We start from the raw sequence: 113833 nt of genomic DNA, 5'->3' as shown, positions 1-113833 counted from the left end.
TGCAGACATTGTGAAACGTTTGAAACAATATCCAAATGGTATTCGTAAATCTGTTGTTGAATTACAAGCGGTTGATTGGAGACAAAACAGTAAGCCTATTCCGACACAGGAGTTAGCAGATACGATTAAGTCTTTGTATCAACAAGGTGTGATGCATGTGGGATATTATCCGGATGATCCAATTACAGGTAATCCTGATACTAAAATTATGCGTAAAGCATTTGATATAAAGCATAGTGACATGCCTTAAAACGATATTTTTTCTTTTTAAAAGATAGCTTTAATAGCTATCTTTTTTATTTGTCTATATAAAATATAAAGTGATATTTCTATACAAATTTGAGACATAAGTGAACGTATTTTTTTTAAAAAAGAGAAGAAAATACATTAAAAGTAAGTCGTAAAAAAATAATATTAAAGGAAATAGAAATGACAAAAAAAGTATCGGATCTAATTGTAGAAGTTTTAGAGGATGCAGGTGTAAAACGATGTTATGGCATTGTAGGTGATACACTAAATCATATAACGAATTCTATAGCAAAAAGTAAAATTGATTGGGTTCATGTACGCCATGAAGAGGTAGGTGGTTTTGCTGCGGGTGCAGATAGTTTAATGAGTGGAGAACTAACAGCATGCGCAGGTTCTTGTGGCCCGGGCAGTTTGCACTTTATTAATGGTCTCTATGAGTCTCATCGTAATAAGGCACCTGTCATACTTATTGCGAGCCAGCTTTCAACAGATATAGCGGGATTTGTTGATTTTCCTCAATATGTCGACTTTAAATCTGTTTATGAAAAATGTAGCGTATTTTGTGAGGAAATTACACAAGCATCTCAAGCACGTCGTATTTTTACGCTCGCTTGTCAGGCAGCTATAAATAAGAAAGGGGTTGCAGTTGTTATTGTTCCTGCAAACATTAGTGAAGCTCACATAGAAGATGATGATAGTTTTCGTACTTATGTTACTAATCCTCAAGTTTTACCCGCACAGAGTGAACTTTATGAAATTAAAGAATTAATCAATAGCTGTGAGAATATAACGATTTATGCAGGTGTTGGTGCAGCACAGGCACATAAGCAACTTATTCAGTTAGCAGAAAAAATTAAAGCACCAATTGCGCATACTTCACGTTCTAAAGATTTTATCGAATATGACAATCCTTATAATGTAGGAATGACGGGCGTATTTGGTGCTAAAGCTGGCTATCATGCTCTCATGGATTGTGACTTATTAATATTACTTGGAGCCGACTTTGCATGGTCTCAGTATTATCCACATCATACTAAAATTATACAGATAGATATTAACCCAGAACATTTAGGGCGACGTCATCCAATTGAAATTGGAGCAGTAGGGCAAATTCATACGACTTTGGATGCATTATTGCCTTTGCTCAATGAGAAAAGTGATAGCTCGTTTCTAACGCATATATTATCGCTTAAGCAGCAAAGTGATCAAACGCGTAAAGAAGAGGAGAGGGTCGGCAAAAATGGCTTAATACATCCACAATATGTCGTTTCTTTACTGAATAGATATGCTACAGATGATGCATTTTTTACTGCAGATGGTGGTTCTCCAATGGTCTGGATTTTGCGCCATATTGATGTGAATGGAAAGCGTAGAACATTGACCAGTTTATTGCATGGCACGATGGCAAATGCAATGCCTCAGGCTTTAGGTATACAAAAGGCATTTCCATCTAGACAAGTCATTGCTATTTGTGGTGATGGTGGCTTAGCCATGCTTTTAGGCGATTTATTAACAGCGGTTCAAGAAAAACTACCCATAAAAATTGTTGTTTTAAATAATAGTTCTTTAAATTTTGTGGAATTAGAGCAGAAAGTTGAGGGACTTTTAGATCATTATACAGATTTAATGAATCCCGATTTCGGGAAATTGGCAGAAGTAATTGGTTTTTATGGTCGTACTATTAAAACAGGAGAGGGACTAGAGCAAGCGGTACAGGAATTTTTAGAACATGATGGTCCAGCATTATTAGACGTTCATACCAACCCTGTAGAGTTAGTTATGCCTCCTGACCCTCATCTTAATCAGGTTACATCTACTTCTTTATATGCGGTCAAAGCACTTCTTTCTGGACGGGGAGAAGAAGTCAAAAACCTGTTGCTGAATAATTTCGTGAAGTAGCCCAATACACGACTTTGAATCAGTTATATTTTCAGTTAAAGTACGTGCAGAGATATGATTATTTAATTTGGAATAAATATGGCAATTAAATCTGATCGTTGGATTCGCGAGATGAGCCGTGAACATGGCATGATTGAACCTTATGCAGAAAATCAGGTTCGTTTTAATGATCAAGGTGAAAAGCTGATTTCATATGGTGTTTCAAGTTATGGATACGATGTACGTTGTGCACCTGAGTTTAAAGTATTTACAAATGTGCATTCGGCAATTGTAGATCCTAAAAATTTTGATGATAAGAGTTTCATTAATATTGAATCAGATGTATGTATTATTCCACCTAACTCATTTGCTTTAGCGCGCACAGTGGAGTATTTCCGTATCCCACGAAATGTATTAACTGTATGCCTAGGAAAATCGACATATGCACGCTGTGGTATTATTGTTAACGTCACACCACTTGAGCCAGAGTGGGAAGGTCATGTGACATTAGAATTTTCGAATACGACGAATCTTCCTGCAAGAATTTATGCGGGAGAGGGTGTTGCGCAAATGCTATTTTTTGAAAGTGATGAAGTATGTGAGACATCCTACAAAGACCGTGGTGGCAAATACCAAGGTCAAACAGGTGTAACATTACCTAAAGCATAAAAAAACCGCTCATTTTGAGCGGTTTTTTTGGATTAACTTTTCAGTTTTTCTAAAAGTTCATCTTTATTTAGGTTCGTAGCTGTCTCATCTCTACGGCCTTTGTATTCGAAAGTGCCTGCATCTAGACCCTTTTCTCCAATAACAATACGATGAGGAATACCAGTTAATTCAAGGTCGGAGAATTTAACTCCCGGACGTTCATTTCGGTCATCTAGCAATACATCGTAACCTAGCTTTAGTAACTCTTCATAAAGTTCTTCTGCAGCTTCAAGCGTGCGAGGAGATTTATGTCCATTCATTGGGACAATCGCAATATCAAAAGGTGCTAATGCTTTTGGCCAAATAATGCCTTTATCATCGTGATTTTGTTCTATTGCTGCTGCAATGACGCGGGTAACACCAATGCCATAGCAACCCATAGAAACAATAGTCGGCTTTCCATCTTCACCAAGTACAGTGCAATTTAATGCTTCTGAATACTTCTGTCCGAGTTGGAAAATATGACCAACTTCAATACCACGTTTAATTTGTAACGTGCCATGACCATCTGGAGATGGATCGCCATCTACTACATTACGCAAGTCATAGACTTCAGAATAGGTAGCATCTCTGTCCCAGTTAAGACCAGTAGCATGTTGGTCTACTGTATTAGCACCTGCTACAAAATCTGAAAGTATAGAAGCTGCTCGATCTACAATGACAGTAATGCCTTTCTCTTTTAGGCCTTGTGGTCCAATATATCCAGCAGTTAAACCATGCGATGCGAGCTGCTCTTCTGTAGCAAACGTGAGCGGAGCTGCAATATGTGGGTGTGATTCTGCCTTAATAGTGTTTAGTTCGTGATCACCACGTACAAATAATGCGATTACAGGAATTTGTGGATTTTCTTCTGAAGCCACACCTTGAACCAGTAACGCTTTTACTGTTTGTTGTGCAGGTACCTTCAGATAATCGGAAACTTTAGCAATCGTATTTTGATTTGGTGTATCTACGATTTGCATGTCCTGTTGAGCAGTTGGTCTATCACCTACTAAAATAGCTTCTGCTTTTTCAACATTTGCAGCAAAGTTTGACTCCGTTGAAAAAACGATAGCATCTTCACCACTTGATGCAAGTACATGAAACTCATGCGAAGCAGAACCACCAATAGAACCTGTATCTGCTTGTACTGGTCTAAAGTTTAAACCAAGACGTGTGAAAATACGACAATAGGTATCGTACATAACCTCATAGGTTTCTTGTAGAGATGCTTGATTAATATGAAAAGAATAAGCATCTTTCATAATAAACTCACGCGATCTCATAATACCAAAGCGAGGACGAATTTCGTCTCTAAATTTGGTTTGAACCTGATAAAAATTCAAAGGCAATTGCTTATAACTTTTCAGTTCATTGCGTACCAGATCTGTAATTACTTCTTCATGTGTTGGGCCGAGCACAAAATCGTTATTATGACGATCTTTGAAACGTGTTAACTCAGGACCGTACTGTTCAAAACGACCTGATTCTTGCCATAAGCTTGCAGGCTGAACAACAGGCATGAAGACTTCTAGTGCACCAGAGCGATCCATTTCTTCTTTAATGATTTTTTCAATCTTATTCAGGACACGTTTCCCCGTGGGTAGCCATGTATATAATCCTGACGCAAGTTTACGAATCATCCCTGCTCGAAGCATGAGCTGATGTGAAATAATTTCAGCATCGCTCGGGTTCTCTCTGAGTGTTGCAAACAAAAAGCGACTCGCGCGCATTTGAAGTTGTCCTAATACCAAAAATAAAATACAAACTTTACTTTACATCATTAAAAGTAAGGCGACCGTTAAACCATCAAAGTCTAATCGTGCAGTTTGGTAGAAAATGACGAAGAAGTAAATAACTTCTGGCTAGCGTTCTTCCAATTTTTTTAATCTATTAATGATCTTGTCGTATTGCTGTTCAGTTTGTTCATATTGAGTCTGTAAATCGTTCATTTTCTTTTGTGAGTCACGAATACGATTTGTAGTTTGCTCAATATTATTTTTCAATGATTTCGGTACAATTTTATTTCGATAGAGAAGTTCAAATTCATCATGACGAAGGTCTCTTAGATATCCTTGCAAAGAATCATATTGTTTGCTTTGTAACGCAATTTTGTCTTGAATTCCCCGTAATAAATTATTCTTACGTTTGGTTGCAATGTTGCTATGCGTATAAATTTGTCGAACTTTTTCATTTAAAACATCTTGTTCGGCTTCTTGCTCTCGTTTTTGTCTAGATATTTCAGTATTTTGTAATGCAGGTACTTTTTGTATAAGTTCCATATTCCCATTAAGTACATCATATCCATTACGTATATGTTCTGGAGAAACAGATGTACTAATTAATGGTACCCCTTGACGATCGTAATATCTGTACCAAGTTGTTGCAAAACTGGTTTGATTAAAAATAAAGAAAAAAAATGACACAAAGAAAGAAGACAAAATTGTTTTGCTTAAATGACGACGACTTTTTGGTGAAAAAACGTGTTTTAAGTACATTAGAGTCTCAAAAAAGTAATAAATAGAGTAATAAGTACGCTATTATCAACCGAATACTTTTTAATGCTCAAGTGTTATTTTGAAATTAGCTGAAATAGTTTGAGTTGTAAAAGAATATTAATTTAGAAATGATATGGTTAGCGAGTTTGTATTAATTTATTTATTGAAAATTCCACTAAATGAATGTTTAATAGTAAGTAATAAGCTCGAAAAGTTGTTGACTAAATAAATTAACTGATTAGATGAGCATTTAAAGCATCATTCTAATGCAAGGGGATAAAATGAGCAGTCTAAAGGTAATGGTCATTGACGATTCTAAAACTATTCGTCGTACAGCAGAAACGCTATTACAGCGCGAAGGTTTTGAAGTGATCACGGCTGTTGATGGTTTTGAAGCATTGTCAAAAATTACAGAGACCAGTCCAGATATCATATTTATTGATATCATGATGCCACGTCTAGATGGTTATCAAACATGTGCTTTGATTAAGAATTCACAGCAGTATAAAGATACACCAATCATCATGCTATCAAGTAAAGATGGCTTGTTCGATCGTGCCAAAGGGCAAATTGTTGGGTCAGATGAGTACCTAACTAAACCGTTTAGTAAAGATGAGTTAGTAAATGCTATTCGCACTTATGTGAAGTAGCTGATTTTTTTGTAATTTTGGGGGAAAAAAATGAAAGCAAAGCGTATTTTAATTATCGATGACTCACCGACTGAAGTATTTCGTTTTAGAGAAATATTGACAAAGCATGGCTTTGAGGTGATTGAAGCGAATAATGGTGCAGATGGTGTGACTGTCGCAGCAGCAGAGAAACCAGATCTTATCCTTATGGATGTAGTAATGCCTGGTGTAAACGGTTTCCAAGCAACGCGTCAAATTTCTCGCTCTGAACATACAAAAGATATCCCAGTCATTATTGTTAGTACGAAAGATCAAGAAACCGATCGCGTATGGGGTAAACGTCAAGGCGCCAAAGATTACCTAACTAAACCAGTAGATGAGCAAGCATTACTCGATGCAGTTCAGTTAAATCTTTTATAAAAGAATTTAGTTAGGTCCAATTATGGCGGCAAATGGCTTTCTTGAGTTACTACGCCTTGCAAGACAAGGCGATAAACATCAGCAAGCAATTGCTGATAGTGTAAATAGATGGTCTGGGATTGCTTTTGAATTACAAGAGCAATCTTTTGTTGTGCCTTTAGGTGAGGTGGCCGAGGTCATGTACTGTCCTAGTCTGACACCTGTCCCTAAAGGAGAGTCTTGGTTAAAAGGTTTATCAAATATACGTGGACAGCTATTAACTGTCGTTGATCTCACGGAATATTTATTGAATAAGCCAACAAAAAGAACGCGACAGCAAAAAATCTTATGTTTGCAACATCACGATCATTATATTGGTCTGATGGTCGATGAAGTAACGGGACTTCAGCATTTTAATAAACAAAGTTTTTTTTCGCGTAATTCTAAGCTAAATACAAGTGTAGAAAAATATTGTTCTGGGTATTTTGACTATGATCAAAAAACCTGGAATGTCTTTTTATTTAGCAAATTAATTAAAGACTTTAGACAAATTACGACTGCATTAAGCTAATTGTTTATAGATTATCTTGTTACATACTGTTGATTTTTAGGGGGAGAAGCCACATGGGCTTTAAAGATACGGGAAGTAGTAACGGCATTTTTAGGAAACTAGATGCCTATTTAAATGAAGTGGGTAGTGGTTTTGGTAAAAAGAAAGCTGTAAGACCGCTAATTCTACTTGCGTTTTTTGGTATTATTTTTACATTCTTTATTTTGTTTGCTATTTTCTATAGTACTTCAAAGCATAATGGGGTGACTCAAAGTTTATCTAACTTAAAACTTTTATCACAGGTTGCTTCTCGTCAAGTTGTCGATGCGACATCGACAACGGGCTCTGATGAATCGTTTACTAAACTGAAAGAAAGTAGAGATCTTTTTAAAGAAAACTTAAAGGTTGTTGAAGGTTCTTTTGAGGTTAAAGGTGATATTGGTAAGATTGACAAGGAATGGGCTGAAATCTCCGAAAAAATTGATGTTGTAACAAGCAACAAAACAATTTTGAGCGACTTAAGAGCAACAACGATTAAGATGGACCAAATTATTCCTGGGATACAATCTCAGTATAACTTGATCGTTGATGAGATGATTAAACGTCGTTTACCTACTGGGCAAATTGCAAATGCGAAAGATCAAGTGATTCTAGCAGAGCGTATGCTTAGATCGATGCATGATATTACAAGTGTAACGAAAGCTGAAAATACAGATGCAGCAAACGAGTTTAAAGATACCACAGAAACATTTGGTACTTATTTGAATGCACAGATTGAAGGTGACTTAGATCTTGGTGTTGAAAAAGTTGCAGATGCAGATCTTCGAAACAAACTCATTGATATGAAAAAGCAGTACGATGAAGTTGTAAAAACAGATGCTGCAATTGTATTTAATAACTCGAATAAAGTAACTGCTGTACAAAAAGCATCTGCATTCATTATTCAAGAATCAGATATACTGTTAAAAAATCTTGATGAAATTTCAGTTTCCTCGTTCTTTAGTGTTTACTTACCTCGTATTTTACTTTTAGTTGGATTCGTAACATTCATGTATGCGCTTTATAAGTTATTTGGTTTACGTGCCGAAGCCGATAAAGAGCGTATTCAAGAATTAAAAGAAGAGTATGATCGTAACCAAGAAGCAATTTTACGATTACTTGATGAAATTGCCGACTTGGCCGATGGTGACTTACGTAGTTACGCAACAGTATCTGAAGACTTTACGGGGGCAATTGCCGATTCGATTAACTTCGCAATTGACCAATTACGTGACTTGGTATCGCGTATTTATCAAACATCACAAGAAGTTTCTGTCTATACACAAAATACGCAACAAGTAACAAGCAGTTTGACACAAGCATCGCAACAACAATCAGATGAAATTTCTGGTGCATCTAAGGCAATTAACGCAATTGTATTGTCTATTGGTGAAGTATCAAACAACGCGAATGAGTCTACAGAAGTTGCGAAACGTTCGGTTGAAATTGCATCGAATGGTGCAGATGTCGTAAACCGTTCTATGCATGGTATGGATAATATTCGTGAACAGATCCAAGAAACATCTAAGCGTATTAAGCGTCTTGGTGAATCTTCGCAAGAAATTGGTAACATCGTATCGTTAATTAATGATATTGCAGACCAAACAAACATCTTGGCATTAAATGCAGCCATTCAGGCATCCATGGCGGGTGAAGCAGGTCGAGGCTTCGCGGTTGTAGCCGATGAAGTACAGCGTCTAGCTGAACGCTCTGCATCTGCAACAAAACAGATTGATGGATTAGTACGTACGATTCAGGCCGATACAAACGAAGCCGTAATTTCAATGGAACAAACAACATCTGAGGTTGTACGTGGTGCAAACTTAGCGAAGGATGCGGGTCTCGCACTTGATGAGATTCAAACGGTATCTACCTCGCTTGCGCAATTGATTGGTAACATTTCTAGCGCAGCACAGTTACAGTCATCTTCAGCAAGTCAAATTGCAGATACGATGAATGTTGTACAAGAAATTACCGCTCAAACAACTTCTGCGACCTTCGATACAGCACAATCTGTTTCTGAGCTTGCAAACATGGCGGAGTCATTAAGAGAGTCTGTATCTGACTTTAAGCTACCAGAATAAATGTAGCCCTCTTATATTCTCTAATTATCTTAGATATTTTAGCCATTACGTTGACCTATAAGCCTATAGGTCAACTGTAATTACTCAGGCTAAACAGATAAAGTTTGAGCAAGCGATGAATGAATTAGTGCAAAAGCTAATAGCAGACGTTCCTTTGCCGGAAGATAGCTATTTAGATCAAGATGCAGAAATTATCGATATTTTTATCGAAGAAGCTGCAGAAATCATTGTAGAGCTTAAAGACCTGTTTGTAGTTTGGCAGGAAAATCTACATGATATTGAGTGTGTAAAGACAATACGCCGCCATTTCCATACATTGAAAGGTTCTGGGCGAATGGTGGGTGCAAATCAAGCAGGTGAGCTTGCTTGGTGTGTTGAAGATCTATTAAATAGTATTCTTCATGATAACGATAAAATTACATCGGATATTCAACTGTATTGCTTAAAGGCATTCGAGTTCTATAGCTCGGAGGTCTATCCTTTTATTGAGCGTCATGAAGCATTAGATACAGATATTCGACCTTTCGTATATCTTGGTAAAGCATTGAAAGATCAGCAAGAAGTTGATCCATCACTAAAAGCAATGCTACTCCATGGCCAAGCTGTTGAGGAAGAAATTCCACAAGAAGAGCCAGAATCAACCCAAGTAGCTCCATCTATAAATGAAAAAGAGCTAGATCGTGTTGATGAAGCATTACCAGAAACCGAAGAAATTGATACATCAGCACCTGTAATTAATGGGGTAGTTATTTCTCAGGAAACGCTGGCAATTTACTTTGATGAGGCTTATGAGCACTTAGATACGATTCGTCAGTATTTAGATGAAGCTCAACCTACATCTAAACAAACAGCTTCACTTGTTCGTAGCATACATACGCTAAAAGGCAGTTCAGGTATGGCTCATATAGAGCCGATTTGTGTTGCAAGTGCAAATGTTGAATTGTCACTAAATAGTGAACTACAAGAAAGAAATGAGCTACATTTAAGTTTAGATCTTTTACCACAGTTTGCAGAATTTTTATCTCACTATTTACAGGGTCTCAAAGAGGGTAATGCGTCTTTGAGAGACGAAGCGACAGAAAAATTCCAAAGTGTATGGGACAATTATTCGCAATACATTAAAGTGGTGGATACAGATAAACCACTTATTAATGAAATTGTCGAGCTAGGTGTTGATGATTTACTAGATATTAGCGAAGAGTTTCCTACACTTGTTTGGGACGCTGCTGAAGATTATCTAACAACATTAATTGACCAAAGTGAAAACTTGGTAGATTGGGCAAAAGAAAAACATTTATTTGATTTAGAAGATTATATTTCTAAATTAAGAGAAGGTTATATTCTTTTACTTACAATTGCATTTACAGATTATGATCTTCTGAAGAAAGCAGCACCACTTCTGAATGAATCACATGATAATCTAATTGTTTATTTTGATTACATTGCTTCGGGGCAAATTAATCAGATATTACTAAGTCATAAAGATGATCTTAGTGAAGCTATTGGTCAAATCAGTCACTTATTCTCTGAATCTGAATATTTTGAAGAGAAGGAATTGAGTGACACAAATATTACCCAAAAAGCGAAACAGACATCAGAGAATTCGATTCAACAAATTATTCAAAAGTTGAGCTTGGATAAACAAACAGTTTCGAATTATACGTCTAATATCTTAGATGATGCCGAACTCATTGAAATTTTCCTCGATGAAGCTGAAGAGATTATGGGACAGATAGATATCGATTTATCTGCATTCCAAGATAACTTTAGCGACACTGATGCACTTAAGAATCTGATGAGATATTTACATACCCTTAAAGGGAGTGCAAATATGATTCAGGCTGAGAATTTTGGTTTAATTGCCCACCATTTAGAAACAATTTATGAGTCTTTGATTTATCAAAAAATAGATCCAAGTCAATCACTCATAGATATTGTTCGACTTATTCAAGATCAATTGGCAGACCGCATTGACACGATCCGTCATTCTGGTATCGACTATTCGAATGAACATACACTCAGTATATTGGATCATCTAAAAGGTGGTGTTTATCAGTATGATACGTCATTCGATCAGACGAATCTTACTAAAGTAGAGCCAGTCAATACACAGCCATCTGTTACAGAAAGTGAAGTTTCGAATTTTGCGGCAATTACACCTGAATTTAGAGATCATGCATCTGGCCAGTTAAGCAATTTGGTTAAAGCATTTACAGCATGGACGGATGATCGTCGAAATCGTAGCTTACTACTTTCTGTTCAGCGTACAGCACACGTACTCTTTGATGATGCAAAAGCGATTGAAAAAGGGATTGTCTTTGAGTTTGCAAACCTACTGGTTGATGCATTTGAAAAATTTGCAGTTTATCAAGTCAGTACAGATGTTCACGATAGTCTAATCTTTAGTATCTTTAATAAAATACGTCGTATTTTAGATGGTGAAGATGCGAGTAAAGTCGATTTAGCTGAAACTAATAAAGCATTACAGAAAATGCAACTTTCTGATGAAAGTATTGATGTAAATGCAATTGCTGGTGGCCCTCAGTATGTTACAGGAGATGGTGCTGAACCACCATCGATGATGGGTGAATGGGAAAATGATAGTGAGGCTTCTCAGACATCTGAGATGATTCGAATATCATCTAATCTCGTTGATAAAGTCTCTAACCTGACTGCAGAAAGTTCAATTAACCGATCTCGTGTAGAGATGGGAATGAACCAATTCAGCGCAACATTGTCTGAGATGGAGCTTGCAGTTAAGCGTCTATCTGACCAGTTGCGTCGAATGGAAGGTGAGCTTGAAACGCAAATCTTAGCAAAACATACCGTCGATGATGGGCAGTATGAAGACTTTGACCCATTAGAAATGGACCAATATTCGTCTTTAAACCAATTGTCTAAGTCACTTGCCGAGTCTGCATCGGATTTACTTGATTTTAAAGCGACACTTGCGGAGAAAATTCGCGACTCTGAATCTCTTTTATTAGAGCAAGCGCGTATTCAAACAGATATCTATGATCATTTGACTAGTGTAAGGCTTGTGAGCTTTTCATTAATTGAATCTCGATTACAACGACTCGTAAGGCAAACCTCGGGTACTGTAAATCGTGCAGTAGATTTTGAAGTGAATAATTCACGTCTAGAAGTCGATAGAAGTATCTTAGACAAGCTTGTCGCACCTTTAGAACATATGATTCGTAATGCCATCGACCATGGTATTGAGGATTCGCGTGAAAGACTTAAAGCAGATAAACCTAAAGCAGGTAAACTGAAAATTTCTCTAAATCGTCAAGGTACAGATATTATTATTGATATCGAAGATGATGGTCGAGGAATTAATGTTGCGAAGGTTCGTCGTAAAGCAGAGTCAAAAGGGTTAATTTCGAGTAATGATCATCTGTCTGATGAAGATATCTTACAGTATATTTTCCACTCAGGATTCTCAACAGCGAGTGAAGTGACGCAATTATCTGGTCGTGGTGTAGGGCTTGATGTTGTAAGAAGTCATATCCGTGCACTTGGTGGAATTATTTCAGTGAACTCTGTGCCAAATAAAGGGACAAAGTTTACAATTCAAATTCCAACAATTGTTGCAGTGACTGATGCCCTTATGATTAAGGCAGTGAATCAGCAGTTTGCATTACCGTTGTCTCAAATTGAGCGTATTGTACGCTTACAACCAACAGTTGTAGAAGAGTATTTTGCAAGCTCCTCAGAATATTGTGAAATTGAAGGTAAGCAATATCGCTTACGTTATATTTCAGAATTCTTGGGTTATGCAAAGCAACCTACTTTTAATACAAATGAATCTTTACCTGTTATTTTACTAAAAGGTTATAACAACCAAACAATTGCATTGCTTGTGGATCAGTTGGTTGGGTCGCGTGTAGAGATTGTGGTGAAACCACTTGATAATCAATTGAAAGATATTGAAGTACTCAGTGGAGCAACAATTCTTGGTGATGGTAAAGTGTGTCTCATCTTAGATGGACAAAACATTGCCCGAGTTGCGCAAAACAGTCAACGTAGTGTCGACTTGGCAAGTGAGCTTGATCATCAACGTCAAAAAGCAGATGTTAGACATCTAGTGATGATTGTCGATGACTCTGTGACAGTACGTAAAGTGACATCAAGACTCCTTGAGCGTAATGGTTATGAGATTGTGACTGCAAAAGATGGTGTCGATGCCATTGAAAAGTTAGAAACAATACGTCCAGATGTTATGTTATTGGATATTGAGATGCCTCGAATGGATGGTTTCGAAGTTGCGAACCAAGTACGTCACCATGAGATTCATCATCATCTTCCAATCATTATGATTACATCAAGAACAGGTGAAAAGCATCGCGAGCGTGCCTTAAGTCTTGGTGTAAATGATTATATGGGTAAACCATTCCAAGAAGATACTTTACTTGAGCAAATTGAAAATGCGTTAAAGGCATCTAAAGGTGAGCAAGATGGTGAATAAATCGATGGTGCAAACTGATTTAAATATTGCATCTGCACAAGGGTTAAGTGATCTGATTGCAGTTTCAACAGGTTTTGTTGATATTTTTAAGATTGAATGTCATCAACAACCACCAATGATACTGCCTCAGAACCTTATTTTATCTGTACAGAGTCACCGTACAGGTGTAAAAACGATTAATTGGCATGATCTAGAACTTCCAGTGTATGCAATACATCAACCTGATTTGGATGAAGGTACTGCATTAATTGTAGAAGGTGAGATGCCAAGTCGTCGATTTGTGATTTTATGCAATGAAATGCCTGAACCACTGCGGTTACGTATTTCGGAAGTTGTCGATATTGATGAGAATGTAGAAGCTAAGGCTGAAGTATTTCAGTATGTAAGCATTCGAAATGAGATGTGCCAAATTCCTAAATTAGACCCAATTTACGAAAGTATCATCAAATAAAAAAAGGGCTTAAAGCCCTTTTTTTATGCAAGTAAATTGACCAAGATTTCCTCATAAATTTGAGCAAGAGGCTCTAAATCAGCTACATTCACGTGTTCATTCACCTGATGAATTGTTGCATTCAATACGCCAAGTTCAATCACTTGAGCGCCTGTAGGGGCAATAAATCGGCCATCAGATGTACCACCACTGGTAGAAAGTTGTGTGCATGAGCTAGTCGTTTTTTCAATGGCTTGCTGTGTAGCTTTAACAAGATCGCCAACAGGCGTAATAAATGGAAGTCCAGAAAGGTTCCATGTAATATCATAATCTAAATCATTTTTATCTAAAATAGCAGTCACACGTGCTTTTAATTCTTCAGCAGTGACTTCCGTAGAGAATCTAAAATTACATGTAATTTCTAATGTATCGGGAATAACATTCGTTGCACCTGTGCCCGCATGTATATTAGAAATTTGAAATGAAGTTGCAGGAAAGTATTCATTACCTTCATCCCAAACTGTCTTACATAATTCATCAATGGCTGCTGTTGCAAGATGAATCGGATTTTTCGCGAGGTGTGGGTAAGCAACATGACCTTGTTTACCCTGAACAATAATTTTAGCGTTGAGCGAACCTCTACGACCATTTTTTACAATATCACCAAGTGTATTTGTACTTGACGGCTCACCAACAAGACACCATTTAATTTTTTCCTGACGATTTTCTAACGTTTCAATAACCTTCACTGTTCCATTTTTTGCAGGCCCCTCTTCATCAGATGTAATGAGGTACGCTATAGAACCTTTATGTTGAGGATGCTTTTCTATGAAACGCTCTGTCGCGACGACCATTGCAGCTAGGGCAGTCTTCATATCTGCACTACCTCGACCATAAAGTTTTCCATCACGAATTTCAGGTGCGAAAGGGGCAGAGTCCCATGCTTCTAGGCTACCTGTTGGAACGACATCGGTATGGCCGGCAAAACAGAAAACGGGTTCAGTAGTACCTTTACGTGCCCATAAGTTATCTACATCTTCAAACCGCATTGACTCAATATTGAAGCCAATCTTTGAAAGACGTGCTGCAATAATATCTTGGCATGTATGATCGTTTGGTGTAACAGAGGGTTGTTGTAAAAGTTCTAAGCTAAGATCGAGTGTTTCTGAAGACTGCATAAATAAATTTTAACATCATTGAAAGTTAACCCATTATCATAAAGCAGAATTTAAAATAATCAAAAATAAAAAAAGCCCCACTCAAAAGAGTAGGGCTTTATATGCTTACTGAATTATTTCATTTGAGACTGTGCTTTTGTTGCTGTACTTGATACTGCATGCCCAGCGCTAGATACATCTTGTCCAACCCCACGGAATGTATTACAGCCAGTTAAAGTAACAGCAGCAATTGCAATTGAAGCAAAAATAACTTTTTTCATGATTTTCTCCTAGGTATGTCATTTATTGTAGTTAATTTCTGACTTTAGAATAACCAAATTAAAATAAAAGAAGTATTAAATTTTATGGTTGGATTGTAATCAAATTGTTATTTTATTTTAATAAATATAAAGTGGTGATGCGGCGCGATACATATAAAATAATTCATCATTTACATGATGATATAGCCCATTAATCCACCATTGAGCTATAGGTGACGTGGGCTTTAAGTTTGGGGTTATCCATTCCTGACGGCTTAATCGATAAAAATTTGGTAAAATAGTGTTTCCCCAGTAGCCAAGCCGTCTCTCAGGATTAATCCAGTGGGGTAAATTATTTTGCTCCTTTAGAGAAATATAAAGTTGTCCTTTAAACACAGCAATTTTTTGATCGATTGAATAACCAAGAGCATGATCAAATTGAAATTGCCTACAGGTTGCATGAGAAAGTTTTTTTTCTAATTTATCATCTCTATTTAACCCAAACCAGTCATTAAATTGCATATTTTTCTCGGCCAAATAGTATTTTAGAGCCACTTCCCAGTGTTCAATGCGGTCGTTTTTTTTATTTAAGACTACAAAGTCTAATTCACCTAGTGTTTTAGATCCTAAGATTTGTTGTACGCTATGCCCCAAAACTTTAAAGTGATGATAGTCTTCATCTAATAGCCAAAACCATAAGAACATTTCAAATCTTAAACCAAGTCGCGTGCTTTTAAGCTGAGATAAAAAATCAAGTAAAGGGGTTGGGTTTTGGTCAAGTTCATTTAAGCGTGTTTTATATTGATCATAATATTCATACCAATCTTCATTCGTGTGAAATGAAAAGGCATGATGAATGGTGAGATCGTTAGGTATCGCTTGTATAATATTTGGGCTTGCAATACAAAAGGCAAGTTGTCGAACTATAGGATGAGAGTATGACAACCAAGGTTCGAAAAAATATTGATGTTTCATCTTATAATTCGGCATAAAATAATTTGGGGTAGCTGTAAGCATGATTTAAAAAACTAAATTATGGAAGATATAAGGAATGAATCGTGTGATGAAAACACTATTTTGGCGAATATTGGTAATATTATTTATTGTGCTTGGTGGAATTGGTGCAATCTTACCTGGGATGCCTACGACAGTATTTCTCATTTTAGCTGCGTGGGCTGCATCTAAAGGATGGCCTCAAGTCGATGAATGGTTACTAAATCATCCCAAATATGGTGAGTCACTCAGAAATTGGCGTAAAAATGGTAGTGTTACACGTAAGGTAAAGTGGATTGCTTGTTTGATGATGTTAGGTAGTGGCATCTTAATGATATTCACATCGGCACCAATATGGGTAAAAATTTTTACCGACACAACAATGTTAATTGTCGCGATTTGGCTATGTCTCAGACCTGAACCAAAAGATATAAAGGATAATATGATTAAGCAGGAAAAATTTGACATTAAAGATGTAGATGTCTTGGTTGATATTGCAAAACAAACATTAGTTCTGCCAAAGCTCAAACTAAAATTCAAAATTTCTACAGCTTTAAATGGAGCAGGGGAACAAGAAAATTCAGGAAAAACACCCAGAGGCTGGCACACGATTGAGCAAAAAATAGGAAAGAATACACCTCAAAATACGGTTTTTGTTGGTCGCCAACCGACAGGTGAAATTTATTCTTCAGTATATGCTGACCAATATCCTGAAAGAGACTGGATATTAACGCGAATTTTATGGCTTAAAGGGTTAGAGTTAGGCAAAAACTTAGGTGAAGGGGTAGATACATACCAACGTTATATTTATATACATGGTACACCAGACATAAATCCGATGGGAATTCCTTTATCTCATGGTTGTATCCGTATGCATAATGCAGATCTGATTCATTTATTTAATGCGATAGAAGAAGGTGCATTGGTTTATATTGCAGAAGATTGTGAAAAAATGAGCGAAATATGATGTTTTGACTTATTTTTTAATCATTTAATCGCAAAAAAATACAAAGAGTGATAAAAGCGTTTGACACACCGAATAGATTCTCTATAATGCACCTCACAAACGATAAACACGTTAGAGGGCGCTTAGCTCAGTTGGTAGAGCGTCTGCCTTACAAGCAGAATGTCGGCGGTTCGATCCCGTCAGCGCCCACCACTCTTACGTTGAAGTCTTAAGTGCAGCGGTAGTTCAGTTGGTTAGAATATCGGCCTGTCACGCCGAGGGTCGCGGGTTCGAGTCCCGTCCGCTGCGCCATTTAAGATTTAGTTTGTGCAAGTTATACCTGTAAGTGCAGCGGTAGTTCAGTTGGTTAGAATATCGGCCTGTCACGCCGAGGGTCGCGGGTTCGAGTCCCGTCCGCTGCGCCATTTACAGATAGAGCTTGGGCGCTTAGCTCAGTTGGTAGAGCGTCTGCCTTACAAGCAGAATGTCGGCGGTTCGATCCCGTCAGCGCCCACCATAACTTATAAAAGAATAAGTCCTTTTATAAAGATTATGCAGCGGTAGTTCAGTTGGTTAGAATATCGGCCTGTCACGCCGAGGGTCGCGGGTTCGAGTCCCGTCCGCTGCGCCATTTAAGACTTATCCCCTTGTCTTTTTAGACGAAAAGGGCGCTTAGCTCAGTTGGTAGAGCGTCTGCCTTACAAGCAGAATGTCGGCGGTTCGATCCCGTCAGCGCCCACCATAACTTATAAAAGAATAAGTCCTTTTATAAAGATTATGCAGCGGTAGTTCAGTTGGTTAGAATATCGGCCTGTCACGCCGAGGGTCGCGGGTTCGAGTCCCGTCCGTTGCGCCATTTAAGACTTATATCCTTTAGTCTATTCAGACGAAAAGGGCGCTTAGCTCAGTTGGTAGAGCGTCTGCCTTACAAGCAGAATGTCGGCGGTTCGATCCCGTCAGCGCCCACCATATCCAAACTTTAAAATTTCCAAAAATATACTAATCCTTGTATTAATCTTATTCTGCTTTTTATAATATAAAAAAGCCGAGTATGTACTCGGCTATATTCGTTTTAATAGACATCTCGTTTATAGCGATCTGTCTCTCTTAATTCATCTACGAGTTCTTCGCCTAAAATATGAATAAGCATTTCATCTACTTCACGTGCCATCGTATTAATACTTCCACACACATAAATAATGGCACCTTCTGAGACCCATTTTTTAAGCTCTAAAGCCTGATGTTTGAGTTTATGTTGTACATAATATCCATTATCTGCATCTCTAGAGAATGCGAGATCTAAATGTACTAAGTAATCCATACTCTGTAGATTTTCTAATTCAGCTTGATAGGTGAAGTCTTTGCCTTTTTGACGCTCACCAAAAATTAGCCAATTATTTTTATAGTTAAGCTGTTTTCTTTGCTGTAATAAACTCATAAGACCAGCAATTCCAGTGCCATTCCCAATAAGTATAATTGGTCTATTATCTGCGATTAAATGGAAATTCTCATTTGTTCGAATACGTAGCGCAACCTTAGAGCCAATATCTGTATATTTACATAACCAACCAGAGCCTAAACCATATTCGAAAGGCTCTTCGGTAGATGAATGTAACCTTACAACCAATTGCAAATAACCTTGCTCAGGAATACTCGCAATTGAATATTCTCTAGTAGGTAACGTTGGTAGGTCTTCTAGTTGTTTATCAGTGGAGAAGTGTTTAAGATCTTTGTCTGCTAGAAGAGAGTAAAATTTCTCATTGTTTATATCTAAATTATTTTCAGAAAGAAATGCTTGAATGTGCACTCTAGTATTCATTGGTTGTGTTTCAGCAATATCACCAGCTTTCCAAGTCATGTCTGTTGGTATATCAAAATTAAGTAGATAAATTGGAGCACCTTGGCTTTCAGGATTACTATGCTTCTTACCGAGTAATGTACAGTTTTCAAAATGAATGTCTTCTTCAACTATATTTAGATCAAGCTGTGTGCTTTGAGCTAAAGAGGTATACCATAACTCGATCGCATTAGGATCTAAATTATCAACTTCTATAGGTTGAAAGAATGGTAGGGCATTTTGTTGTTTCAACCACTCATTAACCATATGTCCGAATTGACAATAGCTATCAACATATTCTTTAGAACCCAATGCAAGTACTGCATAATTTAGATGTGATAAGTCTAATTTTTGGGTCATTATTTTTTTAACAAAACCACTAGCAAGATCAGGAGCATCTCCTGTACCGTACGTACTTATAATGAATAATATACGTGAGTGGTTGCTAAGATCTGTGGCATCTATCTTATGAATTGCTTTGACCGTTACGAACTGTTGTTTTTCTTGTAAACTGGCAGACGTATGCCAAGCAATTTGTTCTGCAGTACCTGTTTGTGAAGCATACACGATGAGCCAAGCATCTTTATTGGTACTAGAGTTAGGCAATACGGTATGGCTTTGTTTGGCCTGTGCTGTAAGTTTCTTTTGTTTACGCCTTTTTAGATATAGCAAAATGCCTGTCACAAAAAATAGGGGCATAGCAAGAGATGCAAGCATTGCAATAAATTGCCAAATTGGTCCAAAGAAACTTCCTCTATGTACAGGAAGCATGCTAGTCATTATTTTTTCATTGAGTTTTTTATCTTCGTATTTCTTCAATGCATCAATTTTATTTGTCGCATAGTCATAAGTTGCGGTATTACGTGCACGTTCATGCTGTGGTGAAGGGTCTACAAATGTTAGGTCGACCTGATTATTATTTTTTTTAGGAATAGTTAAGGTTAAACTAGAAAATCCGTTTGCATAGCTCTGACTAAATCCATTCCATGTTTTATATAGCGCTTGAGTGACTTCATCGTTAGAAATTTTATGTTGATGCTCTCCATCACGGCTACCTTTACCTTGCATCATTTGCATAGGCTGTGGGCGGTCTACACCCATAACTTTAAACATGCCATCGCGCCACCAATCATAAGACCAATATAATCCTGTGACAGCAAAAAGAAGGTAGAACACAATAACCCATGTACCTACAACAGCATGTAGATCCCAAATAAAATTTCTACCTTTAAGTTTAGGTTTTATAAAGACCCATTGTTTTAAAGTATGTTTTTTGGGCCAACGTAGATAGATACCGCTTAGGACAAAGTAAATGAGCATGAGTGCACATGCACCTGTAATTTGCGTACCTACAGGGCCTAAAGTAAGATTTCGGTGCAGTCTGAGAATGAACTGAAAGACTTCTTTTCCTTGAACTTGAGGAAGTGTATCACCGGTGTAAGGGTTAATCATAAGATCTAGACCTTTACGCTCTCCCTCTTTTTTTATATTTACAATAGAGGAAGCATCTGGTGCTTGCATCATCGTAATACTATTAATTTGTAGCTCAGGATCTTTAGTGAGTAGTTTTTGATAAATTTGATCTGGTGTAAGCTTAGGGGAATCTGCAACTTGAACAACATAACTATCTTGGTTAAACCATTTTAAAATTTGTTGATCGTAAGAGTAGAGCGCACCTGTAACACCAGTAATGGATAAGATGAGACCTGCTGTAATCCCGAAGAACCAATGGAGTTGGAAGAGGGTCTTTTTTAGCATAAGTAAATACTGACAATAAAGAAGAGATAGCGTATAAATATTTGGCGATTATAACGAATTATTGAATCTAAATGTTATTATTTTACATATGGCATTAATTATCATTTATTTTTTTAGATGAAAAAAACTCCTTTTAAAAAAGGAGTTTTTTTAAATTTAAATATTTTTAGGCTGTCCAACAGATTCTTTTAAATGCTTACGAATTGTTGAAAAGGCAAAGTTTTTGCTATCCATACGTTTTGGTAAAATGTATGCACCTTGTTGATCTTTTAGCTTAAAGTTAATGAGTAAAAAATCTGGTGTATCGTACCATTCGTACATATCTTTCCAGCCAACAGATCCGACACCTTCTTGTAGTCCTACTTTCTGGCGCATTACAATACCTGAGGGTTGTACACCTAGTCGTATGCCTTTAATGTCTTGAGTAGGGAACTCATTCATTTTTCTTTTTACATACCACTCTAATCCGTATTTTCGTATAAGTAGATAGATTGCCACACAGGCAAGAGCAACCCAGCAAAAAATAGTAGAATAATTTTTTATTAAAACAATACCTAAAATTGAAAGTAAAACGACAACGCCCATAATTGCCCAAGCTTTCATACCAATTTTATTTGTACTGCGCCAAATGGTGAGTTGGGCATTTCGTTGTTCTGCTTCAGACACTTCATAACTTACTGGTTGTAAAGTGTATGCATATAAATTTTTAGCTGTCATAGTGAATCTTTACAGATATTAAACTTTAAAAAGTGTACCATTTAATCAGGTTTAGGCGTGAGCATCTTTTAAAGAGATGCAAACGCACTAGAGTCGTCTTGTTCATAACTTAAACTTTGTTTAAGCGTTCTTAACTGTCCTAGAATACCAAACATTAACGACAATTGCTGTAAAATGACAATCGCAAGTTGATCATTCGCATCGTCTTGGGACAAGCGCTCTCGAATGTTTTGTAAAACATTACTTACTGTTAAGTCTGGCATTTCATCATGTAGTAGCACGCCTGTAATATCACTGAGTGCTTGATCAAGCAATTTTAAAATATCAGGATCTTCAATTTTTTCTCGGTGGGCACCGAGTGCTGCAATATAGCTTAATAAGGTATGGTTTAAGCAGAGTAAGTCAAAAGACTGTGTCTTTTTCGAAGCATTATAAAAAGGTTCAGTGGCTAATGTTGAAATAACAGATGCCAATTCTGCATCACTATTATGTGCTGCGCGACGTGTAAAACGATAGTCTAGACTATTACTTTTTCCATGATGGTATTGCTTTACAACCTCATTTAAATAGTCGCACTGTGCTTGGAATGCTTTTTTAATATTTCTAGGCAATCGTCTAAATTTCCAATCTGGAAAAATGAAAGTAACACCTAGCCAAGCAAAGAAACAACCAATCATTGTATCTAATAGCCTTGGTAAGGCTGCACTATAGCCAAAGCCACCATCTAAATTGAAATTGATTAATGCTAGAATTGTAATAAATGCAGTGGCTTGAGCATATTGTTTACTACGAAGCTCGAAGAATAAGATACCACTAATCACCAGTAATGTGAGCTGCCCTTCAGTTGAAGGAATAAAATATAAAATCCCAAAACCTACAATCACACCCATTAGCGTGCCAATAATTCGTAGTCTTAAACGTCGTTTCGTTGCATTAAAATTGGGTTGGCTAACAAATAATGCAGTGAGTAATATCCAAAAACCATAAGTAATATGCGTTGTTTGAATAAAAATATATGCAAAAAATAAGACGATACCAATGCGAATCGCATGTCTAAATAAAACAGACTCAGGTGTAAAATTCTGTTTAATGCGTAGTACGATATCTGAAAAACCTTTTAAATCATCATCTTTAAGAAGTAGACTCTCTTGCTGGCTTGTTCCGATATTTATCGCTTGTTCAGTTTCGAGATTAATTAACTGACTATCTATAGACTTTAGGTTTTTATAAAGGGAGTGTAAGGCATTAACCCACATTGGATCGTTGGGATAATCTTGTCTTAATTGCTTTAATGACAGGTTAAGGTTTTCGAAGGCCTGTTTAAATCGAATGTTATGTTCATACTTTGTGCGGTGTCGAATGCTGTCGCTGAGATCTTTGCAAGCTTTGCCCTGTAGAGATAAAATCCTCTGGAAGCGAAAAATAATATCGCTATGTTTAAAGTATTCCACTAAAACTTGATAGTCGATATGCGATGAATCTGCTCTTTCGTGAATATCTTGTGCAACAAAATAATATTGTAAGCTACGCCGTGTACTTTTTCTTCCTCGATCTCCTTTAAGGCGCGTGAGCAGTGAAATTTTCATTTCATTAAATAGCTGAATAAGCTTACTGTTTTCTAACGATAGATCGATCCAGCTTTGTTTATAACTTTCATCTGTCATGTCGACATCGAATAAGTTTGCTTTGGCAAATAGAAAATTGCCTAGAGAGGAGTAACTGAGTGCAAGTTTTTCTTGTACGGGTTGAATAGGAAAGATTAAGTAACTGATGGTCGATAAAATACCATACCAAATTGCGCCAATAATCAATAAAGAAGGTTGTATATACCAAGTGTCAAATAAGTGTACACCAAGCATACTATATACAGAGACAACAAGGCAGCCATAAGAAATCGTAGCGTAACGTCGACCTAGAGAGCCAAGTAAAACCCAGCATATGCAAGCAAATAGTAAACTGATAGCGAAGATGATTGGGTAGGGAAAGAGAAGTTGAATCGCACTCGCCGCAATGAAAAAGCCTAAATAGGTATAAGCAAGATTCATAATTCGAACGGTAAAACGATCGTCAATATCACTGAGACCTGCTGCAACAACCCCTAAAGTGAGCGGAATAGTCGCAATCTGAAAATTTAAGAAGTATGGAATAAATGCAGTGCCCAAAAAGGCGATTGCCATTCGGAGGTTATAAAGTAAAGAGGCACGATATTTAATCTGACGAACACGCTTAAGCCCAATATTCAATGACCTGATTCCTCATAAAAACTTCTCATGAAATTTAAGTTTCTAATCCCATCTTATTATAACTGAAAAGATGATAGAGAGATGGGCTAAAAAATATGAATATTCATACCAGAATATCCCTTATTTTGCCTTAAAAAACATGAGAAGCTGTAGAAAAATCTTGGTCTTCGATGACTATTCTAAGAAAGTTGTAAAGTTTTCGACTGGTTCACGTGGCGTATGAAAGGTATTTACGGGTGCATTTTTATCTGCATATCCTAGCGCGATGGTACATACCAGCTCTTCATCATCAGGCGCGTTTAAACTATCTAAAACAATTTGATGAAAATGGTTCCATGCAGCTTGAGGACAGGTGTCTAGACCTCTTGCTTTGGCACTGAGCATAATATTTTGTAGCATCATGGCAATATCCATTTTTGCGCCAATACCCATTGCTTTGTTCACAGTTACAAATATACCTACAGGCGCATCGAACAATTTATAGTTACGCAATTGTTGTGCAGCCATTTTCTCTTTTTCGCCACGTTGAATATTAAGTAATCCGTATAGTCCCCAGCCATTTTCACGTCGTCTGTCGATATAAGGAGAAATCCATTTTTCAGGATAATAGGAAAAAGTTTCCGTATATTGCTCCTTTAATGAAGGATCTGCATTTACTTGAAGTTGTGCGTTACAAACTTTTTCAACAATCTCATCTCTTTTTTTTCCACTAACGACGTAGACTTTCCAAGGTTGTGTATTTGTGCCAGATGGAGCGCGTGAGGAGACTGCAAGAATACTTTCAATGATTGATTTGGAAACAGGTTGATCTGGTAAGAATGCTCTCACAGAGTGACGTGATCCAATAACTTCATCAACAATATATTGTATATTATCCATCCGTGTACCTTAGGTTAGTTTCATTGTTTTGTGATATATATAACACTTATAGAACAATAGCGTATTAATAAATCGCGATATATGAATTTCTTTACTAAAAATTGTTTCAATATTTGTCATTTATAGGTTTTTAAGAAAAGCTGTTTGATATTTGTATATTGTTGTTCTAAATGTATGTTTTTAAGAATTAAATTTAAAAAATATCTTTTTGAAATCGACATTAAAATCCTGAGTAAATGTTCAAAAAAGACTAATCTAACCTATAAAAGTTCTCTTCAATTTAAGAAAAAAATTTGGTTTAAAGGCTGGTATGCGTATAATTGCGTGTTTTTTACGTTTAAGGTGTTCTTAGATTTCGTAATAATTGTTATATATTTATATATATCAATAAGGTTTTTTGACCATTGATATTATAGGCAGAGAAACGAAATCTAAGAACAGGCTTTTAAGTTCTGGCGAAATGTTTGAAGGGTACTTTCTAAATAGTAAGTAGACCGACATCTATTGCATCGAGTACAGTTCTACGTTTGTTTTTTGTTTATTGCATCCCAAATAGGTCATCGCATAAGACAAGAAATAGTACCAAATATCATCATTATAATTAATGTGCGAATAACTTGGTGCTTTTATAACGTTTGGATACTTTCGAGAGCCATATTTATATAAGGACGGATGTCTGAATGAATCAGGAATTAAATGATTTACTCATGGGTTGGATCAACCACCTTAATGATCCACTTTGGGACTTCTTAATTATTTTCCTACTGTCTGTGGGTGTTATTTATACAATCGCAACAGGTGGTGTACAAATCCGAATGTTCTTAGAAAGTATTCGGGTTATGAAAAGCAGTCGTAGTGAGAATGAAGATAATAAACGACATGGTTTAACTCCCTTTCAAGCTTTTGTAACAGGTTTAGCAAGCCGTGTAGGTGTAGGTAACATCGGTGGCGTAGCAATTGCAATTGCGATTGGGGGGCCGGGTGCAATTTTCTGGATGTGGGTTACTGCATTGGTAGGTATGAGTTCAGCATTCGTTGAGTCTACACTTGCACAATTATTTAAAATACGTGATCCAAAAAATCAACGTTTCCGTGGTGGACCAGCTTATTATATTACCAATGGTTTAAAAAGTAAGTCATTCGGTATTCTCTTTGCATTGGCTATGATTTTGGCCTACGGATTTGTATTTAATTCTGTACAAGCCAATGCCATGATTGATGCATCTTCTCATGCATGGGGATGGAATAAGTATAATATTTCTATTCCAATGGGTAGCTTTAACTTCCCTGTATCTTGGGTTGGAATTGTACTCGTATTCCTTATTGGTATTGCTATTTTTGGTGGTATTAATCGTATTGCACGCTTTTCAGAGTTGTTTGTACCGTTAAAGGCAGGTCTATATTTAGGCGTTGCTTTTTATATTGCAATTATTAACTATGAACAATTACCACATTTATTTGGTTTAATTTTCACAAAAGCATTTCAGTTTGATGCTGCTGCTGGCGGTTTCTTTGGAAGCATGGTCTCAATGGCATTAATGCAGGGTGTAAAGCGTGGCTTGTTCTCTAATGAAGCAGGTATGGGTTCTGCACCTAATGCTGCTGCTGCATCTGATGTTCCGCATCCAGTAAACCAAGGTCTTGTTCAAATGTTGGGTGTATTTGTAGATACTTTTATTGTATGTACAAGTACAGCGATGATTATTTTGATTTCTGGTGCTTATACAGAAAAAGGCTTTGTTGGTGTTCAATTAACACAACGTGCTTTAGAGAGTCAGTTGGGGCCTTGGGGCGGTGATTTACTCGCATTCTTATTATTCTTATTCTGTTATTCTGCAATCTTAGGTAACTATGCATATGCAGAAGGAAATATGCAGTTTATTAAAAATAACCGTAAGGTAATGTTTATCTTCCGTATATTAGTCTTATGCATGGTATATTTTGGTGCAATTACAAGTGTACCTCTTGTATGGGCAATGGCCGATTTATCTATGGGTATTATGGCAACATTGAACCTCGCAGCTATTTTACTTCTTATGCCTTTTGTTATGGTTCTTTTGAAAGATTACCGTAAACAACAAAAAGCAGGTATTAAGGACCCTATCTTTAAACTGGATGATCATCCTGAATTAAAGAAAAAAGTAAAAAGCGATATTTGGTAATAAAGAGCTCCCTGATGGGAGCTTTTTTTTGATGAATCATTAAGCAATCCTTTTATAAAATAGCGATAGTACTAGAAAACCAATTTGTTATTGATTGTTATTCTCAATTGTAAATATTTTACATAAAGTTACTCAAAGCATTCTATTCATCTCTCGGATAGTTTTTTTTAAGATCATTTTGTAAATGATTATCAATCAATAATAAAGTATTGCATGTGTGATTCGTCTGAAAACAAACTAAAACTTAAATACTTAAACTGTTGTGTTACAGCTGTAATGATAAGTATTTCTTTATCAACATATGCACAAAGTACAGAGCAATCTTTATCTCTTCCTGTTATTACAGTATATGCAGCACAACAACAAAAGGTTCCAGAATCAATTACAACCATTGATCATGATAACTTAATACGAATGGGTATCACTGATATGGCAAGTATAGTGAAGTATCGACCTTTAGTGAGTGCACCTAAAGCCGTGAATGGCTCTGGAAATGCATGGGATGGGGCGGGTACAAGTGGCTATAATATTCGTGGTGTAGAGGGTAATCGGGTTGGTTTAGATGTGGATGGCGTAGAGTTAGCAAGTGCAACGCCCGAGCCAGATAGTTTAAAAGGAAATAGTTTTAGTTCGGGTCGAGACTTTATTGATCCAGAGTTATTTAATCAGGTTGTTATTCGATCTGGAACCGTAGACTCAAAAAGTGAGGGGATTGGTGGACGAGTCGAATTTAAAACAAAAACTCCAGAAGATTATTTAAAGAAGGGGCAACATCTGGCAGGAGAGGTAAAAGGTGGATATAGCTCTGCTGATGATGCATGGTTCAGTTCCATTACTACAGCCGTAGGAAGTGATCGATTTAAAGGGCTAGTGGTATATTCTCATAGAGATGGCCATGCAACTCAAAGCGAAAGTAAGCTCCGTCCAAATCCTGTAGATTGGTCTTCTGATGCAATTTTAGCGAAGTTGTTATGGAATATAAATGAGAGACATTCATTAGGTACAATGTTCGATTTTTATAAAAAGGATACACATAGGTATATTAGTACAGACTTACTTAGTAGTTTATACCCAAGGGGTGCATCACAAGAGGTTGATGGCCAACGTATTCGTTATAGTTTAGATGATCTATATACGCCAGAAAATTTGAGTCTATTCGATCAATTAAAATCTACAATCTATTATCAAGCAACTAAAAATAATAATAAAACTTATATGTTCTATGCTGGGAAAACAGGGCAAGGCTATCGAACAATTTTAAATGATTATACAGAAGATAATTTAGGGTTAAATTTAAATGCTCAAAAAGCTTTAAACATTCATCGGTTAGAGTACGGACTCACCTTAAATCAGATAAACAGTAATCGCCCATGGCAACAATATAATCCCGATGGTAGTGTGACCACCCAAAACCGCATGGTAAAGTCTACAACCAATAAATACGCTTTTTATATTTCTGATGCGATGACATGGAGTGTATTTGGTAAACCTTTCGGGGTTACGCCAGGATTAAGGTATCAATTTGAAGCATTTAAACCAGAAAATACGAGTGAAGTTTTAACCTCTACAGCGAAACAAATGCAAGTTTCGTCCAAAGATAATCATTATTTGGCACCGAGTATAGCCATTAGCTATCAGCTTTCACCCAACTATTATAGTTATTTAAAATACAATAGAGGAAATCGCATTCCTACAGCTGCAGAAATGTCAGGAAGCTTTGATCCCGGTCGTGGTTATTCAATTATAGGGAATAGCCAGTTAAAAAAAGAAGAAAGTGATGCATTTGAACTAGGATTAAAAACGACACCTCTTGAAGGAATAAAACTAGATCTCACAGGGTTTTATACTCAGTATCATAATTTTATTGACTACAAACAGCTTAGTACTGCTATTTCTGGCGATACAATGATGACGTATCAACTTCAGAATATTGCTAGTGCAAATATTTGGGGTGGAGAAGTTTCTGCACATATCGATTTATCTAAATTTATTTCTTCTTCAGAAGGATTTAGTCTTTCACTTGTTGCAGGGACGACGAAAGGTTCAGCTAAAAATAGTAATGGTCAAAAAACGGGCATTAATTCTATTCAACCGAAGAAAGCTAGTCTGACGCTTGGATATGATGATCCAAAACAACAATATGGTTTAGGCTTTACAAGTACAGCAGTAGCTTCAAAAAGAGCTTCTCAGGATGCAAGTATCGTTAGCTCTGGTACGACTTATCCACGTGTTGCAGGTTATGTTGTACATGATCTATCAGCATATTGGAAACCTACATCTTTTATAACAGTAAATCTTTCTTTAAATAATATCTTCGATAAAAAGTATTGGGATTATGCAACGGTAGGTACTTTGACCAGTGCAAATTTAATTGATAGAGCAACACTACCAGGAAGAAATGTTGTTGCAAGTTTGGCATTTAAATTTTAATTAAATATATGAGCTCTATTATGAAGAAATATTTTTTTCTTACTCTATTGTGTGCAAGTTCAGTACAAGTATTTGCAGTACAGCCTTCCAATATAATTCCAGAAGTTTTTACAGCAGGTATTCAAGAGCCTTCAGAAGTAACAGCGAATCGCTGGGTAAGAATGTTTGCAGAAAATAATACAAATACTGTTTCTAAGAAACAATTTGTTCGTAAGTTTACAGACCAATATCTAAACTTATTCAAAGAAAACAAATCTATAAATAAGCAACAATTTATAGATTATGAATTGTTTAAGCTGGATGAAATGATGCAAAAATATCGTGAGATGTCTATAAAACAAGCTCATGTTCGCTTCCATGTTCTAGATCAGAATAAAGATGAAATACTAACGCTAAAAGAATTTCAGGAGATTGGTTTAAAAACGTTTGACGGATTTGATAAAAATCATGATGGTATAGTAAATCAGAAAGACATAGTATTGGACGAAAATAAAAATAGACTCCATGGAGGTGCTAATTTTAAAACTCCAGTGTCTATGCCTATGGCTACAGACGTATCAGGTTTTATCCAACAATATGGAGAGGGCAAAGGATACGTTACTTTGGCTATGTATTTATCTGAAAGAGAAGACCAGTATAGACATGTAAACCAAAAGAATGATTGGCAGATTTCTGAAGATGAATATGTAAATGAATTTATACAGCGATATGATGAACATGCTAACCACGCACGCGATCGTATGAAAAAATTCTACGAATTAAGATTTGAAGCTATTGCGAATGGTCACGCTAAGATACGTATTCAAGATATTGAGCATTTCTCTCAAACCCTATTTACCTATTGGGATAGTGAAAAAATGGGTGAAATACAAACAAAACCTTAAGCTTGTGCCATTTAATTTCTATCTTTGTTTGTTTGATGAACATTTGGTGCAATAGGGTGTTGACGTAAAACGAATAAATATAGATAATGCACACACAAAATATGGCTATGTAGCTCAGTTGGTTAGAGCACAGCACTCATAATGCTGGGGTCACAGGTTCAAGTCCAGTCATAGCCACCATATACTAAAAAATATATATCCATATTCCTCCAGAGGTATATATTTAAAAAATCCCCAATATTATATTGGGGATTTTTTTTATGTAATTTTTACTCGTATCTTAAAATAAGTGTAGTAACTTCATGGACATAGTATTCAATAGTATTAATTAAAATTTTATCGTTTTTTTTTGCATTTTCAAAAATAGAATACATTGCCGAGTCTAATATCGTTGAATCTTTAGAATTGATCCAAAGATTATGGATATACCTTTCTTGATTAATCATAATGACATCTTTTACTTGTTCTAAATATAAAGTATGAAAATCTATTTTAGACTTTAAAGTAAGTAGTAGTAACGTTGTCATTAGCATCCTGAACGAAAGAATGGTTAAGTGTATAGTAGCGTGTATAGCTAAGATATTCATTTTCTATATTATTAATTTTGTTAGTAAAAAAAAATATTTGTAAGCTATAGCGTACAAAGATAAAATGTTTGTGTGAAAATAAGACAGTATTAAAAAAATTAGAACAATTAATTATAATCAAGGCTGGACTTAGTAGATTAATAATAAAGCAAAAGGAGTAAATTATGAAGAAATTAGCACCATTATTTGTGATTTTAGGTGCAATATCTTATGCAATGGTTGGTATAGTATTAGAAATGGCAACATATCATGGCTATCCTATTCAAAGAATTATTGTTGGTATGTATTTGTTTTATTTTATTTTTTTATATAGCTTATATATATTTTCTAATAAAAATAAAGGATTACTTAGTAAAAAAGAAACTCTTATATTTTTAGGTTTAGGCGGTTTCACTATATCGATTACGTATTGTTTTTATTCATCTTTAAGGTGTGTAGGTGTGCCTATGGCAACCTTATTACTAATGCAATCTTCATGGATCACACCAGTATTTTCTGCTTTTATAGGAAAGAATAAGATAGTAAAGAAAGATATTCTATCTATGCTTCTTATTATATTGGGCGTATTTGTTTCTCTAGTTGGTCAGAATACAAATATTTCTCTTTTGGGTGTTGTTTGGGGGGTAGGTGCAGCTATGAGTTATAGCCTGATGATTTTATGCTCGTCTTATTTAGCATGTGAAAAAAATATTTTAGAAAAATCTGCAATAATGAGTTTAGGTGCTTTTATTTTTTCCCTATTCTTATTTAAAGATCAAAGTATTGTCAGTTTTTTTGACGAACGTACATATTGGTCAATCTTATACGCATTGTTTTCAACAATTTTACCTCTCACCTTACTTTCACTAGGACTAAAGCATATTTCAATGAATTTAGCTGGTGCGCTTATTACTTTAGAAATTCCATCCGCTTATTTCTTATCACATATATTTTTATCACAAAAAATAACGGTTTATCAAATATTAGGTTGTATTATGATTACGTTAACAATCTCGGTTCCTAAAATATATTTATTATATTTAAATAAAAAAGCCTAACTCTTAGTTAGGCTTTTATGTGTACTAGATACCAGCTTTCCAACCGTTGACGATTGGATAACGTCTTTCCCGGCCAAATGCTTTTGAGCTAATACGTGGCCCAATGACACCTTGACGGCGTTTGTACTCATTGTTGTCTACAAGCTTGATGACTTTTTCAACAATATTCTTATCAAAACCACGTGCAATAATATCGGTTTGGCTTTGATCTTCTTCGATATAGGCATATAAAATACTGTCTAATACATCGTAACTTGGTAATGAATCTTGATCTTTTTGATCTGCACGTAATTCTGCAGAAGGTGGACGAGTAATCACACGTTCAGGAATAACTGGTTTCTCTGATATACTGTTACGATATTTTGCAAGCTCAAAAACAATAGTTTTATAAACGTCTTTAAGTACTGCAAAACCACCAACCATGTCGCCATAGAGTGTGCAATAACCAACTGCAAGTTCAGATTTGTTACCTGTAGACAAAACAAGATTACCAAATTTGTTTGATAGTCCCATGAGTAACGTACCACGTGCACGTGCTTGTAAATTTTCTTCGGTTGCATCTGCTTTTGCATTGCCAAAAAATGGGAAAAGTGTTTGCTGGTAGCTATTCACGATTTGATTAATTTCTGCAATTCCAAAAGCAACGCCTAGATTCTGTGCTTGAGCGGCAGCGTCTTCCACGCTTATTTTTGCAGTGTACGTATAAGGCATCATTACAGCTTGTACTTTATCTGCGCCGATGGCATCTACAGCAATTGCCAATGTAAGTGCGGAATCAATACCACCTGAAAGGCCTAAGATAACCCCGGGAAATCCTGAGCGCTGTACATAATCACGTGTTGCTAAAACTAAACCTTGATAAATCTCTGCCATTGTTTCAAGAGGTGCATGTTGTTCTGAACTCTCGAAAATTGCACTTTGTGCATTATAAACAGTGTAATACAGCTTTTCTTGATAGGTTTCTGCTTGTAAGGCAACATCTCCATTTTTATTAATCACAAATCCTGAGCCATCAAAGATGAGATCATCTTGTCCGCCCACTTGATTGTTATAAATAATATTGATGTTTAATTGTTTCGCAACTTCTTGTAGTGTTTTTACACGATGTTGTGGCTTGCCTACTTCATAAGGTGAAGCATTTAATACAAAAACACTATCTACATTCAATTTTGATAGTTGCTGAACCGTATTTAAATTCCAAATATCTTCACAGATAAGTACACCAAAACGATGTTCACAGTATTCAAATACAAGGTGTTGATTTCCTGCATTAAAATAGCGCTGTTCGTCAAATACACCATAATTAGGTAAGTTTTGTTTATTATATACACCTAAAACTTGACCATCTTTCATCACAGCAGCAGAGTTAAATCTTTGACCATCTTCTGTTTGATGAGCAAAGCCAAAAACGACGATGATATCTTTGATTTGACTTAATTTTTCAAATGCTTGTTGGGTTCTTTTTTTTAGGCTAGGACGTAGTAATAAGTCTTCTGCTGAATAACCAATCAGACTAAGCTCTGGAAAAATAATGAGGTCAGCATGCTCTTGTTTTGCTTTGCTTATTTGCTCAATCATTTTTTGGGTATTACTTTCAAGATTGCCGACATGTGGAGAAAACTGAGCAAGCGCAATTTTAAAATTTTTCATTTAAACAAAATCCTATTCCTATAGGGGTAACAATGGACTGATTTTTTGGATTTAATTATTCAGCTCATTGTCAGTTACACATTGATATAAGGGAATAATTCGGTAGATGCTACTATATACGAAACTACACGAATATTAAGCTTTAAAAATTAAAAAAATCTGTATTTCTTCAAAAAAAGTTACAGATAACCAATAAGTTTGCACAATTTTTATCTATAGGTGCTTCACCATGTTTACGTCTATTTGGCAAAGGCTAAATCAAATTTTTATTGTACAGCAACGCTCATTAACTTATGGTGAAAAACAATTAATCCAATCTGTTTTTAAGCACCATATTGTTTTAGAGAATGTAGAGATTATTGCACATAAAGCCATTATGAAAAACTATGCAATGAGTCCAAATGGTAAAGTTTATTTTAATCCTGTAAATTGGGTTGACGATTTTTCAACATTAGATATTTACAGGCAGTCTTGGTTTATTCATGAAATGGTTCATGTTTGGCAGTTACAGCAAGGAATAAATGTTGTACTGGGAGCAATGTTTAACAGGCGTTATCATTATCAATTGAAGTGTGATAAGACATTTTGTGAATATGGTATAGAACAACAAGCACAAATGGTGCAAGACTATTTCTTAAAAAAGAAACTTGCCTTGCCATGTACCGACTTAGAAACATGTATCCCATTTTGTGCTTAATGGCGTGAATGTTGATGTGCTATTACATCTGCTAGAACTTGTTTAGCATGGGTTTCTGTATTTACGCTTTGGTAGTGGTAAACAATATTTCCTTGAGGATCAATTAAAAAGGTTTCTCGTTTTGCAACTTTTGTAATACCTAGGTTACGTACAATACCCAATGCAGATGTCAATTTATTCTGATGATCTGCGAGAATAGGAAAGGGTAATCCAAGTTTGTTTGAGAATTTTTCATGTGATGCTAATGAGTCCAAGCTGACACCAAGAACAATTGCATTATTTTTTAAAAATTCTGGATAAAGCTCTTTAAACTGATTTGCTTCCTCTGTACATCCTGGTGAATTATCTTTAGGGTAAAAATATAACACCAGCCATTTACCCGTATATTGCTCGAGTGTATGCCATTTTCCGTATTGGTCTTGTAGTTGGAATCTTGGAGCAGATTTTCCAACCCACTCTTTTGTATCTTCTTTTGAGAAAATTACGTTATTTGCATAACTTAGATTTATACTAAATACAATAATAATAAAAAGGTAAAAATACTTTAAAAAGGGTATAAGTTTGAAAAACATTGGCATAGCCTTTTTTTAATAAATATAGAGGCTATTATGAGGTGTTTTTATACAAATTTTAAATACAAGGTTGTAAATTTTATTACAACCTTGAGGCTGCTATTACAAGTAATCTAAACCAATATCTAAATATCGGGCACTATGTGTGAGGTAGCCTAACGCCATAAAATCGACCCCTGTTTCTGCAACATCTTTAGCAGTTTGGGGCGTAATACCACCAGATGCTTCTGTTGCGGCTTTCCCCTTACACATTAAAACTGCTTTTTTAAGTATGTCAGGTGCCATATTATCTAATAATACTAAAGACACACCTTCTTTTAATACTAATTCAAGTTGTTCTAGTGTATCTACTTCAACTTCTACAGGGGTGAGGTGTCCTGCATATGCTTTTGCTTTTTGAATTGTCGAAATAATATCCCCATCAGAAAGCGCAATATGATTATCTTTAATTAAAATTGCATCATCTAATCCCATACGATGATTGCGTCCCCCTCCTGTGCGTACAGCATATTTTTGGACGTCTCTTAAACCTGGAATTGTTTTACGTGTACAGGTGAGGCGAGTTGAAGTATGTGCAATAGAGCTTTGAATTTCGTGGGTAGTCGTTGCAATACCACTAAGGTGTGTAAGAAAGTTAAGCGCTGTACGTTCAGCACTTAATATTGCATGTGCATTACCTTCAATAGATGCAATTATTGTATTAGGGGTAAGGGGTGCTCCATCTTCGATGTGTGCAGTAAATCGAATATTAGAATCCATTGTTTTGAAAGTGAGTCTGGCTAAGTCTATGCCACATAAAACACCTGACTCGCGCGCTACAATGTGTAATTGAGCTTCTTTTTGAGCAGAAATTACTGCTGCAGAGGTTACATCGCCACGTCTTCCTAAATCTTCTGTTAAAGCTTTTTCTATCAGTGGTTGCAAAATAACGTCTGGCAATGCGTAATGCATAGTAAATCTCCAATATATGCTCATATAGAGTATATGTTGGAAATTTACAAGGATGCAATCTTTTTAATTATTTGCGATAGGAAGTTTATATCCAGAAAGTAAACTTTCTTGAAGTACATTCTTTTTAAATCGATAAAGCTGTGCAGGACGACCTCGTTCTACAATTGCTTCTTTACCTGTGGCTTCAATTAAGTTTTGATTGTGTATGAAGCGTCGAAAATTTTGTTTATGAAGTTCAACACCTGTGAAAGCTTCTAAACTTTTCTGTAACTGTAATAATGTAAATTCTGATGGCATTAAATCAAAAATAACAGGGCGATATTTCAGCTTTGCACGTAGCCTTGTCATGGCTGTAGCCAGTACACGACGATGATGATTCTGCATGGGTTGACCTGTAATTTCTTTACTTAACTGGTGGTTGAAATAAGGAGATTCAGCAATGAGTCCTGCTTCATACATCAGCTCATAGCGTAAAAGAACATGTTCTTCTTGCCACTCATGTTCATCTAATCCCCAGCATAAATTCAGTCGTTGTGTACGTTGTCTATGTATTTCAGTATTTGAAGATGAATCTATCCAATTTTGTATATGATTGATAATACAATCAATATTATTCGTATGATTTTTCCTCCTTGTATCTTCCCAAGGGAAATAATCATACCAGTCATGCCATTTTGCATCTAATGCGAGCTTTTCTTCATCGGCTTCTTTTACTAGCCCCAAGTAACTGACATATACGACTGGATAGCCAGTAATTTGTGAGCGTTTAACATCTACGAAAGTGTACAATTGTTCCATATAGCCAAGAGGTTGTCTTGTTTGCTGTTGCACCCATGTGCGAGCACCTGCTTGTAACGAGTGGTGAATAGGTGTGAGAGGTCCAAAGGGGAGTAAATCACCTTCATGAATCGTTAGAACACGTGCTGAAAAATTTGTTACCGCAATTAGTACAGCAACAAGCTCGGTGGTTGTTTCTTGAACCATATATATTTTATGTTCTCTTATATCGCATTATTGGATTTCATCGGGTTTATTGTATTGGAAACACATGACTTCTTAAATACTTCTTAAAAAATTAGAAGAATCTCCAATAATTAAATAAATATATTTATATATTAGTAGTTTAGCTTAATTATACTCGAATTGATTAAAAAAAGTTTGAATTTATATACTCATTATGAGCATAATTGGTGAAGAAGTAATTTGGATGAATGTAATGAAAAACGCTATTGAGCATTATCCCTATGAAAAGCCATCGTTGGATTTCATGCAAACGTATTTAACTGATGCAAAAGAACAACAAATACAAAATAGTTGTACATTGCAACATGCGTGGGCGAAAGTCCAACAACCCCTCGAACAAGAAAAACAAAGACTTTATATTGAAGAAATTAAACAACTTTTAAAAGAACGCAATGCGGTAATGGTTGCACATTATTACGTCGAACCTGAACTTCAAGATTTGGCCTTAGAAACAGGCGGAATGGTCGGAGATTCGTTAGAGATGGCAAAATTCTGTAAATCGCATCCTGCTGAAACATTACTTGTTGCAGGGGTTCGGTTTATGGGAGAAACCGCTAAAATTCTAAGTCCTCATAAAACCGTACTCATGCCCGACTTAGACGCGACATGTTCGCTTGATTTAGGCTGTCCTATCAATGAGTTTTCAAAATTCTGTGATGACCACCCTGAGCGTACGGTTGTTGTATATGCAAATACAAGTGCAGAAGTAAAGGCACGTGCAGATTGGATAGTAACCTCTTCTATTGCAATTGAAATCGTAGAATATTTACATGCACAAGGGCAAAAAATTATTTGGGGACCTGACCGTCATTTGGGAAGTTATATCCAAGCACAAACAGGCGCAGATATGTTGTTATGGCAAGGTTCTTGTATTGTTCATAATGAGTTTAAGAGTATTGAGCTTGAACATTTAAAGCAAAAGCATTCAGATGCACTGGTCTTAGTACATCCTGAATCACCTGCTGAAGTTGTAGCGCATGCAGATGTCATTGGTTCGACCAGTAAGTTACTAAAAGCGGTAACGCAATATGACAATCAAACATTTATTGTTGCTACAGATTTGGGCATTTTGCACGAAATGCAGAAACAAGCCCCTCATAAACAGTTTATTGCAGCACCTACGGCAGGTAATGGCGCTACATGTAAATCATGTGCATTTTGTCCATGGATGGCGATGAATGGTTTAGAAGGTTGTTTGAATGCTCTGAAATATCAGCATAACTGTATAGAGCTAGATTCAGATTTAATTATAGAGGCTGAAAAACCAATTTTAAAAATGTTGGATTTTTCTGAAAAATATCAAAAATTTAACCAAGAAAATAAGCACGCTTTAAATCTAGGATCGCAGTCTTTTAAAGTATGGTTAACGGAGCAACAGCATGGTGCAAAGTTTTGAGTATGATGTCGTTATTGTTGGTGCAGGGTTAGCAGGTTTAACAGTCGCGTTGTCTTTGCCGCAAAATATGCGTGTAGCATTATTTTTAAAAGATGATATTCATGTCTGTTCAAGCTATATGGCACAAGGTGGGATTGCTGCCGTTCTTGCTGAAACGGATACGATAGAAAATCATGTAAAAAATACGCTTACAGCAGGTGCAGGGTTATGTCATGTTGAAAATACACAACAGATTTTAGCTCAAGCACCCGAGGCAATTACTTGGTTACAACAGCAAGGCGTTATATTTGACACTGAGCCATCTCATCGCACTAAACAGTTACATTTAACTCAAGAAGGTGGACATGATCATCGTCGCATTGTACATGTAGCAGACCATACAGGAAAATCGATTATTCAAGCATTAATTGAACGATTGAATGCTCAACAACATATTGACTGCTTATTTGGATACGATGTTGAATCTCTGCTGACGCATGGAAAGCATTGTCATGGTCTACGATGTAAACGTGAAGGTGAGCAACGTAATTTCATTGCAAAATATACCGTACTTGCAACTGGAGGAGTGGGACAGCTCTTTGAAAGAACGACAAATCCGGTAACAGCAACAGGAGATGGTCTAGCATTGGCTTGGAATGCTGGATGTCGTGTTGCAAATTTAGAATTCATTCAGTTTCATCCAACTGGACTCGCCTTAGAAAAAGCAGGTGGCTTTCTCATTTCCGAAGCACTACGCGGAGAAGGGGGAATTTTGCGTAACATACATGGTCATCGCTTTATGCCAGATTATGATGATCGTGCAGAGCTAGCACCAAGAGATATTGTTGCCCGTTCAATTTTTAAAGAAATATTGAAGCAAAATCATCAGCCTGTATTTCTAGATATGACTCACTTAGATGCAAAGTTTGTTCAAACACATTTCCCTGCAATTTATGCAAAATGTAATTCTTTAGGATTAGATATTTGTCGTGAAATGATTCCAGTGGCACCAACGGTTCATTATAGTTGCGGGGGAGTGTTAACTGATGCTTTTGGACATACTGATATTGAGCACTTATATGCAGTTGGCGAGGTTGCATGTACTGGATTGCATGGAGCGAACCGTTTAGCCAGTAACTCTTTGTTGGAGTGTGTCGTGGTTGGTCGTAATATTGCACAAGATATGGTCGAAAAAATTCAATGGCAATATCCGAAAATAGCACAGTCAAAAATACTAAATCGCTCATATACTGAAGAAAAAACGACACCTGAAAATATTGTATTTTCAAAACAGACATTGCAAGCATGGATGAGTCAATATTTTGGTATTGTGCGTGATCATGCAGGGTTACTTAAGCTACGCATACAACTCAATACTTGGAAGGCGCAATACCCTAATGAGAAGTTGATTACCGTTGCTTTGCTGATGGTAGACGGTGCTTTAGAACGTTTAGAAAGCCGAGGTGCACATTTTAATGAGACCTATCCAGTAAGTTTGAATGAAGCCATGTATTCCGTGATTTAGTAAGAATATAAGTGTTTTATTTTCATCAAACTTTTGTCATTTTTTTGTCAAAAACATCACGTATTGTGTGTTCGACAAAATAGCGACTTTAAGAAAAGAACGTATGAAAACTAAAACACTTCTTTGTAGTATTATGGCATGTATGAGCTTCTCAACTTTTGCTCTTGCAGACACATCTTCCAGCTCTTTTTTACAACCAGATCAAGCACCAGATAGCTTAGCAATTATTCCACCGCCACCTTCATACAATAGTGTCGATTTTTTACGTGACAAAGCTGCTTATGACCAAGCACGAAGTATGATAGGCACTGAACGTTGGAAGCAAGCTGCAGATGATGCAGATTTATCCGATGCGAATATTGGTAAACCGTTTTCTGAAGCCTTTGGCGTAGAAATTTCACCAACCAATACGCCAATTACGTATGACATCTTAAAAAAATTACGTACCGACAGTGGTAGCTATGCAACAAAAGCAGCAAAAGAGCACTACATGCGTTTACGCCCGTTTGTATTCTTTGGTTCACATTCATGTACACCAAATGATGAAGCAGTATTAAGTAAAAATGGATCTTATCCATCGGGTCACACAACTATTGGTTGGTCTAGTGCGTTAATTTTGGCTGAAATTCGTCCTGAGCGTCAGAATGAAATTTTAAAACGTGGCTATGAGTTTGGGCAAAGTCGTGTAATCTGTGGTGTACATTGGCAAAGCGATGTAGATGCTGGACGTATTACAGGATCGGCAGAGGTTGCGCGTTTACATGCAGATAAAAACTTTATGAAAACATTAGAAGAAGCAAAACGTGAAATCCAAAAGAAAGTAAAGTAACTAGCGTTTTTTATAGAAGAGCCCTTAAAGAATCTATTCTTAGGGGCTTTTTTTTATTTCTGATCGGATTAAACTAGCGATGATCAGGTTTAAAGTGTAATCATTCTGAATGAAAACAGCATTAATCATTAGTGGTTGGGGAGTAACTAAGAATTTACTTAGTCCGTTGGCTAAGCAGTTGGAAACGATAGGATATCAGGCCAGTATAGTCGATATATTCGATCCATTCGACGTAAACACAATTCAAAGCATTTATGATTTAGCATGTAAATCAGAGGTTTTGATTGGATGGTCATTGGGAGGGCAACTGGCAACATGGCTTGCATTAGAAATATTGGAAAAAGAGAATATCTGTAAGCCTGTTATTTGTCTTGCTTCTAACCCAAGTTTTGTACGCCGTGAGAACTGGGAGCATGCAATGCCAATGAATGATTTTGACTCATTTAGAAATGGCTATAATGCAAATGAGAAAGCCACATTAAAACAATTTTATTTGAATATTTGCCGTGGTGAAGAACAATTAAAACAACATTGGCAGTTTATATTAAAACATGTAGATTCACTATCCACTGATCATTTAAAAATGGGCTTGCAACTACTTGCATCTTTAAATTTAGTCCATAATTTAAAAGATTCTCCGCTTGATATCCATTATATATTTGGTCAGGAAGATACGTTAGTTCCCTACCAAGTTATAGCAGATATTGAAAAAATATCTACTGAATCTATGGTAACGACAATACTACCGAACGTGAGTCATGCATTTCCTATCTTTCATGTAAAAGAAACTTTGCATGCTATTCAAAAATTCTTATCTTCTCTAGCATAATTGTGAAAATTTGAAGTATCTAGCAATAGTTTTTCAAATTAAAAGAAATTAGTATGCCATGATCTTGTAAAAAAAAGGTGCTCGGATGACAGACCAATTTGATAAAACACATTTATGGCATCCATATACATCTATGCTTAACCCTTTACCCACTTTTAAGGTGAAATGTGCTTATGGCTCTACAATAGAGTTAGAAGATGGTCGCACTATGATTGATGGGATGTCTTCTTGGTGGTGTACCATTCATGGTTATAATCATCCAGCATTAAATCAAGCAGTTAAAGACCAACTGGATAAAATGTCGCATGTGATGTTTGGTGGTTTAACACATGAACCTGCGATCGAACTTGGTAAGTTATTACTGCAAATTACACCCCCCACGCTTGATAAAATTTTCTATGCAGATTCTGGCTCTGTATCTGTTGAAGTCGCACTTAAAATGGCTGTTCAATATTGGACAGCGCAAGGGAAGCACCAAAAAACCAACTTTGTCACCACTCGCTCAGGCTATCATGGCGATACATGGAATGCGATGTCGGTATGTGACCCTGTGACAGGGATGCATCAAGTCTTTGGCAGTTGTTTGCCGATTCGATATTTCGTACCTGCACCACAAAGTCCATATGGTGGGGCTTGGATTAAAGAAGATACTCAGGCATTGGCAGATACTTTGGCAACACATCATGAAAATATTGCTGCCATGATTATTGAGCCGATTGTACAAGGTGCTGGAGGTATGCGTTTTTACCACCCTGAATATTTGCGTCAAGCCAAAGCATTATGCGAAAAATATAATGTACTTATGATTTTTGATGAAATTGCTACAGGTTTTGGACGAACAGGAAAAATGTTTGCTTGGGAGCATGCCAGTATCGAGCCTGATATTATGTGTATTGGTAAAGGGCTGACAGGTGGGTATATGACACTTGCTGCAACACTTACAAATACACATGTTGCAGAGGTTATCTCCTCAGGTGAGGCAGGTGTATTTATGCATGGGCCTACATTTATGGCAAACCCTTTGGCATGTGCGGTTGCATTAAAGAGTACTCAACTCCTTGTAAATCAAGATTGGCAAAACAATATTCAACGTATCGAATCTACTTTACTTCAGCATTTACAGCCGTTAAATGATCTAGATACTGTTGAAAATATACGTGTTTTGGGTGCAATTGGCGTTGTTGAAATGAAAAATGCAGTGAACATGGCTGTTTTACAAGATGAGTTTGTCCGCCGTGGTATCTGGGTTCGTCCATTTGGTCGCTTGGTGTATGTGATGCCACCTTACATTATTACGGATGATGAATTGGCATTTTTATTAACGCAACTTGGTGAAGTCATACAGAGTCGGATGAGTGTCTAATGTCTATTTTAAAACATTACGAAGAAAAATTAGATATATTAAAATTATCAGGAAATTTTAGACAGTTTACTGCTAATCAGCAAAATGACCATTGGATTACTATTCAAAATAAGACCATGCTGAATCTGTCTTCAAATGATTATTTAGGGCTTGCTTCAAAGAAGCATTTGGCTGAACAGTTTCTAGATGAAAAATCTTACTATTTTAGTTCCTCCTCCTCACGATTACTTACAGGTAATTTTGAAGAATATACATTATGTGAAAAAACACTTTCTGATGCATTTTTAGGAAGATCTGCGCTATTGTTTAATAGTGGCTACCACATGAATATTGGCATTTTACCTGCACTTGCAGACAATCGAACGCTGATTTTGGCAGATAAGTTGGTTCATGCAAGTATTATTGATGGTATACGTTTAAGTCAAAGTAAATACCTCAGGTATAGACATAATGATCTCGAGCATTTATCACAACTGATTGCAAAACATCATGATGATTTAGAGATTGATCGGATTATTGTCGTCACTGAAAGTATTTTTAGTATGGATGGCGATGAAGCAGATTTAATACAGCTTGTAAAACTGAAAAAACAATTTCCAAAAGTAATGTTATATGTAGATGAAGCACATGCCATTGGTGTGCGTGGTCATTCAGGTTTAGGCTGTGCACAGCAGTATCAAGTCATTCCAGAAATAGACTTTTTGGTTGGAACTTTTGGTAAGGCAGTAGCGTCTGTGGGTGGATACTTAATTTGTGAACCAGTTATTCGTGATTATTTAATTAATACAATGCGACCACTTATTTTTAGCACAGCATTACCCCCAATTAATATTGCTTGGACAACTTTCATGTTTAAGCAAATACAAACATTGCAAAAAGAACGCCGTACACTTGCCGAATTAAGCAGCTATTTACAATCAGAGATCATTCAAAAAGGTTATAGTAGTCCATCTACAAGCCATTTGATCCTCATTATTATTGGTGAGAGTGAGGCGGCAGTTACTCAAGCTAAAGTTATGCAAGAACATGGTTTTTATATTATGCCTGTAAGACCACCGACCGTACCAAAAAATAGTGCGAGACTGAGAGTATCGTTAACTGCCTCAATACCACAATTTGAAATTGAGCGATTGGTAAACATATTGTGAGTATTTCTAAGCAGCAAGTACAGCAACGTTTTTCACGTGCCAAAGACAGTTATACGCAACATGCGACAGCTCAGGATGAGATTTGTGCGCATTTGGCACATTTAATTCAAGCCCATGTCTCTAAAGAAATACCACAAATTTTTGAAGTGGGTTGCGGTTCGGGAATGCTGACACACAGATTGCTTCATAGTTTAAGTGTTGATCGTTATGTGGTAAATGATATTTATCCCGAGATACAAAGCTTCTTTCAAACATTTTCAAATATAGAGTTTTGTGTTGGTGATGCAGAAACAATTGAATTTCCAAAACAAAATCATCTTGTTGTATCTAGTTCAGCATTACAGTGGATGCATGATTTACCTAAAGTATTCCAAAAAATCTATGATGCTTTATTACCTCAAAGTTGGTTTATTTTTTCAATTTTTGGCCCAGATAATTTAAAAGAAATTAAAGCATTAACAGGGCAGGGTTTAGCGTATTTATCTGCGAATCATTTAAAGCAACAGTTAAGAAATACTGGTTTTGATGTTTTGCATATGGAAGAAGCCAAGATAATGTTGGATTTTCCAAAGCCTTTATCTGTATTAAAGCACCTTAAGGCCACAGGCGTAACAGCCAATACCACTGGTTTTATTTGGACAAAAAACACTTTAAAACAATTTGATGCCGACTATACCGAGCAATTTAGCTATATTGGCTTAGATCATACAAAATATTATCCATTGACATATCATCCTATTTATATCGTTGCTCGGAGAGTCTAATGCACCATACAGTTTATTTTATTAGTGGTATAGATACCGAAGTTGGGAAAACATATGCAACAGGTTATTTGGCAAAAAAGTATTTAGAAAATGGCCAATGTGTTATTACACAAAAATTAATTCAAACAGGAAATAAAGAATACTCTGAAGATATTTTAAAACATCGAGAAATTATGGGAATTCCCCTTTTTGAAGAAGATCATCAAAAAATCACCATGCCTGAAATTTTTAGTTATCCTGCATCGCCACACTTGTCTGCGAAATTAGATGGTCGTTCGATTGATTTTAAAAAAATAGAAAATGCGACACATGAGTTGGTAAAAAAGTTTGATGTTGTACTTTTAGAAGGAGCAGGTGGTTTAATGGTTCCGCTTACAGATGAATTATTAACCATTGATTATATTAAGAAAAAAGAATTCCCAGTTATATTGGTGACTTCTGGTCGTTTGGGCAGTATCAATCATACTTTACTAAGTTTAGAAGCACTACAGCAAAGAAATATAAAGCTACATGCTATTGCATACAACCTAAATGATGAATCTGAAGATCAGACCATTTCAATAGAAACACAACGCTATTTAAAACAATATGTTCAAAAAAATTTTCCAGCTGCATTATGGTTTGATATACCAAAAATTTAAATCATAAAAAAGCCTCATTTCTGAGGCTTTTTATATAAACTAACGTTGTGAATCACGTTTTTTGAAAGAAGGTTTTTTGGTTACATTGAATGGTTTCTTTGGGCGCTCTGATGAGCTTGCCGGTTTGCCATTTGTTGTAGGTGTTTCACCTTCATCTCTACGTTGTTGACGTAAATAGCCACCACGACGTGCAGCCATTGGTTTTTCTGTCATACGGTCGGCACGACGCTTTGCAAGGCCAAATAATCCAGTACCTTGACGTGGTTTCAACTCTACCAATTTTGTTAAAGTGTCGATATCGTGTTTATCGAGTTCCGTCCAACGCCCTGTACGTAGTTCTCTTGGTAAAATGACGGAGCCATAGCGAGTACGTAGTAAACGACTTACTTTTAATTCTTGAGATTCAAAGAGGCGACGTACTTCGCGATTACGTCCTTCTTTTACAACTACTTGATACCAACGGTTGATTCCTTCACCACCTAAATCAGAGATAGACTCGAATTTTGCAGGCCCATCCTCAAGCTCTACACCTTTAATTAAGGTCTGGCGCATTTGTGGTGTTAAGTCACCCATAACACGCACAGCATATTCACGCTCAACCTCATTTGAAGGATGCATAAGTCGGTTTGCAAGTTCACCATCATTTGTAAACAACAGTAAACCAGTACTGTTAATGTCTAGACGACCCACCATAACCCAACGGTCATTTGCAATTTGAGGAAGATTATCAAATACAGTCGGTCTTTGTTCTGGATCATTGCGAGAGCAAATTTCACCTTCTGGTTTGTAGTATACGAGCACACGACGACGGATTTCTTCTTCAAGTTGAAATTGTACCTTACGGCCATCAATACGAAGTTCATCACCAAACTCGATACGCTCGCCAACTTGAGCGACCTTACCATTTACACTTACACGGCCAGCAGCAATAACTTCTTCCATGTAACGGCGAGACCCTAAACCAACACGGGCAAGAACTTTTTGTAACTTTTCACTCATAACAGTAAACCTTAGAATTAATCAAGCAACAGTCCACCTATTCACGACTTTGGGGTATTGGCATCCAGTGTCATGAAAGCTTCCTTGGTATCCTGTAGGGGAGGCAGTTGATCTAAAGCAGATAGACCAAAAGCATTTAAAAATTGTGGGGTGGTGACTAACAAAGCTGGTCTTCCTGGAAGTTCACGAAAACCAGATTCTTTAATCCAACCCAAATCAAATAAGTTTCTTAATATTTGACTATTATTTGTTACACCACGTATTTGTTCGATATCTGCACGTGTAACGGGTTGATGGTATGCAACCACAGCAATGGTTTCAAGAAGTGATGAAGACAGCTTTACAGGACGTTCAGGCCAGACCTGTGAAATAATACTACTATATTTTGCGCGAACCTGAAAACGAAATCCTTGTGCTGTTTCAATTAACTCTATGGAACGACCATGCTGCAAAAGTGCCAATTGTTTTAATAAATCTTTGAGTTGCGCTGAAGTGTATTTCTGCTGAAAAGCTTCTTTTAAGCGTGCGATTGATACAGGGGAATCACTTGCAAAGATGATTGCTTCTAATTGCATGAGTGCTTCATGACGTTGTTCATCTTCGCTGATGATATGAGTATGAAGGGTCATGCACGAACTCCCTGAATAGTAAGAGGGCTATCTTCTCCATTTGATACAATATTCAGTTTATTTTGGCGTGTTAATTCTAAAATCGCCATAAATGTAACTACCATGCCTATTTTACCTTGGCGTGGTTCAATGAGTGTATTAAATGTAAAAGATTTTCCTGTACTTAAACAATCCTCAATATAGGCAATACGCTCTTCAAGTTGAACGGGTTCCTTTTCAATTTGATGTGTGACAGGTTCAGGCCGATTAAAAATACACATGAGAGCATGTTTTAATGATTCTGCTTCATAACCTTCATAAGTATGCTCGGAACGCTGTACAGATACATAAGTAGAAAAAGTATCACGATCTAAAATATTCAATTGATTCAGTTGTTCAGCACTATTCTTAATGCGTAAATAGGTTTCTAGTTTTTGAATTAATTGCTGTTTAGGATCTTTTTCTATACTTAATGTTTTAGGTTTAGGTAATAAAAGACGGGATTTTAAGTCTGCTAATAAGGCAGCCATAACCATATAGTCTGCTGTCAATTCTATGTTCATTGACTTCATTGTATGCATGTACGATAAGTATTGTGTTGCAATTGGCGCGATATCAAGTTGCAATAAGTCAAAGCCATTTTTTTGAATGAGATAAATCAGAAAATCGAGCGGGCCTTCGAAATGGTCTAAAAGAATTTCAAAGGCTGAAGGTGGAATATATAGATCTTCAGGAATCGCTTCTTGCCATTCATCCATAACACGGATGTTTTTAGAAGTGTCCATTGAAGTAAAAATGGAAGAGTTCATTCAGTATTAGGCCACGCGAATTTTCAAAGGCATGATAGTATCTAACAAAAGCATCGTTAGATAGTTAGAACGCTATTCTAGCTGAATTCACTACGTTAATAAATTAAAAAAATGAAAAATATTAATTTGTTGGCATAGAAGCTATTTCGTTACACCAATTTCAATATGAGCTTTACTCAAATGCACTTACATCTGCAAACCCATGACGAATAACACTTGGTTGGTCTCCAGAGAGGTCTACAATACTCGTTACATGAAGAGTACCAAATCCACTATCAATAAAAACATCTACTCTTTTTTCTAGTTGTACTTCAATTTCATATGGATCATCTAGAGGATGTTCATGGTTTGGTAAAATTAGTGTACTGGTCAGTAGAGGTTCACCTAATTCTTTGAGGAGCATCTGACAAATGGTATTTTCAGGCACACGTAAACCAATTGTTTTCTTTTTTGGATGCATGAGTCTTCTAGGGACTTCACTAGTTGCAGGTAAAATAAATGTGATCGTCGATGGGGTATGCGACTTTAATAGACGGTAGGTTGCATTGTTTACCTTTGCAAAATTTGCTAAATGTGATAAATCACTACATAAAATGGTGTACTGATGCTTATCATCATGTTGACGAATTTGAGCAATTCTTTCCATTGCTGATTTATTACCAATTTGGCAACCAATTGCATACGCAGTGTCAGTTGGATAGATAATTACTTCGCCGTTACGAATTCTTTCCACGGCTTGTTGAATGAGTCTTGGCTGTGGATTGTCGGGATGAACTCTTAAGTGAAGCATTGAGCGACTCCAAATTTTTTCTTGTATTGAATGGCGGTATTATGGCGTCTATATATAGACTTTACCAATAAATTTTTTATTGTCTTACAATATGTATTTTTGATAAATAAATCACAATTAATAATTAATTTGTTAAATTTGTATTTAAATTGTCTAAAATATAGATGAATTTCATATTATGTATTAATATAATGTTTTTCAAAAGTTATCGTTGTGGAATTAAGTAAGACGTTTATTGCTGTTGGTGGTTTAATTGTTGCGGGTTTAGTTTGGGGGAATAATCTTTATTTTCATTACTCTATGGAAAGTGGATATAGAGACTCATTAAAAGCGATCCCATCCACAAAAATAAATAAAACATTTCATGATAATCTGGTAGGACAGGTTGAGCGCAAAATGGGCTATCCAGAAATTTTTTTTAATATTGGTTTGGATCATTTAAACGATGACTTTTTTCCTAAAACATTGCATGATGAGTTGGAAAAGATGTTATGCGATTTTACCCAATTGCCTCTAGGTTTAAATATAGAAAATAAGCGTGTGATGAAGTCTCGATTAACTGTGATTGAGAAAGATAAAGTAACGGTTCATTTGAATGTTTATAACCAATATAAAGAGGTTCTATTTAAAGAAACTAAAGTACTTAAAGGATGTTCAGAGTTTCAAGCACTGAAGAAAAAATATCAATAATAGTAATAGAGGTATCTGTATTTTATAGATATCCAAACTTTAATCTAGCTCACTACGTTGAAATTCGTTCAGTTGAATAAATTGTCCATCACGTGTGACGTGGCAAATATAATAAATAAAATATGCAGCATCTTTAGGTAGAGAAGCTTCTCCTAAAAAGAAAGCGTAAACTTGCTCAAAAACACGATCTTTAAAATCCTTACTGTCACCTGGATTGCCCGTGAGGTTATCAAGCGATACACGGAATTTTCGACCAAATGCTTTTGCAAATAACCATTCAATGGCTTGTGGTTTAATTTCGACTTGTTCGAACAATTTTTGCTGTTCTTGTGTTCGACCATCGGGCGCATACCAATAACCTAAATCTGGAAGTTTTCTTCTTTTTTGACCAGCAATACTCCAGTGACTAATTTCATGTAAGGCACTATTAAAAAACCCATGTGCAAATTGTATGCGTGCAGGGGTTTGATTTTGCGCTGGAAAATACTCAGGTTCATCTTCGCCTTTAATTAGTTTGACATTATGGTGGGAAAACCAATGATTAAAGTGTAAAATAAGCCAATCCACTTGTGATTCTTCACTCGTTAAGGTATGCCAAGGCGACAGCTTTATGTGCGGTACTGGTAGGCAAGAGTCCAAGGTGGTTAGGGTGTGGACAAGTAATGACGAATGAGTCTTAGGTTGCTCTAGCAACGATTGCATGACTTAATTTACCCGATAGTTCTGTCTTAAAGTGGGAAATTGTATCTTAAACTTTGACAGAGTTCAGATGAATTTGTAGAATTGCCGCCTTAATTATGTCAGCAAATACCTTTCCGGCACAAATTGAGCCGTTTAAATGGGCTGAACAGGGCTTTACATGGTCAGGAAATCTGCCCCTGTCTCGCTTTGCTCGAATTGCTCGTGAAGCCATTGGACCAGTTGATCATCAACAGGTTCAAATAAACTGTAAGCTATCAATGGACGCATATTTACGTCTAGTGTGGTTGGATGTACAGGTAGAGACCAAAGTGCCTCTAGAGTGCCAGCGTTGCTTAGGTACTGTGGAAGAACCTTTAGTTTCTGACGTGCATCTAGCGCTAGTGGAAGATGAGTCACTGATAGAGCGCTTGGATGAGGATGCTGATTTCGTCGTTCTAGGTGAAAATGAATCATCAACAAAGGGGTCATTTGACCAACCTGCTGTTGTTGATTTGCTTGCACTGATAGAAGACGAATTGTTATTGTTGTTGCCTTTGTCTCCTAAGCATATTGCTTGTGAGCATAAGCATCAACCTACCGAGCAGGACATTGTCGAAGAAAAACGGGATAATCCGTTTGATGTATTGGCAAGTTTGAAGGGTAAACTTAACTAAAAAGTATGTTATACTTAGAAGTTAAGACAACTATTTTGTTCTGATCCATTTTTTCGTTTTTTGTAAGGAGCCATCATGGCCGTTCAGCAAAACCGTAAAAGTCGCTCTCGTCGTGACATGCGCCGTTCACATGACGCTTTAACCGAGAATGCATTAACTGTAGACCAAGCTACTGGTGAGACTCACCGTCGTCACCACGTAACTAAAGACGGTTTCTACCGTGGTCGTCAATTATTCGCTAAAGCAAGTGCTGAATAATTGAAGCTATTAGGCATTTGTCTAATAAAAAAGGGAGCGTTAGCTCCTTTTTTATTGCGTGAAATGTTGTATTTGGCAATTAAAAAGCATAAAAAATAATGATAGATTGCACGTCTTAACTTCAAAAGAAGATAAAAAAGGATTCTTATATGTCTGCTAAACGACTTGAGCAAGCTGCTCAAGCAGAAAGAACGGCATTTGTTTTTCCTGGGCAAGGGTCTCAAAAAGTGGGTATGCTTGCTGAAATTGCTGAGCAATTTAGTGAAGTACGTGAAACATTTGCTGAAGCGTCAGATGCTGTTGGTTTGGATTTGTGGAATATTACACAAACCGGTGAAGGATTGAACCAAACGCAAAATACGCAGCCTGTTTTACTTACAGCAAGTATTGCATTGTGGCGTGTTTGGCTTTCTCTTGGTGGAATTGCACCTAAGTTCCTTGCAGGACATTCATTAGGTGAATATAGTGCTCTAGTTGCAGGGAATGCGTTAACTTTGTCAGATGCTGTGAAATTAGTTCATCTGCGTGGACAGTTGATGCAAAATGCAGTGCCTCAAGGTCAAGGTGCGATGGCAGCTATTTTGGGTTTGGCAGATGAACAAGTATTAGAATTATGTCAGCAAGCCTCACAGACAGGTCACGGTAGTGTTGAAGCTGCAAATTATAATACCAAGGGGCAAGTGGTTATTGCTGGTACTGCAAGCTTGGTTGAACAAGTAATGGCAACTGTAAAAGCACAAAGTGGTAAAGCAATTGCGTTACCTGTGTCAGTACCATCACATTGCTCTTTAATGAAGCCTGCTGCCGAACAGTTTGCAGAAGCTTTGGAACAAACTGCCATTGAGTTACCACAGATTCCTGTAATACAGAATGTGAATGCAGCTGCGGCTGAAAATGTTACTCAATTGCGTCAAGCTTTAACAGAGCAGCTCTATAGGTCTGTTCAGTGGACAAATACAATTCAGCTTTTACAGAATAATAACATCGATTTTATTGTAGAGTGTGGTCCTGGTAATGTGCTGAGCAATATGGCGAAGCGTTTACCAAATATTGAAAAAACATTTGCACTTGATACTCAGTCTCGTATGGAAGATGCCCTAAACGCAATTTTAGTGGCGGAAGGAAAAATTGCATGACTCAAGAACAACGTAAAATTGCTTTAGTAACTGGCGCAAGCCGTGGTATTGGTGCTGCAATTGCTGCACAACTTATAAAAGATGGTTTTTTTGTTGTTGGTACAGCAACATCGGAAGCTGGCGCTGAAAAACTTACTGCACAGTTTGCAGAAAGTGGTGTGGGTGCAGTATTAGACGTGCGTGATGCAAGTGCAATTGATGCGCTTATCACTCATATTGAAAAAGAATATGGTTCAGTACTGGTGCTCGTAAATAATGCGGGGATTACACGTGATAATCTTTTATTACGTATGAGTGAAGATGATTGGGATGACATTTTAAATATTCATTTAAAAGCTGTTTATCGCTTATCTAAACGTGTTTTAAAGGGTATGACACGTGCTCGCTTTGGCCGAATTATCAATATTAGTTCTGTGGTTGCACATTTTGCAAATCCGGGCCAAGCAAACTATTCTGCTGCAAAAGCAGGTATTGAGGCATTTAGCCGTAGTTTGGCTAAGGAAATGGGTAGCCGTCAAATTACTGTAAATAGTGTTGCACCTGGCTTCATTGCAACAGAAATGACAGATCAATTAAGCGAAGAAATTCGTAAAAAGATGACTGAACAAGTCGCTTTAGCGCGTCTAGGTGAACCTCAAGACATTGCTGATGCGGTCAGTTTTTTAGCTAGTGAAAAATCTAGTTACATTACAGGTACGGTTTTACATGTAAATGGTGGTTTATACATGGCTTAATGCTGTGCTAATAAACTTTCAATCTTTGTTTTATTCCATTAAACTAACGGCATTTAAAACGCCATAAGCAGTGAGGAGAATTTCCTGTGAGCGATATCGAACAACGTGTTAAAGAAGCAGTTGCAGAACAACTAGGTATGCGTGCTGAAGAAATCAAAAACGAAGCATCTTTCACAGATGACTTAGGTGCTGATTCTTTAGACTTAGTTGAACTTGTTATGTCTTTTGAAAATGATTTCGACATCACTATTCCTGATGAAGATTCAAATGAATTGACAACTGTTCAATCAGCAATTGATTACGTTACTAAAAAATTAGGATAATTCCTATTTTTTAAAAAAGCCACGAATTTCGTGGCTTTTTTTATTTATAGTTAATGGTAATTGTTGCAAGCCCTTGTACCTGACCGGGTTTAATCTGCTCTTGAGTCTGTATATAGCGTGCTTTTAATTGCATTTCATAAGTCTGTGTATCATTTGATACGATAGATCCAATTGTATAGTTATAATTATTTCGAATAGCTTCGTTATTGTTGCTCCATAGAAGTTGTAAGTCGACACCTGAAGCAGGTGAGTTGTTTGACGTATTTTTTATTGCTTGAGTATTATATGCAGAGGCTGTGTAATTGAAGTTCACTCCAATCTGATTTTGTTCATTATAGGAAGTTACATTATCTCCTCCATTGCATAATATATTAACTTGAAAGTTTTGTTCGCCTTGAGTTGAGCCGATTCCATTAAAACTAGAGCGAATTGCATCGGCAAGCTTAACCGTTGTATTACTATTTGTAATCAGACAAGAAGAAGATGCAATGGTAATTCCATTAAGAGGTAAGTCAGCTGTAAGGTAAGGTATATTCCTATTATTAGCCATATAATACAGTGCATAACGCCCAGAGTTCAAACTTCCCGATTCAACATCATTTTCAGTTTTAATAATTTCAATTTTGAGTAAGCGAGTTTTGTCTAGCGAATAGTTATAACCAAAAAATGAAATATAATAAAAAGATGCATCTATAGATGTACTAAAAGGGAAGTTTTTTTGTACACCATCTTCTATTAAAGAAATTCTAATTCCGATGCCTCGTAAATTGGTGGAGTAGATATTATTACCCAAATTGCTTATAGGACGGCGTTGTGAAAGCTCACCTTGATTTACAAATGAGTTTCTATAAAAGTTACAAAATAAATAACTTCCATTTGGAGAGATAGTATAAGTTTGTTCTTTAAGTACTTGACCAATAGCATCTGAAGGTTTTGCAACAATCCGACCTAAAGCAATATTTTGGCGTATAGTTTGAACTGTTATGTTACTTAGCCAGTCATAAGGTCCACAAGCTGCATAAGCTTGATTTATAAAGCTGGTGAATAGTATAAAAGTAAAATATTGAATATAACGAATTATTGACATGGCGACTCAACCATAAACATATTCAGATGACTATTTTCTAGCTGATGCTTTAATGTGTAATGTACATTACATTGATCTGTTTCTTTTTCACCCCATTTAATTTTAATAGTATCTTCGGGTAAAGGGGTGCGTATATAAATGAGACTACCTTGGGCAACCATTCCAGCAACCTCACCTTTAGTGTTATAGGCTTGTGCAGCGAAAGGTAAGGGCTGACCATTTGGCATTTTACTGTGAATATAAACAGCATAGCCTTTTTGAGTAGAGAAAATAATTTTAGTAATAGAGCCTGCATATGGTGCAATTCTATAACTGGTTTCTTTCAGCTCTACATTATTTGACGTATTTTCAGGATTAATATAAATATCATTGAGTCGATAAGGATTTAGATAGGGGATAAGAGCATATCCTGACTTATTCACTAGTATGTTTGGGTTGCTATTAATTTTGGCGCCTGTTGCATCAGGGGCATATACAATGCCCATAGTCTGTCCTTGCTCAGGACTAAATAATATGCCATGTGGATGTACGACGACATTTCCACTTAACCCGAGCATTGCCTGTTTATAGCTATCAGATTGCGTATAACTTGAACCTATTGTTGTCAGATCACTTTTATAATTCCCAGTGACTGTATAACTTTTTTGGTTAAAAAGTTTTGCTAATGTCGCACTATAATTTAGCTGATCAGTGATGTTTCCATTCAAACCAAGTGTTTGACTGTCTTCAGAAAAGCTAGCATTGGTATTGACTGTATATCGATTAAATCGAATTGGGAATGCAAAAGTTAATAGGTATTCTGTATTGTGCCCAAGTTTTTGATTTGCATACTGTAATTGTTGGCTAGTCACTGAAAGGGCATAATTTATACCTTTATAACTATTGTTATATCCAAACTGATATTCTTTATTGGACTGGCGGCTCCCTGAATAGTTTGTCCATAAGCCTGTTAAATAAAAACTTCCAAACTGCTGTGGCAATATTTGATTGATATTAATTTGAAACTGGTTTCTTTGGCTTCCAAGGGTATTTGGGTTTTGCTCTATAAAATATTGAGCATAATCTTTGAATGAAATGGCATCTTTTAGTGTGAAGTAATTGCCATGTAATTGTTGTGATGCCGACAGAGAGAGCTGTGTATTTGTTGGCTCCATAAGTCGATTATAAGTAATATTAAGTAATTCACCAGAAATAGATTTGTTTACTAGCTCATTTGAGTTGTGTGTTAGATCGACAGAGAAAGCACCTAGCTTTGTAGATAAAGCAGTACCTAAATTTATTGCGTAGAATTTTTTGGAAACTTGTAGGCCACCCGAAGTTGTAAGGTAATTATTTACCCCATATTGTAAAAGACCCTGAGAAAATACCGGTTGGGTATTTAAAGATTTTTCTCTAACTTGACCAATGGTAAAAGAAAACTTCTTTCTTTTTGGTCTTAGCATTTGTACTGAGGCAGAATAAGGAACGGAAAATCTTTGGGTATATCCATCAGATTCTAAAATTGAAACATCTAAAGTACCACCAAATCCGGTAGGGTAAAGGTCATTAATTTCAAATGCACCAGGGGAAACAATCGTTTGATAAATGAGTTGTCCACGTTGTCTTACTTCTACCTTTGCATTTGTTTTAGCAACACCATGAATTTGCGGTGCATATCCTAGCATACTGTTGGGAAGCATACGTTCATCGCTAGAGAGGTCTAGCCCTCTATAACCAATCGAATTGAATAAATTCCCTGAAGTAAAGCTATCGCCTATAGTGAATATACTTTGATATTTGGGTATAGCTCTTTGTAAATAAGTATTAATGGGAGTGTAAAGCGTATTCTTATCATTACTCCATTGCCATTGACCATTATGCCGCAGTTGCCATTCATCCAAATTTACGCCTGCAGACAAGCTAATAAAAGCATTAGTCTTTTGAGTTTGTTGAGTTAAATTATTTTTTATTTGGTATGCATTCGCATTGTATGAAAGAAAGCCAGCATTAATCCCATGATCCCATGTATTGGGGTCTACATAATCACGAGCTTTTGTTTGCATTGCAATCTGTGGAATAAAAATATCTAGACGTTGAATCGATGTGTCAAAGTCGTAATATGCATTAGGAATCCATTCAGACAATGCAGCACATTGGTGAGATTTTTTATCGTTAATTAAATGTTCTAAGGCAGCATATTTAACATGGTAATTAAGGAGTGTATTTAAAGTAAAGCAAGTTGTTGCATTACTTTGTTTTATTGTAGAGGTAAAATCAAAATTCTGTTTTCCTACCCATTTATTATTTACATAAACATCTAGGTTATATGTTCCAGGTAAAATAGGATTGGTATATTTAAATCGAGATATATCAATATTTTTCTTTGTATTCCCCATCAGAAAATTAGTATCAAAATCTGCTTCTTGTGGTAGGTTTTGACTATATACCGAGGTATTAAGTACAAATATTCCAAGTATAATAAAACTAATTTTCTGATTAAGCATAATAGGGAATAAAGATATTAAAACTTAACGTCTTGTTCTGTATGACTACCATAATCATTGATAGTGCTAAAACGAAGTTGTGAAAGTTGTTTAGGATTATCAACACTGTATTCAGAGTATGGTGAAATTAATACTCCTTGAGGTGCTAAATCTAGCTTTCTATTCTCTTTAGAGAAAATAGAGGTAATCGTAATATAAAAGGGGGTTGGGTTTTTGATCGAAATTTTATTGCCTTCATGTGACCAGCTCAATTTCTTTGGAGCATCATTGACATTGTCTTTAATGGATGAAGGACGGTAGATAAATTTAATACGAGATCGGATAGCGAGCTGTAAAAAATTACTTTTTTCTTCCGCCGTTTGTGATGCTGGCTTAGGTGGAATATCAAGAACATTTAACCAAAACAAAGATTCTTGCTGTTGATTCAGTTGATTGCTATTTGGTAAGGCGAGAATACGTAGGGTTTGACTTTTCTGCGGATCGATACGTGCTATCGGTGGAGTAATCACAAAAGGTAGCTGAATCTCATCAGGCGTACTGTTGGGATTGCCATTATCAAGCCAAGATTGAATAAGTGATGGTTGAGCACCTTCATTACTGATTTGTAAGGTTGTTTCCTTACTCTCAGAAGGGAATATAATTCGAGTACCATGCAGAATCACTTCTGCATGGTTGTTCATACTTACCATAGCAGTAAGTATGAAGATAGTTTGCGATAATAGATTTCTAATACGCATTATTATATTATTGATAAATAATAGTATATTGAACACTTGTAGATACATTACCCGATGTTACACCACCAGATTTTGTAAAGTATTCTGCATAGTAATTCAGGTCAGTTTGCCCACCTTGTTCAACGGAAACCCATTGAGAGTTAGTTTGAGCACTTGTTTTGTCTGTTGCAGTAACAGGAATTACTTGGTTATTACTACCTAAAAGCTGTACTTGAACGTTTGTTGCAGCATTGTCTGTACTGGTGTTATTTAAACGACCAGTAAGATAGTCTACAGTTGGACCTGGTTCAAAATATGTTGCAATGTTACCAGCACTCTTACATTGACTTAAACTAATTTGGAAAGGTGTACGGCCTGCTGTACTGCCTGCTGTTTGAAGTGTTTGCTGAGAAATTGTTGGTAGTGTAACACTTACAGTCTCAGTCGAAATTTTACATGTATTGTCTAGGATCTTACCCGTAATATTAATAGTACCGTCGGCAGCATATGTTGTAACTGTTGTGAACAAGCCTAACGTGAGTGATAAAAGAACCGATTTCTTCATTTTAGTGACCTAATTGTCTTGGGGCTAATAAAACAGAACTGTGACACGAGTCACATTCTAGATGTGTTTAACAAAAACTACAAGATTTAATTAAAAATTATACAGGTTATTTCGTAAACATTACAGAAAATAACTTTGATTAATTAATAATAAGTCACCGTAACGACATTATTTGAAGTACTTTCAGAAACTATTTTCTTACTGGTAACTTTTTCGCTTGCGTTAATATTTTTCGTCGATAAGCATTCATTTTTATTTTCCTTTAATTTTATATTGCATGAATATTCGATAATATTTCCTGCAATATTGATTGTATTTGCTGGGAGTGGTGTAACAGTTATAATTTGACATATTAGATATAATATTAGGTACTTCATTATTATTACTCTTTAAAGAGCTTATAGTTATTTGATAACAGATATATCGTTTTGCGTATATCATGATTAAGATCATTTATTTTACTATAGTGTAAAATATGTTTTTTATATTTATAGTTGGATGATTATATTGTTGCGGGGAATGGTGGGCATTAAAATAATCGTATATAATAATGCCCGAGTTATTTAGAGGTAGGCGACTTTTACAATCTCATACTCAACCTCTCCTTGAGGTGTTGTAATCTTAGCTTCATCACCCTCATGTTTACCTAAAAGACCACGAGCAATGGGTGAGTTCACAGAAATTTTATTAATTTTAAAATCTGCTTCATCATCACCAACAATTTTATATGTTTTTTGCTCTTCAGTATCTAGGTTCTCAATGGTTACGGTAACACCAAACACAACACGACCATTCTTTTCTAGCTCTGTCACGTCAATGACTTGAGATGCTCCAAGTTTTGCTTCGATATCCTGAATACGGCCTTCGCAGAAACCTTGTTGTTCGCGTGCTGCATGATACTCAGCATTTTCTTTTAAATCACCATGTTCACGTGCTTCAGCAATCGCTTGAATAATACGTGGGCGTTCAACAGTTTTCAGCTGTTGCAGCTCTTTTTCTAACGCAGTTTTGCCTTCAGGAGTCATAGGGTAACGTTGCATGTCGTCCCTCCAAAATAAAAATATATAGGTCTAAAAAATAAAAAGCCCCGCCACCGAGTAGGTGACGGGACCTTTCGGTAATGCGGATTAACTAGTAACGGTTAAATCTTGCAAACGATATACATCCATTGGTAATTTTACGGCAAACGCTTGGCAAACAGCCTCAGCGCCGCTAATTGTTGTGGTGTAATACACTTTACCTTGTAATGCAGCACGACGGATAGCAGCAGAGTCAAATTGCGCTTGTTTACCTTCTGTTGTATTAACAATAAGGTGTATTTCGCCATTTTTCAAGCGGTCAACGATATGAGGACGACCTTCAGTCACTTTATTGACACGTTCACATTCAAAACCAGCGTCGGTGATTACTTTGTGTGTACCACCCGTTGCAACTAGCTTAAAGCCATAATCAGCAAACTGTTTTGCAATGGTTAGAACATCTTTTTTATCAGATTCACGAACAGATAAGAATGCATATTTTGTTTCATTTTCTGTAGGTAAACCTGGTAGGCGTTCATTTGAACCTAAAACAGCTTTATAGAATGCTTCACCAAATGTTTCGCCAACACCCATAACTTCACCTGTAGATTTCATCTCAGGCCCAAGCATAGGATCTACACCTTGGAATTTCGCAAATGGGAAAACAGCTTCTTTTACTGCAAAACGCTCAGGAATAATTTCTTTGGTAAAGTTTTGGTCAGCTAAAGAGCGTCCTGCCATACAGCGTGCAGCAACTTTAGCAAGGGAGTCACCAATACATTTAGAAACAAAAGGTACTGTTCTTGATGCACGTGGGTTAACTTCAAGCACGTAAACATCATTTCCTTTGACCGCAAACTGTACGTTCATTAAACCAATTACACCAAGCTCTTTTGCCATAGCGATGGTTTGACGACGCATCTCATCTTGAATTTCTTTAGATAAAGAATACGGTGGAATCGAACATGCAGAGTCACCTGAGTGAATACCTGCTTCTTCGATGTGTTGCATAATACCGCCAATGACTACATTTTTGCCATCAGAGACGCAATCAACATCAACCTCAATGGCTGAGTTTAAAAAGTGGTCAAGCAGTACAGGGGAATCGTTAGATGCTTGAACAGCCTCACGAAGGTAGCGTTTGAGCTCATCTTCATTGTATACAATTTCCATTGCGCGGCCACCAAGTACATAAGATGGACGAACAACCAATGGATAGCCTACTTTTGATGCTTCAGAGATACCTTCTTCAGCAGATTTTACAATGCTGTTGTTCGGTTGGCGTAGTTGTAGACGCTGAATCATTTGTTGGAAACGTTCACGGTCTTCTGCACGGTCAATTGCATCCGGAGATGTACCAATAATTGGTGTGCCTGCTTCTTCAAGTGCACGTGCCAATTTTAGAGGTGTTTGTCCACCATATTGTACGATCACACCCTTTGGTTTTTCAGTACGAATGATCTCTAAAACATCTTCAAGTGTAATTGGTTCGAAGTATAAGCGATCTGAAGTATCGTAGTCGGTTGAAACAGTTTCAGGGTTACAGTTAACCATGATTGTTTCATAACCATCTTCACGCATTGCAAGCGCAGCATGTACACAGCAGTAATCGAACTCAATACCTTGTCCAATACGGTTTGGTCCACCGCCAATCACCATTATTTTTTGGCGATCAGATGGATTTGCTTCGCATTCTTCATCATAAGTTGAATACATGTACGCAGTACTTGACTCAAACTCTGCAGCGCATGTATCTACACGTTTATAAACAGGGTAGATACCTAAATTCCAGCGTTGCTTACGGAATTGCTTTTGTGAAATACCCATTAAGTTTGCAATACGTAAGTCAGATAGGCCTTTACGTTTGAATGAACGGATATTTTCAGCAGTTAAATCACCAAAACCAAGTGATTTAATGTGATCTTCAGTTTTAATAATATCTTCGATTTGGATAAGGAACCAACGATCAATTTTGGTTGCTTCAAAGATATCATCTAATGTGAAACCTTGACGGAATGCGTCTGCAACATACCAAATACGTTCAGGGCCTGGAACTTTAAGTTCAAGCATGATTTTTTCTTTGGCATTTGGTGTTGTCGCTTCAATTTTTTCGTCGAAACCGCATGCACCCACTTCAAGACCACGAAGCGCTTTTTGTAACGACTCTTGGAAGTTACGACCAATAGCCATGACTTCACCCACAGATTTCATTTGTGTGGTAAGTACAGGCTCTGCTTGTGGGAATTTCTCGAAGTTAAAGCGAGGAATTTTAGTTACAACATAGTCAATCGATGGTTCGAATGATGCTGGTGTAATGCCACCTGTAATATCATTTTTGAGTTCATCGAGTGTATAACCAACTGCAAGTTTTGCGGCAATTTTAGCAATAGGGAAGCCTGTTGCTTTTGATGCAAGTGCAGATGAACGTGATACACGTGGGTTCATTTCAATAACAACCATACGGCCGTCTTTTGGATTTATACCAAATTGAACGTTTGAACCACCTGTTTCAACACCAATTTCACGTAATACAGCAACTGATGCATTACGCATAAGTTGGTATTCTTTATCTGTAAGGGTCTGTGCAGGTGCAACAGTGATAGAGTCACCAGTGTGCACACCCATTGGATCGAAGTTTTCAATTGAGCAGACAATGATACAGTTATCATTTTTGTCACGCACAACTTCCATTTCATATTCTTTCCAACCGATAAGTGACTCATCGATAAGAAGTTGGTGTGTTGGAGAAAGTTCGAAACCGCGTTCACAGATTTCTAAGAATTCTTCTCGGTTATAGGCAATACCACCGCCAGAACCGCCCATTGTAAATGATGGACGAATAATGACGGGAAAACCGAAACGCGATTGAATTTCTAATGCTTCAGGCATAGATTCGGCAACAGCAGCGCGAGGGCACTCTAAGCCAATTTTTTTCATTGCCTGATCAAAAAGTTTACGATCTTCAGCTTTTTCAATGGCGTCTTTTGAAGCACCAATTAGCTCAACATCGTATTTTTTTAAAATACCGTGTTTATCTAAATCTAATGCACAGTTTAACGCAGTCTGACCACCCATCGTTGGTAAAACTGCATCAGGGCGCTCTTTTTCAATGATACGTTCTACAGTTTGCCAAGTAATTGGTTCGATGTATGTTGCATCTGCCATTGATGGGTCTGTCATAATGGTTGCAGGGTTTGAGTTCACTAAGATAACTCGATAACCCTCTTCACGTAATGCTTTACATGCTTGCGCACCTGAGTAGTCAAACTCACATGCTTGACCAATGACAATAGGACCTGCACCAATAATTAAGATGCTTTTAATATCCGTACGTTTAGGCATTATTTCGCTCCTTAATTACTTTTTAGATGCTTCAATGAGTTCAATGAAGTGGTCAAACAATGGGGCACAATCGTGTGGACCAGGACTCGCTTCTGGATGACCTTGGAAGCTAAATGCTGGTTTGTCTGTACGATGAATGCCTTGTAAAGTACCATCAAATAATGACTTATGCGTTGCCTTTAAATTTGCTGGTAATGTGTTTTCATCTACTGCGAAACCATGGTTCTGAGAAGTAATCATCACAGTTCCATTTTCAAGATTTTTCACAGGATGGTTTGCACCATGGTGACCGTGGTTCATTTTCACAGTTTGTGCGCCAGATGCCAAAGCCAATAACTGATGACCCAAACAAATACCAAAAACAGGAATTTCAGTCGTTTCAATAATGGTTTTCACAGCTTTAATAGCATAGTCACATGCTGCTGGATCTCCAGGACCATTAGAAAGGAAAACACCATCTGGATTGAGTGCAAGCACTTGTTCTGCAGACGTTTGTGCAGGAACAACAGTCAGTTTGCACCCACGATCTGCCAACATGCGTAAGATATTTGTTTTTACACCATAATCATACGCAACAACATGAAACTTCGTTTCAGGTTGAGTAAAACCATTTTCTAATGTCCATGAACCTTCAGTCCATTCAAAACCTTTAGGATCACAGCATTCTTTTGCAAGGTCTAAGCCATTTAGACCACCAAAAGCACGTGCCTTTTCAATTGCTTCTTCAGCAGTAATATTTTCACCTGCAAGAATACAACCGTTTTGTGCACCTTTATCACGTAATATACGTGTCAATTTTCGAGTATCGATATCTGCAATAGCAACAATATTCTGTTGTTGTAAGTAATCTTCTAAAGATAGCTTTGCTCGGAAGTTGCTATGCAGTAATGGAAGATCTCGAATAATTAGACCATTTGCCCATACTTTGTGAATGCGGCCAGATTCAACATCTTCATCATTACAGCCTGTATTACCAATATGAGGATACGTAAGCGTTACAAGCTGTTGTGCATAGCTTGGATCGGTTAATATCTCTTGATAGCCAGTCATGGCTGTATTGAAAACGACTTCTCCAGTCGTAGATCCCGTTGCACCAATAGAAATACCAGTAAAAGTAGTTCCATCAGCAAGGGCTAAAATGGCGGGGGTGCTCAAGTCGAAGCTCCTGATTTTTAAGCTGTAAAAAAGCGAGGAAACCGGACTAAAATCGTCAAAATGACATATTTTAAAGTAGGCGACTCACTCGTAACTTAAAAACGTATTGTACGCATATCACTATAAAAAGTCTATGTAATTTATTCATGATACTTTATCTATTGTATAAAACATAAAATTTAAAAATATTTATAAAATGCTACATTTATAAAAATATATTAGTGATATGTTTAAATAAAATACATTGAATGGAAATATTTATAATGCCTATTGAAAATAATCATTCAAAGTCAGAAGAGCGAAGTCATCTTGTTGCCTTTAAAGAAAAGTCTCAAAGTCTAAAAGAGGGGCTATTGAATCACTTGCACGAATTAAGAGAGGATTACACTCTCTCAGAAGATGATTTTATTGAGCTAAAAGAAATTGCAAAGATAGAGTTGAAAGAGTTAGAAGCTCAAATTGAAAGTATATCAAGAGAGATAAAAGAAGCATTGAATCATAAAGCATCCAAATAATTTGGATGCTTTATTGGGCTTAAAACTCGTGTAACCAGTCACGTTTATTATGAAAATCTGGTTCGGGACTACCATGCTGAATCGCATAATAAATCATCCCCTGAGTTGTTTTGAATATGGCATTTAAACCAATATAAATATCATTCAACTGAAGTTTATTTGTGTTTAAGAACTGTTGTAAATCGATAAGCGCATTTAGTCCGTAATGAGTTCGTTTTACCTCAATTACTTCAATATCTTCTGAAGTAACTGGAGGAATGCACTCAGGATAGCGATACTCTTCAAACTGATAAGATTGCCAAGACTCAGATGGAGATAAATTGATTTCTCTATAGAAGTCTTCATTTTTAACGCCAATAAACAGCTCAAAGCATGTGGCATTCCATAAGAAATCCTCTCTATTTGAGGTCTCTTTTTTTTCAGGCCAGTCAATGAGTTGCATAGGGTCTCTTACCCAAAAACCGATATTGAGTGTAGTGCCTTGTTCTTCAATCGCAGCGACTAAGTGAATCGCATCAAATCGTTTGAAGGGTTGTAATTCGTAACTTGCCATAAAAGCCTTAAGTTAAGCGAGGTGTGCGTAACGGACGAGATTAGACAACTTTTGGTTTTGTTGTGCAGATTTTTTGTAAAGAAGCACAATTTTACCAATTTTTTGAACAATAACTGATTGTGTTTTTTGTGCGAGTAGCTCAATAACTTCAGCACGTACTTCACGATCTTCACCAACTACTTTTACTTTAATTAGTTCGTGGTCGTTTAGAGCGCGAGTTGTTTCTTCAACGACATTTTCAGTTAAACCTTGTCCACCAATAATGACAACAGGAGAAAGTGAATGTCCAATTTGACGTAAGCGTTTGCTCTCTTGTGTAGATAAAGATGCCATGGGAAAACCTATATTGATGAAGCCTTACAGTATAACAAATGAAAGCTTATAAAGTATAAGAAATGCAAAAACTTTCCTGTATTGAATAAAAATGATGCTTTTTGTGAAAAAAAGTATGCTAGATTGCATAGGTCAGATATATTGATATAAATCATTATTATTTAGCTATGTTATGTATTTTTATGCTTAGCTTTTCGCCATTGAGATAATATGGTGGCGGCTTTTATAAAAACGATTAACATGATTAAAAAAAACTTATTTATATATATGTAGTTCCATACTGCAAGAACCTTTTTTTTTGCGTACAATGTAATAATTGTTTTTTATGAATTTTGATGATTATGGCAACACGCATTACTAATCAGAAGCTATCTAAAAGCAGTCGTGCGTGGATGAGAGAGCATTTAGATGACCCTTTTGTAAAAAAGGCGCAAAAAGAAGGCTACCGTGCACGTGCAGCTTATAAGCTTTTGGAAATTCAAGAAAAATATAAAATTATTAAGCCAGGGATGACGGTTGTTGATCTGGGGGCTGCACCAGGTAGCTGGTCGCAAATCGCGGGAAAACTGGTTGGTTCGAATGGTTTAGTAATTGCATCTGATATTTTAGAAATGGATGCTTTGCCTGATGTTACTTTTTTACAAGGTGACTTCAGAGAAGAAGAAGTTTTTGAAAAATTGTTAAATATCTTAAATGGTCGACAAGTTGATGTTGTAATTTCAGATATGGCCCCCAATACATCAGGTAATAGGGCTGTAGATCAACCTCGTCAGATTTATTTGTGTGAACTTGCTCTAGATTTCTCACAAAAGGTTCTTGGCCCTAATGGACAGTTTGTTGTTAAAGTGTTCCAAGGGTCTGGATTTGACGAGTTTAGAAAACAGGTTGTTGATACATTTAATGTTTTAAAAACTGTGAAACCTGCGGCGTCTCGCGCAAGATCTAAAGAGGTTTTCCTCATTGGGCAACAGCGTAAAGCACGTTAGACTTGCCAATTTTATAAAAATTGTGCATGTTTACAGTTTAGGGTATTGAGTGCTGTCACTCACTTTCGTGAAAAGATCCTATCTGGAAAGATAGGTTCAAATTAGATTGATGATATGGGAATAAAGCTTTGAGCGATCTCTTCAAAAACGCAGTGTTATGGCTAGTGATACTCGGAGTGCTGATTTTAATCTTCAGCAACATCAGTGATCACAATAAACCATCGCAAATGAACTATTCAGAGTTTGTTGCTGCGGTAAATGCAGGCCAAATTAAGCAAGTCACCATTGATGGCGAGAAAATTACTGGCGAGAAAAAGAATGGTTCAGGTTTTGAAAGTATTCGCCCTGCGGTACAAGATCCTGAGCTTATGCCGAGTCTAATTAAAAACAGTGTTGTCGTTGAAGGAACAGCTCCTCAGCGTCAAGGCGTTTTGATGCAATTACTCATCGCAAGTTTCCCAGTGCTTTTAATCATATTACTATTCATGTTCTTTATGCGTAATATGGGCGGCGGTGCTGGTGGTAAAAGTGGCCCAATGAGTTTTGGTAAGTCGAAGGCAAAAATGCTTGCTGAAGACCAAATTAAAATTAACTTTAAAGACGTTGCAGGTTGTGATGAGGCAAAACAAGAAGTTGTAGAAATCGTTGACTTCTTAAAAGACCCATCTAAGTTTAAACGTCTTGGTGCGTCAATTCCTAAAGGGGTATTGATGGTTGGGCCTCCTGGTACAGGTAAGACCTTACTTGCTAAAGCGATTGCAGGCGAAGCAAAAGTACCTTTCTTTAGCATTTCTGGTTCTGATTTTGTCGAAATGTTCGTAGGTGTTGGTGCATCTCGTGTAAGAGATATGTTTGAACAAGCAAAAAGACATGCACCATGTATTATTTTCATCGATGAAATTGATGCAGTCGGTCGTCACCGTGGTTCTGGTACGGGCGGTGGACATGACGAGCGTGAGCAAACTTTAAACCAAATGCTTGTGGAAATGGATGGTTTTGAAGGCAATGAAGGTATTATCGTTATTGCTGCAACGAACCGTGCGGATGTCTTAGATAAAGCATTACTTCGTCCAGGTCGTTTTGACCGTCAAGTGATGGTTGGCTTACCAGATATTAATGGTCGCGAACAAATTCTAAATGTACATTTGAAAAAATTACCATCGGTAACAAGTGTAGATGTAAAAGTCCTTGCACGTGGTACACCTGGTTTTTCTGGCGCACAGCTTGCAAATCTTGTAAATGAAGCTGCTTTATTTGCAGCACGCCGTAATAAAAATACGGTAGATATGCATGATTTTGAAGATGCAAAAGATAAAATCTATATGGGGCCTGAGCGTAAATCTATGATTCTTCGTGAAGAAGAGCGTAGAGCAACGGCTTACCATGAAGCAGGACATGCGATCGTTGCAGAAGTTTTACCAGGTACCGATCCAGTGCATAAAGTAACAATTATGCCACGTGGTTGGGCACTTGGTGTAACTTGGCAGTTACCTGAGCAAGACCAAATTAGTCATTATAAAGATAAGATGCTGAATGAGTTATCTATCTTATTTGGTGGACGTATTGCTGAAGAAATTTTCATTAATCAGCAATCTACTGGGGCATCAAATGACTTTGAGCGTGCAACGAAAATGGCTCGTTCAATGGTTACTAAGTATGGTATGTCAGACAAAATGGGCGTCATGGTCTATGAAGACGATAACCAGCAGTCTTTCTTAGGTAGCATAGGTAGTCGTACAATTTCCGAAGCGACTCAGCAGCAAGTAGATGCTGAAGTACGTCGTATTCTTGATGAGCAATATAAAGTTGCATGGGATATTCTTGAACAAAATAAGGATAAAGCTCATGTAATGGTTAAAGCACTGATGGATTGGGAAACAATTGATCGTGATCAAGTGTTAGATATTATGGAAGGTAAAGAACCTAGACCACCAAAGGTTTATGTTGCTGAGAATCCAGTATCTGATGAACCACCTAAAGATGGGCCATCGACACCACCACCATTACCTGCAATGAATTAAAGATAAGAGTCACTTCGGTGGCTCTTTTTTATGAGAAGTTGAGAGAATTATGCAGTTTGTATCTTTACCAAAAAAACAGATCTTTTGTGGTAAGCGTATTTTAGATTTATCTATTCCACACATCATGGGCATACTGAATGTAACACCTGACTCTTTTAGTGATGGAGGGCAGTTTACACAAACAGATCGTGCTATTAAGAAAGCCCTTCAAATGATGGCTCAAGGTGCAACAATCATTGACATTGGTGGTGAATCTACAAGACCAGGAGCATCTTCTGTTCAAATTGATGAAGAGCTAAATAGGGTTATTCCAGTGGTAAAAGCGTTATCCTCTCATGAGGATGTAATTTTATCTATTGATACCAGTGAGCCTGAAGTCATTAAGCAGGCAGTAGAAGCAGGCGCACATATCTGGAATGATGTACGTGCCTTGACGCGGCCTTACGCATTACAAATGGCTGCAAAGCTTGATATTCCTGTTGTACTTATGCATATGCGAGGTGAGCCTACCACAATGAATCAGCTTGCACATTATGATGATGTCGTAAATGAGGTAATGGATGAGCTTAAATCGAGAATTAAAGATGCAAAAGATATGGGAGTGCGTGATGAGAATATTATTATTGATCCGGGGTTTGGATTTGCCAAAGATTTAAACCACAATATGCTCTTATTAAATCAGCTATATCACTTACATGAATTGGGCTATCCAATTTTATCTGGGCTATCACGTAAAAGATTTATAGGTGCAGTGACCGAGTGTGACAGTGCAGATGAGCGTACGATAGGGAGTGTTGTAGGGCATCTCTTTTCAATACAGCAAGGAGCAAGTATTGTACGTGTGCATGATGTTGAGGAAACATCACAGGCAATTAAAATGTGGAATAGGCTCCAAGATGCCGCTGCATGTCGTAACCCTTGAACCCTAAAGTTCAAGGCGGACGCGACGCATACTTGCTGGGTTTCCCATTCAAGATGGGCATACACTCTAAATATGCAGAACGCAATCCTAAAGTGTTAGTATCGGCTCAGGGGAATCTGACCTGCTGGCGAACACCTCAGAGTGATTACTATTATAACGAATATCATCTGAGATGAATACCGTTTCACGTAGTGTTGTGTTAAGTTCCTTTTCAGTTGGTGACGATTTATGCGTTTATTGAAAAGGAACTTGTTATTCTTTTTCTGTTTCTACAGATTGTAAAATAGTTTTAAGCAAATGTTCACATTGCTCGTATTGTTGCACCGATTTATTCAGTGACAGTACTTCTTGCATAAGCTCTAAAGCAACCATAATAACCAGTTTGTTATGTTCAATTCGAGGTGCTTTAGCACGAAATTCTTGGAAGCGTTGATTTAATAAATCGACAGCTTTTATTAAGGTGCCCTTTTCTTCCTCTGTAGTTGAAAGACGAAAGATTTGCTCGATAATGCGAAGTTCGACAACGATAGGTGTATTGGTCATTGGGCTTCCTCATTATGCTCAGATGGGTGAGCAAGCTTTTGAATTTCCTGTGTGTTTTTATCTTCATCAGTGCCAAGAATAGCAAGACGTGCAATAATAGCTTCTACTTTTAATTTTGCATGTTCATTTTTTTCAAGCAGTTGCACACGTTCTTCTTTAAGGTTGGCAATTTCTTGTTTTGCACTTGTTTGTTCATGGTGTAGCTTTTCTTTAAGAACGCGTAACTCATTTCGCTCTGCAAGAATCTCTTGAAAGCGACTTTTTAAATCGGTACAGCCCTTTTCTAAACGGCTATAGCGTTCAGCTAATGTTTTCGCATCTTGATTAAGTGCGTTATATTGATCCTGTAAATTATTTAAATTATTTGTTAGCGTATCAATTTTATCTTGTTTGCTACGCAGAGTTGTCGTTTGTTGAGTGGTGTGTTCATCATGATGTTTCTCCATCTCTTTTTTTTGCTGATGCAAAGAGGTATTTTCAGCCTCAAGATTTTTCAAACGCTCTTGAAAATTGGCAATATGCGTTTGAAGTCGCTTTAATTCTTCTAACATAACGTGGTCGCACAGTATTGCAAACAAAGGTAAGATATACGCAGTATAGACATTGGAAAAACGAATGCAAGATGATATTACTGGTTGGTCTGAATGGAACCGCCACTTTTCAAACATTGAGGAAATTTCAAGCCCAAGTGAGTTACATGGGTTGCTTACTGGTATCGTTTGTGTGACACAACCACCTACCAGAGAAGAATGGGTACTTATTCTTTCGACTTTGAATGTGCCTGAATTAAACGATGAGAGTCTTGCTATTTTGACGGATGAAACCGAAGATGTGGCACATGCTCTTTCAGAGGATGAACTAGATTATTTGCCAATGCTGCCAGATGATCAACATTTATTGCGAGATCGCGTCCAAGCTTTGGCAGATTGGTGTGCGGGTGTTGTGCTAGGTTTTGGTTTAGCTTCTGGCCACATTCGTACAGATGAAAGAGAACTGATTGGTCATCTTCAAGATGTTGCTGCGGTTCAGTTTGAAGATGAAGATGATGACGAAGAAGGTGAAGCAGGTTATCAAGAGTTATTTGAATTTGTACGTCTAATTCCTGTGAGTCTATCTATGGGACGTAAAAAAATTGCTGTAGTGGAAAGTTCTTTGCTTAAGCATGTTCATGAGCGTATTCAATCTGTGGGTGACTCACCAGAAGCGAATAATGTGGTAGAGATGTTTACCCCTCATCGTCCAAGTTAAAAAAAATACCTGTTAGATAATTTAAAAACTTAAAGGAGTAGGTATGTTGAAACTTACCCAAGCTGACTTTGAAGCACGACGTTTAAAATTGGCACATACTATAGGGCCAAATAGTATTGTAATCATTGGTACAAATCCGGTGTGTTATAGAAACAGCGATGTAGATTATAAATATCGTGCTGATAGTAGTTTTTATTATTTAACAGGTTTTCAAGAACCTGAAGCCATTGCAGTTATTGAAACTTCTGATACTTCAGGTGAGTATAAATACACGTTATTCTGTCGTGAACGTAATCTAGAAATGGAAATTTGGAACGGTTATCGTGCAGGGTTAGAAGGTGCAAAGACACTGTATAATGTAGATGAATCATATGTAATAGAGAGTTTCGAGGAAAAAATTGTAGATAAACTCTCTCATGCTGAAAAACTTTATTTTCGAGTAGGGCATGATTCTGATTTTGATGGGTATCTTGCAAATATCATTCAGCAAAATAATTTAACGTTAACTCCTCTCCAGCTTGATTCAATTGTAGATGAAATGCGTTTAATTAAATCCGAAAAAGAAATTGCTTTAATGAGAAAAGCAGCAGAAATTAGTGCAATAGCGCACACCAAGGCAATGGAAAATGTGCGTATAGGAATGATGGAATATGAGTTAGAGGCTGAACTTCATTACATCTTTGGAAAAAATGGTTGTGTTCCAGCATATGGTAGTATCGTTGGTAGTGGTTCAAACGGATGTGTTTTACATTACGTTGAAAACAATAAAAAAATGGAAGATGGTCAATTGGTATTAATTGATGCGGGTTGCGAGTACGAATACTATGCATCAGATATTACTCGTACATTTCCTGTAAATGGAGTGTTCTCGAAGGAGCAACGTATTATTTATCAGTTGGTCTTAGATGCACAATTAGCTGCAATTGATGCAGTGCGTATCGGAAACTCTTACCGAAAGCCACACGATATTGTTGTAAGAATTTTGACTCAAGGTCTATTGGAATTGGGATTATTACAAGGCCACTTAGATGATTTAATTGCAGATGAGGAATATCGCCGTTTTTATATGCATGGTACAGGACATTGGTTAGGTCTAGATGTGCATGATGTTGGAGCCTATAAAACATCAGAAGGCTCAAGATGTTTTGAAAATGGTATGGTAATAACGATTGAACCAGGGATTTATATTTCACCTACAGATAAAACAGTGCATGCTAAATGGCGTGGAATTGGTATTCGAATAGAAGATGACATTTTAGTGACTGCTCAGGGGCCACAAGTTTTAACGGAAAATGTGGTTAAAGAAATTGACGACATAGAATCGCTCATAAAATCTGCTGCTATTTAAATAGGAAATTATAATGCCACAAGTTGTAATCGTTGGTGGTGGAATGGTGGGGCTTAGTCTTTCACTTATGTTAGCTAAAGCCAATATTCGTGTAAAACTTCTTGAAGCAATTCAATACCCAGATTTGTCTGAATCAGAATTACATCACTATCATTCAAGTTTTGATGCACGCAATAGTGCATTGTCACGTCGTAGCGTAGAAATTTATAACAAACTTGGTTTGTGGGCACGTTTACAGGAGTATGCTACTCCGATTCGACAAGTACATATTACTGAAGAAGGTAGTTTTGGAAAGGCACGTCTATTGGCAGAGCAAGAGAATGTCGAAAACTTTGGACAAGTTATTGAAAATGCTTGGTTAGGTCGTGTACTCCTTTCAGAAGTAAAGAAAAATAATCTTATAGAGCTGATTGATGGCATAGAGGTTACTGCGCTTACACAAAATGAAAAGCAGGTAATTGTCCAAGCAAAAAGAAAACAAGAAAATATTCAAATCCAATCTCAGTTAGTTGTCGCAGCCGATGGTCGAGACTCTTTTTGTAGACAAGCACTAGGTGTGGATGCCAGTGTGCATGATTATGAGCAGGTTGCGATTGTAACGACTGTTCAAACGTCAAAACCTCATCACCATGTTGGATTTGAACGTTTTAGTGCGTTAGGGCCATTGGCGTTATTGCCTTTACCTGGTGAGAATCGTCGTTCAGTAGTATGGCCTGTAAAAAAGGGTACAGAGGAACAATGGTTGGGTCGTGAAAACGATCAAAAATTTTTAGATGCCTTACAACATACTTATGGTGGAAGAGCTGGAAAGTTTGAAAAAACAGGGAAAAGATTTTGTTATCCATTGTCACAAGTACTTTCACATAAACAAGCGATTGGTCGAGTTGTTCTGATGGGAAATGCTGCTCATACAATTCACCCTGTAGCAGGACAGGGATTTAATTTATGCTTACGCGATGCAGACGTATTAGTACGTTTTTTATCTAATCATTTAAAAACATCTGGAGATATTGGTGACCAAGAACTACTTAAAGCTTATGAACAGGCTAGACTGATCGATCAGCAGCGTGTTATTAAATTTTGCGATACCGTCGTAAGAGGGTTTAGTCATCAAAATCCTGTATTGAAATTTGTAAGAAATACTGGATTAATTGCTTTTGATATTATACCTGGAATAAAACCCATCGTTGCAACTTATGCTATGGGACTAAAAGCATGATTAAACATAGTACGGTGATCGTCGGTGGTGGTTTGGTTGGCGGCTTAACTGCATTACTTCTTGCAAAAGAAAATATTGATGTTGCTGTCTTAGATGCAGCACCACTACTTGATGAGAATCAGGTTCTAGAAAAAATGAACTCTCGAGTACTTGCATTAAGCCAAGCAACCATTCATCTCTTAAAAATTGCGGGAGTATGGCCATATATTGCAAGGTATGAGCCTTATACTGCAATGCATGTGTGGAACAAAAATGGTTATGGTGAGGTAGATTTTGGTCAAGAAAGTTTAAAGCCACCTTCTGAAAATGAGTGGCTGGGTGTCATGGTTGAACCAAGCATCTTAAACTTGGCAATCCAAAAAACAATGTTAGCGAATGTAAAAAATTATCATACGCAAATACGAGTAAAACACTTAGCCCAAGAAATTGATGGTTGGCGTATTCAACTTTCAAATAATACATCTTTACATACAAAATTACTGATTGGAGCTGATGGTGCAAATTCTTTTGTACGCCAAGAAGCATTGATTGCAATGAAAGTTTTAGACTATAAACAATCAGCGATTGGCTGTGCAATTAAAACAAGAAAGCCTCATCATCATGTGGCACGTCAGATTTTTTTACCAACTGGGCCTCTAGCGTATTTGCCTTTGAAAAGTCCGACAGCAACAGAAAATGGTTACTGGCAGTCAATAGTATGGACTTTACCTACAGATGTATGTAACGAATATATGTCACTCGATAATCAATCTTTTATAGAAAAGTTATCACAAGAAAGTTTATATATGCTTGAAGGGGTTACAGAGGTAGAAAATCGTGCATCTTTTCCTCTTAAAGCTCGTTCGGCAGAAAAATATGTACAAGCTGGTCTTGCATTAATTGGTGATGCTGCGCATGTCATTCATCCATTGGCGGGTCAGGGAGTAAATATTGGTTGTTTAGATGCTGCAATGCTTAGCCATATTCTATTGGAAGATTTAGAGCGAAGTGGTGTTTGGGCAAATATTCAAACCTTACGGAAATATGAAAGTTTACGCCGTCACCAAAATGAAGCCATGATGCATGGTATGTCTATTATGGGGTGGCTACAATCTTCTCAATCTTCATCATTAATTTGTGCAAGAAGTTTTGGACAAAGAGTGGTGATGAAGTCTTCAAAATTGAAAGGATTCTTTTTAGATCAGGCAAATGGGATGCATTTACTGCAACGCACTAGATATCACAATTAGATATGTATTATTTGTATTAAAAAAAGCAAAATATACAAATAATAGTCTTGCTATTTTTTAAAAGATTGCTAAATTTCGTAGTTGTCACTCGTCGAGTGATCTTCATGTAAATGAGATAGGGAATTTATCATGGTTGATGATACTAATTATGATGAATCAGAAGATTCTGTTGTGGATGATGATGAGGCTCGAGCTGCTGAAAATGGTGCAGTAAACGATGCGGAGTCTAGTAAAAATTTATCTGATATTGCAGAAGCAGAAAGTCTGACAGTAACAGCAAAACATAAAAAGCGTTCTGCATTAGAAGATGAGATTGCAGCATTCTTAGCAAAAGGTGGAAGAATTACAGAAGTTCCACCAGATGAGCATGCTGAATAGTGAGGAAAGGAAGAAAATTTATCCTTCTGCCATATTTACAGTGTATAATGTGGACAGGAGAATTATATTAAATAATGAAGCTTAGGATATATGTTTTAAAAACATAGGTTTGTGTTAACTGTGTATAAAGCCAAGAGGACTTTTTTAACTTTTTATATTATTGTTATTAAAAGTTTAATTTTTTAAGAAGCTCTTGTATTATATCTGTTCATTAGTTAAAAACTACTGGGGTACAAAATATCTCGGTAAAATTAAACAAAAACTTTAGGCTGAGCTTAAAAAAAACAATTGTTATCTCTGGAGGATATCCATGAAATTGAGTCGTATTGCTCTTGCTACAGTACTTGCAGCTTCTCCATTTGTTGTTGCAAATGCGGGCGTAACTGTAACTCCACTATTATTAGGCTACACTTTCCAAGACAGCACACATAATAATGGTACACAAAACGTAAATGACAGTGCACAACACTTAACAACTGGCCCTGAATTACAAAGCGACATGGCTGTTGGTGCTGCGCTTGGTGCTGAATTAACACCATGGTTAGGTTTTGAAGCTGAATATTTACAAGTTAAAGGCGATGTAAAAGGTGCTGCTGAAGGTGCTCAATACAAACAACGCCAAATTAACGGTAATTTCTATGCAACTTCTGACCTAATTACTAAAAACTACGACAGCAAAATTAAGCCGTACGTATTATTAGGTGGTGGTTACTACAAGTATGATTTTGACGGTGTTCCACGTACAACTTACCAAAACCGTGAAGGCGGTTTAGTTAACGTTGGTACAGGTATCTTCTGGCGCTTAAATGATGCATTGTCTCTTCGTACAGAAGCTCGTGCAACATATAACGTAAATGCTGATTTCTGGAACTACACAGCACTTGCTGGTTTAAATGTTGTGATTGGCGGACACTTGAAGCCTGCTGCTCCTGTAGTTGACGTTCAACCAGTTGCGCCAGCACCTGCGCCAGCGCCAGCACCAGTTGTTGAACAGCCACAACCACAACCACAAGAGTTGACTGAAGATCTTAACATGGAACTTCGCGTATTCTTCGATACGAACAAGTCAAACATCAAACCGCAATACCGTCCAGAAATTGCTAAAGTTGCTGATGCGTTAAATCAGTATCCAAATGCAACTGCACGTATTGATGGTCATACAGACAACACAGGTCCACGTAAGTTAAACGAACGTTTATCTTTAGCACGTGCTAACTCTGTGAAAGCTGCTCTTGTAAACCAATACAACATTGATGCATCTCGTTTAACAACTCAAGGTTTTGCGTGGGATCAACCAATTGCTGACAACAGCACTAAAGAAGGTCGCGCAATGAACCGTCGTGTATTCGCTACGATTACTGGTAGCCGTACAGTACTTGCTCAACCAAAAGCACAACAACAATAATAATTCTTTATTATTGCTGATGAAAAATGGCTCTAGATGAGCCATTTTTTTATTTACATATTTTTACGTATTGTTGATCATTGTAAAATAAAAGAAGCAAATTTTTGTTATATTAGAATTACTAAAGCGAAAACATATAATTAATTAGGAGATAACAATGGGTCTATTTGACTTTGTAAAAGGTATTGGTAAAAAACTTGAGGGAAAAACAGAGCAAGAACAACAGCCTCAACAAACACAAGCTGCTGAACCGACAGCTCAGGAAGTAGCGAACCAACTTTTAAATCATATTCAAAGCTTGGGTCTCGGCATTACTGGTCTCTCTGTAACTTATAATAGCGATACAGATACGGCTGTAATTAAAGGACAAGCACATACACAAGCAGATAAAGAAAAAGTAGTACTGGCTGCTGGTAACGTAGAGCATGTTGCTCAAGTCGATGACCAAATGACTGTAGAAGAAACAGCGACAGATGCTTCACAACCAGAAAGTCAATTCTATACAGTACAATCTGGAGATACACTTTCTAAGATTTCGAAAGAAGTATATGGTGATGCAAACCAATACAATAAAATCTTTGAGGCAAACCAACCTTTACTTAAAGATGTAAACTCAATTTTCCCAGGACAAGTATTGCGTATTCCACAATAATTAAATGTTCTGAAATAAAAAAACCTGACGGTTCCGTCAGGTTTTTTTCTCCTAAAGTATTCATACTATTTAAATTCCAATATTTCTTAGTTGTTTCTTCATATCTTTCCGATCTCTACGATGCTGAGACTTTGGTTTTTCAGACTCATGCATTCCACCTTTATGTAGCAGAGGGGAGAGTGCAACATGGTTACGTGTCTTTATTTTAGATGTTGCTTTAAGTTTCATAGGTTTATCCTTTAATACACATGACTTGCTTTAATGTATGTACAACTTCAATTAAATCAACTTGGTTTGCCATAACTTCATCAATATTTTTATAGGCTGATGGAATCTCATCTATAACTTCTTTATCTTTTCTGCATTCTATTCCCTCCGTTTGCTGAATTAAATCTTGCTGTGAAAATTGTCTTTTGGCTTTGCTACGACTCATTTTACGTCCTGCACCATGTGAGCAGGAGCAAAATGACTCATTATTTCCTTTCCCTTTTACAATGAAAGACTTCGCACCCATAGAGCCTGGAATAATTCCATATTCTCCCAGTCCTGCACGTATTGCACCTTTACGTGTAACGAACACGTCCTCTCCAAAGTGATGCTCCTTTTGTACATAGTTGTGATGACAGTTAATTGCTTCTTTAGTCATCTGAAATTTAGGAAGTAGAGGACGAATAGCTTCTAGAATTAGGTTCATCATTTGACGACGATTTTCATAGGCATATTCTTGCGCCCATTCAACAGCTTCTACATAGTCATCGAAGCTGTTTGAACCCTCTGCGAAGTAAGAAAGATCCTTGTCGGGTACATGTCCAAATCGATGTTGTGCCTCTTTCTTTGCACGTTCAATAAAGTAGGTTCCAATAACATTACCTAAACCTCGACTTCCTGAATGAAGCATGATCCATACGTCTTGGTTTTCATCGATACATAACTCAATAAAATGATTGCCACCACCCAATGTTCCAAGCTGTTTCATCCATGTAATGTCAAAGTGGCGTAACATTCTTTTTAGGGCTGGATGTTTGAGTGTAATTTGGTTTAATCGTTTTTCGAGTGGATTTACTGTAGATGCTTTTGCACGAACCTGTTTGTGCATTGCAAAGCCAACAGGTACCTTACGTTCAATTGCATGACGTAATGTAGCTAAATTATCAGGCAGTTGATTTGACTTTAAATTTAATCGTAACGCATTCATACCACAGCCAATATCTACCCCTACAGTTGCAGGAATAATCGCATTTTTAGTGGGGACAACACTTCCTACGGTTGCTCCTTTTCCTACGTGTACGTCTGGCATTACCGCAATATGCGAATGTATAAATTGCAACTGAGACATTTTATCAAGTTGATCTAGGCTATCTTGATCTATCTCAGTTGTGTAAATTTTAATAGGAACGCCAAATTTGGCATTTTCATTTAATGTAAGCTGTATGCTCATATCATATTTCTCGATGTATTTTTTGTTTTGTCCAAACAAAAAGACCTAGCGAATGCTAGGTCTTTAAAGCACTCGGACAAGTTGATATGACACTTGTCCGTGAGCTGACATCGTGCCAAGATTTAAAGTTTTAGTAATAATGGCATGATGTCCTCCTTTAATTGGGTGAAATAAGAAATTTTCCGCATTTTAACGTAGAAAATTAAAAAATCAATCTTTTTTTAGCGGTTTTACATCCATTTTGTCGTAAGGAATCAATTTAGTTTTATACTTTATTTTGTATGTTAACCAAATGATAAGAAAGACGGGAATGGTAATGTAAGTAGAAATAATACCTTTCCAATCAACATGATCGCCCATAAATGCTTGGTAGTTTTGACCTAAAGTAATGAATAAGCAGAGTGCAAACGCAAATAACGGACCAAAAGGAAAAAGTTTTGCACGATAGGTGAGGTCTTCAAGTTTATAACCTTGTGCAATATAACCTTTACGGAATCGATAATGTGATACTGCTATACCCAACCAAACAATAAAACCGCACATTCCTGACATGTTCAGTAGCCAAAAATAAACATCTTTTTCACTCACAAAATAGGTAAGTAAGCAAAAAGCAGCAATAATGGTGGTCGCATATAATGCATTCATGGGTACGCCACGGTGATCAAGCTTTGCAAATATTTTGGGTGCGCTTCCTTCTTTCGCCATATTCCAAAGCATACGTGTTGAAGAATACATACCTGAATTACCTGCAGAAAGTACTGCTGTAAGAATAACCGCATTCATCAAGCCTGCTGCAAAAGCAAGTCCTGCCTTTTCATAAAGGAGTGTAAATGGTGAAACAGAAACGTCGTTATTATTTGCTGCTTGTATAAGTAATGGATCATCGTAATGAATGAGTGTGCCAATAATGAAAATACAAAGGATATAAAACAACAAGATACGCCAAAAAATTTGCTTAATGGCTAATGGGATATTCTTCTCAGGTGATTCAGATTCTCCAGCGGCAACTCCGACCATTTCCGTACCTTGGAAGGAAAATCCTGCAATCATTGCAACTCCAATCATGGCTTGCAAGCCACCGACAAATGGAGCATCTTTATAGTGCCAGTTTGCAAATACTGCGTTTGGTTCGCTTGCCATAATCTTAAAGATCATAAAAATACCGAGACCAATAAATGCAACAATTGCAATGACTTTAATGAGAGAGAAAACAAATTCGCTTTCACCGAAGCCTTTTACAGACATTGCATTAATTGCAAAAATAATGCTGAGAAAAGCAAGACTCCACCAAAAACCAGGAATATCTGGGAACCAAAATTTCATAATAAATTGAACTGCAACCAGTTCAAATGCAACTGTAATTGCCCAGTTGTACCAATAGTTCCAACCTAATGCGAAACCAAAACTATTTTCTACATACTTATTGCCATAGGTAAAAAAAGCTCCTGTGGTTGGGTTATGTGTTGCAAGTTCACCAAGACTTGTCATGAGGAAATAAATCATGACACCAATTACTGCATAGGCAAGCAATGCACCACCTGGCCCAGCACTGGCAATGGTTGAGCCTGAAGCAAGGAATAGGCCTGTACCAATACAGCCACCAATTGCAATCATATTTAGATGACGTGCACCAAGCTTACGTTGTAAATTCGCAGGTTGATTTTGTTCGCTCATCTAAATTCCTTTGTTTTAAAATTTTGCATTGTTGGCATATAACACCTTAAAACCTTGTTGATCAGCTTTGACGGTACATGTACCGACATATTTTTCAATGAGTGTTGAATAGTTTAAAAAACGATTGGCAACGATCCAGAGCTCACCTTGTGTTTTTAAATGCTTTTTCGCTTGTCGGCAAAGTCCCTCACTTGCATCATAGTTGGTATGTATACCCTGATGAAAAGGGGGATTACTGACGATCGCATCTAAATCAGATGGTGCATCTTCAATACCAGTCACAGCATGTGTGTAGAACTGGTTGGGAGGGACGTTGTTGCGTTCAAAAGTAATTTTGGTGGAGGCAAGTGCGAATGCATCGACATCGAGTGCATGTACAATATTATTTGGGCTTAGCTTTGCTAAATAGCAACTAATGACCCCTGCGCCACAGCCAAAGTCTGCAAGTGTACCTGATTTTACCTGCTCTAAATAGGGGAGAAGTACTGCTGTACCAACATCTAAATGATTTTGGCTAAATACACCTGGTAGGCTATAAATAGTCATATCAATATGATGATTAGCAATATGATACTGTTGAAGCCAGTCGGTCAGTGGTTTAATTGGTACTATTTTTTCAAGCGTTGTTTGCCAAAACTGACAATGCCTTGCACTATCTAATTTTTTTGTTTCTCCATACGCTTTTAATTGTTTTGCAGCACGTTCCACACCACCTTTTTTTTCACCAACTAAAAAGATTTGTGACTTTTTTGGCAAATGACTGGCGACTTGGTAGAGTATGTAGTTCAGTAATTCTTTAGACTTCGGCACATAAATAACGACTTGGTCGTATACCTGTTGTGGAAAGCTTACATCGAAATAACTGGTGTAACCATTTTTAATTTGAGCTTGATGGTCTGCATAATTCCACGTCCAAATTGAACTTTCGATAGATGTATCAAGCGTAGACAGTAATTGATCATTAGGTGCATGAATAAATAACACCTTACCTTTCAAATAATTTACTTGTCTTAAGATAACCTCACTTCTTGGATCCATAAACTTCTCATTACTTACAGGCAATTGCCCAGAAATACTGGGCATGAAACTTTACTCTTTGTTGTCTGGCAATACTACATTTAATATAAGAGCTGTAATACCACCAGTTGCGACGCCAGAGCTAAATATATTGCGCAATAAATCAGGCATGTGTTTAAGAAAATCTGGCACTTGTGCGATGCCTAGACCAAGAGCAAGAGAAATTGCAATAATTAAAAGTGCGCGTCTATCTAATTTTATTCCTGCAAGAATGTTTATACCAGAGGCTGCAACTGCACCAAACATAACCATGACAGCGCCCCCCAATACTGCTTGAGGAACAGCTTGAATAATTCCTGCAATTTTAGGAAATAATCCCAATAAAACCAATAATCCTGCGATCCATAAACCAACGTAACGGCTTGCAACCCCTGTAAGCTGAATGACACCATTATTTTGTGCAAATACAGAGCTTGGAAAAGTATTAAATATACCTGCTAAGAAGGAATTTGCTCCATTGACCAAAACACCTCCTTTAATACGTTGCATCCAAATTGGGCCAGTGACAGGTTGATGAGAAACTTTACTTGTTGCAGTAATATCACCAATTGCTTCGAGTGAAGTAACTAAATAAATAAAAGCTAGCGGTATAAATAATGACCAATCAAACGCAATACCAAAATGAAGAGGTGTTGGAATTTGGAAAGCTGGTGCAGTATTGAATGCAGAAAAATCTAGATGTCCCATCATGCCTGCGAGAACATAGCCTATGACTAAAGCAAGTAGTATTGCTGAACTTTTAATCCAAACAATAGGAATACGATTTAAAATAATAATAATTGCTAGAACTGTACAAGACATTGTTAGATTGTCTGCATTGGCAAAACTTCCATCAGCCATAGCACCATAACCACCTCCCATACTAATGAGTCCTTCTTTAATGAGGGTGAGCCCAATAAGTAAGACGACAATGCCTGTCACAAGTGGTGTAATCAGCTTTTTTACCCAAGGTAAAATGCGAGACACGCCCATTTCAATGAATGCGCCGGCAATAACGACACCGAAAATAGCAGCCATAACATGTTGATAAGGCGTACCATTTGCAATCATTAAGCTACCAATTGCCATAATTGGACCAATGAAATTGAAACTTGTACCTTGTACAATAAGTAGCCCTGCACCTAAAGGTCCAACGCGCTTGCATTGTAAAAAAGTAGCAATTCCAGAAATGATCAGAGACATTGAAAGAATCATAGTGGTTTCATGCGCGGGTACTTTTAATGCGCCACAAATGAGAATCCCTGGTGTTAAAATAGGAACTAAAATTGCTAATAAATGTTGCAATGCTGCGAAAAGTGCAGTCGAAGACTTTGGTCGATCTTCTAACTGAAGAATTAGCTCAGATGAATTATCTTTGCTCGAAGATAGTGGGTCTGACATAAAAGTATGGTATAAATAGAGATGTCACTATTCTAATCGACTTACATGTCTTTACAAAATAAAACATGTTACTGTATTTAAAAAAATGCACTTGTCAATTAGATGTCACTACTAAATAGTAGAGTTTTTTTGTATAATTTGCCCTCAAATTTTAGGCGTATCGAAATTCATGTCATTAGATATTAAAAATCTCCGCAATATCGCAATTATTGCGCACGTTGACCACGGTAAAACAACGTTAGTCGATAAACTTTTACAACAATCTGGCGCACTCGGCGAACGTGCTGGCGAGATTGAGCGTGTCATGGACTCGAATGCGCTAGAAAGTGAACGTGGTATTACCATTCTTGCAAAGAATACTGCGATTACTTGGTTAGATAAACGTACGGATACAACTTACCGCATTAATATTGTGGACACCCCAGGACACGCGGACTTCGGTGGAGAAGTTGAACGTGTAATGTCTATGGTTGACTGTGTATTACTTTTAGTTGATTCACAAGATGGCCCAATGCCACAAACACGCTTTGTAACTTCAAAAGCGTTTGCTCGTGGTCTAAAACCAATTGTTGTTTTAAACAAAGTTGACCGTCCAGGTGCACGTCCTGATTGGGTAATGGATCAAGTATTTGATTTATTTGATAACTTAGGCGCAACTGATGAACAGCTTGATTTCCCAGTTGTTTATGCTTCTGGTCTAAACGGTATTGCTGGTCGTGAAGTAGATAACTTGGCGCCAGACATGACACCATTGTTTGAGACAATCGTAGACATCGTTGAACCACCTAAAGTAGACGCAGATGGTCCATTCCAAATGCAAATTTCATCACTAGACTATAATAGTTTTGTGGGTGTTATTGGTATTGGTCGTATTCAACGTGGTTCTGTTAAGTTAAACACGCCAGTAACTGTAGTTGATAAAGAAGGTAAGACGCGTAACGGTCGTATCTTAAAAATTATGGGTTACCACGGTCTTGATCGTGTAGATGTTGAATCTGCTGGTGCAGGTGACATTGTATGTATTACGGGTATCGATGCACTTAACATTTCTGACACAATTTGTGATCCGAAAAACGTTGAAGCATTACCGCCATTGTCTGTAGATGAGCCTACAGTATCGATGACGTTCCAAGTGAATAACTCTCCATTTGCTGGTCGTGAAGGTAAATTTGTAACGTCGCGTAATATTCGTGAGCGTCTAGATCGTGAGTTAATTCATAACGTTGCACTACGTGTAGAAGATACAGACAGTCCAGACCGTTTCAAAGTTTCTGGTCGTGGTGAGCTTCACTTATCTGTATTAATTGAAAACATGCGCCGTGAAGGTTTCGAGATGGGTGTATCTCGTCCTGAAGTAATCATGAAAGAGATTGATGGCGAACTTCAAGAACCATATGAAAACGTAACTTTTGATGTTGAAGAGCAACATCAAGGTGCGATCATGGAGCAGATGGGTAACCGTAAAGGTGAAATGACTAATATGGAACTCGACGGTAAAGGTCGTATCCGTATTGAAGCAACTGTACCGTCTCGTGGTTTAATCGGTTTCCGTTCAGAGTTCTTAACCATTACTTCTGGTTCGGGAATTATGACATCAAGCTTCTCTCACTATGGTAAAGCGAAGCAAGGTGCTGTTGCACAACGTCAAAATGGTGTACTTATCTCTATGGTAAATGGTACATGTTTAGCGTTTGCTTTATTCACTTTACAAGACCGTGGTCGTCTTTTTGCAGAGCCACAGTTAGAAGTGTATGAAGGGATGATCGTGGGTATTAATGCGCGTTCTGACGATATGACAGTGAATCCAACGAAAGCAAAACAGTTAACAAACATGCGTGCATCTGGTACAGATGAAGCATTAACATTAACGCCTGCTATTCGTATGACATTAGAGCAAGCACTAGAATTCATTCAAGATGATGAACTTGTAGAAGTAACGCCTAAGTCTATTCGTGTACGTAAAAAATTCTTAACAGAGAATGAGCGTAAACGTAACCGCGCGAAGTAATTCGATAAGGTTTAAAAAGAGCTACTCTTAACGAGTGGCTCTTTTGTTTGAATAATATCTAATTGTTCATTTTAAGTGTCTATTGCTTTTCTTTATTTTAAAAAAAGATTAAATTAGACGGTAATAATAAGAGCTTATTTTATTTAAATTTTAACAATAGTGTAAGCTGAACGAACGAATAAAAATTGTGGAGACGCATCAATGAGTATAATGAAAGAATTCCGTGAATTTGCTGTTAAAGGTAATATGATTGACCTTGCAGTGGGTGTAATTATTGGTGGTGCTTTTGGTAAAATTGTCGACTCTTTGGTAAAAGATGTCATCATGCCAATTATTACTATGATTACTGGAGGTGGGGTCGATTTTACACAAAAATTTATTATTCTTGGAAAAAATCCAAATAATCTGCAAACGTTAGCTGAATTACAAAAAGCAGGGGTAAACGTATTAACGTATGGTAACTTCCTGACAATTTTAATTAATTTCTTGATCTTGGCTTGGGTTGTATTTTTAATGGTAAAACTCATTAACAAGATGCGCCGTAAAGAAGAAGCTGAGCCTGCTAAACCAGCACCAACACCAGAAGATATTCAATTGCTTCGTGAAATCCGTGATGAGTTAAAAGCACGTAAAGATGCGTAAGACCATCAAAAAATAAAAGGCCATTATGGCCTTTTATTTTTTTAGAAATCCATGCGAAATTTGACTTCAACCAAATGGTATCCAAACTTACTTTTTACAGGGCCTTGAATCACTTTCTCAGGGGCTGAAAAAACAAGTTTATCAATAACAGGAACAAGCTGTCCTTGTTTAACTTCACCTAACTCCCCACCACGTTTGGCAGAGTTGCATGTAGAGTGTTGTTTTGCAAGTTTTCCAAACTCACTGCCACGTGCAAGTTTTTCTTTAAGTTGCTGTGCAAGCTCGATGTCTTTGACGAGAATATGGCGAACAATTGCTGTTTTCATAATTACACCATTTTAATTTTTAAAGGCTGACATTGGGGGCAAAACACACTTGCACGTTGTCCAAGTTTGAGGTTCTCTAAGGTGGTTTCACAGTTAATGCACATTTCACCTGCTCGTCCATATGCAAGTAAAGTTTGTTGAAAGTAACCATTTTCCCCATTTGCATTGGTATAGTCACGAAGGGTAGACCCACCTAGCTCAATGGCTTGTTTTAGAATTCTTTTAATTTCGATTACAAGTTTTTCAATTTGTATATGTGTTAGCGTATTTGCTGGCTGAGCCGGATGAATACCTAGATTAAACAAGCTTTCAGTGGCATAGATATTACCGACTCCCACAACGATGTGATTATCCATAAGAGAAACTTTAATGGCTGTTTTTTTTGTTTTTAATTTATCTGCAAGATATTCTGCATTAAAGCTTTCACTCAATGGCTCAGGCCCTAATTTTGAAATTAAATTTTTTTCAGTTTCTTCATTAGCCCATAAAATACAACCAAAACGACGCGGATCATGATAGCGTAACTCTATATCTTTGAAATGAAGAATGAAGTGATCATGTTTTCTGAGTGGTTCATCGGCATTACAAATTCTAAAGCTTCCAGACATACCCAAATGCCAAAGCATACTTTGTTGTTCGAATGAGGCAATAATGTATTTAGAACGACGCGATAATTTAACCAGTTTTTGCCCAACAAGGGTATTTACATCTTCAGGTATTTTCCAACGTAATTGAGGTTGTCTAACACTCACAGAAGTGACAGTTTTGCCAATAAGTGGTAGCAAACTGGTTTTGGTGGTTTCAACTTCAGGAAGTTCAGGCATAGTATAAAATCATGACATGAAAAATCTATTTTAACATGATCGTAAACGACATATTGTAAATCACTATAGTTTATAAAAAATGATAGTTTTGAATTCCATAGAAAATATGAATCATCGATTTTAATCGTTATATAAGTGTTACAATGTATTTGATTTATTTTAAAATATATTCACAAGAATCTTAAAGGATCAAGCATGCGTTCGCTTATAACTATGCCATGGAATACACCACTTCTATTTATTTCAGTATGTATTTGCCAAAATCTTTATGCAGACGATATCACCAATAGTGTAAAAGAATTACCCACAATTACTGCAGAAGCGACAAGAACGGGAACCAGTTATTTAAATACACCAGCTTCTATTTATAGAATAGATATGCCAAAACAAACTGATAATATTGGTGTAAATCTGACTGAGGTTGTACAGGGGATTCCAAGTCTTCAATTAAATAATCGTCAAAACTATGCACAAGATTTACAGTTATCAATGCGTGGGTTTGGTGCAAGAGCAACATTTGGTGTTCGAGGCATCCGCATTTATGTCGATGGCATTCCTGCAACGATGCCTGATGGTCAAGGACAGACATCAAATATTGATTTAAATAGCTTAGATCATGTAGAGGTACTAACGGGTCCATTTTCTTCTTTATACGGAAACTCATCAGGCGGTGTATTGCTTGCCGAGACAAAAGAAGGTCAAGGAAAAGATTCGATCACTTTAAATTATGGTGGTGGTAGTCATAATAGTAATCATACAGGTCTAATTTTACAGGGTGGTGCAAAAACAGCTTCACAACCTGCTTATGTCATTAGCTCTTCATATTTCAATACAGATGGCTATCGTGATCATAGCGCAGCCAATAAAGTATTAAATAATGCTAAACTCACATGGAATCTAGATGATGGCAGTAAAATTAACTGGGTAACGAATTACGTTAAAATTCATGCAGCTGATCCGATGGGTTTAACGAAAGCACAATGGTTAAGCAATCCAAAACAGGTTCAGACTGGTGTCTTAACATATAATACCAGAAAAGATTTAGAGCAAACGCAAACAGGTCTTACATGGTCAAAGCCAATTGATGACCATAACAGTGTATACGCGATGGGGTATGTTGGAAACCGTCAAGTAACACAGTATCAGTCTATTCCAAATACAACGCAACGTGGAAGTATTAATCATGCTGGTGGTGTGATTGACTTTGATCGGACTTATTATGGCGCAGACTTTCGTTGGACAGGGAAAGAGCTCTTACCAAATACGACCATTAATGCAGGTTTGGCTTTAGATGCAATGGATGAAGATCGTAAAGGTTATGAAAACTTTACAAGATCTGCAAAAAATACCGCAGCCACAGATTATAACTTGGGCGAGAAAGGAAATATTCGCCGTAATGAAAATAATACACTTTGGAATGCAGACCCTTATATTCAAGCATCTTGGCAATTTTTACCTACTTGGCGCGTAGATACGGGATTGCGTTATAGCAATGTTCACTATAAGTCTAAAGACCATTATCTAAGTAATGGAGACAATAGCGGTAAGACAAATTATAACCATGCTTTACCTTCAATTGCACTCAGTTGGAAAATTACGCCAAATGTACTGGCATATACCAGTTATGCAAAAGGTTTTGAAACACCGACATTCACTGAAATGGCTTATAATGCTGATGGAAGTGCCGGTTTTAACTTTGCACTAAAACCTTCGACCAGTGATAACTATGAAATTGGCTTAAAAGCAGATAATCAATTTGGTATTTTTGCTTTGACAGGGTTTATGAGTAAAACGAAGAATGACATTGTCTCAGCAGGCAGTAGCAATGGGCGAGCAACCTTCAGGAATGCAGATAAAACACTACGCCAAGGTATAGAAGTATCTTGGAATAAAAAGCTATGGAAAGATTTAACTGCACAGGCAAGTTATAGTTATCTAGATGCAACTTTTGATGCTGATGTTGCTGCAAATACAGGTGTGAGCGCGATTCAAAAAGGAAATTACATACCAGGAGTTGCAAAGAGTCAGGGATTTGCAAGTTTAGGTTGGAAACCTGAAACTGGTTTTCATGCAGGAGTCGATGTTCGTTATATGGATAAAATCTACGTTAATGATCAGAATACTGACACTGCACCAAGTTATACAGTCACTGCTATCGATGTTGGTTATGCTTATAAATACAAGGATTGGTCTGTAAACACCTATGCACGTGTAGATAATTTATTTGATAAGAATTATATCGGTTCGGTCATTGTAAATGACTCTACAGTAGTGAATGGTAAATCTGCAAATCGTTATTTTGAACCTGCAGATGGTCGTAATTGGAGTGCTGGTTTAAGCATTAGTAAGCAGTTTTAAATAGAGCGTATAACATGATGAAGTCATTGCTGTTTAAACCATTTGTTCTAGACCAGCTTGAATTAGCAAATAAAATATGTATTGCACCTATGTGTCAGTATGCTGCAACTCTTGAAGGTGAGATACAATTTTGGCATGAGCAGCAATGGGCAAATTATGCTCTTTCTGGTGCAGGGTTATGCATTATTGAAGCGACTGCAATTAATCCTGAAGGACGTATTAGTGATGCAGACCTTGGTTTATGGAATGATAGCCAAGCTCTAAAAATGCAAACGGTACTGAGTAAAATAAGTACAATTTCTCCGATGCCATTTGCTATACAGTTATCACATGCTGGCCGTAAGGCATCTGTAGAAGCTCCTTGGAAAAATCAAGATTCTACAAATGCTGATGGGGGCTGGCAGACTGTTGCACCAAGTAGTATTCCATTTCTGATTAATGGTAAAACACCAAGTGCATTGGGGGCAGAAGAAATTATTAAAATTAAAAGAGACTTTGTTGAAGCAGCCCGACGTGCTATTCAAGTTGGTTTTCAGCTTATAGAAATTCATGCAGCACATGGTTATCTGTTACATCAATTTTTATCGCCACTTTCAAATATACGAGAAGATGAATATGGTGGTTCATTAGAAAATAGATGCCGTCTTGTTCTCGAAATTATTCAGGAAATTAAACAAGTTTTACCGAAAGGTTTTCCACTTGGTATTCGCATTTCAGCAACCGATTGGATGAAAAATGAGGGCTGGGATTTAGAGTCGAGTATTTATTTGTCAGCACATTTAGAACGATTAGGTATAGCTTATATTCATGTTTCAAGTGGTGGTTTGCATAGAGATCAAATGATTGATGTGAAGCCAAATTATCAGGTTACATTTGCTCAGGAGATTAAGGCAAAGGTAAAAGTCCCTATTATTGCGGTAGGATTGATTACAGAACCTACACAAGCTGAAGATATTTTACAAAAAGATCAAGCAGATGCTATTGCAATCGCAAGAGCGATACAATATAACCCTCGTTGGCCTTGGTATGCAGCAGAAGCTTTAGGCGAGGAAGTTACTGTTGCTCCTCAATATTTACGTTGTGAACCATATGGTTATCGCGGAAGGTTGTTTAAACCTTTCTAGTGCAAAAAGTAATCTATATACATAGAGAAAGAATGTGTTCCTCACAGTAATTTTACCTATATTATTCTTAGTGTTAATTGGGTATTTGAGTGTTAATTGGGGATTACTCACCCCCGAACAAATTAAAAGTCTTGGCACTTTTGTCATGAAGGTTGCACTTCCTGCATTTCTCTTACATGCATTGCTTGGCCAGACATTTGAAGAGGTTTGGAAGCCTAAATACTTTCTTATTTATGGCTTTGCTTCACTTATTATATTTTTTGCTTCTTATTATATTTTAAAGCGATTTTTCCATCAGCGTTTAACATCGGCAGTCATTTTTTCATTTGGGGCTGCCATGTCAAATACTGGATTAATTGGTACTGCAATTGTCCCAATGGTTGTCGGCAAAGATGCAGTTGCATATTTGGCGCATACTATTTTATTTGAAAGTCTTATTTTGACAACGCTTGTTTTATTTCTGACGGATTCTCATGCCTACGAGAAAACAGCATTTCCTTTATTCTTTAGAAAAGTCGTATATAACGCTTTGCATAGTCCTTTGGTCTTGTCTATTTTAATCGCATTTAGTTGTTTATTCTTAGATATATCTTTACCTAAGGTACTAGATGAAACGCTTGAGGTGTTAGGGCAGGCGGCAGCACCTATCGCACTATTCATGATTGGTGGTGGCCTCGCAGGTGTGAAAGTCAAACGTTTGGATGGGTTGGCATTATGTCCTGTCATTTTTAAAGTCATACTTATGCCAGCACTCATATTTTTGCTCTTTTATAGTTTTAGTGAAGATAAGGAAATGATGCGTATAGCAACCCTCATCGCTGTACTACCTATGCCTACATTGTTTCAAGTACTAGGGCATATTTATGGAATTGAAAAGCGCGCACTAAATGCTTCTATTATTAGCACTGTACTTGGGCTAGTCATTGCCAGTACACTTATTTTAGTATGGTGGTCTTAAGCGCGATTAGATTGCGGTGACTTTCTAAGTTGCCAAAAGATCCAACTTGCACATACGGTGAGTGCGCCTAAACATAAAAAAGTATAATGGAAAGATTGAAGCATATGCTGCTTGCCATCGAGATGAATAAAATTATTCAGTACGGCACCTGCAATTGCTACACCCATACTCATCGACAATTGTTGTACTACGGAGAGTAAACCATTTCCACTACTTGCATCTTCTTGTGCAAGGTCTTTAATTGTGACGGTATTCATTGCTGTAAATTGGATAGAGTTAAAGATACCAAAAATAAAGAAATGAATGAGTTGCCACCAGATTGGCGTATTTGGTGTAATTAACGCAAAACTTGCAATACCTAGCCCTACACATAGTGTATTAACGACCAGAACTCTGCGATAACCAAAACGATAAATAAGACGTGTAATAAAGCGTTTAATGAGCATAGAACCCACAGCAAGTGGGATCATCATCAAGCCTGCCATTGTTGGATTGAATCCTAATGCAACCTGTAACATCAGTGGCATTATAAATGGAATAGCACCATTTCCTAATCTGGCAAATAGATTGCCCAAGATACCGATGCTAAATGTATGTACCTTAAAAATACTCGGATGAAAGAGTGGTGCATGGTGGCGTAAAGCATGTAGCCAATAAGAAGCACCTGCAGATAAACCAAGCACAATTAGAATAATCATACTTGCTTGAGAACGTGTTTGGTCGACCATGCTTTCAAGGACAAGAGATAGGCTGACCATACTTGTCGCAACAAAAATAAAACCAATATAGTCGAAGTTTTCTAAATGAGACTGGCGCATATTGGGTAATATTTTGAGCGTGAAAAAAGCACCAACAATACCAATAGGCACATTAATTAAGAAAATCCAATGCCAACTCATCCATTCTACAATCAGTCCTCCAAGGCTAGGGCCAATGAGTGGACCAATGAGGCCAGGAATACTTACAAAACTAAGCGCTGCTAAGAGTTGAGGACGTGGCATGACTTTTAAAACTGTTAATCTGCCGACGGGTTGTAACAGTGCCCCTCCGATGCCTTGAAATACTCTTGATATAACTAAAAGAGTAAGATTCTGAGACAGTGCACAGCCAACCGATGCTAAGCTAAATAAGATAATAGCAAAAAAATAAGTTCGTTTTATACCATACCGATCAGTTACCCATCCGCTAATTGGAATAGTGACAGCCATTGCAAGTACATAAGCCACAATCATCGATTGCATATTGAGTGGGTTTTCATTCAAGCTTTGTGCAATATTAGGTAAAGCAGTATTAATAATCGTGCTATCTAACTGCTGCATAAAAAATCCCATTGCAACAAGCCAAAGAATAGGACGATATTCTTTACTTATTGGTTCGGGGACATCTTTGGTCTGGGTTCCTTGACTCATTATGATTCTCTTATTTTATTTATTCTAAATTTTGATGTGAGCGTTTGTACTATACAAACGCTGTTTGGTAATGCATTTATTTTGTTCGAGCAACATCTTCATTTAGAGGAGAAGGAAGTTCAACAACTTCTAAGAAAGGAGTTTCTTCCAAAGTTGTTGGTTTTGCAATAACGAGTGCGATATATTCATTATTTTTAGTCTGAATCATATTTACAATTTGAATATTACCTTCAATTTTATGACCAGATGCTGGAATAGGTTGATTGCTTTTAACGAGATGTAACCATTGTTTTGGCTGAGCTTTAAACCAAAGTCTTGCAATAATTTCCTGACCTAAATAGCAACCTTTATCGTAATGTACGCCATTTCTTTGATGTAAACGTAATTCTTGAGGCTGGAATAGATGTTCGGTTGCTTGGCTAATCCAAGCATAGCCATGCTCGATTGCTTGAATTTGCCATGCAATCACATCTGTAGGAGAAGACTGAAAAGTTGTCTCTTCATTTTTGAAAGATGGATAAACTTCAGCAACTTCGGATAACGTTGCTTTGGCAAAAGCGGCATATTTTTTGATATGACTAGAAAAAGCTTCTTTTTGGTCGTCTACAACAACAATATCAAAATGATCTGTATTGTGTTTTGTTAACCAAAGACCAAAGTGTACACGGCCTTTTAAGTCACAAATAGCAGTATATTTTGTCTCGTTTTCTTCGAGTCGTTCGACATGTAAAGTCACTTGACCTTGTAAGAACTTAGATGCATCTGTGCCTATAAATGTATATTGAATGAATTTGAGGGGTTCCATCGTTATTCTCAAAGCTAGTTTAGGTATGAAGTTATTTTGTCGGATTTTATAAAAAAAATCAGCTTTTGATTGCAAGATGGTATAGATAATCGAAATAAGTATTTTCAATCTGGTGCATAAAATATAAGAAAAAAATCAAAATGATTACAAAACAATCACTTTAAAAACATTTAATGAGGCTTTATAGTGAATAGAAGGTATCAGTAAACATGACGGCTGATACAAAAAATTAAATAAATATGATGAGGTTATTATGTCTGGTTGGTATGAACTTTCAAAAGCAAAAGATGGCCAGTTTCATTTTGTATTAAAAGCGGGAAACGGTGAAATTATTCTAACAAGTGAGTTATATAAAGCCAAAGCATCTGCATTCAATGGAATTGAGTCTGTTCAAAAAAACTCTCCAGAAGACGGTAAATATGAGCGTTTAGAAGCGAAAAATGGAAAACTCTACTTTAATTTAAAAGCAGTCAATCATCAGGTCATCGGAACAAGTCAAATGTACAGTAGTACTCAAACACGAGATCATGGTATTGAATCTGTAAAAACAAATGGGGCATCTGAAAAAGTTAAAGATTTAACTGAATCTTAAGTGCTTATTATCTAAATAAGCATGTGAACACTCACATGCTTATTTTTAATATAATTGTTCAATAATCTCATCGATTTGCTTTAATCGTTTGACATTATTCCAAACTTGTTTTGCTTCGGGGTAGGCCTTACTCATCATACCAAGCCATTGCTTATATCTACCTACCATACCTAACTCAGTTTTACTTTGACCATTTAAAAAACGAATTTGTAATTCAACTAAATCTTTCCACTGCATGAGAGCTTCGTTTGAGCCTTTACGAATACATTGAGTTAAATCTGGTGTAGTTACAGCACCGCGGCCTATCATTAAATCTTGACAACCTGACTGTTCGATACATGCTTTCGCATGTTGGTTATTCCAAATTTCGCCATTTGCAATAACGTTTATTTTAAGTGCTTCTTGAATTGGATAAATTTTTTCCCAATAGGCAGGCGGAGTGTATCCATCTGCTTTTGTACGTGCATGAACGGTTAACCAATTTGCTCCTGCATCCTCAATTGCATGTGCATTCTCTAACGTATGGTTTTCATCTAAATAGCCAAGACGCATCTTTGCAGAAACAGGTATATGAGATGGTACCGCCTGACGGACTGCTTTAACCAGTTCGTGAATGACATCAGGTTCATCCAGTAAAATAGCGCCACCTTTGTGTTTATTTACTGTTTTTGCAGGACAACCAAAGTTTAAATCGATAGCAGGTGCACCTAAGGCAACGGCACGCTTTGCATTTTCTGCAAGCATGAAAGCATCATTACCTAAAAATTGAACATGTACGGGTGTTCCCGCCGCTGTACAGCCATTTGATTTTAATTCAGGACAGTAATTATAGTAAACGTGATCGGGTAGAATACTATTTGTGACACGAATAAACTCGGTAACACACCAGTCAAAACTCCCAACATGTGTTAATACATCACGCATGATTGGATCTGTAAGCCCCTCCATCGGCGCTAGAATGAGTTTCACTGTCCACAACCTCGATCATTAAAGAAAAAAGTGTTTATACGCAATTAATATAGGACTGTCTATACTTAAAATAATGAATGAATTAGCGGCCTAAAATAATTTCTAAAATAAATTTACTACCAATGAAGCCAATCGCTAACAGTACAAAGCCTGTAAGAGTGAAGCGAATTGCTTTTTGACCGCGCCAACCAAATTTGAAGTGACCAACCAGTAAGAAACCGTAGACGAACCAAGAAATAATGCTAAATACAGTTTTATGCGCAAGATGTTGTTGAATAAAACTATCTACCATAAAGAAACCAAACAATAATGCGGCTGTGAGCATGACAAATCCAGTCATGAGCATATCAAAGAGTAATGATTCCATGACCTGAAATGGAGGTAATAAGTTTACCCAAAGTCTTTTTTGTTTTTTCTTAAGTTCTTGGTCTTGGAACCACATCATAATGGCTTGAATTGTCGCCATGAGTAATACTGCATAAGCAGACAAAGACAAAATGATATGTATATCTAATCCAATAGAGTGGGCACTGGCATATTGATTGGGTTGGCTAAATGCAAATCCAGAAATCAGACCAATCGCAGCAACAGGAATACCTAAAAGATTTAAAGCAGAAACAGGGCGATATGTGCTATATAAAACACTTAATACAAGCATGAGTCCTGAAGTAAAGGACAGGAGGTTGAAAACATCATAATTGACCCCATTTGCTGTAAGCATATCATTATGCAAAACATAACCATGCAACAGTAGTCCAATGGAAATTGTAATACTCATAAACCAATTATTTGGTTTGTGCTTTGCCATTAAATGCATAAAGGCGTACCAAAACCCTGTGGTATAAGCGACTAAGGCGAGGATTGTGTACACCAATGGAAGACTGATCATGTCAAACCTTTGTTACAATAATGAATATTCATGCTAGAAGATATAAATTGAGAGAGAACTCAAGTATCCTATAGCAATTAATGCATAAATTTTCTATTTGAGAAAGATTTTTTTGCAACTGGCCATTTTAAGCGGAATTTGCAATGTTTGATACCTTAACAGAACGACTCACGCAGAGTCTAAAAAATGTTACCGGTTCAGGACAACTGACCGAAGATAATATTAAAGATACATTACGTGAAGTACGTATGGCACTTTTAGAAGCCGACGTTGCCTTGCCTGTAACACGCGAATTTATTGCGAAAGTTAAGGAGCAAGCACTTGGACAGGAAGTTTTAACTCAACTTTCACCAGGTCAGGCATTCGTTAAAATTGTACACGATGAACTCACAAAAATGATGGGTGAAGCAAATCAAAGTCTTGATCTTGCTGCAAAACCGCCTGTTGTCGTTCTTCTTGCGGGTTTACAAGGTGCTGGTAAAACTACAACAGCTGCAAAATTATCGCGTTACTTAAAAGAACGCCAGAAGAAAAAAGTAATGACAGTTTCTGCCGACGTATACCGTCCTGCTGCAATTAAACAGCTTGAAACCGTATCGAATGAGGTTGGTGCAGAATTCATTCCTTCTGATGCAGCAGAAAAACCAATTGATATTGTAAATCGTGCGATTGAACAGGCTAAAATTAAGTTTGCCGATGTTCTGATTGTCGATACAGCTGGTCGTTTGCATGTTGATGAAAACATGATGGACGAAATTAAGGCTTTACATGCAGCAGTAAAACCAACAGAAACCCTCTTTGTTGTAGATGCAATGACAGGGCAAGATGCTGCAAATACAGCGAAAGCATTTAATGATGCGCTACCTTTAACAGGGGTTATCTTAACAAAAACAGATGGTGATGCACGTGGTGGTGCTGCGCTTTCTGTGCGTGCAATTACAGGGAAGCCAATTAAGTTTCTAGGTATGGGCGAAAAGTTAGATGCCCTTGAACCTTTCCATCCTGAACGTATTGCACAACGTATTTTAGGAATGGGGGACGTTCTTTCTCTTGTTGAGGAAGTGGAACGTAAAATTGATAAAGAAAAAGCCGAAAAAATGGCGAAAAAACTGCAAAAAGGAGGCAACTTCAACTTTGAAGATATGCTGATGCAGTTTGAGCAAATGAATAAAATGGGCGGTATGATGGGCTTTTTAGATAAATTGCCCGGAATGAGTAATGCAGGTTTGCAGCAAGCTATTGAACAAGCAAAACCTGAGAAACAAGTTAAAAAGATGGAATCAATTATTCAGTCGATGACGCTAAAAGAGCGCCGTAACCCTGAGTTAATGAATCCTAGTCGTAAAAAACGTATTGCAGCTGGCTGTGGTATGGATGTTGCTGAAGTGAATAAACTGATTAAGCAACATGCGCAAATGGCAAAAATGATGAAGAAATTTGCAAATCCAAGTGGTCTAGGCAAGATGATGCGTTCACTTGGTAGCATGCAAAAACAATTTGGTGGCGGTGGTGGTGGGCCACTATTTGGTAATAATAATTCTAAAAAATAGTAAAAAAGGCGCATAGCGCCTTTTTTATTCGCTATACTTGGCCTCTTTGGATAAAATTAATTCATTCAACCGTTGGTTGAGTATGGGGTTATGTGTGACGGGTATATTACTTTCAGTAATGCTAGCGTATCCTTTAACAATTCTTTTGATGGGAATTTTACTGTGCCTGATCTACTTTCTTGTGGCAAAAGCACGCTATCTCATCTATCTAAGTATTGCTTTTGGGGGAATGAGTTTAGGGATTGGTCTCCAAATAGCTCATACACCAGATAATGTGTCCCTCAATGTTACCTTAAGTGGAATTTGTTTTTTAGTATTCAGCTATTTTGTCACACAAGGTATTGTCACACTTGAAGGCCGAAAGCTGAATCAATCACTTTGTTTTAGTATTCTTATCGTTTCTTTTATTATTCGCTGTACTAGTTCTCTCATGCCAAGCACAGATCTTGCAGACTTTATGAGAGTATTTAGCGTCTATACGGTATTATTGGTTTTTTTGGTTCTTGCACTTTGGCATGTACGTCATTTAGTTTTTGGAGATATCTTAGAGAAAATTTGGGTATTTGTACTGGTTTTATGGTTCATGTCTTTGGCATGGCGTTTAGCTTACCTGTCGTATTCTCCTGAAATGCTCAGAATCTTATTTTTAGAAAATAAAAACCCATTTTACGAACACTTCTATAGATTACAGCATATTTTTTATCTACTTATACTCTCGTTTAGTGTATTGACCTTATTACTCGCGATTAAACGTTTAATTCGTGATGTTAATCGTAAGAGTTTCTTTGATATTCTGACAGGTGCTTATAATCGTCTAGGCTTACAGCATTTTATTGAGTTTGATTTACCAAAACTGAGTAAATTCAGTTTGATCATGCTAGATATCGATTTTTTTAAAGAGGTAAATAGCCAATATGGTCATCCTATTGGGGATGCAGTTATAAAAAGAATTGTAGTTTTAATTCAAGAAAGTATGGTAGTGAATGAAGAGAAAGTAATTCGTCTAGGTGGAGAGGAGTTCATGGTTATTCTTCCAGAGCTAGACAAAGACAGATTAAGCAAAAAGGCTGAAAAATTAAGATATGATATCGAGAATTATGACTTTTCTGAAATTGCAGTAGGCTTAAACATTACTGTAAGTATGGGAATAGGTGAGTATGCCACTACCCAAGATTTTCAAGATATTTATACTGAAATTGACCAGAAACTTTCATATGCGAAAACAAATGGACGCAATCAAGTTGTGAGTTGTTTATCGTCTTAACTTAATAGTCGATGTAGGTTTGTAGTCCTTTTAAAAGTAAATCTGGTACAACCTGAGGGTTATACGTCGAAAGATGATTTGCAAATAAAGGCGCATCTCCACCTGTTAATACCAATTGTTTGGTTTGATCTTGTTGCATAATTTTTTCAATACTACTTACAAGCCCCAGTAAAATACCATGATGTACGCAATCTACTGTATTATGACCAGGTGCTAAAATGCTAAATGCTGAATCTGGAATTTTAATACCTTTTGTATTTTGTATAAGTGCATCTCGTTGTAAATAAAGATTAGGCAGAATATAGCCTCCTAAATGTTGCATTCCTTCCACTAAGTCGATGGTGAGGGCGGTGCCACAGCCAACAATGCAATAATTTTTATTTGGCTCTGCAATGGCAAGCATTTGTAACCAACGATCAATCCCAAGTTGACTAACATCTTCATAACCACAAATAAATTTTTTATATTGCTGGTGCACTTGAACAAAATGCATAGGACATTTTAAATGTTGTAATGTTCTTTCAATGTGTTGGTTATTGCGTTGATCTAGAACTGAAGATATTCCAATACAATTAAAATTTTGTCTTTTGAAATATTGAATTAATCCAATTAATACATCGGCAGGAGACTGCAGATGTAGCTCAGCAAAATGCTCAAGCGTTTTTCCATTCTCTGTAATCCAATACTTTAAACGTGTATTGCCAATATCGAGCCACAGACATCTCATAATGTATCTTCCATAATACGTAAACGGCCTTGATAAAAATGATGTATTTTACCATTTTCTTCAATACAAACAGCACCATCTGATTGTATACCTTTGAAAATACCTATATTTACACCTTGTATGTGTTCAAAAGAGACTTGTTTGTTTTTAAACATAGCAACATGGTTAAAACGCTCTGAAAGATTTTGACTACCATAATTGAACCATTGCACTGCATTTTGTACAGCAATATATATTTGACTGATCATTTCAGTTCTAGAAATATCAAGGTGGCAAAGCTGTGTCAATGAGGTAGTCTTTTGATCTAAGTTTTTAATTGAGTTGTGGGGAAACAAATTAATACCAATACCCACAACAGCTTGATGTGTAGAAATGGGCTCAACCAAAATTCCACCCCATTTACCCTCTGTGCTATATAAATCATTTGGCCATTTTATATAAAGGTCTAAATGACAAAGACAGGGCATGTGTAATAAATTTAGAGCCACTTCTAATGCTAATCGTCCATCTAAAGGCGTATTGGTCTGCGCAAGTGTACTGAAATAAATGTTGCCTTGAGGAGATTGCCATTCACGTTGATGTTGGCCTCTACCTTGTGTTTGTGTTTCACTACATACAAGTGCAGTTGAAATACCTTCTTGAGCCAGATGTCTTACATCATCATTGGTAGATTCAGTAGATTGTTTTAATAATACAACCTCAGGTATATGGTTTGATAAAGATAATAATCTTTTTAATATTTGAGTTTCAGAATCCATTTTAATACATCATAGGGAATATGTATGGAGTTAATCATATATTTAATGATTGGTGCAATTGCAGGTTTTGCTGCAGGGCTATTTGGTGTTGGTGGCGGTTTAATTATTGTACCCATCTTATATGTGGTTTTCTCGCAGCAAGGCTATGATCCAAATTTAATTATGCATATGGCATTAGGAACATCTTTAGCCACGATTGTCGTTACGTCTATCAGCTCTGTAATGGCTCATCATAAAAAGGGGGCAGTACTTTGGCAGGTGGTCAAACACCTTGCACCAGGGTTGGTTATAGGTTCCTTTATAGGTGCAGGCATTGCAGATGTACTATCTGGTAAAATTTTACAAATTATTATTGGTATCTTTGCAATTGTTATTGCCTTCAGAATGTTTACAGGTGCTACAGCACAAGTAGATACGTCAAAAAAACTTCCATCATCTGCTAAACAAGTTGCAGCAGGCAGTGTAATTGGAATTGCATCTGCTATTTTTGGCATAGGTGGTGGCTCTTTAACCGTTCCATACCTTAATCGGCATGGTGTAATCATGCAAAAAGCTGTTGCAACGTCTGCTGCATGTGGCTTACCTATTGCAATTGCAGGTGCGATTGGTTTTATGTTTTTTGGTCATCAACAGCATCAGCAGATTAATCATGCGATTGGCTATGTGCACATTTATGCCTTTATTGGTATTAGTGTCATGAGTTTTTTAACTGCAAAGCTAGGCGCAAAAGTTGCCCATGCACTTTCTACAGTTATGCTGAAAAAATGTTTTAGCTTCTTATTACTTTTTGTAGGTATTTACTTTCTATACCGTGCTTTTGGCAGTTAAAAATAAAGGCCAACAAACTTGTTGGCCTTTGTCTTTATAGACGCTTGCGTTTTGCAGCAATAATCTGAGACTGACGCATACGAAAGCCTTCTTTTTGCTTGTCTGTAGTTTTTTCAATGCAATAGACACACGATACGCCGTGCTCATAAGTTGGCTCGGCAACTTCTTCAGGTGTAAGGGGCCAACCACATGCATGACACTTGGTATTTACACCTTCTTCCATACCGTGTTTCACGGCTGTACGGCCGTCGAATACAAAACATTCACCTTCCCACAGACTTTCTTCAGCAGGTGTTTCTTCTAAATATTTAAGTACACCGCCTTTCAGGTGGTAGACTTCATTAAACCCTTCTTGCAGAAGTAAAGAGGTCGATTTTTCACAACGAATACCACCTGTGCAGAACATAGCAATTTTTTTATCTTTATGTTGCTCAAGCTCTTTCTTTACATATTCAGGAAATTCGCGGAAAGTTTCAGTTTTAGGGTCAATCGCACCTTTGAATGTTCCTGCTTTATATTCGTAGTCGTTACGTGTATCGATAAGGATAACATCGTCACGAGCAATTAAGTCATTCCACTCTTTTGGGTCTAAATAGTGACCGACTAAATCACGAGGTTTTACCTCAACACCTAATGTAACAATTTCTTTTTTAAGTTTAATTTTCATTTTACGAAATGGTTTATCAGTGCTATGGGACTCTTTATATTCCATAGTGTTAAAACCTTCATCTCGTAAAAATTGATGAATGGTATCAATTGCATCTCTGCTACCAGCTACAGTACCATTGATTCCTTCGTTTGCAACAATTAGAGTTCCACATAGGTTAACGGTTTTTACCAGATCTAAAAGACGTTGTTGCAAATCTGCAGGATTTGCCACTTCTTTAAATTGATATAATGCTGCAACAACCCAACCTGCGGTCGCTTGCTGTTCTACAGGTGCAAGCTGTTCTACAGTAGCGTTCATGGATAACTCCAATTGTATTAAGATATAGAAATTTTAGGCGCATATTTTAGCGTGAAATGCATAGATATGCGAGAAATCCATATAAAAATTATGGGTTATTATTTGTTTTGGAGAGAGTAATTTGAGTAATGAACATCATACACCTGCTTTAACCCCATGTGCAGGACGTTGTTCAACCGTTTTTGGTGATCATGTTTGTCGTGGATGCCGCCGTTTTAATCATGAAGTGATTAAATGGAATAACTATACTGCAACGCAGCAACTTGCTGTATGGAAACGCTTAGATGAACAATTAGATAAAGTTCTTATCCCACTATTGCCTCATATGAACTTAGAACAAGTAGATTTATTTTTGGAACGAAAGGGGATCCGATTGTTACCAGAAGCTACATTAGGACGTAAGTTATATCATGCACTAAAACTTTGTGAAAAAAATAAGAAGTTTTCTGAAGAAAGTGGTTTAGGTATTTCTGCACGACAGGTTAAGCCACTTTGGGATAATTTTGAAAATAGAATATTAACTTTGGCAAAGGCAAGCTATGAGTTAGCTTGGATTAGAGCAAATAGTATTGGCAAAAATTTAATAAAAATGCTTGAAGAAGAGTAGAGTAAAGTATTATTTACACCTTTACTCTACTTAATTCAAATTAACATTGATGTGTTATACGGTATTGAACAAGCTCTTCAATTGTAATTAGTGTAAGCTGATATTTTTCTGCATAATCAAAAACTTGTTGTCCTACAGCCATTGTTCCATCTGGATTAGTTAACTCACATAAAACACCAGAAGATTGATAGCCTGCGAGTCGTGCTAAGTCAATCGTTGCCTCAGTATGTCCACGACGTGTGAGTACACCATTTTCTCTTGCTCGTAGAGGGAAAACATGCCCAGGTCTATTTAGATCTTCTGCGACAGCACCATATTTGGTTGCAGCTTTAATAGTGGTCACACGGTCTTGTGCAGATACGCCCGTAGTTACACCATCTTTAGCTTCAATGGTAATTGTAAAGGCTGTATGGAACTGACTTGAGTTATTTTGAACCATAGGTGGGAGTTCTAGATGGTCTGCTAGCTCATGAGTGATACACATGCAGACAATTCCTGATCCATCACGAATCATTTGTGCCATGCAGGGAACTGTTAAGGTATCTGCTGCAATAATTAAATCTGCTTCATTTTCACGGTCAAAGTCATCCATAACAAGAACAGGTTTGCCTTGCTGAATATCTTTAAGTGCTTGTTGAATACGTGAGTTTGCTGTAGGAAGTGATTTAAAAGATTGAGATGGGTCGATTAACGTAGACATTTGAAATGCTCCATAAGAAGTAGGAAAACATTTCAGGACTGAGAAATAAGCTCGTTACAATATTGTCAATACAATCAGATTGAGAACGTCATCTTCTTTCATCCGGACTATAACCGTCGGCTTTGGAGTTTCACCAAATCTGCCTAATATTTTAGATATTAGGCTCGCGGGCTGGTCTATTATTAGAGTTTACCGCCGGTGGGGAATTACACCCCGCCCTGAAGAGATATGGTCTGATTATAGACACTCAATCTAGAAAATTTCAATCAATTATAGAGGTGTCTTATGCTTTATTCTTGTAAAGCATATTGTATTGATAGATATGGGAAGACTTATAGAACTTGTACAGGGATACAGTTTGCAGTATGATTTACTGTATTATCGGGATTTGCATATACCAATTTAGGTTTATGTAATTCCGCTTCTTGTTCATTGAAACTACCAAAAGTTGCAATAATGATAATATCGCCTACATCTGCCTGATGTGCTGCACCACCATTTACAGAAATAATTCCTGATCGATCTTCACCACGAATAGCATATGTTGTAAAACGCTTTCCATTCGTTACATTCCATACATGTATTTCTTCGTATTCTTGAATACCTGCAAGATCCATAAGTGTACCGTCTATTGCACATGATCCTTCATAGTGAAGTTCTGCATGTGTGACGATTGCACGGTGAATCTTACATTTTAATAGACGTGATAACATGGAATTTCCCTTGAAAAACTGTTATTTCAAAAATATAGAAGATTAAGGTTTGTATGCGTTAATTTGATTCATTGCTTGGGAGATTTCTCCATCGACAAGCAAGTCAATTTTACTGAGTGCGTGATGAATCGCATCATCCATAAGGTTTTGTTCACTACTTGGTGCTTTACCCAGTACATGACCTGAAACACGTTCTTTTGAACCAGGATGACCAATACCTATACGTAAACGATGAAAGTTAGCACCAATATGCGGAACAATATCTCTCAAACCATTATGACCACCATGACCACCGCCTGATTTTAAACGGATGATACCTGGGTTCATATCGAGTTCATCGTGTGCAATGAGGATAGATTCGGGAGGAATCTGATAGAACTTTGAGAAAGGTACAACACTTTGACCAGATTTGTTCATAAATGTTGTTGGTAGGAGAAGACGAACATCTTGTCCATGAATTTGTCCACGTCCTGTAATGCCAAAATACTTTGCTTCATTTTTGAGATGAATATTGTATTGTTCGGCAAGACGTTCTACAAACCAAAAGCCAGCATTATGTCTGGTTTGGGCATACTGCGAACCAGGATTACCCAAACCGACAATGAGCGAAATTTTATTCACGAAAAAACGCTCTTATATCTATTACGCGCGAACGAAGTCAGCGTGCATAGGTGTATTTTTAGCAGGGTGACGCTGTAAAGCTTGGATTTTAACGCTTTCAGTTTTCTCACCAATTTTAACTTCTAAAGTTTCAGTGAAGAAACCATCTTCTAATAGAAGACGAGTTAATTCGCGAAGTTCTAAAGTAATTGTTACAGGTTCAGCTTCACCACCGTAGATGATAGCAGGAACGAGTGCTTCACGACGAAGGCGGCGGCTCGCACCTTTCCCTTGTAAATCTTCAGCACGTGTTTGAGCGTTTAATACTAATTTAGCCATGAGATAATCCTCATTGAAATGAATAAAAACTAGATTTGCGACCAATCTAGTGATAGAAAAACCCTAACGTAAGGTTAGGGTTTTTAAGAAGTCAGTTATTATAAATAACTGTCAAACATTGCGCTAATAGATTCTTCGTTATTAATACGACGAATTGTTTCAGCAACCATGCTTGTTACAGAAACTTGGCGAATTTTTCCAAGTTCTTGTGCTTCTGGAGATAATGGAATTGTATCTGTGACGACTAACTCATCAATGACTGAGTTGCGCAGATTTTCAATTGCTTTACCTGAAAGAACTGGGTGAGTTGCGTATGCAACAACACGACGCGCACCAAATTGTTTAAGTGCATCAGCCGCTTTACAGAGCGTTCCTGCGGTGTCAACCATGTCATCAACAATGACACAATCACGACCTTTAACATCACCAATCAGATGCATCACTTGTGATACATTGGCTTTTTGACGACGTTTGTCGATAATTGCAAGATCGATATCACCAAGTTGTTTCGCAACAGCACGAGCACGAACTACACCACCAACATCTGGAGAAACAACCATAAGATTGTCATGTTGCTGTTGACGTAAGTCAGCAAGTAGGGCAGGCGTACCGTAGATGTTGTCTACTGGAATATCGAAGAAACCTTGGATTTGGTCAGCATGCAGGTCAATCATTACTACACGATCAATTCCAACGGTTGTTAGCATATCTGCAACAACTTTTGCTGTAATTGGGACACGTGCAGAACGAGGACGTCTGTCTTGGCGTGCATAACCAAAATATGGAATAACAGCTGTAATACGTCCAGCGCTAGCACGACGTAGGGCATCCGCCATTACCAAGATTTCCATAAGGTTATCGTTGGTTGGTGCACATGTAGGCTGTACGATAAAGACATCTTTACCACGAACATTTTCAGTGATTTCAATAGCGATTTCACCATCTGAAAAGCGAGTAACAGAAGCAGAGCCTAAAGGCACATGTAAATGGCTTACAACTTTTTGAGCGAATTGTGGATGGGCGTTTCCACTAAAAACGACAAGATTGGGCATGAAGCACCCTTGGCGGTTGGCATGTTTAGAAGAATATGGCAGGGGTAGCTGGATTCGAACCAACGGATGGCGAGATCAAAACCCGCTGCCTTACCACTTGGCGATACCCCTAATGTGTGCAAAACTTTAAAGTTTTTATTCAATTTTGTCAAGAAAAAATGACATTGTTTAAAAACGTGCACGATGTTTTTTTGTATCAAATTGGCAGGGGTAGCTGGATTCGAACCAACGGATGGCGAGATCAAAACCCGCTGCCTTACCACTTGGCGATACCCCTAGCATGATTTTTGTATTGGCAGGGGTAGCTGGATTCGAACCAACGGATGGCGAGATCAAAACCCGCTGCCTTACCACTTGGCGATACCCCTAATATACAAAAATCTCAGGTTAAAATAATGGCAGGGGTAGCTGGATTCGAACCAACGGATGGCGAGATCAAAACCCGCTGCCTTACCACTTGGCGATACCCCTACAATTTAACTTAAATATGAATAAGTGGAGATTCTTCTAAGCTATTTACCAAGTAAGCGTTACATGGTGAATGTTTTAAAATATACTCTAAATTCATACTTTCAGTTGTTTCAACAAAAACACAGGCACCTGTTCCCGTAAGCTTTGCATTTCCAAACTGATTTAGATACTGCATTGCTTCATCAACTTGAGGGTAAAGTTTTTTCGCTAGAGGCTCAAAACAATTTCCAAAACTTGATGGCTGTTGTTGATAGGCGCAAAATTTAGAGGGCTTTGCGTTTCTTGTCAATGTTTTTTGTGAAAAAAGCTGTTGGGTGCTGATAAAACAGTCAGGCTTAAGAATTATGTAACATTTTTTAGGCAAATTAATGGGTGTAATTTGTTCACCTATGCCTTCTGCCCATGCATTTTTTCCATGAATAAAAATAGGAACATCTGCACCTAATGTTAAGGCTAAGCGACATAATTCTATTTTTTTAAGTTTGCATTGCCAAAGTTCATTCAGCAGAATAAGCGTTGATGCTGCGTTTGAAGACCCACCACCAAGTCCTGCACCCGTAGGAATATTTTTTTCAATCTGAATATGAAATCCAGTATTCACTTTTGCATAGGGTTTGAGTAACTGAGCTGCTTTATAAATAAGATTATCTTGTTTCTCAACTTCAGACATGCCTTCTATAGTAATTTCATCTGAATCGGTTTGAGTGAAAGATAACCAATCATATAAATCAATGAGTTGAAAGATGGTCTGTAACTCATGATAACCATCACTCCGACGACCTGTAATATGTAGAAATAGATTAATTTTTGCAGGAGATGGAATATTAATCATGTTGACCTTAAGCCCTATTTTGAATAACCATAGTAATTCGATTTTCTTCCTGATTCGATAAACTTTGTTTTAGAATCAACTTGTTCGGAAGCTTCTGTGAGTCATCATTATAGATTAAAGTGACATTCCAACCATCTTCAATAATTTCAGAAATTCGATGCTGTGCATCTTGAGTCGTTTTAGCTTCTACTGTTGCAGGTTTTGCTTGTACCCACTGTATAAGATGGGTAATTGGAGTTTGCCAACCTGTTGCTTTTTCAAGAAGCTCTTCTGGAGACGTTGCGGAAATTGTACCTGTTTTTGCACTCGTTAGAGTAACTTGACCTGGCGAACCTTCAATGTGTGTTTTCCCGATGCCTAGTGCACCAGTTAAGTCTATGGTGAAATGATTACCTTGCTGAGACCATGTATAGAAAGCACTTCCTGACTGTTGAGACGTTCTAACACCAATCTTACCATCAATTTGAAAAGTATCTTTTTGTAATATATTTTCAGGGGATTTTTGTAGCGTTTTTTGGGGTTGAATATATGTCTGGCACCCACTCATCAAAAGAACTGTGGTCATAATACAAGACAGGCTTAATTTATTGCTTAGATGCATGATGCGAATCACTCATGGGTTATTGCTGTGGAAGCATTAAGGTTTGTAACTGTTGAATATCTTTATTTTCTGGGAAATCGATAAGTAACTCTTGTAAGAGAGTATTAAACCGTTTGCCTTCGTTGTTTAGGTACAATGCACGCGCTAAGCGAATAGCAGTATTTGGACTATTATTAAAAAGATAAGCTTTTTCTAAGACAGGAATGGCTGTTTTAAAATCATTTTGTAAAAATGCGATATATCCATAGGTATCTAAAATAGCTGCTTGGTCAGGTGCATTATTAATCGCTTTTTCTGCATATTCTCTAGCATCTGATAATCGTCTGTTTTGAAGTGCAAGTGTGTATGCATATGCATTTAAGTAGGTCGGACTATCTGGATCTATTTCGAGTAAACGATCAAGATCTTTTTCAAGTAGCGTTTTATCTTCATAAGGATTGAGTAATAAAACTTGTGCATAAATGAGATCTGGATCATCAGGCAAGTTTTGTATTGCTTCATTAAGTAATTCTATTGCTGCAGGTTTGTTCTGCATTTTTTTTAAGATATCTGCTTGTAATTGATATAAAAAACTTGCGTATTGTGGATAATTTACTCGTTCTTGAGTCAAAAACCTTAAAGCATCACTTAACCGATTTATTTTATCAAAAATACTAATTAAGTTACGTCTAGAAACGGTATATAAGCTGCCATCGACTAGTCTATAATAGGCCATGGCTGTTTCATAATGTTGTTTTCGTTCAGCATTAATTGCGAGGTAGTAATTTGCTTCATTTTGATATTGCTGGGAGTTTTTTAATTGAAGTAAAAAATTTTCAGCCAGACTATATCTTTTGAGGTCGATGCTTGTTAACCCAGCTATGAACTTAGCTTCATCTGATGATGGCCATATGCGTGCAATTGCTTGTAATTTTTTAAGTGCGAGTTCTGCTTGTCCTACACGGATAAGATATTTTGCTTCCGCTAGTCTGACTTCGTAATTGTAACGATGGGATTGGATAGATTTTGCATACCAAGCTTCGGTTGCTTTTTCATTGCCTGAAGTCTCTAAGAGACTTGCTTTGAGTAGAATAAAGCTGGTTACGTTTGGTCTCTTTTTAAGTGCTTTTTGTACATCCTTAAGCGCTTGTGGTAGATCATTATTTTGGGCTTCTAAGCTAGAAATTAAAACCAGAATAGATGGATTTTCTCGTGCGCGACTATTTCTGAGTGTGTGTAACAGAACCTCTCGATCGTGAGGGTTATCTGGAGAAATCCCCGTTAATATTTCTGCAAGATCGGCATCAGAATCAATGCTTAAAATTTTATCAAGCGTGGTTGCTGTTAATTCATATTTATGTGCTTTGAGCGAGATATGTGTTAAATAAAATAGAGCAGGTACATCAGTAGGGTCTTGTTGTACCCAATGCATTGCAATTGCAAGCGCTGCATTGAAATTATTTGCTTCTAGTGCTACATCTAAAGCACGTTGTTTAGCAATTGTAGATTCGCTATGTAGTGCCAGTTGTTTGTAGTTATGTACTGCAATTTCTGGTTGGTCATAGCTAAGTGCAAATTCAGCGGTCAGACTTTGTTTAAGTGGGAGAGTTTTATAATGTTGAATCGTATTTTGCGCAAAGCTTGTTGTAGACATGCCTAAGGCAATGCTACCTAACAGTAAGATTGTGTTAGAATATTGCCGAATCATTAGGTCTGAGTTCTGGCGAATGGTTTGCTGCAAAGTTTCTTTATCCAAATATTTAGCTTATTATGACACTCATGATGCACAATAACACATGCAAAATTTTAGTTAAATGATGATATGACGACATGACGTTTTTTGCCCTTGGTGTCAACCATCATACCGCCTCTGTAGACTTACGCGAGCGTATTGCTTTTAATGCAGAACGCTTAAACAGCTTATTGTCTGAACAAAATAAACAAGAAGATTTAAATGATCTTGTTGTGGTTTCAACGTGTAACCGCACTGAGATTTATGCACATGCTGAAAATGTAGACATTTTATTAAGTTGGTTGGCTAAAACCAATGGTATTGATGTAAATCAATTGTTTAATCATGTATATCGCTATGAAAACATTCAGGCAGTTTCCCATTTAATGCGTGTTGCAAGCGGACTTGACTCTTTAATGTTGGGTGAACCTCAAATTTTAGGGCAAGTAAAAAGTGCACTTTCTCTTGCTAAGGAAGCGGGAACAGTGTCTTCTCATTTAAATGGCATTTTTGAATATGCTTTTTACGCAGCTAAACGAGTGCGCTCTGAAACTGCAGTGGGAAGCCATGCTGTTTCAATGGGTTATGCAGTTGCACAGTTGGCACATCAAGTGTTTAGTCATCCTGAAAAACTGGTTGTGCTTATGGTTGCAGCAGGTGAGATGAATAGTCTAGTGGCAAAACATATGGCAGATATGGGTGTTGCAAAGATTATTATTTGTAATCGTGGTGTTGAGCGCGCAGAGAAATTGAAATCTGAAATCTCTACATTTGTAGATGTAGAGATTATTCCTTTTTCAGAATTAGCAGATCATTTATATCGTGCAGATGTTATTTCAAGCTGTACAGGAAGTTTGCATCAGGTGATTGATTATAAGGAAGTGAAATCTGCATTAAAAAAACGTAGATACCAACAAATGCTTATGGTCGACTTGGCTGTGCCTAGAGATATTGATCCCAAGGTAGAGAATTTAGATGGTGTTTATTTATATGGTGTAGATGACTTACAGACAGTCATTGATGAAAACCTCGCTCAACGCCGTCAAGCTGCGGTAGAAGCGGAAGTGATGGTAAATCAACTGGCTACTCAGTTGGTTTCTCAACAGAAAGTGAAGCGTGCTGGTGGTGTTATTTCAGCATATCGAGATGCAGGACATCATGCTCAGCAACAAGAGCTTGCATTGGCGTTGCATCAGCTTCAATCTGGTGGCGATGCAGAACAGATTTTAAAAGACTTCTCACATCGTTTAACACAAAAATTATTGCATCCAACCTCTTTATTATTAAGAGAAGCTGTCAAAGAAAATGATCCCGAATATTTCGATTGGATGAAAGAAAATCTACAGCAGGTATTGGCAAATAATAGACTACCGAAGAAACCTCACTAAGGTAGTCTATTATCTTTTAGAGGGCAAATTATTACATGTTTAAAGTCAACATTATAATGTGAACGCAAGAGTCATTTTTTAATATTCTCCCAATTATTTGATTTTATAATAATTATTTTTAATTGTGGACTCTCTTGATATTTTTCATATTGGCATAAAAAATCATCTGATTATAATAAAACAAACGAATTATAAAATCTTAAAAACCTTAAAATTGGCAGATTTTATATCGTCTAAAACGCTAATTTAAGATTTCTATTTCGCAATAGAAAAGGTATTAAGGAGCCAAAAATGAAACATATTAATATGAATGAATTATTCGCTAAAGCATCTGAGTTACCAATGATTCGTCATGGTCGTATGTATCAGCACGATGTATTTGTTAAGTTAAATGAAAAAGCACATCATGCTATGCATCAAATTCCTGAAAAAATTAAGCTAAGCATACCTTCTATTTCAATTGGAGTTTTTGATGGTGAATTTGAAGAACATCATACTTTACTTGAACAGATGAAAAAAATTAACGTGCAAAAAGTTATGCGTAATAAGTATCGTCAGTTTTTTCACTGAGTTAGAATATTATCATTAAAATGGGCAAGATAGTCTTGCCCTAAATAGTCTAAGATTGTAAGAGCTGTAAGCTAATTTGCTTAGTAAGCTCATTTAATTGTTTTCTTAAGTGTTGAGATTCTTTTAAGGACTGTGGTTTTTTCATTTTTTTCCGCAAATAAATACCTTGTAGCGTAAGTACATATTCTTTAGCAAGATTGAAAGCCTTCTCTGGTGAATCAATGAGGCTGAAAATATTCGTTCGTTCTAATAAATCTAAAATTACATAATGATATTGAGTCATTGCGCCTAACACATAATATAAAGAGGCATCTTGGTCTTCAGGGAGTTTTGGAAAAAGCTTATCTAAAATATTTAAAACATCTGCAAGTAATTCTTCTTCAGGAATATGCTCTTGTAATATTGTAAACTGTTGATATAAGAATGGATGGCTAATCAGCAGAGCGATTGCATAGTCTTCAACACGTGTTTGAATATTAAAAGATAGGGCTGCATCGTTATTCACTTTAGGCGTAAATCTTCTGCCTAACCCGAGTTTTTCACGAAAAGATTGTGTGAGTAGGTAACGATATGACCCTTTTTGTGGGAGTAGGTTGGTGAGGTTTCTTAGTTCACCCATGACCTGACTTTTACCTTCAGGGGTAGAGATGTCATAACTTTGGCTAAGTAAAACATAAAGAAAATCTGAAAGTAAGGGAGAGGCCTCCCAAAGTGCTTTAAATTTTTCAACTCCTTCACGTCGAATCAGAGAGTCTGGATCGTGTTCAGGTGGGAGGATAAAAAACTTTAACTCTCTACCATCGTTTAAAAGAGGTAAAGCAATCTCTAAAGTTCGACGTGCAGCTTTTTGGCCTGCACTATCGCCATCAAATGCAATGGTAATACGGTGGTTTCTTCTAAATAATAGATTAAGATGGTCTGTGTTACTTGCAGTTCCTAGTGTTGCCACAGCACCATGAATGTTAGCTTGACTTAAAGCAATAACATCCATATATCCTTCTACCATTAACCAATCATTTGCTTTATTTTTACTACCTTCATACAGTCCATAGAGTAATTGGTTTTTATGAAAAACCTCAGAATCTGGTGAGTTAATATATTTAGGTTTAATGTCATTATTTAAGGCACGTCCCCCAAAACCAACCACACGACCTTTATGATCTCGTATTGGAAAAATAACGCGATCACGAAGTAAATCAAAATCTCTTCCTGTGTCACTGGTACGGATTAAACCGATTTGTTTAATACCGTCAATATCTCTTGGAAAAGCTTGTTCAAGATGCTGCCAGCCCTCTGGAGCATAACCTAGACGCCAGTTTTGAATGGTTTGTGTTGTTAAACCACGCTGTTGAAAGTATTGCTGAGCATGTGGGTGTTGTGTTAATTGTTGTTCATAATATTGCGCAATATTTTCGAGTAAGTCATACAAGTTACCCTCTGGTTCTTCAAAAGGTATAAATATTTCAGAAGAGTCAGGTTCAATGAACTCAAAGGGGTCAGGATCTGCTTGAAAATGAGATGTTTCACTGGAATTATTTTTTGGATCTAAGCTTCTCGGTGTAGAGGGTTCTTGTGGAACAGCTTTCTTTTTATAGGTTGGTTTTTTTGCATCAAACTGGTCTTTAGGTAGTTCAATGCTAGCAAGACTTGCCAATTCTTTAACGACATCTGGGAAAGTTCTGTTTTCATATTCCATGAGAAAACGTATGGCATTTCCATTGGCTTGGCAACCAAAGCAATGATAATACTGTTTATCCCGATAAACGTGGAAAGATGGACTTTTTTCTTGATGAAAGGGGCAACATCCAGAATAGGTTCTTCCTGTTTTTTTTAGTTTTACGCGCTGTCCAATTAAATCAATTAAATCGATACGATCTAATATTTGATCAATAGTATGCTGTGGAATTGCCATAGAATGGATACATGCTTATACGAATGTAGAAATGAGAGTTTAGCAAATTTTCTGTTGTCAAAAAATAAAAGGCAAGCGTTTGCTTACCTTTTATAAGGATTGTTCTTAAATATTAATTTACAGTAGGAGATTTATCGATCAATCCAAAAGATAAGCGATTTAACCAACTGCGTTTTGGCATTTCGTTATCTACTGTTTTTGGTGCTTGGACTTCCGTTTTAGCAGGTGTAACTGGAGTAACTGCTTCATGATGATCTGGGCGGTCAAGTAAACCAAAGCTTAGACGATTAGTTAAACTACGTGTTGTACCCTCTGTAGGTTGCTTTTGACTGCCTTTAACGGCATTTTCTTCACCACGACCAAAAATACCTAGGGTTGCACGGTTCAAGAAACTGCCTTCATGGCGAGCTGCTTTTAAGTTAACCGTTCCATTGGCTTTAATAAGGTTCGGGTAGTTTAACTTCAATACATTAATATATTGGTTTGCAGTTTTTTGATCGCCGAGTGCATTATAACTATAAGCAACAGTTGCAAGTGCTTCCGGAATTTGTGGCGTTTCAGGATAGTGTTCTAAAATCCATTGACTACGATCGATGGCTGCTACCCATGCTTGACGTTTTACGTTAAAGCGAGCAGTTTCCATTTCATGTTCTGCTAATTCTTGACCAATAAATTTCATGCGTTCTGCGGCATCTACTGCATATTGGCTAGAAGGATAACGACGAATGAAATCTACAAAGTTTTGATAAGCCAGTTTCAGGTAACTTACATCACGGTGTGCTTGTTTAAGTGACGTATAACGAATAATACCATCGTAATTTTGCTCCATGTTAGCAACACCACGAGCGTAATATGCGTATGCTAAGTCTGCTTCAGGTGCATCTGTATTCGAACGAATAAAACGTTCAGATGCTGAAACCACACCTGGATAATCTTTTTGCTGGAATTTTACGTAGATGAGATCAAGTTGAGCTTGTTCAATACGCGCGCCAGTTGGGAAGTATGTATCAATCGCTTGAAAATTCTTTGCTGCCTCGTTGTATTGACCTTTGTCTAGGGCAGTTTGTCCAGCGCTGTAATAGGTTTCTTCACTAACTTTAGGGCCTAAATCGGCAAGTTCTTTTTTTGATGGATTACTGCTACAGCCCACAAATGTACAAGCTATGCCTAAAGAAAGTGCA

105 protein-coding genes, 13 tRNA genes, 1 other RNA gene, 2 pseudogenes and 1 riboswitch (1 of these 122 running past the window's edge) are annotated in these 113833 nt (G+C 37.0%); of the genes and pseudogenes, 62 read left to right on the top strand and 59 right to left on the bottom strand.

Features of this window, described 5'->3' with window-relative positions:
- From I2F23_RS00875 to dcd, 3 genes are all read left to right on the top strand, one after another.
- Nucleotides 1-250, top strand: a 250-nt coding sequence (locus I2F23_RS00875; protein ID WP_215728602.1) for a poly-beta-1,6-N-acetyl-D-glucosamine N-deacetylase PgaB, incomplete at its 5' end; no start/stop codon positions are given.
- A 179-nt stretch (nucleotides 251-429) separates the two neighbouring features.
- Complete coding sequence (locus I2F23_RS00870; RefSeq protein WP_195770699.1) at nucleotides 430-2148, top strand: thiamine pyrophosphate-dependent enzyme; 1719 nt, start codon at nucleotides 430-432, stop codon at nucleotides 2146-2148.
- 78 nt (nucleotides 2149-2226) lie between these two features.
- The gene (dcd, locus tag I2F23_RS00865; protein ID WP_023273668.1) at nucleotides 2227-2796 is read left to right on the top strand and encodes a dCTP deaminase; all 570 of its coding nucleotides are present in this window, start codon (nucleotides 2227-2229) and stop codon (nucleotides 2794-2796) included.
- Between the two features lie 32 nt (nucleotides 2797-2828).
- On the opposite strand, the gene I2F23_RS00860 is transcribed toward dcd, so the two are convergent.
- Both I2F23_RS00860 and I2F23_RS00855 read right to left on the bottom strand, forming a co-directional pair.
- A complete protein-coding gene (locus I2F23_RS00860) occupies nucleotides 2829-4547 on the bottom strand; it encodes a proline--tRNA ligase (RefSeq protein ID WP_195770698.1) in 1719 nt (572 codons plus the stop codon).
- Between the two features lie 132 nt (nucleotides 4548-4679).
- On the bottom strand, nucleotides 4680-5312 hold the full coding sequence (locus tag I2F23_RS00855) for a hypothetical protein (protein WP_195770697.1): 633 nt from the start codon (nucleotides 5310-5312) through the stop codon (nucleotides 4680-4682).
- Between the two features lie 266 nt (nucleotides 5313-5578).
- Here I2F23_RS00855 and pilG point away from each other — a divergent pair, with 266 nt between their 5' ends.
- The 6 genes from pilG (at nucleotide 5579) to I2F23_RS00825 (ending at nucleotide 13932) form a co-directional block, all read left to right on the top strand.
- Nucleotides 5579-5962, top strand: a complete 384-nt coding sequence (pilG, locus tag I2F23_RS00850) for a twitching motility response regulator PilG (RefSeq protein WP_407647976.1) — start codon at nucleotides 5579-5581, stop codon at nucleotides 5960-5962.
- A gap of 30 nt (nucleotides 5963-5992) precedes the next feature.
- Nucleotides 5993-6361, top strand: coding sequence for a response regulator (locus tag I2F23_RS00845; protein ID WP_195770695.1), 369 nt, complete (start codon nucleotides 5993-5995; stop codon nucleotides 6359-6361).
- 22 nt (nucleotides 6362-6383) lie between these two features.
- Nucleotides 6384-6911, top strand: coding sequence for a chemotaxis protein CheW (locus tag I2F23_RS00840; RefSeq protein WP_195770694.1), 528 nt, complete (start codon nucleotides 6384-6386; stop codon nucleotides 6909-6911).
- Nucleotides 6912-6964: 53 nt separating this feature from the next.
- A complete protein-coding gene (locus tag I2F23_RS00835) occupies nucleotides 6965-9013 on the top strand; it encodes a methyl-accepting chemotaxis protein (protein WP_195770693.1) in 2049 nt (682 codons plus the stop codon).
- A gap of 115 nt (nucleotides 9014-9128) precedes the next feature.
- Nucleotides 9129-13481 (top strand): hybrid sensor histidine kinase/response regulator, encoded by a 4353-nt coding sequence (locus I2F23_RS00830; protein WP_195770692.1) that lies wholly within the window; start codon nucleotides 9129-9131, stop codon nucleotides 13479-13481.
- Nucleotides 13471-13932, top strand: coding sequence for a hypothetical protein (locus I2F23_RS00825; protein ID WP_228284818.1), 462 nt, complete (start codon nucleotides 13471-13473; stop codon nucleotides 13930-13932). The genes I2F23_RS00830 and I2F23_RS00825 overlap by 11 nt, the downstream gene beginning before the upstream one ends.
- Before the next feature lie 23 nt (nucleotides 13933-13955).
- Here I2F23_RS00825 and dapE read toward each other — a convergent pair whose 3' ends face one another.
- From dapE to I2F23_RS00810, 3 genes are all read right to left on the bottom strand, one after another.
- Complete coding sequence (dapE, locus tag I2F23_RS00820; RefSeq protein ID WP_195770691.1) at nucleotides 13956-15089, bottom strand: succinyl-diaminopimelate desuccinylase; 1134 nt, start codon at nucleotides 15087-15089, stop codon at nucleotides 13956-13958.
- A gap of 113 nt (nucleotides 15090-15202) precedes the next feature.
- The gene (locus I2F23_RS00815) at nucleotides 15203-15349 is read right to left on the bottom strand and encodes an entericidin A/B family lipoprotein (RefSeq protein ID WP_195770690.1); all 147 of its coding nucleotides are present in this window, start codon (nucleotides 15347-15349) and stop codon (nucleotides 15203-15205) included.
- Between the two features lie 117 nt (nucleotides 15350-15466).
- Nucleotides 15467-16318 (bottom strand): DUF1853 family protein, encoded by an 852-nt coding sequence (locus tag I2F23_RS00810; protein WP_195770709.1) that lies wholly within the window; start codon nucleotides 16316-16318, stop codon nucleotides 15467-15469.
- A 73-nt stretch (nucleotides 16319-16391) separates the two neighbouring features.
- Between I2F23_RS00810 and I2F23_RS00805 the strand changes: the two are divergent.
- The 10 genes and pseudogenes from I2F23_RS00805 to I2F23_RS00760 form a co-directional block, all read left to right on the top strand.
- Nucleotides 16392-16760: pseudogene (locus I2F23_RS00805) on the top strand (YbaN family protein); the annotation flags it as partial.
- A gap of 3 nt (nucleotides 16761-16763) precedes the next feature.
- A complete protein-coding gene (locus I2F23_RS00800) occupies nucleotides 16764-17288 on the top strand; it encodes a L,D-transpeptidase (protein WP_195770708.1) in 525 nt (174 codons plus the stop codon).
- A gap of 116 nt (nucleotides 17289-17404) precedes the next feature.
- Nucleotides 17405-17480: transfer RNA gene (locus I2F23_RS00795), tRNA-Val, on the top strand.
- A 22-nt stretch (nucleotides 17481-17502) separates the two neighbouring features.
- Nucleotides 17503-17579: transfer RNA gene (locus I2F23_RS00790), tRNA-Asp, on the top strand.
- 36 nt (nucleotides 17580-17615) lie between these two features.
- A tRNA-Asp gene (locus tag I2F23_RS00785) sits at nucleotides 17616-17692 on the top strand.
- Nucleotides 17693-17708: 16 nt separating this feature from the next.
- Nucleotides 17709-17784, top strand: a tRNA-Val gene (locus I2F23_RS00780).
- A 37-nt stretch (nucleotides 17785-17821) separates the two neighbouring features.
- Nucleotides 17822-17898, top strand: a tRNA-Asp gene (locus I2F23_RS00775).
- A 35-nt stretch (nucleotides 17899-17933) separates the two neighbouring features.
- Nucleotides 17934-18009, top strand: a tRNA-Val gene (locus I2F23_RS00770).
- Between the two features lie 37 nt (nucleotides 18010-18046).
- Nucleotides 18047-18123: transfer RNA gene (locus tag I2F23_RS00765), tRNA-Asp, on the top strand.
- A 37-nt stretch (nucleotides 18124-18160) separates the two neighbouring features.
- Nucleotides 18161-18236: transfer RNA gene (locus I2F23_RS00760), tRNA-Val, on the top strand.
- 103 nt (nucleotides 18237-18339) lie between these two features.
- Here the strand turns inward: I2F23_RS00760 and I2F23_RS00755 are convergent.
- The 4 genes from I2F23_RS00755 to I2F23_RS00740 all read right to left on the bottom strand — a co-directional run bounded on the left by I2F23_RS00755 (nucleotide 18340) and on the right by I2F23_RS00740 (nucleotide 24701).
- Nucleotides 18340-20862: a PepSY domain-containing protein gene (locus I2F23_RS00755; RefSeq protein WP_195770689.1), complete on the bottom strand. Its 2523-nt coding sequence runs from the start codon at nucleotides 20860-20862 to the stop codon at nucleotides 18340-18342.
- 156 nt (nucleotides 20863-21018) lie between these two features.
- A complete protein-coding gene (locus tag I2F23_RS00750; protein ID WP_195770688.1) occupies nucleotides 21019-21579 on the bottom strand; it encodes a YcxB family protein in 561 nt (186 codons plus the stop codon).
- 68 nt (nucleotides 21580-21647) lie between these two features.
- Nucleotides 21648-23822 carry a YccS family putative transporter gene (gene yccS / locus I2F23_RS00745; RefSeq protein ID WP_195770687.1) on the bottom strand — a complete coding sequence of 725 codons (2175 nt, stop codon included), beginning with the start codon at nucleotides 23820-23822 and terminating at the stop codon, nucleotides 21648-21650.
- 174 nt (nucleotides 23823-23996) lie between these two features.
- Nucleotides 23997-24701: a nitroreductase gene (locus I2F23_RS00740; RefSeq protein ID WP_195770686.1), complete on the bottom strand. Its 705-nt coding sequence runs from the start codon at nucleotides 24699-24701 to the stop codon at nucleotides 23997-23999.
- Nucleotides 24702-25381: 680 nt separating this feature from the next.
- On the opposite strand from I2F23_RS00740, the gene I2F23_RS00735 reads away from it, so the two are divergent.
- The 4 genes from I2F23_RS00735 to I2F23_RS00720 all read left to right on the top strand — a co-directional run bounded on the left by I2F23_RS00735 (nucleotide 25382) and on the right by I2F23_RS00720 (nucleotide 30357).
- Nucleotides 25382-26863 (top strand): alanine/glycine:cation symporter family protein, encoded by a 1482-nt coding sequence (locus I2F23_RS00735; protein WP_195770685.1) that lies wholly within the window; start codon nucleotides 25382-25384, stop codon nucleotides 26861-26863.
- Nucleotides 26864-27076: 213 nt separating this feature from the next.
- Nucleotides 27077-29293 carry a TonB-dependent hemoglobin/transferrin/lactoferrin family receptor gene (locus I2F23_RS00730; protein WP_195770684.1) on the top strand — a complete coding sequence of 739 codons (2217 nt, stop codon included), beginning with the start codon at nucleotides 27077-27079 and terminating at the stop codon, nucleotides 29291-29293.
- A 20-nt stretch (nucleotides 29294-29313) separates the two neighbouring features.
- Nucleotides 29314-30177 (top strand): hypothetical protein, encoded by an 864-nt coding sequence (locus tag I2F23_RS00725; RefSeq protein ID WP_195770683.1) that lies wholly within the window; start codon nucleotides 29314-29316, stop codon nucleotides 30175-30177.
- A 103-nt stretch (nucleotides 30178-30280) separates the two neighbouring features.
- Nucleotides 30281-30357: transfer RNA gene (locus I2F23_RS00720), tRNA-Met, on the top strand.
- A gap of 89 nt (nucleotides 30358-30446) precedes the next feature.
- Here the strand turns inward: I2F23_RS00720 and I2F23_RS00715 are convergent.
- Nucleotides 30447-30704 (bottom strand): hypothetical protein, encoded by a 258-nt coding sequence (locus I2F23_RS00715; protein WP_195770682.1) that lies wholly within the window; start codon nucleotides 30702-30704, stop codon nucleotides 30447-30449.
- A gap of 224 nt (nucleotides 30705-30928) precedes the next feature.
- On the opposite strand from I2F23_RS00715, the gene I2F23_RS00710 reads away from it, so the two are divergent.
- On the top strand, nucleotides 30929-31801 hold the full coding sequence (locus I2F23_RS00710) for a DMT family transporter (RefSeq protein WP_195770681.1): 873 nt from the start codon (nucleotides 30929-30931) through the stop codon (nucleotides 31799-31801).
- Between the two features lie 24 nt (nucleotides 31802-31825).
- On the opposite strand, the gene I2F23_RS00705 is transcribed toward I2F23_RS00710, so the two are convergent.
- Nucleotides 31826-33451 carry an NAD+ synthase gene (locus I2F23_RS00705; protein ID WP_195770680.1) on the bottom strand — a complete coding sequence of 542 codons (1626 nt, stop codon included), beginning with the start codon at nucleotides 33449-33451 and terminating at the stop codon, nucleotides 31826-31828.
- A gap of 229 nt (nucleotides 33452-33680) precedes the next feature.
- On the opposite strand from I2F23_RS00705, the gene I2F23_RS00700 reads away from it, so the two are divergent.
- On the top strand, nucleotides 33681-34148 hold the full coding sequence (locus I2F23_RS00700; protein WP_195770679.1) for a type IV secretion protein Rhs: 468 nt from the start codon (nucleotides 33681-33683) through the stop codon (nucleotides 34146-34148).
- Here I2F23_RS00700 and I2F23_RS00695 read toward each other — a convergent pair.
- The 3 genes from I2F23_RS00695 to I2F23_RS00685 form a co-directional block, all read right to left on the bottom strand.
- Entirely contained in the window at nucleotides 34145-34720 is a 576-nt protein-coding gene (locus I2F23_RS00695; protein WP_195770678.1) for a peroxiredoxin, read from the bottom strand. The two genes, I2F23_RS00700 and I2F23_RS00695, sit on opposite strands and share 4 nt — an antisense overlap.
- Before the next feature lie 102 nt (nucleotides 34721-34822).
- Nucleotides 34823-35671 (bottom strand): carboxylating nicotinate-nucleotide diphosphorylase, encoded by an 849-nt coding sequence (gene nadC, locus I2F23_RS00690; RefSeq protein ID WP_195770677.1) that lies wholly within the window; start codon nucleotides 35669-35671, stop codon nucleotides 34823-34825.
- Nucleotides 35672-35734: 63 nt separating this feature from the next.
- Complete coding sequence (locus tag I2F23_RS00685; protein ID WP_195770676.1) at nucleotides 35735-36655, bottom strand: NUDIX hydrolase; 921 nt, start codon at nucleotides 36653-36655, stop codon at nucleotides 35735-35737.
- 232 nt (nucleotides 36656-36887) lie between these two features.
- On the opposite strand from I2F23_RS00685, the gene nadA reads away from it, so the two are divergent.
- From nadA to bioD, 8 genes are all read left to right on the top strand, one after another.
- Nucleotides 36888-38090 carry a quinolinate synthase NadA gene (gene nadA, locus I2F23_RS00680; RefSeq protein WP_195770675.1) on the top strand — a complete coding sequence of 401 codons (1203 nt, stop codon included), beginning with the start codon at nucleotides 36888-36890 and terminating at the stop codon, nucleotides 38088-38090.
- Entirely contained in the window at nucleotides 38074-39594 is a 1521-nt protein-coding gene (nadB, locus tag I2F23_RS00675) for an L-aspartate oxidase (RefSeq protein WP_195770674.1), read from the top strand. Before nadA ends, nadB begins: the two co-directional genes overlap by 17 nt.
- Before the next feature lie 103 nt (nucleotides 39595-39697).
- Nucleotides 39698-40423: an acid phosphatase gene (locus tag I2F23_RS00670; RefSeq protein WP_195770673.1), complete on the top strand. Its 726-nt coding sequence runs from the start codon at nucleotides 39698-39700 to the stop codon at nucleotides 40421-40423.
- A 109-nt stretch (nucleotides 40424-40532) separates the two neighbouring features.
- Complete coding sequence (locus I2F23_RS00665) at nucleotides 40533-41252, top strand: alpha/beta hydrolase family protein (RefSeq protein ID WP_195770672.1); 720 nt, start codon at nucleotides 40533-40535, stop codon at nucleotides 41250-41252.
- 85 nt (nucleotides 41253-41337) lie between these two features.
- Nucleotides 41338-42615 (top strand): adenosylmethionine--8-amino-7-oxononanoate transaminase, encoded by a 1278-nt coding sequence (bioA, locus tag I2F23_RS00660; RefSeq protein ID WP_195770671.1) that lies wholly within the window; start codon nucleotides 41338-41340, stop codon nucleotides 42613-42615.
- Nucleotides 42615-43763, top strand: a complete 1149-nt coding sequence (locus tag I2F23_RS00655) for an 8-amino-7-oxononanoate synthase (RefSeq protein WP_195770670.1) — start codon at nucleotides 42615-42617, stop codon at nucleotides 43761-43763. Before bioA ends, I2F23_RS00655 begins: the two co-directional genes overlap by 1 nt.
- Nucleotides 43760-44527 (top strand): malonyl-ACP O-methyltransferase BioC, encoded by a 768-nt coding sequence (gene bioC, locus I2F23_RS00650; RefSeq protein WP_277095261.1) that lies wholly within the window; start codon nucleotides 43760-43762, stop codon nucleotides 44525-44527. The genes I2F23_RS00655 and bioC overlap by 4 nt, the downstream gene beginning before the upstream one ends.
- Nucleotides 44527-45168 carry a dethiobiotin synthase gene (bioD, locus tag I2F23_RS00645; RefSeq protein ID WP_195770669.1) on the top strand — a complete coding sequence of 214 codons (642 nt, stop codon included), beginning with the start codon at nucleotides 44527-44529 and terminating at the stop codon, nucleotides 45166-45168. The genes bioC and bioD overlap by 1 nt, the downstream gene beginning before the upstream one ends.
- 39 nt (nucleotides 45169-45207) lie before the next feature.
- Here bioD and rluB read toward each other — a convergent pair whose 3' ends face one another.
- From rluB to I2F23_RS00625, 4 genes are all read right to left on the bottom strand, one after another.
- Nucleotides 45208-46167, bottom strand: coding sequence for a 23S rRNA pseudouridine(2605) synthase RluB (gene rluB, locus I2F23_RS00640; protein WP_407647975.1), 960 nt, complete (start codon nucleotides 46165-46167; stop codon nucleotides 45208-45210).
- A gap of 41 nt (nucleotides 46168-46208) precedes the next feature.
- Nucleotides 46209-46796 carry an SMC-Scp complex subunit ScpB gene (gene scpB, locus I2F23_RS00635; RefSeq protein ID WP_195770668.1) on the bottom strand — a complete coding sequence of 196 codons (588 nt, stop codon included), beginning with the start codon at nucleotides 46794-46796 and terminating at the stop codon, nucleotides 46209-46211.
- The gene (locus tag I2F23_RS00630) at nucleotides 46793-47584 is read right to left on the bottom strand and encodes a segregation and condensation protein A (RefSeq protein ID WP_195770667.1); all 792 of its coding nucleotides are present in this window, start codon (nucleotides 47582-47584) and stop codon (nucleotides 46793-46795) included. The genes scpB and I2F23_RS00630 overlap by 4 nt, the downstream gene beginning before the upstream one ends.
- 172 nt (nucleotides 47585-47756) lie before the next feature.
- Complete coding sequence (locus I2F23_RS00625; protein WP_195770666.1) at nucleotides 47757-48374, bottom strand: L-threonylcarbamoyladenylate synthase; 618 nt, start codon at nucleotides 48372-48374, stop codon at nucleotides 47757-47759.
- Between the two features lie 213 nt (nucleotides 48375-48587).
- Here I2F23_RS00625 and I2F23_RS00620 point away from each other — a divergent pair, with 213 nt between their 5' ends.
- Nucleotides 48588-49064, top strand: coding sequence for a hypothetical protein (locus I2F23_RS00620; protein ID WP_195770665.1), 477 nt, complete (start codon nucleotides 48588-48590; stop codon nucleotides 49062-49064).
- A 39-nt stretch (nucleotides 49065-49103) separates the two neighbouring features.
- Here I2F23_RS00620 and I2F23_RS00615 read toward each other — a convergent pair whose 3' ends face one another.
- Entirely contained in the window at nucleotides 49104-49766 is a 663-nt protein-coding gene (locus I2F23_RS00615) for an elongation factor P hydroxylase (protein ID WP_195770664.1), read from the bottom strand.
- A 95-nt stretch (nucleotides 49767-49861) separates the two neighbouring features.
- Here I2F23_RS00615 and I2F23_RS00610 point away from each other — a divergent pair, with 95 nt between their 5' ends.
- From I2F23_RS00610 to acpP, 5 genes are all read left to right on the top strand, one after another.
- A complete protein-coding gene (locus tag I2F23_RS00610; RefSeq protein WP_195770663.1) occupies nucleotides 49862-50419 on the top strand; it encodes a YceD family protein in 558 nt (185 codons plus the stop codon).
- Between the two features lie 75 nt (nucleotides 50420-50494).
- On the top strand, nucleotides 50495-50677 hold the full coding sequence (rpmF, locus tag I2F23_RS00605) for a 50S ribosomal protein L32 (protein WP_023273709.1): 183 nt from the start codon (nucleotides 50495-50497) through the stop codon (nucleotides 50675-50677).
- Between the two features lie 149 nt (nucleotides 50678-50826).
- Nucleotides 50827-51813 (top strand): ACP S-malonyltransferase, encoded by a 987-nt coding sequence (fabD, locus tag I2F23_RS00600; RefSeq protein ID WP_195770662.1) that lies wholly within the window; start codon nucleotides 50827-50829, stop codon nucleotides 51811-51813.
- A complete protein-coding gene (fabG, locus tag I2F23_RS00595) occupies nucleotides 51810-52547 on the top strand; it encodes a 3-oxoacyl-ACP reductase FabG (RefSeq protein ID WP_195770661.1) in 738 nt (245 codons plus the stop codon). The genes fabD and fabG overlap by 4 nt, the downstream gene beginning before the upstream one ends.
- Nucleotides 52548-52633: 86 nt before the next feature.
- Nucleotides 52634-52870, top strand: a complete 237-nt coding sequence (acpP, locus tag I2F23_RS00590; protein WP_195770660.1) for an acyl carrier protein — start codon at nucleotides 52634-52636, stop codon at nucleotides 52868-52870.
- A gap of 40 nt (nucleotides 52871-52910) precedes the next feature.
- On the opposite strand, the gene I2F23_RS00585 is transcribed toward acpP, so the two are convergent.
- The 7 genes from I2F23_RS00585 to carA form a co-directional block, all read right to left on the bottom strand.
- Complete coding sequence (locus I2F23_RS00585; protein ID WP_195770659.1) at nucleotides 52911-53957, bottom strand: fimbrial protein; 1047 nt, start codon at nucleotides 53955-53957, stop codon at nucleotides 52911-52913.
- Complete coding sequence (locus tag I2F23_RS00580; protein ID WP_195770658.1) at nucleotides 53948-56440, bottom strand: fimbria/pilus outer membrane usher protein; 2493 nt, start codon at nucleotides 56438-56440, stop codon at nucleotides 53948-53950. Before I2F23_RS00580 ends, I2F23_RS00585 begins: the two co-directional genes overlap by 10 nt.
- Nucleotides 56441-56457: 17 nt before the next feature.
- Nucleotides 56458-57177: a fimbrial biogenesis chaperone gene (locus I2F23_RS00575; RefSeq protein WP_195770657.1), complete on the bottom strand. Its 720-nt coding sequence runs from the start codon at nucleotides 57175-57177 to the stop codon at nucleotides 56458-56460.
- A gap of 7 nt (nucleotides 57178-57184) precedes the next feature.
- Entirely contained in the window at nucleotides 57185-57721 is a 537-nt protein-coding gene (locus I2F23_RS00570; RefSeq protein WP_195770656.1) for a fimbrial protein, read from the bottom strand.
- A 563-nt stretch (nucleotides 57722-58284) separates the two neighbouring features.
- Complete coding sequence (gene greA / locus I2F23_RS00565) at nucleotides 58285-58761, bottom strand: transcription elongation factor GreA (protein ID WP_195770655.1); 477 nt, start codon at nucleotides 58759-58761, stop codon at nucleotides 58285-58287.
- 87 nt (nucleotides 58762-58848) lie between these two features.
- Nucleotides 58849-62082 carry a carbamoyl-phosphate synthase large subunit gene (gene carB, locus I2F23_RS00560; protein WP_195770654.1) on the bottom strand — a complete coding sequence of 1078 codons (3234 nt, stop codon included), beginning with the start codon at nucleotides 62080-62082 and terminating at the stop codon, nucleotides 58849-58851.
- A gap of 15 nt (nucleotides 62083-62097) precedes the next feature.
- Nucleotides 62098-63237 (bottom strand): glutamine-hydrolyzing carbamoyl-phosphate synthase small subunit, encoded by a 1140-nt coding sequence (gene carA / locus I2F23_RS00555; RefSeq protein ID WP_195770653.1) that lies wholly within the window; start codon nucleotides 63235-63237, stop codon nucleotides 62098-62100.
- Between the two features lie 263 nt (nucleotides 63238-63500).
- Between carA and I2F23_RS00550 the strand changes: the two genes are divergently transcribed.
- Nucleotides 63501-63752: a hypothetical protein gene (locus I2F23_RS00550; RefSeq protein ID WP_195770652.1), complete on the top strand. Its 252-nt coding sequence runs from the start codon at nucleotides 63501-63503 to the stop codon at nucleotides 63750-63752.
- Nucleotides 63753-63771: 19 nt separating this feature from the next.
- Here the strand turns inward: I2F23_RS00550 and I2F23_RS00545 are convergent, their stop codons facing one another.
- Both I2F23_RS00545 and yhbY read right to left on the bottom strand, forming a co-directional pair.
- Nucleotides 63772-64305: a DOMON-like domain-containing protein gene (locus I2F23_RS00545; RefSeq protein ID WP_195770651.1), complete on the bottom strand. Its 534-nt coding sequence runs from the start codon at nucleotides 64303-64305 to the stop codon at nucleotides 63772-63774.
- Nucleotides 64306-64317: 12 nt separating this feature from the next.
- Nucleotides 64318-64638, bottom strand: a complete 321-nt coding sequence (gene yhbY, locus I2F23_RS00540; protein ID WP_195770650.1) for a ribosome assembly RNA-binding protein YhbY — start codon at nucleotides 64636-64638, stop codon at nucleotides 64318-64320.
- 341 nt (nucleotides 64639-64979) lie between these two features.
- Here yhbY and rlmE point away from each other — a divergent pair, with 341 nt between their 5' ends.
- The 3 genes and pseudogenes from rlmE to folP all read left to right on the top strand — a co-directional run.
- Entirely contained in the window at nucleotides 64980-65624 is a 645-nt protein-coding gene (gene rlmE / locus I2F23_RS00535; RefSeq protein ID WP_195770649.1) for a 23S rRNA (uridine(2552)-2'-O)-methyltransferase RlmE, read from the top strand.
- Between the two features lie 128 nt (nucleotides 65625-65752).
- Complete coding sequence (ftsH, locus tag I2F23_RS00530; protein WP_195770648.1) at nucleotides 65753-67645, top strand: ATP-dependent zinc metalloprotease FtsH; 1893 nt, start codon at nucleotides 65753-65755, stop codon at nucleotides 67643-67645.
- Nucleotides 67646-67694: 49 nt separating this feature from the next.
- Nucleotides 67695-68519, top strand: a pseudogene (folP, locus tag I2F23_RS00525) (dihydropteroate synthase); the annotation flags it as partial.
- Nucleotides 68520-68529: 10 nt separating this feature from the next.
- Here the strand turns inward: folP and ssrS are convergent.
- The 3 genes from ssrS to I2F23_RS00510 form a co-directional block, all read right to left on the bottom strand.
- Nucleotides 68530-68713, bottom strand: a non-coding RNA gene (ssrS, locus tag I2F23_RS00520) — 6S RNA.
- Nucleotides 68714-68819: 106 nt separating this feature from the next.
- Complete coding sequence (locus I2F23_RS00515) at nucleotides 68820-69110, bottom strand: cell division protein ZapA (RefSeq protein WP_195770647.1); 291 nt, start codon at nucleotides 69108-69110, stop codon at nucleotides 68820-68822.
- Entirely contained in the window at nucleotides 69107-69661 is a 555-nt protein-coding gene (locus tag I2F23_RS00510; protein ID WP_195770646.1) for a hypothetical protein, read from the bottom strand. Before I2F23_RS00510 ends, I2F23_RS00515 begins: the two co-directional genes overlap by 4 nt.
- A 64-nt stretch (nucleotides 69662-69725) precedes the next feature.
- On the opposite strand from I2F23_RS00510, the gene I2F23_RS00505 reads away from it, so the two are divergent.
- From I2F23_RS00505 to lysM, 7 genes are all read left to right on the top strand, one after another.
- Nucleotides 69726-70358, top strand: a complete 633-nt coding sequence (locus I2F23_RS00505; RefSeq protein WP_195770645.1) for a UPF0149 family protein — start codon at nucleotides 69726-69728, stop codon at nucleotides 70356-70358.
- 46 nt (nucleotides 70359-70404) lie between these two features.
- Nucleotides 70405-71706 (top strand): aminopeptidase P N-terminal domain-containing protein, encoded by a 1302-nt coding sequence (locus I2F23_RS00500; RefSeq protein WP_195770706.1) that lies wholly within the window; start codon nucleotides 70405-70407, stop codon nucleotides 71704-71706.
- 10 nt (nucleotides 71707-71716) lie between these two features.
- Nucleotides 71717-72925, top strand: coding sequence for a 2-octaprenyl-6-methoxyphenyl hydroxylase (gene ubiH / locus I2F23_RS00495; protein WP_195770705.1), 1209 nt, complete (start codon nucleotides 71717-71719; stop codon nucleotides 72923-72925).
- On the top strand, nucleotides 72922-74154 hold the full coding sequence (locus I2F23_RS00490) for an FAD-dependent monooxygenase (RefSeq protein WP_195770644.1): 1233 nt from the start codon (nucleotides 72922-72924) through the stop codon (nucleotides 74152-74154). The genes ubiH and I2F23_RS00490 overlap by 4 nt, the downstream gene beginning before the upstream one ends.
- A gap of 129 nt (nucleotides 74155-74283) precedes the next feature.
- Entirely contained in the window at nucleotides 74284-74532 is a 249-nt protein-coding gene (locus I2F23_RS00485; protein ID WP_195770643.1) for a hypothetical protein, read from the top strand.
- Nucleotides 74533-74842: 310 nt separating this feature from the next.
- Complete coding sequence (omp38, locus tag I2F23_RS00480; RefSeq protein WP_195770642.1) at nucleotides 74843-75937, top strand: outer membrane protein Omp38; 1095 nt, start codon at nucleotides 74843-74845, stop codon at nucleotides 75935-75937.
- 157 nt (nucleotides 75938-76094) lie between these two features.
- A complete protein-coding gene (lysM, locus tag I2F23_RS00475) occupies nucleotides 76095-76589 on the top strand; it encodes a peptidoglycan-binding protein LysM (RefSeq protein WP_195770641.1) in 495 nt (164 codons plus the stop codon).
- A 69-nt stretch (nucleotides 76590-76658) separates the two neighbouring features.
- On the opposite strand, the gene I2F23_RS00470 is transcribed toward lysM, so the two are convergent.
- The 5 genes from I2F23_RS00470 to I2F23_RS00450 form a co-directional block, all read right to left on the bottom strand.
- Nucleotides 76659-76817 (bottom strand): hypothetical protein, encoded by a 159-nt coding sequence (locus tag I2F23_RS00470; RefSeq protein ID WP_195770640.1) that lies wholly within the window; start codon nucleotides 76815-76817, stop codon nucleotides 76659-76661.
- A 4-nt stretch (nucleotides 76818-76821) separates the two neighbouring features.
- The gene (locus I2F23_RS00465) at nucleotides 76822-78027 is read right to left on the bottom strand and encodes an RtcB family protein (RefSeq protein WP_195770639.1); all 1206 of its coding nucleotides are present in this window, start codon (nucleotides 78025-78027) and stop codon (nucleotides 76822-76824) included.
- 210 nt (nucleotides 78028-78237) lie between these two features.
- Nucleotides 78238-79701 carry an amino acid permease gene (locus I2F23_RS00460; RefSeq protein ID WP_195770638.1) on the bottom strand — a complete coding sequence of 488 codons (1464 nt, stop codon included), beginning with the start codon at nucleotides 79699-79701 and terminating at the stop codon, nucleotides 78238-78240.
- Nucleotides 79702-79716: 15 nt separating this feature from the next.
- Complete coding sequence (locus I2F23_RS00455) at nucleotides 79717-80739, bottom strand: class I SAM-dependent methyltransferase (RefSeq protein ID WP_195770704.1); 1023 nt, start codon at nucleotides 80737-80739, stop codon at nucleotides 79717-79719.
- 51 nt (nucleotides 80740-80790) lie between these two features.
- Complete coding sequence (locus I2F23_RS00450; protein WP_195770637.1) at nucleotides 80791-82158, bottom strand: nucleobase:cation symporter-2 family protein; 1368 nt, start codon at nucleotides 82156-82158, stop codon at nucleotides 80791-80793.
- A gap of 169 nt (nucleotides 82159-82327) precedes the next feature.
- Between I2F23_RS00450 and typA the strand changes: the two genes are divergently transcribed.
- Nucleotides 82328-84166, top strand: a complete 1839-nt coding sequence (typA, locus tag I2F23_RS00445; protein ID WP_195770636.1) for a translational GTPase TypA — start codon at nucleotides 82328-82330, stop codon at nucleotides 84164-84166.
- 201 nt (nucleotides 84167-84367) lie between these two features.
- Nucleotides 84368-84808 carry a large conductance mechanosensitive channel protein MscL gene (gene mscL, locus I2F23_RS00440; RefSeq protein WP_195770635.1) on the top strand — a complete coding sequence of 147 codons (441 nt, stop codon included), beginning with the start codon at nucleotides 84368-84370 and terminating at the stop codon, nucleotides 84806-84808.
- A gap of 41 nt (nucleotides 84809-84849) precedes the next feature.
- Here the strand turns inward: mscL and I2F23_RS00435 are convergent, their stop codons facing one another.
- Complete coding sequence (locus I2F23_RS00435; RefSeq protein WP_195770634.1) at nucleotides 84850-85134, bottom strand: peptidylprolyl isomerase; 285 nt, start codon at nucleotides 85132-85134, stop codon at nucleotides 84850-84852.
- Nucleotides 85135-85136: 2 nt separating this feature from the next.
- Nucleotides 85137-85958, bottom strand: coding sequence for a bifunctional DNA-formamidopyrimidine glycosylase/DNA-(apurinic or apyrimidinic site) lyase (gene mutM / locus I2F23_RS00430; RefSeq protein ID WP_195770633.1), 822 nt, complete (start codon nucleotides 85956-85958; stop codon nucleotides 85137-85139).
- 195 nt (nucleotides 85959-86153) lie between these two features.
- On the opposite strand from mutM, the gene I2F23_RS00425 reads away from it, so the two are divergent.
- From I2F23_RS00425 to I2F23_RS14040, 3 genes are read left to right on the top strand one after another with little or no spacing between them, the layout of a single operon-like run.
- Nucleotides 86154-88316: a TonB-dependent receptor gene (locus tag I2F23_RS00425; RefSeq protein ID WP_195770632.1), complete on the top strand. Its 2163-nt coding sequence runs from the start codon at nucleotides 86154-86156 to the stop codon at nucleotides 88314-88316.
- 14 nt (nucleotides 88317-88330) lie between these two features.
- On the top strand, nucleotides 88331-89440 hold the full coding sequence (locus I2F23_RS00420; RefSeq protein WP_228284757.1) for an NADH:flavin oxidoreductase/NADH oxidase: 1110 nt from the start codon (nucleotides 88331-88333) through the stop codon (nucleotides 89438-89440).
- 34 nt (nucleotides 89441-89474) lie between these two features.
- Nucleotides 89475-90398 (top strand): AEC family transporter, encoded by a 924-nt coding sequence (locus I2F23_RS14040; protein WP_195770631.1) that lies wholly within the window; start codon nucleotides 89475-89477, stop codon nucleotides 90396-90398.
- On the opposite strand, the gene mdtD is transcribed toward I2F23_RS14040, so the two are convergent.
- On the bottom strand, nucleotides 90395-91807 hold the full coding sequence (gene mdtD, locus I2F23_RS00410) for a multidrug transporter subunit MdtD (protein ID WP_195770630.1): 1413 nt from the start codon (nucleotides 91805-91807) through the stop codon (nucleotides 90395-90397). The genes I2F23_RS14040 and mdtD overlap by 4 nt on opposite strands.
- 76 nt (nucleotides 91808-91883) lie before the next feature.
- Entirely contained in the window at nucleotides 91884-92612 is a 729-nt protein-coding gene (gene ygfZ / locus I2F23_RS00405) for a CAF17-like 4Fe-4S cluster assembly/insertion protein YgfZ (RefSeq protein ID WP_195770629.1), read from the bottom strand.
- 253 nt (nucleotides 92613-92865) lie between these two features.
- Between ygfZ and I2F23_RS00400 the strand changes: the two genes are divergently transcribed.
- Complete coding sequence (locus tag I2F23_RS00400; RefSeq protein WP_195770628.1) at nucleotides 92866-93204, top strand: YegP family protein; 339 nt, start codon at nucleotides 92866-92868, stop codon at nucleotides 93202-93204.
- A 45-nt stretch (nucleotides 93205-93249) separates the two neighbouring features.
- Here I2F23_RS00400 and I2F23_RS00395 read toward each other — a convergent pair whose 3' ends face one another.
- A complete protein-coding gene (locus I2F23_RS00395) occupies nucleotides 93250-94173 on the bottom strand; it encodes a tRNA dihydrouridine synthase (protein WP_195770627.1) in 924 nt (307 codons plus the stop codon).
- An 82-nt stretch (nucleotides 94174-94255) separates the two neighbouring features.
- Complete coding sequence (locus tag I2F23_RS00390) at nucleotides 94256-95062, bottom strand: cytochrome C assembly family protein (protein ID WP_195770626.1); 807 nt, start codon at nucleotides 95060-95062, stop codon at nucleotides 94256-94258.
- Nucleotides 95063-95205: 143 nt separating this feature from the next.
- Here I2F23_RS00390 and ffh point away from each other — a divergent pair, with 143 nt between their 5' ends.
- Nucleotides 95206-96612, top strand: coding sequence for a signal recognition particle protein (gene ffh, locus I2F23_RS00385; protein WP_195770625.1), 1407 nt, complete (start codon nucleotides 95206-95208; stop codon nucleotides 96610-96612).
- A 94-nt stretch (nucleotides 96613-96706) separates the two neighbouring features.
- The gene (locus I2F23_RS14035; RefSeq protein ID WP_195770624.1) at nucleotides 96707-97876 is read left to right on the top strand and encodes a GGDEF domain-containing protein; all 1170 of its coding nucleotides are present in this window, start codon (nucleotides 96707-96709) and stop codon (nucleotides 97874-97876) included.
- Between the two features lies 1 nt (nucleotide 97877).
- Here I2F23_RS14035 and I2F23_RS00375 read toward each other — a convergent pair whose 3' ends face one another.
- Both I2F23_RS00375 and I2F23_RS00370 read right to left on the bottom strand, forming a co-directional pair.
- On the bottom strand, nucleotides 97878-98603 hold the full coding sequence (locus tag I2F23_RS00375) for a type III pantothenate kinase (protein ID WP_195770623.1): 726 nt from the start codon (nucleotides 98601-98603) through the stop codon (nucleotides 97878-97880).
- A complete protein-coding gene (locus I2F23_RS00370) occupies nucleotides 98600-99361 on the bottom strand; it encodes a biotin--[acetyl-CoA-carboxylase] ligase (protein ID WP_195770622.1) in 762 nt (253 codons plus the stop codon). Before I2F23_RS00370 ends, I2F23_RS00375 begins: the two co-directional genes overlap by 4 nt.
- A gap of 24 nt (nucleotides 99362-99385) precedes the next feature.
- Here I2F23_RS00370 and I2F23_RS00365 point away from each other — a divergent pair, with 24 nt between their 5' ends.
- The gene (locus tag I2F23_RS00365; protein ID WP_195770621.1) at nucleotides 99386-100189 is read left to right on the top strand and encodes a sulfite exporter TauE/SafE family protein; all 804 of its coding nucleotides are present in this window, start codon (nucleotides 99386-99388) and stop codon (nucleotides 100187-100189) included.
- 34 nt (nucleotides 100190-100223) lie between these two features.
- Here I2F23_RS00365 and trhO read toward each other — a convergent pair whose 3' ends face one another.
- Nucleotides 100224-101156 carry an oxygen-dependent tRNA uridine(34) hydroxylase TrhO gene (gene trhO / locus I2F23_RS00360; protein WP_195770620.1) on the bottom strand — a complete coding sequence of 311 codons (933 nt, stop codon included), beginning with the start codon at nucleotides 101154-101156 and terminating at the stop codon, nucleotides 100224-100226.
- A gap of 121 nt (nucleotides 101157-101277) precedes the next feature.
- Here trhO and I2F23_RS00355 point away from each other — a divergent pair, with 121 nt between their 5' ends.
- A complete protein-coding gene (locus tag I2F23_RS00355) occupies nucleotides 101278-101763 on the top strand; it encodes a DUF1289 domain-containing protein (RefSeq protein WP_195770619.1) in 486 nt (161 codons plus the stop codon).
- A gap of 40 nt (nucleotides 101764-101803) precedes the next feature.
- On the opposite strand, the gene ribB is transcribed toward I2F23_RS00355, so the two are convergent.
- The 12 genes from ribB to I2F23_RS00295 form a co-directional block, all read right to left on the bottom strand.
- Nucleotides 101804-102463 (bottom strand): 3,4-dihydroxy-2-butanone-4-phosphate synthase, encoded by a 660-nt coding sequence (gene ribB, locus I2F23_RS00350; RefSeq protein WP_195770618.1) that lies wholly within the window; start codon nucleotides 102461-102463, stop codon nucleotides 101804-101806.
- Nucleotides 102464-102549: 86 nt separating this feature from the next.
- Nucleotides 102550-102693: riboswitch (FMN riboswitch) on the bottom strand.
- Between the two features lie 102 nt (nucleotides 102694-102795).
- A complete protein-coding gene (gene panD, locus I2F23_RS00345) occupies nucleotides 102796-103176 on the bottom strand; it encodes an aspartate 1-decarboxylase (protein WP_195770617.1) in 381 nt (126 codons plus the stop codon).
- Nucleotides 103177-103218: 42 nt separating this feature from the next.
- The gene (pth, locus tag I2F23_RS00340; protein ID WP_195770616.1) at nucleotides 103219-103797 is read right to left on the bottom strand and encodes an aminoacyl-tRNA hydrolase; all 579 of its coding nucleotides are present in this window, start codon (nucleotides 103795-103797) and stop codon (nucleotides 103219-103221) included.
- Nucleotides 103798-103818: 21 nt separating this feature from the next.
- On the bottom strand, nucleotides 103819-104115 hold the full coding sequence (rplY, locus tag I2F23_RS00335) for a 50S ribosomal protein L25 (protein ID WP_195770615.1): 297 nt from the start codon (nucleotides 104113-104115) through the stop codon (nucleotides 103819-103821).
- A 98-nt stretch (nucleotides 104116-104213) separates the two neighbouring features.
- The gene (locus I2F23_RS00330; protein ID WP_195770614.1) at nucleotides 104214-105167 is read right to left on the bottom strand and encodes a ribose-phosphate pyrophosphokinase; all 954 of its coding nucleotides are present in this window, start codon (nucleotides 105165-105167) and stop codon (nucleotides 104214-104216) included.
- A gap of 36 nt (nucleotides 105168-105203) precedes the next feature.
- Nucleotides 105204-105278, bottom strand: a tRNA-Gln gene (locus I2F23_RS00325).
- Between the two features lie 91 nt (nucleotides 105279-105369).
- Nucleotides 105370-105444: transfer RNA gene (locus tag I2F23_RS00320), tRNA-Gln, on the bottom strand.
- 16 nt (nucleotides 105445-105460) lie between these two features.
- Nucleotides 105461-105535: transfer RNA gene (locus I2F23_RS00315), tRNA-Gln, on the bottom strand.
- 28 nt (nucleotides 105536-105563) lie between these two features.
- Nucleotides 105564-105638: transfer RNA gene (locus tag I2F23_RS00310), tRNA-Gln, on the bottom strand.
- Nucleotides 105639-105648: 10 nt separating this feature from the next.
- On the bottom strand, nucleotides 105649-106470 hold the full coding sequence (gene ispE / locus I2F23_RS00305) for a 4-(cytidine 5'-diphospho)-2-C-methyl-D-erythritol kinase (protein ID WP_195770613.1): 822 nt from the start codon (nucleotides 106468-106470) through the stop codon (nucleotides 105649-105651).
- A 7-nt stretch (nucleotides 106471-106477) separates the two neighbouring features.
- Entirely contained in the window at nucleotides 106478-107071 is a 594-nt protein-coding gene (gene lolB, locus I2F23_RS00300; protein ID WP_195770612.1) for a lipoprotein insertase outer membrane protein LolB, read from the bottom strand.
- Between the two features lie 19 nt (nucleotides 107072-107090).
- Nucleotides 107091-108791 carry a tetratricopeptide repeat protein gene (locus I2F23_RS00295; RefSeq protein ID WP_195770702.1) on the bottom strand — a complete coding sequence of 567 codons (1701 nt, stop codon included), beginning with the start codon at nucleotides 108789-108791 and terminating at the stop codon, nucleotides 107091-107093.
- 89 nt (nucleotides 108792-108880) lie between these two features.
- Between I2F23_RS00295 and hemA the strand changes: the two genes are divergently transcribed.
- Nucleotides 108881-110170, top strand: a complete 1290-nt coding sequence (hemA, locus tag I2F23_RS00290; protein WP_195770611.1) for a glutamyl-tRNA reductase — start codon at nucleotides 108881-108883, stop codon at nucleotides 110168-110170.
- 291 nt (nucleotides 110171-110461) lie between these two features.
- The gene (locus I2F23_RS00285; protein WP_195770610.1) at nucleotides 110462-110740 is read left to right on the top strand and encodes a hypothetical protein; all 279 of its coding nucleotides are present in this window, start codon (nucleotides 110462-110464) and stop codon (nucleotides 110738-110740) included.
- A 49-nt stretch (nucleotides 110741-110789) separates the two neighbouring features.
- Here I2F23_RS00285 and I2F23_RS00280 read toward each other — a convergent pair whose 3' ends face one another.
- On the bottom strand, nucleotides 110790-112652 hold the full coding sequence (locus I2F23_RS00280; RefSeq protein WP_195770609.1) for a DNA primase: 1863 nt from the start codon (nucleotides 112650-112652) through the stop codon (nucleotides 110790-110792).
- A gap of 112 nt (nucleotides 112653-112764) precedes the next feature.
- Nucleotides 112765-113833, bottom strand: partial view of an outer membrane protein assembly factor BamD gene (locus I2F23_RS00275; RefSeq protein WP_195770608.1) — the 3' portion only. The gene runs 32 nt beyond the window's last position; 1069 of the gene's 1101 nt are visible here — the last part of the coding sequence; the start codon falls outside the window, past its right edge; its stop codon occupies nucleotides 112765-112767.

It is taken from the genome of Acinetobacter pollinis (assembly GCF_015627175.1).
GTDB lineage: Bacteria > Pseudomonadota > Gammaproteobacteria > Pseudomonadales > Moraxellaceae > Acinetobacter > Acinetobacter pollinis.
This window is presented reverse-complemented; position numbering and strand designations above follow the sequence as displayed.

What these genes read in the sequence shown, in the direction of transcription:
- I2F23_RS00700 (WP_195770679.1), top strand. Translation starts at nt 33,681, where the DNA reads ATGTTTACGTCTATTTGGCAAAGGCTAAATCAAATTTTTATTGTACAG.
- mdtD (WP_195770630.1), bottom strand. Translation starts at nt 91,807, where the DNA reads ATGAGTCAAGGAACCCAGACCAAAGATGTCCCCGAACCAATAAGTAAA.
- I2F23_RS00465 (WP_195770639.1), bottom strand. Translation starts at nt 78,027, where the DNA reads ATGAGCATACAGCTTACATTAAATGAAAATGCCAAATTTGGCGTTCCT.
- dapE (WP_195770691.1), bottom strand. Translation starts at nt 15,089, where the DNA reads ATGCAGTCTTCAGAAACACTCGATCTTAGCTTAGAACTTTTACAACAA.
- rplY (WP_195770615.1), bottom strand. Translation starts at nt 104,115, where the DNA reads ATGGCTAAATTAGTATTAAACGCTCAAACACGTGCTGAAGATTTACAA.
- fabG (WP_195770661.1), top strand. Translation starts at nt 51,810, where the DNA reads ATGACTCAAGAACAACGTAAAATTGCTTTAGTAACTGGCGCAAGCCGT.
- I2F23_RS00715 (WP_195770682.1), bottom strand. Translation starts at nt 30,704, where the DNA reads ATGACAACGTTACTACTACTTACTTTAAAGTCTAAAATAGATTTTCAT.
- I2F23_RS00815 (WP_195770690.1), bottom strand. Translation starts at nt 15,349, where the DNA reads ATGAAAAAAGTTATTTTTGCTTCAATTGCAATTGCTGCTGTTACTTTA.
- pilG (WP_407647976.1), top strand. Translation starts at nt 5,579, where the DNA reads ATGCAAGGGGATAAAATGAGCAGTCTAAAGGTAATGGTCATTGACGAT.
- I2F23_RS00485 (WP_195770643.1), top strand. Translation starts at nt 74,284, where the DNA reads ATGGTTGATGATACTAATTATGATGAATCAGAAGATTCTGTTGTGGAT.
- I2F23_RS00375 (WP_195770623.1), bottom strand. Translation starts at nt 98,603, where the DNA reads ATGAGATGTCTGTGGCTCGATATTGGCAATACACGTTTAAAGTATTGG.
- I2F23_RS00545 (WP_195770651.1), bottom strand. Translation starts at nt 64,305, where the DNA reads ATGGCAAGTTACGAATTACAACCCTTCAAACGATTTGATGCGATTCAC.
- I2F23_RS00365 (WP_195770621.1), top strand. Translation starts at nt 99,386, where the DNA reads ATGGAGTTAATCATATATTTAATGATTGGTGCAATTGCAGGTTTTGCT.
- I2F23_RS00725 (WP_195770683.1), top strand. Translation starts at nt 29,314, where the DNA reads ATGAAGAAATATTTTTTTCTTACTCTATTGTGTGCAAGTTCAGTACAA.
- yhbY (WP_195770650.1), bottom strand. Translation starts at nt 64,638, where the DNA reads ATGGCATCTTTATCTACACAAGAGAGCAAACGCTTACGTCAAATTGGA.
- scpB (WP_195770668.1), bottom strand. Translation starts at nt 46,796, where the DNA reads ATGACCCTTCATACTCATATCATCAGCGAAGATGAACAACGTCATGAA.
- I2F23_RS00705 (WP_195770680.1), bottom strand. Translation starts at nt 33,451, where the DNA reads ATGAAAAATTTTAAAATTGCGCTTGCTCAGTTTTCTCCACATGTCGGC.
- I2F23_RS00735 (WP_195770685.1), top strand. Translation starts at nt 25,382, where the DNA reads ATGAATCAGGAATTAAATGATTTACTCATGGGTTGGATCAACCACCTT.
- I2F23_RS00580 (WP_195770658.1), bottom strand. Translation starts at nt 56,440, where the DNA reads ATGCTTAATCAGAAAATTAGTTTTATTATACTTGGAATATTTGTACTT.
- nadA (WP_195770675.1), top strand. Translation starts at nt 36,888, where the DNA reads ATGAAAAACGCTATTGAGCATTATCCCTATGAAAAGCCATCGTTGGAT.
- typA (WP_195770636.1), top strand. Translation starts at nt 82,328, where the DNA reads ATGTCATTAGATATTAAAAATCTCCGCAATATCGCAATTATTGCGCAC.
- I2F23_RS00280 (WP_195770609.1), bottom strand. Translation starts at nt 112,652, where the DNA reads ATGGCAATTCCACAGCATACTATTGATCAAATATTAGATCGTATCGAT.
- I2F23_RS00845 (WP_195770695.1), top strand. Translation starts at nt 5,993, where the DNA reads ATGAAAGCAAAGCGTATTTTAATTATCGATGACTCACCGACTGAAGTA.
- I2F23_RS00575 (WP_195770657.1), bottom strand. Translation starts at nt 57,177, where the DNA reads ATGCGTATTAGAAATCTATTATCGCAAACTATCTTCATACTTACTGCT.
- I2F23_RS00570 (WP_195770656.1), bottom strand. Translation starts at nt 57,721, where the DNA reads ATGAAGAAATCGGTTCTTTTATCACTCACGTTAGGCTTGTTCACAACA.
- fabD (WP_195770662.1), top strand. Translation starts at nt 50,827, where the DNA reads ATGTCTGCTAAACGACTTGAGCAAGCTGCTCAAGCAGAAAGAACGGCA.
- hemA (WP_195770611.1), top strand. Translation starts at nt 108,881, where the DNA reads ATGACGTTTTTTGCCCTTGGTGTCAACCATCATACCGCCTCTGTAGAC.
- bioA (WP_195770671.1), top strand. Translation starts at nt 41,338, where the DNA reads ATGACAGACCAATTTGATAAAACACATTTATGGCATCCATATACATCT.
- I2F23_RS00855 (WP_195770697.1), bottom strand. Translation starts at nt 5,312, where the DNA reads ATGTACTTAAAACACGTTTTTTCACCAAAAAGTCGTCGTCATTTAAGC.
- I2F23_RS00610 (WP_195770663.1), top strand. Translation starts at nt 49,862, where the DNA reads ATGTCAGCAAATACCTTTCCGGCACAAATTGAGCCGTTTAAATGGGCT.
- I2F23_RS00695 (WP_195770678.1), bottom strand. Translation starts at nt 34,720, where the DNA reads ATGTTTTTCAAACTTATACCCTTTTTAAAGTATTTTTACCTTTTTATT.
- I2F23_RS00665 (WP_195770672.1), top strand. Translation starts at nt 40,533, where the DNA reads ATGAAAACAGCATTAATCATTAGTGGTTGGGGAGTAACTAAGAATTTA.
- ygfZ (WP_195770629.1), bottom strand. Translation starts at nt 92,612, where the DNA reads ATGGAACCCCTCAAATTCATTCAATATACATTTATAGGCACAGATGCA.
- I2F23_RS00400 (WP_195770628.1), top strand. Translation starts at nt 92,866, where the DNA reads ATGTCTGGTTGGTATGAACTTTCAAAAGCAAAAGATGGCCAGTTTCAT.
- trhO (WP_195770620.1), bottom strand. Translation starts at nt 101,156, where the DNA reads ATGAACGCTACTGTAGAACAGCTTGCACCTGTAGAACAGCAAGCGACC.
- I2F23_RS00550 (WP_195770652.1), top strand. Translation starts at nt 63,501, where the DNA reads ATGCCTATTGAAAATAATCATTCAAAGTCAGAAGAGCGAAGTCATCTT.
- I2F23_RS00860 (WP_195770698.1), bottom strand. Translation starts at nt 4,547, where the DNA reads ATGCGCGCGAGTCGCTTTTTGTTTGCAACACTCAGAGAGAACCCGAGC.
- I2F23_RS00470 (WP_195770640.1), bottom strand. Translation starts at nt 76,817, where the DNA reads ATGAAACTTAAAGCAACATCTAAAATAAAGACACGTAACCATGTTGCA.
- carB (WP_195770654.1), bottom strand. Translation starts at nt 62,082, where the DNA reads ATGCCTAAACGTACGGATATTAAAAGCATCTTAATTATTGGTGCAGGT.
- nadB (WP_195770674.1), top strand. Translation starts at nt 38,074, where the DNA reads ATGGTGCAAAGTTTTGAGTATGATGTCGTTATTGTTGGTGCAGGGTTA.
- I2F23_RS00505 (WP_195770645.1), top strand. Translation starts at nt 69,726, where the DNA reads ATGCAAGATGATATTACTGGTTGGTCTGAATGGAACCGCCACTTTTCA.
- I2F23_RS00740 (WP_195770686.1), bottom strand. Translation starts at nt 24,701, where the DNA reads ATGGATAATATACAATATATTGTTGATGAAGTTATTGGATCACGTCAC.
- I2F23_RS00710 (WP_195770681.1), top strand. Translation starts at nt 30,929, where the DNA reads ATGAAGAAATTAGCACCATTATTTGTGATTTTAGGTGCAATATCTTAT.
- I2F23_RS00800 (WP_195770708.1), top strand. Translation starts at nt 16,764, where the DNA reads ATGATTAAGCAGGAAAAATTTGACATTAAAGATGTAGATGTCTTGGTT.
- lysM (WP_195770641.1), top strand. Translation starts at nt 76,095, where the DNA reads ATGGGTCTATTTGACTTTGTAAAAGGTATTGGTAAAAAACTTGAGGGA.
- I2F23_RS00455 (WP_195770704.1), bottom strand. Translation starts at nt 80,739, where the DNA reads ATGGATCCAAGAAGTGAGGTTATCTTAAGACAAGTAAATTATTTGAAA.
- ffh (WP_195770625.1), top strand. Translation starts at nt 95,206, where the DNA reads ATGTTTGATACCTTAACAGAACGACTCACGCAGAGTCTAAAAAATGTT.
- I2F23_RS00510 (WP_195770646.1), bottom strand. Translation starts at nt 69,661, where the DNA reads ATGTTAGAAGAATTAAAGCGACTTCAAACGCATATTGCCAATTTTCAA.
- I2F23_RS00870 (WP_195770699.1), top strand. Translation starts at nt 430, where the DNA reads ATGACAAAAAAAGTATCGGATCTAATTGTAGAAGTTTTAGAGGATGCA.
- ispE (WP_195770613.1), bottom strand. Translation starts at nt 106,470, where the DNA reads ATGATTAATATTCCATCTCCTGCAAAAATTAATCTATTTCTACATATT.
- I2F23_RS00835 (WP_195770693.1), top strand. Translation starts at nt 6,965, where the DNA reads ATGGGCTTTAAAGATACGGGAAGTAGTAACGGCATTTTTAGGAAACTA.
- I2F23_RS00330 (WP_195770614.1), bottom strand. Translation starts at nt 105,167, where the DNA reads ATGCCCAATCTTGTCGTTTTTAGTGGAAACGCCCATCCACAATTCGCT.
- I2F23_RS00655 (WP_195770670.1), top strand. Translation starts at nt 42,615, where the DNA reads ATGTCTATTTTAAAACATTACGAAGAAAAATTAGATATATTAAAATTA.
- I2F23_RS00585 (WP_195770659.1), bottom strand. Translation starts at nt 53,957, where the DNA reads ATGTCAATAATTCGTTATATTCAATATTTTACTTTTATACTATTCACC.
- I2F23_RS00670 (WP_195770673.1), top strand. Translation starts at nt 39,698, where the DNA reads ATGAAAACTAAAACACTTCTTTGTAGTATTATGGCATGTATGAGCTTC.
- rlmE (WP_195770649.1), top strand. Translation starts at nt 64,980, where the DNA reads ATGGCAACACGCATTACTAATCAGAAGCTATCTAAAAGCAGTCGTGCG.
- I2F23_RS00460 (WP_195770638.1), bottom strand. Translation starts at nt 79,701, where the DNA reads ATGAGCGAACAAAATCAACCTGCGAATTTACAACGTAAGCTTGGTGCA.
- lolB (WP_195770612.1), bottom strand. Translation starts at nt 107,071, where the DNA reads ATGCATCTAAGCAATAAATTAAGCCTGTCTTGTATTATGACCACAGTT.
- I2F23_RS00825 (WP_228284818.1), top strand. Translation starts at nt 13,471, where the DNA reads ATGGTGAATAAATCGATGGTGCAAACTGATTTAAATATTGCATCTGCA.
- I2F23_RS00390 (WP_195770626.1), bottom strand. Translation starts at nt 95,062, where the DNA reads ATGATCAGTCTTCCATTGGTGTACACAATCCTCGCCTTAGTCGCTTAT.
- I2F23_RS00435 (WP_195770634.1), bottom strand. Translation starts at nt 85,134, where the DNA reads ATGAAAACAGCAATTGTTCGCCATATTCTCGTCAAAGACATCGAGCTT.
- I2F23_RS00615 (WP_195770664.1), bottom strand. Translation starts at nt 49,766, where the DNA reads ATGCAATCGTTGCTAGAGCAACCTAAGACTCATTCGTCATTACTTGTC.
- I2F23_RS00285 (WP_195770610.1), top strand. Translation starts at nt 110,462, where the DNA reads ATGAAACATATTAATATGAATGAATTATTCGCTAAAGCATCTGAGTTA.
- rpmF (WP_023273709.1), top strand. Translation starts at nt 50,495, where the DNA reads ATGGCCGTTCAGCAAAACCGTAAAAGTCGCTCTCGTCGTGACATGCGC.
- omp38 (WP_195770642.1), top strand. Translation starts at nt 74,843, where the DNA reads ATGAAATTGAGTCGTATTGCTCTTGCTACAGTACTTGCAGCTTCTCCA.
- I2F23_RS00685 (WP_195770676.1), bottom strand. Translation starts at nt 36,655, where the DNA reads ATGGTTCAAGAAACAACCACCGAGCTTGTTGCTGTACTAATTGCGGTA.
- I2F23_RS00425 (WP_195770632.1), top strand. Translation starts at nt 86,154, where the DNA reads ATGCGTTCGCTTATAACTATGCCATGGAATACACCACTTCTATTTATT.
- rluB (WP_407647975.1), bottom strand. Translation starts at nt 46,167, where the DNA reads ATGAGTGAAAAGTTACAAAAAGTTCTTGCCCGTGTTGGTTTAGGGTCT.
- ribB (WP_195770618.1), bottom strand. Translation starts at nt 102,463, where the DNA reads ATGTCTACGTTAATCGACCCATCTCAATCTTTTAAATCACTTCCTACA.
- I2F23_RS00515 (WP_195770647.1), bottom strand. Translation starts at nt 69,110, where the DNA reads ATGACCAATACACCTATCGTTGTCGAACTTCGCATTATCGAGCAAATC.
- dcd (WP_023273668.1), top strand. Translation starts at nt 2,227, where the DNA reads ATGGCAATTAAATCTGATCGTTGGATTCGCGAGATGAGCCGTGAACAT.
- I2F23_RS00840 (WP_195770694.1), top strand. Translation starts at nt 6,384, where the DNA reads ATGGCGGCAAATGGCTTTCTTGAGTTACTACGCCTTGCAAGACAAGGC.
- I2F23_RS00370 (WP_195770622.1), bottom strand. Translation starts at nt 99,361, where the DNA reads ATGGATTCTGAAACTCAAATATTAAAAAGATTATTATCTTTATCAAAC.
- I2F23_RS00450 (WP_195770637.1), bottom strand. Translation starts at nt 82,158, where the DNA reads ATGTCAGACCCACTATCTTCGAGCAAAGATAATTCATCTGAGCTAATT.
- I2F23_RS00420 (WP_228284757.1), top strand. Translation starts at nt 88,331, where the DNA reads ATGATGAAGTCATTGCTGTTTAAACCATTTGTTCTAGACCAGCTTGAA.
- I2F23_RS00625 (WP_195770666.1), bottom strand. Translation starts at nt 48,374, where the DNA reads ATGCTTCACTTAAGAGTTCATCCCGACAATCCACAGCCAAGACTCATT.
- I2F23_RS00810 (WP_195770709.1), bottom strand. Translation starts at nt 16,318, where the DNA reads ATGCCGAATTATAAGATGAAACATCAATATTTTTTCGAACCTTGGTTG.
- I2F23_RS00755 (WP_195770689.1), bottom strand. Translation starts at nt 20,862, where the DNA reads ATGCTAAAAAAGACCCTCTTCCAACTCCATTGGTTCTTCGGGATTACA.
- I2F23_RS00730 (WP_195770684.1), top strand. Translation starts at nt 27,077, where the DNA reads ATGTGTGATTCGTCTGAAAACAAACTAAAACTTAAATACTTAAACTGT.
- I2F23_RS00830 (WP_195770692.1), top strand. Translation starts at nt 9,129, where the DNA reads ATGAATGAATTAGTGCAAAAGCTAATAGCAGACGTTCCTTTGCCGGAA.
- I2F23_RS00490 (WP_195770644.1), top strand. Translation starts at nt 72,922, where the DNA reads ATGATTAAACATAGTACGGTGATCGTCGGTGGTGGTTTGGTTGGCGGC.
- I2F23_RS00750 (WP_195770688.1), bottom strand. Translation starts at nt 21,579, where the DNA reads ATGACAGCTAAAAATTTATATGCATACACTTTACAACCAGTAAGTTAT.
- panD (WP_195770617.1), bottom strand. Translation starts at nt 103,176, where the DNA reads ATGTTATCACGTCTATTAAAATGTAAGATTCACCGTGCAATCGTCACA.
- nadC (WP_195770677.1), bottom strand. Translation starts at nt 35,671, where the DNA reads ATGCATTACGCATTGCCAGACGTTATTTTGCAACCACTGATAGAAAAA.
- greA (WP_195770655.1), bottom strand. Translation starts at nt 58,761, where the DNA reads ATGCAACGTTACCCTATGACTCCTGAAGGCAAAACTGCGTTAGAAAAA.
- mutM (WP_195770633.1), bottom strand. Translation starts at nt 85,958, where the DNA reads ATGCCTGAACTTCCTGAAGTTGAAACCACCAAAACCAGTTTGCTACCA.
- bioD (WP_195770669.1), top strand. Translation starts at nt 44,527, where the DNA reads ATGCACCATACAGTTTATTTTATTAGTGGTATAGATACCGAAGTTGGG.
- mscL (WP_195770635.1), top strand. Translation starts at nt 84,368, where the DNA reads ATGAGTATAATGAAAGAATTCCGTGAATTTGCTGTTAAAGGTAATATG.
- I2F23_RS00630 (WP_195770667.1), bottom strand. Translation starts at nt 47,584, where the DNA reads ATGAACTCTTCCATTTTTACTTCAATGGACACTTCTAAAAACATCCGT.